This window comes from Methylocaldum szegediense (assembly GCF_949769195.1).
In the GTDB taxonomy this organism is placed as follows: domain Bacteria; phylum Pseudomonadota; class Gammaproteobacteria; order Methylococcales; family Methylococcaceae; genus Methylocaldum; species Methylocaldum szegediense.
Genome location: NZ_OX458333.1, coordinates 1440891 through 1556233 on the forward strand (window position 1 = coordinate 1440891; position 115343 = coordinate 1556233).

Sequence of the window (115343 nt, forward strand, 5' to 3'; positions counted from 1 at the left end):
GTCGGCCTTGCAAATCAGACGTCAGAATGGGCGGCACGTCCAAACCATTAAATTTGTATCTCCGCTCGGTGGAACTGCCCACGTCCATTCCGATGTAAGAACCGGACAGCAAGGTACTCAATCCGGAAATATTGCCGGCGACGACACGCGGGCGCACAATCCAAAAACGGGTATCGTCCACCAGCCAATCGTCCGTTCCGTCCCTCATCTGCACAGTGACAATTACGCTGGCGCGGTCCTCGCTGAGCGCAACATCCACCACCGAGCCGACTTCCACGTCGCGGTATTTGACGGGGGTTTTGCCGGGTTCCAGCCCTTCCGCGCTCTTGAATACCAACGTGATCACCGGGCCCCTTTCCGATATCGCTTTCCAGGCCAACCAGATGCCGATCAACGCTGCAACTAGCGGTATGACCCAAACGATGGAAAAAGCAAAACGGCTTGGCGGCGTCACGTTCGCCGTGGGCAATGAGTCGCCGTTTTCAGTGTCCGAAGCGGGTTTTGAACCGTTATCTTGTATGTACATTATCTTGTAAGGAATCCCAGATCAGTCGTGGGTCGAAGCTCATGGCAGCGACCATGGTGAGCACCACCACGGCACCGAACGCGATGGCGCCCGGCCCAGCCTGGACCGCCGCGAGTGGGCGCACATCCACCAGAGCCACCAGCATAGTAACGACGAAAATATCCACCATCGACCAACGCCCCACCATTTCCGTCAGGCGATACAACCGAGCACGATCCAACGGACGCCAGCGGGATCTCTTCTGGACTGTGACCAGAAGCAAGGTAAGAGCCATCAGCTTCAGCAGCGGCACCATGACGCTGGCGAAGAAAACCAGGAGTGCCAAAGGCCACGAGCCGGAAACCCACAGATAAACAACGCCGCTCATGATGGTATCGACTTGGGCCCCGACGATCGACGAAGTGGACATGACGGGTAGAACATTGGCCGGGATATACAGGATGAACGCGGCAATCAAGAGGGACCAGCAGCGCCCGATACTATTCGGTTTGCGGATGTGCAGGTGGCTTCCGCATCGGGGGCAGTGCTGCACGGCCTTGTTGGTCAGCTCATAGGACAGCAGACCACAGACATGGCACGTCAAATACCGGGCCGCCGAATTCGGCTGTAGGGCGGATGGATAGTGTCGTCCGAGCCTCGTCCAAATTTCTTCGCTATCGAGCGAGGCTGCGGTCGCTGCCATGACGAAAATAAAAGCGCCGAAGAGCCACAGCGACCAGCCCGGATGAACATTGGCCATATGCGCAAGCTTGACCAGGGAAACGAGAATCCCCAGCATCAGGACTTCGATCATGCCCCAAGGGCGCAGACTGTGAATCAACCTGAAAACCGCGGTCTGTCCGGGCAGGAGTTTGCCCAACCTCAGCGGTAGCAACACGTACAGCAAGCCCGAAAGCTCCATCGCCGGTACGACGATGGTGGTGAATAGAACCAGACCGGCCATCATGCCCATACCTTGCTTTTGCAGTTCGAGTACGGCACCTAAAAGCGTCGCCTCCGCGTGCTTACCCTGGAGGCTAAGCGTCAGGATGGGAAACAGATTGGCAACCGCAAACAGAATGGACGCAGCCAGTGCAAGAGCCAAGGTCCTATCCAGCGTATCCCGCGGTGCACGATACAGTCGAGCACCGCAACGTCTGCAGCGGGCGGACTGTCCCGGTTCAAGCGGGACTTTTCGTTGCAGAAGATCACACTCGAGGCAAGCGCAGAGATGTTCTAAACCGCCTGAGGCAGGCATACCCCGGGTGGCGGGGCCGAGAGACGAACACACGGGAGGATGGTCGCGGAATGCGTGGCTTGTTCAAAATCAGGATTAACGCTCTTACCTCCTCAAGACTTTCTCACGCTCGGAGGAATATCGCAATGCCTTGGGTATCCCAGGCACAGATGAATTTTACACGTTTGCCACTGCCGGTTGTGGCGGCCGACCCTATCAGCCACCGATGAGAACAGTGGGGCAACCGACAACGATGACGCCACCATGGGCCGTCATGTCGCCCATCCGCGCCGCGGGCTGACCACCAATCAGCACCGTGACTGAACCTTGAGCAATGGTATCGGGAGGCCCCACACAGGTTACCATATCGCCGACCCTCGCGGCAGGCAATGAACCTATCAGGACGGTTGGTGCCCCGGGAGCGGTGATTGGCCCGCCTACATGGGGTTTCGGGCCGTCTGACATAGGACAGGTGTGCATATCGGTGAGGCGGGCTGCGGGCTTGCTCATGTCGGTGTCATTGTATCAATCATTTGGTTGTCCTACGGCCGGTTTGTTGCGTCCGGTTTGGATACCAAGCGACCGTTGCCGCCGCAGGCGATGTCGATGCCCTGAGCTAAGAAACGCCGATATTTTTCGGGCGCTTTCTCCGGTTCACGGTGTACCGCCGCCAACATGACCGCTCCGGCAACGGCTTTCCCGGTGAGATTGTCGGCCGGAGGAATTGGCGGTGCATCCGGCGGAGCCATGCTGCCACCGCTCCAAAAAGCCGCCATCGCGGCCCAGCTCCAAGGCCCCTGGAACTGATGCGCTTCTGCCGCGGCAAAAGCCGCCCGCCGGTGCTCCTCCGTGGGCTTGTAAACCCAACGCTCAGCCTGTTCGAGCGGCTTGAGCGCCTCTGGTCCCAGATCGTCCGACAAAGCGCTGCGCGCGCACAGACAGGCCCACCAGGTCGATTCGCGTTTAGGGAGTGCGCGTGCTAGAAACTTGACGGCATCGGGGTACAAAGCATTTTCCATCAGGATACGCAGAAAATCGGCCGGACTCGTTTCAGGGCCGAGCAGCCGGCGTGCCGTCTCCTCCAGATCGATATCCTTGCAGACGGTTGCCGCATGGACGGCGGCGATCTTCGTGAAAACAGGTTGAGTCATTGTAAGGTTAGGTCCTGCGCGGGAACAATTAATTAATCATGACGATACCGCCCTTGGCGGTCAGCATTCCATCACCCTTGATGGTAGTCATGGGCGATTTGACTTCTGCCATAGCCGTTCCCTCTATCTTAATCATCATGCCTTTGATCGTAATGCCGCTTTGGTCGATCTTAATACTGTTCTGGCCGACCTTGAGTTCGATCGACTGCATGGCTTCCAGCGTACTCTTGCCCAGATCGACCTTGGTCTCTTGATTCCCCTGTTTGATGGACAGGGTATGGTTACCCATATCCAGCACCACTTCCCGATTGCCCTGCTTGAGCTGCAGCTTATCGTTGCCCTGCTCTAGTGTTGTGGTCCGATCATTGTAGATATCGATCGTCTGATTTCCTTTATCCTTTTTGTCGAAGCCGATCTTAAGGGTGGCGTTGTTCTCGACAACCACGTTCATATCCTTCTCGGCGTGAATATAGATCTCCTCCTGACCTTTTTTGTCTTCCATGCGGATTTCATTGAAGTTGTCCTGCCCGCCCGCCTTGGTGCTACGCGATTTGATGCCGGTCTGCGTCGCGTTATCCGGCAAAGCATACGGAACGGTCTGGTCCGCGTTGTAAACGCGACCGGTGATGATGGGCTGGTCGGGATTGCCTTCGAGAAAATCCACGATCACTTCTTGGCCGATACGGGGTATCGTAATCGCTCCCCATCCCTTACCGGCCCAGGGCTGAGACACCCGAATCCAACATGAACTGGTCTCGTCCTTGTTTTCGGCTCGATCCCAGTGAAATTTGACCTTCACCCGCCCGTATTGGTCGGTATAAATCTCCTCACCCGCCGGGCCGACGACGATGGCTGTCTGTGGCCCTCGAACAACAGGCTTAGGCGTACGATGGGCCGCGCGGAATTGCTGGGTCTTGGCAATGGCGGAAATGGCGACGCTTTCGGTGAAATCCCCGGCCGAGTCGCTCACCGAGGTATACTGGTCAGATTGCAGCCGGTATTCCATTCCGGTGACCACGTATTCGACGTTTTGGTCCTGACGAGGATGGTCGACCAGCTTGAACAGAGCCCCGACCTCCAACCCGACAACATTGCCTTCACCGCTGAAACGCTCGTAATCTGACTGAAGCGCCTCTAAGCGCACTTTCGAGTAATGCAAGCCGTCGGCATTTTCAACGTATCCGCCTGGATAATCGTAGTGCTCATAGGTGCTGTAATCGTCACCCGTCGGCCGGCTGGTCTTTTCAAGTAAGACAGCTTTCGGTTTTTCGAAATCGAAATCGTTGACCGTGTACGTTCCCGGCTGAATCACTCGGTTGAAGGACCAGGAATAGATATGATCCCGCTTGCGCCTTTCCGGATTTCCCAGCGGAAAGAACGGAATTTCGGCGTAGTTCGGCACGGCTGAATGGGCATTGGAGGAATCCACGAGATAAAGCGTGTGTTTGTCGTTCTCGTGCTTGAAAAAATAATAGATGCCCTCCTCTTCCATGAGCCGATTAACGAAATCGAAGTCGCTTTCCCGATACTGCACACAATACACTCGCTGCCGATAGGTCCCACTGAGCGATTCCTTTATGTCGCCGCTGAAGCCATGCTCTTTAAAGATCGCTTTAACGATTTCCGGCGCGGTCTTATCTTGAAAAATGCGGCAGTTCGTGGTGCGCGTCAGAAACCATAACCAAGGCCGTAAAACCACCCGGTAATGCGCGAACTCGCCGATATCGGGTTCCTGGCTGAATTGAACGGCATATCCGTTGAAATAACGCGTGCTGCCTGTGGAAAGTTCGAAAGCGACCGTTAGTTTTTTTCCCAGGATATCCTTAGCGGCGATATTTGGATTCGTGCTGAGCAAGTCCAATTCAAACTCGAACGAGCGGCTGAACTCTTCTCGGCCTTGCATTCGAAGGAACAGCAAAACGTCTTTGCCCAGAGGGCTCGTGACGGATATTGAGCGAAAATCCTGGGTAAACGACATAGAACTCACTCGTTAACTTATGGAACGACTAATTGTGGAACCACAGCGATACAGACTGCACCGTCAGCGGATAAGACGATCCTTTTAAAAGTGACTCAGGCGGTTTCTTAACTCACGGGCGGTTGGCGACCACTAGAAATCCGTCTACCGGCAAACCGGCTTCGTACCGCAACATTTCCCGCTCGATTCGGATTGGAACGAGCCCTACTGCTTCGAGTCCGCGCCTTAGATAATCTTCCGTGTGGCTGTAGCGCCCGTGGTAATTGATCTTGTAGCCGGCGGAGAGCTGCTCTTCGGTGCGCTCGACGGTAAAAACGAAATGTCCCCCACGGCGCAGCGCGCGTATCACGCTGTCGAATACCTGACTTAAATCACCGAAATAAACCAAGGTATCGGCAGAGACGATCAGGTCGAATTGCTCCACATGGCGACCGATGAACTCGGTCAACTCGGCCTCGAACAGCTCGTCGTAATGTCCTCTGGCTCGGGCCTTTTCCAGCATCTTAGCGGACAAATCCACGCCGCTCAGCCGCTGCGCGTATGGGCGCAAGAACTCTCCGCACAGCCCCGTTCCGCACCCGGCATCGAGCACGTCGAGCTCGGCGCAAGCTGAATCATACAAAGCGCTCAGCGATTGCTCGACCAGCCCCGGTGCCCGATACTCCAAGCCCTTCAAGACAATATCGAAACTGTCGGCGAAGTCGTCGAAGGTCATGCGTATGTAATCGTTCGAAGCGCGCGCTGGGATGTCGGTCCCGGTGTAGGAATGCAACCGGTGCAGTGCCAGAGGGTTGGTCGGATCGTGTTCGAGCCATTGGCGGATGGTCGGCAATGCTTCCTCGACCAACCCTTGCATGTAGAGCACGTGGCAGAGGCTTTCGTAATCTTCCGAACGGTACGGCCTGAGACTGATCGCATTGCGGTACGCTCGGGCCGCTTCCGCGAACTTGCCCTGCTTTCGGAACACGTTTCCGAAATTGCGATAGAGCTCGGCATTGCCCGGCATCAATTCGATTGCCTTGGAGAAGGCTTCCACTGCTTCCTCGAAACGCTCCAAATCCTTGAGTACCGTTCCGAGATTGTTGTACGCCGCGACATTCGCGGGATTCAGCTCGATGGCTCGGCGATAGGCCTCTACTGCCTTTTCGGGTTTGCCCGCTTTGTTATAGATGTTGCCGAGGTTGTTGTACGCATCGGCATAATCGGGTGCGATCGCGATGGCCTTTTCGATCGACTCAATGGCTAGCTCGTCATTGCCTTGTTGATGTGCCAGGATACCGTAGAAATGGAGGACTTCCGGCACGTCGGGATAATTTTCCAGCAAGACTCGAAGAATCCGCTCGGCATCGTCGAGGCGATTTGCTTGCAGCAAGCGAATCGCCCCGCTCAAAGCCAAATCGGGGCTCACTTCCTCGATACGGAAATCCGGCTGTTCGTCGTTCGACATGATCATGTACTAATTAAGGTTGGGAAGATCGGGAGCCGCTTAGCCCCGCTCATCTCAAGCCGGCAAACCACATTCAGGGTGCCGGCGTCGAGGTACGTTTTTGGAGGTCGACTAAATAGCGCCCTCCCACCTCGTTTTCGATCAGCAGTTCGTCCCGCTCTGGAATCAGAGTCATGCTCTTGAAGTAAATCCACTGTGCATCCGGCTCCAGACCCGGCACGGTCTCGACTTCGTAAACCTTGACGGCCCAGAGTTGCGCGTTCGTCTTTGCGTCATAAGCCACCAAGTAGCCCGTGGCTTGGTCGAAGCCGTGATCGAGCCCTTGCATTTCCTGGGCGTATCGAATGCCTTTGTGCTCCACCGGGGGTACCTCCGGCGGGGGTACGCGGCTGGCGTCCGGAAGTCCGTTCATAGGTGATTCCTCCGTCGAAAAAGATTGGGAAAGCAGTTTTGCGGAAAGTCGCGATGACGATTCGATGCGCTGAGATACATCTGCCTTTGCTCCTTCCGCGACCAGAAGAATTAAGCCGATAACGACGAAACCGCGTTTGTTCATTTAACTGTCAAGGCTCTGTTGCGTTCGCTATCGGACAGCGCGCCTGCGCAGTCCGCAGCAAAGAAGGCCCAATTCTCCGCATTCGTGATGGCTTTGGCACCCGGGAAATTAGCGGCATTGGGTGCGATCCCGTACCAAGCATAGCGCGGCCCCGGCTTTACATCAGTGGTGCCGCAAACGAGATGTGACAATTCGTGGATCAGTATGCGTGTCCAGTTCGTCAAACCGGTCAGGACGTTCTTGGAACCGAAGAATTCTTCTTCGATATAAACGACGTCGAGAGGTTCGCGGTTTGCAAGAGCCCAAACGAATGCCTCCGACATCTTCAGACCGACTTCCGACGGGTTCGAGGCGTTACGAAGCGTGGGAAAATCGGTCAGGATAATCTGGCCCCGGTTGAGAGTGCCCAGAATAGATTTGAATCCCCTGGATAGCTCTGAGATGTAATTGTTTAACTCCTCGTCGGTTGTATTTTCATCCGCAAACCACCGCTTCACGAGTTCGAGAGCCTTGGTCTTGGTTCTTCCGTTCGATTTGGCGGCGGCGTTGGCTATGACGATCAAGGTCTTCTGACACCATTTGATAGCTTCTTGCGTACTATGGGAAAGGTTTTTTTTCTGCTCTTCAGAAAATTTTTCCGAATTGGAACGCAGCAGTGTCTTAACGTTGACATCGGTTCCGCTGTCGAACGCCCAGTGCGGCCAATCGGAAAAATCCGTGGGCAAGGAATGAATCCAGACCTTATGGCTACCCCACTTTTTCAATAGATAAACATGCCGGAGAAATTTCAGGGCGGCCGCTTTTTTGCGCGTCTTGCCATTGATCGCGGTCTTGGTCGGATCGCCTGTTGCCGCCAATAATCCTTCGTCCTCTCCGATCTTTTCATACCCTTTGAACCAGCCTTTATCCGCTCCACGCGAGGACTTCTTACGCAACTCGTCGAGATTCCCAGCGTCGCCGGCATTGAAACCGGTATCTCCCATGAGCTTTACGAGAGATTGCACCAGTTTTTTCCAGCTATCGGCGAACGTCTCGTTTTTTAGGACTTTCTTGGCTTCTTCGTATTGGTTCGAAAATTTGTGGTCATACCAGGCCATCGGCCGATCTCTCCCCCCAATGAGTGAATAAATAACGGTCCGCATCGGAACGCACTGACTCCTTGCGAACCCGTTCTAATCATTAAGAAAGCTCTGATTAAGTCTCGAGTGGCAAAAGCGACCTTTGCTGTTTGACCTAAAGGCCCTCACCCCGCCCAATCACCCCACACTTTCCCTGTACGGAGCCGCAAGCGGCGCTTACATGTGCAAATCGGCCTTGCCACTCGACGCCGTCCCGCCTTCGCTCGCGAGTCCGACGCAGCCCGTCCCTGGCCTGCCCGTTCGTCGCGTTGCGCTTCGACCTGCCGATTTGTCCCAGTGGGAGAGGACTTATTCAAAGCTTCGTTAACTGAAACTGCCGAACGGCACGGTACTTCATGAGTATCGCATCGTTCCGGTTATCTGGAGCGCTCCGCTCCCGGTCAGCGGCTTTCGGTGACCGTACGATCCTTGAGATCGACGACGAAAGTTCGGCCGCCCTCATCACGCGCGACCAAGGTATCGGACTTCACATCGATGCTCATTTCTTCGATGTAGACCTCCTGTACGTCCGTCTCTTCATGAGGCGGATACCGCGTTGTATACAGCTGTAAGGTCCAGAGTTCCCGCCCGTTCGCGACATCGATCGCCGCGATAACGCCGCCACTCTGTCCGAACCCTCGTGATCTCGGGCCACGCAGCTGTTCGTAACGTATGCCTTTGTGAGTGACCAGCTTCGCCGCCGGGGCACGTCTCTTGGACGATCCATACCTGAGTCCTTAACTCGGAGCGGGCTGTAACAACTTTTGCGCAGTCCGGATTCGATATCGTTTCAGTGATCTAACACACACGATACTTTTTCCGTAAACCTCGGCGAACACCTCCCCCTTTATCTCGGTTGAATGACTCATTTAGCGACGTCCTGAAGGCGAACGGGCATCGGCTTTTTGAGCTTCATTCAAATTGATACGCGAATTCGCCATCCTGCACCGATACATGCACCCTTTCGATGGGTTTGCCTTCCATCATCCGAGTCAAAAATTCCTGACTAATCCTCGGCAGGACTGTATTGGTCAGAATTGCGTCGATCATGCGCCCGCCGCTCTCGAGTTCGGTGCAACGGCTGGTGATGAGTTTGATCACATCGTCGTCGTAGTTGAACGGCACTTTGTGGTTTTCGCGAATGCGTTTTTCGATGCGGCCGAGTTGCAAGCGCGCAATGGCGCCGATCATTTCGTCGCTCAAGGGGTAGTAGGGGATGACGACCAGACGGCCCAACAAGGCAGGCGGGAAAACCTTGAGCAAAGGCTCGCGCAGCGCTTTCGCTATCGCTTCGGGTTCGGGCATGAGCTCCGGATCTTTGCACAAGTTCATGATCAGATCCGTTCCCACATTGGTGGTCAGCAGAATGAGGGTGTTCTTGAAGTCGATCACCCTGCCCTCGCCGTCCTCCATCCAGCCTTTATCGAAGACTTGGAAGAAAATCTCGTGAACGTCCGGGTGGGCTTTCTCGACTTCGTCCAGCAATACGACGCTGTAAGGGCGGCGCCGTACCGCTTCGGTCAGCACGCCACCTTCTCCATAGCCGACGTAACCAGGCGGCGCTCCCTTCAGGGTCGATACCGTATGCGCCTCCTGATATTCGCTCATGTTGATGGTGATGACGTTTTGCTCGCCGCCGTAGAGTGCTTCGGCCAAAGCCAGGGCGGTTTCGGTTTTACCGACGCCCGAGGTACCGGCCAGCATGAAAACGCCGATCGGCTTGTTGGGATTGTCGAGGCCGGCACGGGAGGTCTGAATCCGTTTGGCGATCATTTCCAGCGCGTGGCGCTGGCCGATGATGCGTTGCTCAAGTATGTCCGCCAGTTTGAGTACGGTTTCGATTTCGTTCTTGACCATGCGCCCGACGGGAATACCGGTCCAATCCTGCACCACGGACGCCACGGCCTGTCCATCAACGGTGGGTAGGATCAACGGATGCTCTCCTTGCAACTCGCGCAGCCGATCTTGCAGGTTTCTTAACTCGGACAGCAGAGCATCTCGATCAACTGTCTCTCCTGTGGGCGCTGGCTCCGTCTGTTCCACCGCCTGCTCCAGCGCGCTGCCAGTGCCTTCGACTTTTCCCGTCTGTTCCCGGAGCTGCTGACGCAAGGCGAGAATCTTTTCCACAATTTCCCTTTCCGAACTCCAGCGGCTTTCCAAAGTCGCCAAGCGCTCCCGCTCGGTTTGCAGTTCCGCCTTCGCACGTTCTTCGCGGGCTGAAGTGTTAATCCCGACCGAACGCTCCCGACCGATGATCTCGAGCTCGGTCTCAAGCGCTTGTATGCGCTTTCGGCAATCGTCCACTTCCGGCGGTACGGCATGTTGGCTAATAGCAACACGGGCACAGGCGGTGTCGAGCAAGCTCACGGCTTTGTCCGGAAGCTGACGCGCAGGAATGTAGCGGTGGGAGAGCTTGACGGCTGCTTCCAGCGCCTCGTCCAAGATCTGTACCCGATGATGTTTTTCCATCACGGAAACCACGCCGCGCATCATGCGAATCGCCTTGTCTTCGGTCGGCTCGTGGACCTGAACGACCTGAAAACGCCGCGTCAGCGCTGGATCTTTCTCGATGTATTTTTTGTACTCTGCCCAGGTCGTTGCCGCTACCGTCCGCAGGGTGCCGCGCGCGAGAGCAGGCTTTAAGAGGTTCGCAGCATCGCCGGTGCCGGCAGCTCCCCCCGCTCCGACCAGGGTATGAGCTTCATCGATGAACAGGATGATCGGTTTGGGCGAAGACTGAACTTCCTCGATGACTTGCCGCAGCCGGTTCTCGAACTCGCCTTTCATGCTTGCGCCGGCCTGTAGGAGTCCGACGTCAAGGGTAAGCAGTCTCACATCCCGCAAAGGCGGCGGCACATCGCCGGCGACAATTTTTTGCGCGAATCCTTCAACGACCGCGGTCTTGCCGACACCGGCCTCGCCGGTCAGGATGGGATTGTTTTGCCGCCGGCGCATCAAGATGTCGATGACCTGACGGATTTCCTCGTCGCGTCCGACGATCGGGTCCATCTTTCCCTGCCTCGCCAGTTCGGTCAGGTCGATCGTGAATTGCTTGAGCGCTTCCTGTTTGCCCATGGCAGCCGGCGCCAAAGCACCACTTGCTTCACCAGGCGCCGGGCCGCCCGCGTTGAAGCCATCCGTCGCGGTAAGACCGTCCTCCGGCGAACCGGAGACGAACTCGGAGAAGCGGTCGGTCAATGTTTCGAGACCGATTTTTTCGAATTCTTTGGAAATGCCGATCAGCTCTCCACGCAACCCTCTCGTTTTCAGAATGCCGACAATCAGGTGGCCCGAGCGAACCTGGTTTTCGCCGAACATCAGAGTACCGTAGACCCAGCCGCGCTCGACCGCTTCCTCAACATGGGATGACAGGTCGGATATGGAGGTAGCCCCTCTTGGCAAACGGTCGAGCGCTTCGGTGAAGTCTTTCGCAAGGCGCGCGGGATCAATGCCGAACTGTTTGATAAGACGATGAAGATCCGAATCCTGTAGCTGAAGCAGCTGATGCAGCCAGTGCACCAATTCAACGTAAGGATTGCCGCGTAATTTGCAGAATACGGTCGCGCTTTCGATAGCCTTGTAGCAAATCTGGTTGAGCTTGCCGAAAAGCTTGACCCGGCTGATTTCTCCCATGATTGATTCCCCCGATCAGATGTCTTTTTATTTCTGAGAAAAACTCGACAATACTCCGGCTTACCGATCAGAGCCGAGCGCTCTGGAAATACGGGTTCAGCCTCAGATCGTCGGCGTCCTTTTCGCCTTGCCTTGTCCCCAGCCAACTGGTCCAGCCTAGCTGCGCACTGCCGTCCAGTTGCAGAGACGGAACCTCCTGATTGCGAAGCACCAGGTTCAAATCCCAGACCAGTTCGTCACCGACGTAATTGCGCACGATGGCGATCAGCTCGACCAGACTCTTTCCGCCCGGCAGCATCGCCCGATACTGCTCAAGTCCCATCGGCCCGAGAACGATTCGAAACTTGTGCTGGCAACCCCATACGCGGGCACCGACGACCACGGACATTCCTAAAGACGCGCTATGCGGTGAGATACCCAAGCGGGACTGTTCGTGCAAAGCGACCTCCATCCATTCGCCTACGAACTCCCTAATCGTTACCGGAATGCGGAAAAAATCTCCGATGAGCGCCTGCAGCCCTTCCGGGTGCTTGGTTTGCACCGACAAGTGGCCGGTAAAGTAGAGCTTGGCCGAGTCCGGCATGGCATCGCGATTTCGAACAGACGGTACGCCGATGCCGAACAAGGAGCCTAAATAGGCCGCAAAACGATCCGATTCCGGCCGGTCGTGGCAAACCGTGGGCTGAGCGTCGGCCCAAGCCCGGTAAAACAGGCATAGCATCCGATGATGAAAGACATCGGCAAAACGAGAAAACGTGCGATCGCCATGGTGTCGAACACGCTCGCGTGCGTATTCGGTCAAGTGCAGCGGCAAAGGCCCATTCGGTCCGAACAGTCCGAGAAACCTGACCGACAGGCGCGGCGGCAGTCCGTCCGCGCCGTACTCGAACCCGGCCACGGTGGACGGGGCAAAGTCCAGTCCCGGCTGCTGAGCCAAGCGGACGGGATCGTCCGAAGCTTTGACCGATTTGCCTAGTCTCGGTTTGTCGCGGTGATGACATTCGATTACCCGCAGTGCTTCGAAAAAATCGAAGCGATACGGCTCCCGCGTGAGGTGTTCGATCAGATCGTGTGTCGCTGTCCGATCCGTATCGGCCATCTCATAATCTCCCCTCGGGTTACGGTCCTGATGGACGTTTCAGTGAACGAATTCAGAGACACGTAACGGGTAAAAAACTGTTCGAGCACGGCTCCTAACAGAAAGCAGCCGGAACCCTCGAAGGCGGATTCATCCATCTCGACCGTAATCTCCAGCCCACGGCCGAACACGATCGGGCCGGCCGTGTCGACCCGCCGGACCACGTTCTTCGAAGCGACCGACAGAACGCCTTCGATTTGCTTCCGCACTGTGGCGTCGTTGGGATCGGCATAAAGGGTGAGCAATTCGCGCAGCGCCGCGGCACCCTCGGTCTGGTTGCTGTCCATCAGCGTCAGATAGTTAAGCGACAGGTGATTGATCAGGCGCCACGCCATTTCGCCGTCGGCGGGCGAAGGCTTCGGCTTGGTTGGCCCCGCTAAGCACCGAATCGCCTGGACCGGAGCACCGATCTGCAAGGTAAAGTCAGTAGCCCCCACGCCAACTGGCATGAGCAGGGGAAGATCGCGATTGGTGCAGAGCGTTTCCATGCCCAACTGTTTGAGATCGCCTCGATAAGGGGCTTCCGACGCATCGACCAGCGAGATAAAAACTTCGCTGCCGACATAACTCGAGCGCATCCCCAACCTACGCTGTTTCGGCGATAACACGCGCTTCTCGCGGTGCAGCGTGTAATAGGCGTTCTCCTCGTGGCGTCGGTATCCACTCCTTGATCCGTAGAACGGCAAGAATTCGCGTTCGTCGGACGGCGTCGCACCGTAGCCGATCACTTCACTAACGCCATAGACTTCGTAATCCATGGGCCGTGTTCGATCCGGCACGACGTGATAATAGGGGACGAAGTGGCTTAGAGGGATGCGGTCGGTGCGCTTCGGAAACAAATTGACCGCTGGCGTGCAGAACAGCGAAAAGTTGCTGGCATCGGCGGCATTGATAAGATGCGGCTCGCTACGCTTGAACAGGACGATCACTTCCAGTTCGGTTCCGCTGCAACGTCTCACCGCGTTCTGCAGACCGTTTAATTCGACAAACAGAAATCGTTCGGGAAATGCAAAATACTCCTGAAGCAATCGGTAGCCCTGAAACGAGCGCGGTCCGAACGGCAATAAAGCCTCGTCGTCTCGAAACCCCAGCCGCGATACCGGTGCCTTGTCGACGACCTCGGTCCATGCGGCCGGGCGGGTTGCAGGTTGCACCGCCAGCGCCAGTGTGTCGGCCAGGAACTGCTCGTACAGACGGTAGGGAAGTTCGCCTGTGCCGCGGAGAAATAGAGGAAGCTTCGCGAGCTTGAGCTGCTCGAAACGTAGTCCTGCTGTAGTTCGAAAAACGAAACGGAGTCCCGCCCTCATGCCCGGTATGCTCGGCACGCCGAGATTCGCGACCGCGCTGGGGGTTGCGAGGTATTGAGCTTCCACGAGTTGCAGCGGCCACAGCGTAACGTTGTGCGCGGTTCGGTATTCGCAGGCGGTTTGTTCGCCTTTAGCAATCTGGCTTCTCAGCGCGGTAGCGCGAGGCACCGAGAATCCTTCCGCCAGTGAGCCTTCGGACAAATCCGGCTGCAGCTGCACTACGGCCATGGACGGCAGCGGCGAAAGATAATGGGGGTAAACGACCTCTAGCAGGTGCTCGGTAAAGCGCGGAAACTCGGCATCGATCTTGAGCTGCACCCGAGCTGCAAGAAATGCGAACCCTTCGAGCAGGCGTTCGACATAAGGATCAGAACATTCGAACTCGTCCAGGCCGAGACGTCCGGCAATCTTCGGAAATTCTTTCGCGAACTCGGCACCCATTTCTCGAATGTGCTGTAATTCGCGGTTGTAATACTGGAGGAAGCGAGGATCCATGCGCTACCCATTCAAATCGACAACCTGCGCGTAGCCGGTATCGAGGTCGATTTCGGTGCGAATGTAAAGATGCAGGGGCAACGGCTGTGCCCACAACTCTCCTTCGATTGTGAAGGTCATTGCTTTGAGATTCATGTTGTCCGATGCAGCGACTCGGACCTTCACCGTATCCGGCAGGATACGTGGTTCGAAATCGAGAATAGCTTGTTTAACCTTGCGCTCGATCACGGGCAGGTCCGCGCCCGAGAGCGATGTCCCGGCCAGAGCGGGAATACCGAAATTCAGTACCGAGCGCTCGACGAAGGGATACCTTTCAAGCTTCGCTAGCGAGGTCATGGCAGTAGTATTCAGCAACCACGCCAGGTCACGCAGAACGCTCTGCCGTAAATTCCTGATATTCATCACCCGTTGCTCACGGGATTCTTGTTGTTTTTCCGGCTCGTCGTCGGTAAGACGGTCCAGCAGGGAAGGCTGTAGGCGCTCCTTGGGCGTAAGATCAGCCATCGTTTTCGGTTGCGTCAGCGTTCAAAGCGATTTCTCGAATATCGAAGAGCGAGAAATCACCCTCGTTGGTAACCAGCACCCGTTGCCCAGAACCTAAGGCATAGCCTTCGACCGGCTCCTCCCATTCGGTTCTTCTCGCCATGCAAATGGCTGCCCCGGCTGCACTCTCCGATCCTGGATAGCGGGAAGGAATCAGACCTACGGTTGAACCACCGTTGCTCCAGGTGAAATGAGCGGGAAGCCAAACCAAATCGCGAAGATCGCTGGGCGGTTCGAGCTCGATGCGGGCGATTCGGCAAAACGGTATCCAGTAATAACGCCCGTTCACGATGGCTTCCAAAACCGGTCCCAAACGGCTGTCGCTGTCGGCGAGCCAATCAAACGCTTTGCCGTCGATGGTACCGGAAGTCGTAGGGGCCGCTTCGAAAGCCTGATCCCGAAGCCGAACGGCGCTCGAGTAATCGTTTTGCGCCGCAAGCTTGGATGCCTCTATCAGAAGCGCGATCCATTGTTCTGGCTGACCGAAAACCAGCGGTGAAATCTCCCCGCGGAACACTTTTTCCCGGAGCAGTTCGCATCGAATAGCCTCGCGATAGGTCTGCACCATCGCGAGATTGGCCGCATCCAGATCGCCACACACATTCAGTTGCGTGAGAGCCCGTTCCCAGCGCCCCATGAGCGCCAATAACTGAAATAGAAATATGCGGTATTTGACCTCGGCAGGACTGCGGCGCACCTGGTCTTGAAGCTGAGCTAACGCATCGTCCAGGCGACCTTCTTTAAGACTTTCTTCGGCAGCGATGATGGACATGGGCGGAAGGAAAAATAAGGAGAATGAATGGTGCCCGCTCGAAAGCGGGCACCGCCGAAAAATATCGGATGAAACTTATTGTTTTACGTTCCCCGCGATATCCCAGCCGGCCTCCGGTTTCGCGCCTGCTGCTCCTTTTTCGGTTTGTTCTATGTATTTCACCTTGAACTTAGCGAAATTGAGCGTGACGTTCTCGGTCAGGCGATCTTCGCCACCGGAACCGCCGGTGGAAATCGAGCTGATCAGGACTTGCTCCATGGTAATGGTCAGGTATTCCAAGGGGGTTTCGCCCGCTTTACGGACCACTAGAACGGCTTGGTCGAAGTGCTTGCCGTTGCAGCAGCTCTGAATCAGATCCGGGGTGGATTTATCGACGTACTTGGTAAAGCTCAAATCCTGCACGGCGACCTTACCCGATCCGCCACCACCTCCCATGTGAGTGGTGCCGCTATTGGCCATACCCCAGCTCCAAGCTAGGACATCGATCTCTTCCTTATGTGTGGCGTCTTTCGATTCGCCTTTAATCGGACCGATTTTGATGAACATATCAACAGCCATGATGCTCTCCTTTTTGAGTTGTTGTGTGAGTAAGCTTGGAAAATTCGATAGATGTGCACGCCTAGTTCAAGCGCCGCGATGTGGCGTCACTTCATAACTAAACCTCCACCCGCTTTGTTGGTTGATATTCCGGCCCCTAGCCTCCTTTGACTGAGGGTAGCTTGGATACCAGCCGTAACGACACCGTAAGCCCTTCGAGCTGGTAATGTGGTCTAAGAAAGAACTTCGCGGAGTAATAGCCTGGATTGCCCTCGACCTCATCCACAACAACCTCGGCCGCCGCCAGGGGCTTTCGAGCCTTGTCGATCTCGTCGGACATCGCCGGATTCGGATCGACATAGTTGTAAATCCAGCTTTGCAGCCATCTCTGCATGTCCTCCCGTTCCTTGAACGAACCGATCTTGTCCCTCACGATGCACTTCAGGTAATGGGCGAACCGGCAGGTGGCGAACAAGTAAGGAAGCCGCGCCGCCAGATTGGCGTTGGCCGTCGCGTCGGGATCATCGTATTCGGCCGGCTTTTGCAAAGACTGCGCTCCGATGAACGCCGCGAAATCAGAATTCTTCTTGTGGATCAGTGGCATAAAGCCGTTCTTGGCCAGTTCCGCTTCACGCCGGTCGCTGATTGCGATTTCTGTGGGACATTTCATGTCCACGCCACCGTCGTCGGTTGGGAAGGTATGCACCGGCAGCCCCTCCACGGCCCCGCCCGATTCCACGCCGCGAATTCTGGAGCACCAGCCGTAGAGCTTGAATGATCGATTAATGTTGACAGCCATGGCATACGCCGAATTGGCCCAAACATATTTCCGACTGTCGGCTCCTTCCGTATCTTCCTCGAAGTCGAACTCCTCGACCGGAGAGGTTTTCGCTCCGTAGGGCAAACGAGCCAGGAATCTCGGCATGGTGAGTCCGATATAACGCGAATCCTCCGATTCCCGCAGCGAACGCCATGCCGCATATTCGGGCGTTTGGAAAATCTTTGTGAGGTCTCGAGGGTTGGCCAGTTCGGCCCACGAGTCCATTTGCATTACAGTCGGTGCCGCCGCCGCGATGAACGGCGCGTGCGCCGCAGCGCAAATCTTCGCCATTTCACCCAGGAGTTCGACATCCGGCGGAGAGTGGTCGAAATAATAGTCGCCTACGATGCAGCCGATCGGCTTGCCGCCGAACTGCCCGTATTCTTCCTCGTAGAACTTCTTGAAAATCGGGCTTTGATCCCAAGATGTGCCTTTGAATTTTTTCAGGGTCTTTCCGAGCTCTTTTTTCGAGATGTTCAGGACACGAATCTTGAGCATCTCATCGGTCTCGGTATTGTTGACCAGGTAATGCAATCCTCGCCACGCGCTCTCCAACTGCTGGAAGTCCTCGTGATGAATGATGGCATTCACCTGCTCCGTGAGCTTGCGGTCTATTTCCGCGATGATGGACTGAATCGTTTTGATCGCATCGTCGGAAACCTTAGAAACATCCTTGAGCACGAACTCTGCCAAGGTGCTCACGGCTGACTCGACCGCCTCTCGAGCACGGTCGGTTTTCGGCTTGAATTCTTTGTTCAGGAGGCTCTTGAAGTCCGCAAACTCGCCGACTTGTTCAGCAACCTCAGTTGCGGCTTGGGTCTCTAATTCGGCCATGGCTTACTCCTCACTGCTCGAAGCATTTGCACCCGCTTCGTCCGCCGGCTTCGGAGCCGAAGCCAGTGCCTGCAGTAACGCGGGATCGTTGATAACTTTGGCGATCAATTCTTCGGCGCCGGTTTTCCCATCCATGTAGGTAATCAAATTGGCCAATTGGTTGCGCGCTTCGAGCAGCTTGTTGAGTCCTTCCACCTTCTTCGCAACCGCAGCGGGCGAGAAATCGTCCATGCTCTCAAACGTGATGTCGACGCTGAGATTACCTTCGCCGGTCAAGGTATTGGGCACTTGAAACGCCACACGGGGCTTCATGGCCTTGAGCCGCTCGTTGAAATTGTCGACGTCAATTTCCAGCAGTTTCCTATCCGCCACCGGCGGCAGTGGATCCGTGGGTTTCCCCGATAAATCTGCCATGACGGCCATAACGAACGGGAGCTGGACCTTTTTCTCGGCACCATAAACTTCCACGTCATACTCGATTTGAACGCGCGGAGCGCGGTTTCGAGCGATAAATTTCTGGCTACTTTCTGCCACGACACATCTCCTCTTGAGCTATAGAAATTAGTACGAGCTGTCTTCGGACGAAGACTCTTGCCCTCTGATCAACTCCACCTGGGAAAGTCCGTCCGGAGCCAGATCCTTGATGATTTCGATGAAGTCCATGAATACGAGCCGCTTCGCGCGCTTCAGTAACAAAGGAACCGGACTGGAAGGCTCGCATCGAGCGTAGTAATCGCAAATCAGGTCCAGCATCTTGGCCACGTCCTGCCGGCTCGCGATTTCCCCCGGCCGACCGGCACTAGGTTTCGCGACCGTGGCGCTGGTGGACTCCGATTCGTTTTCTACCTCGGGTTGGGCGGCATCGTCCCCACTAACTCCGGCGTATTCCGTTAGCGCCTGTTGCACTTCCTTGAGCAAAGTCCTCAACGGAGCGAAGTTCGGCGCCGCTCCAACGCCGACCTGATCCGTGACGAACGTCTCGATTGCGCTGAGGCTACCCAGACTCGAAGCGATCGCTTGACGGGTGGATTCCAGGGTGTCGGGATCGGCATCCATGAACGCCGCCTTGATCGTAGCTAAGTCGGGTGCGGTGCTCTCGTCGCTGCTGGGCGGAGGCAGCTTTCCACTTGCGATTTGCACATCGCGCAGACTAAAACGTCCGAGCGCGCGCGATTCGACCAAAGGCACCAGAGCGACGGGGCGCAGAATCGTCTCGAAATCACACAACCCCATGAGAATGTTGACGCGCTGGGTGGGGTCATTGTCGTCGTCCGGATCGAGCAAGGGGTAAACGTGGGGCCAGAACTTGGTGACTACGCCTTCCAAAAGCGCCAGACCGTCACGCAATCCATTCGGTCCGTCGGTATGGATCAAAGCCTGGATGAGATAGAGGATGACCTGGAGGTCGCGGGTACGCTCAAGCAGCTCCAACGCGTCTTGACGAACTTCCTTCCAGTTGGGCGGCTGCGCGGGCTCGATTCGGTCTCCGATCTGTTGTTCCGGAGTACCTTTGGCCTTATTTTCTAGCGCAATAAACGCATTATCGTATTGAAGATCTTCCCCGCACGGCGCGTCCGGAGATATTTCCGTCAGAAAAGCTTCTATGTCTAGCTCGCCCATAATCCCCCAGTCGTTGCAACCACTATCCGAGCCGTCTTGACTAACCGGTTTTTTTACGCCGGGGTCAAGCGTTCTTGATTTGTTATGTTTTTGTTTTTTTAACGTCAGAACTCGATGCGAGTACCCACCCTGAATTTAATGGCTTTCGATATCGCGATCGCCGCGCAACAAAGCATAGGCTAAAAACGCGAAAATGGCGTGAAAAAATCCCCCCGAAATATTGGCATCCACTACATCATGATCGTGCCCGATTCCAAGTCACCGCGGCACACCGCTGAGCGCCCGGATCGGCGAAGTATTCGCCCACGCTTGTCCTCCGATCATCCCTGAGATGGTGCTATTCGCCGCGCAGCTAAGTGATGAGCAAGCCCCGGGTAAGCCTAAGGTGTACGAAATCCAGCTCCTCACCATGGAAAGTAGGCGGTGGTAGGTGTTCTTCGTCGAATCTTATCGCCCAAATGCTGCCTAGACATTCGCGATCGGCGCGCCATAAAACGCCGGAGAGAAATCGGAACGGCCCACCCGCTTATTCCTTATAATTTAATTCTTAACTTTCTTGCCTTTTAGTTCGCGCAATCCCCACTTGTCAAGATGACTGCACGACGATGACGGTCACATTGTCTCGCGCGCCACGTTCCATGGCCAGCTCGATCAAGGATTCCGCTCGTTCCCTGCAATCGCCAGCTCGTAGAATTTCTTCGATTTCGGCGGGGCGGGCTTCCTTGTCCAAGCCGTCGCTGCACAGCAAGAAAACATCCCCTTCCATGATGTCGAACCTGAGGATGTCAACCACCAGTACCGGGTCTGCCCCGACGGCACGGGTAATGATATTGCAGTGTTCCTGTGGCCCAGGTTGCTCGTCCCCCAGGATGTCTAAGAACGACAGCTCGCCCGCAAGAGAATGATCCCGCGTCAGTTGTTCCAAATGTCCCAAGCGATAGCGATAAAGCCGGCTGTCCCCCGCCCACACACAGGCACCCTGATGACCTGCCACCAACAACACGACGACAGTACTGCCGATGATCTGACCACTTGGACTCTGCGCGGCCAAGTGCACTAGCTCCGCGTTCACGCGTTGAAGGGCCGACTCCACATCGGTCACGGCCTCTTCGAGGTCCATGTTAGCGGGCAAAGCTGCCAAGGCGTCGACGATGGCTCGGCTGGCGACGTCGCCAGCCTGGTGCCCGCCCATCCCGTCGGCTACTGCCCACAGGCCGATGTCCGGACGCTCGATAAACGCGTCTTCGTTGATTTTTCTCCGCTTGCCGACCACGCTGATGCCGTGCGAACGCCAGTGCCTAGGTCTCGCCTGAGACTCACCCGTTTCCGTCGGCGAGGCGAAAACCTGCGAGGAAGTATCGGGCGAGCGACGGGTGGTAACGGTCCAGCCACGCCGTTCCCAATTTCCGGTCATTAGAGCGGTGAAAGCGTCGATAGGCGGCAGATTTTCGCAGACCAGAAGTGAGGCTTCGATGTGCTCAGAGCCGGACGTACTCCAAAGGCTATAGGCTGGGAGAAATTGGCGGAGCAAACACGCGCTGAGCTCTGCGAAAGCGTCATCTACCTGATCCGGATTTTCCACTTTTAAATAAAGTGCGAACCGGCCGGCGCCTGAATTTCGAGCGGGTACCACGCCCGAAGGGTCATCCATGAAAGCTGGCAAGCTCAGCCGCTCAAGCTCGCCATCGAATTCGTCCAAATCAAAATCGTCTTCCAGCCCTGACAAAGCCAATGTTTCAAGTGTTTCGAACCAGGCACCCCCCTGGCGAAATAGGAACGGCAAACTCTGCGCTTCGGGCACAGGTACCGCTAGTGTCAGTGGATAATAACGTCCGACCTTGTCCACGCTTGGCATCAACACGCCCGCCCAAGCTCCTGTGCCGCAGACGCCAGCCCCCAGCCCGAAACGCCATATCGGACTGGTCAGATAGACGTCCAGCCAATCGCTTCCCAATTGCTCCCGACTTGCGGCAATGGCACTTTGCAGCCACTGGTCCCAGGGTTCGATGAATTGTCTAGGTAGACGCCGGGAGACGAAATCTCCGAGGGCCGGCAATTTTCCGTAGAAACCGGGGCGAGCAGATCGTTTCGTCATAGCGCTTCCGGACAGCTGAAGGTCTTCAACGCGGTGAGGCCGAACGGGTTGGTCACGCTGCCGGCGCGGAGTTCGTAGCGAGCACTGTATCCCTCTACGCGAAACGTGACCAGGAAGCGTTCGGGGAGATCGGTTTTTTCCAGAACGGCCTCATCCAACAGGCGAAAAAAAGCCCAACTGCCTTCCTTAGAGCGGCTGACCTGCCTTCCATCCACGGCCTCGAACACCACTCGAACGCCGGCTCCGCTGGAAGGTCCCGGCCATTGCAGCCGTGTGACCTGTTCCGGTCCGTGCCTATAGACAACTTCCTGCCCTTCCAGATTGAAGCGAAAGGTTGCCACGTTTTCGTCCAAAGCGATCGGCTTGAGCTCAAACGAAACAGAGGGCAGTTGACCTCCCGCCGAAAAAAAAGCGGAGCGGATCGCGGAAGCGTTCTGAAATTGCCGGATCGTCGCAGGCGAAAGTCCCAAGGATTGTTTATCCATAGCGACCTCCGTCCAGACTGGACGATTGACGTCGACGAAGGTTTTCAGATTGGTCTGAAAAAACTGGTCCAGGACACCGTTAGGAGCGAAGAACTTGGCAAAGTCCATCAATGTCGCATCCTTGGAACTGCCGGCCAGAAACGGGTAACGGCCGCTGAATGCAGCCTTACATGGGGTGGCCACCGCCGTTTTCAGCATGTCGTTCAATTCCTTCTTGGCGCCGGCCAGAGTTTGACCCCAGCCTACGGTCAGGAACGAAAGAAACCAGCCCTTCAAAGGCTCAGGCAGACGCCCGAACTCGGTCTTGGCTTGCAGCAGCACATCCCCGCCGCCGCCTCCAATCCGACCCGAGGCGCTCTTTAGCGCTTGTTCCCCGCTGAGGGCGGCGCTGCCGATTTGCAGCATGTAATCGCGCAAGGAAGCAAGGGTTGCCAAAGTCGAGTTCAGGGGCGCGGGTGTCTCTCCGCTGCTCCGCACCAGATAACTGAGTTCTTCGAACGCCGCCTCGACGCTTTGAACCGGATCCGCTTGCGAGCTGCTGCCGGCTTCCGCTTGGCGGGCAGCGTCCAGCAGCTTCTGGGTACGATCGTCGATCTTCGCCTCGGCAACCGCCGGAACCTTGTTCAAGAGCTGAGCGGTCAGCGAGGCGATCTTGGTCAGCGAGGTATTTTTTTCCACGGCTTCCAACAACCGCCGTACCGGCGTGGTGGGGCGGGAAAGGATGTCCAGCCATTCGATGGTCTGGTTGATGTCCTTGGGTCGCCTGAGCTTGATGTTGCTCAATAGATCGCTCCACGTCTTTTGGTATTCGCTTAGATAAAGCGTCCGAAAATCGCCGTGCAGGCGTTGAATTTCCGCCAAATCGACGTTTGCTTGCTTGCCCAGCACCCAGTTTTCGGTCACCGCATCCTTGATGTAATCCAAACTTTGCTTGAGAAATAGCTCGGAATAACCGTAGGCGGTGAACAAACCCGGCACCATCAGGGTCCCGATGTCCCGTCCGTCCGCCGCTACGAAAACCCGCCCGGCGTCGGGACCGAGCGCGGGTCCGAGCTTGAAGTCGTGGGACCGGTCGAGCAACGCTTCGTTCTTGAAACGGCTGTAGAGCTGAATCGTTTGCGGCACCTGGGACAGCTTCGCCCGGACCGAGGCGATCAATGCCTCGTCCATCGGCTGAGGATCGAGCCGCAACTTGAGAAGATTGTCGAGGTGAAGATTGAGTCGGGCGAGCAGGTCCGGCTCGGTGTTGAACCGACTCTCCCAGTCGCTTCGAATCCACGGGCCTGCGATCTTGGCGTCCATGCGATCCGGCTGCCCCAGCATTAGGTAGACCCGGAGAAGCTCATAGAGAACGTCCGGATTGGACGCTTCCGGGCCGCTCATGCGCTGGGCCAGGCGTTGAAGATTCACCGGGAGGAAGTACTCCCTGAGCCAGTGCTCGTAGGCATGGTTCGCAGCGAGTTGAATTTTTTCACCCTGGTAAAGACCGAAATGGGACAGCGCGCCCGAATTCTCGTAGATATCGTTGATCGCAAGCAGCGGATCGACCTTGGGAACGAAAGTCCGGAGACTTGACGGCCAATCGTTGACATTGATCTTGGCGGCCCGGTAACGTTCGATTTCTTGCTCGACCCGCTCGATCGCAGAGGTATTTCGCTGATAGCTCACCAGCCAGGCGATGATGCATCCCAGCGCCAGGATCAGAACAGATCCGTAAGCTGCCGCCTGTACCAGGCGCCGGCGCCGCTCGATCTTTGGATCCAGCCCTGCGAGTTCTGCTTCCTGGAAGATGACGTCTTTAAGTAGCCGGGTGAGAAAAAAGCTTTTTCCCCGACCGCTGAAAATCGGCACAGCCTGCCGGTTGAGCCGGAAGGTCGCGGCGAGTATGCCCATCACTCGGTCGATCGGGGTTCCTTCCTGGGTACCGCAGGTCAAATAGATGCCGCGCAGCAGTGGCCGTTCTTCGTAGCGGTTGGCGCCGAAGGCATCCTCGAGAAATCGTTCCATCAATGGCTTCAAAAGCGCCATCTGCTGCGGATAATCGAGAATCAGACTGCGCCGCTGTATGTCACGTTCCTCCTGGATGCGGCGCTGCATACGCCGGTTCAGGCGTTGAAGCAGTTCGTCATAGCCGGACGAGAATAGACTCAAAACGTCCAGTGGTTGCTTCGGGTTCTCCGCCGGAAACGTTTCTCCCCAAACCTGGGCGCGTTCTTCTTGTGTGAGGTCCGCAAAGAAATCGTTGAATCCGGCCACCAGATCGCATTTCGTGAACAGCATGTAGATGGGGAATCGAATCCCCAGTGTCGAATAGAGCTCCTGCACGCGCCGGCGGATGGCCTTGGCGTGCAAAGTCCGCTCTTCCTCCGTCTGCTGGAGCAAATCCGACAAACTCATCGTCACCAGGACGCCGTTGATGGGCCGGCGCGGACGGTGCTGCTTCAGTAGCTTAAGGAAACCGGCCCACTCCGCCGCGTCCACCGCCTGATAGCTCTCCTGGGTGGTGTAGCGGCCGGCGGTATCGATCAGCACCGCATCGTTGGTGAACAGCCACTCGCAATTCCGTGTACCGCTCACGCCGCGTATCGGCTGAGAGCCGAGGCGGTCAGCCAGGGGGAACTTGAGTCCGGAGTTTAATAAGGCTGTGGTCTTGCCCGAGCCCGGCGGGCCGATAATGATGTACCAGGGCAGTTCGTACAGGTGCTGTTTGCCGCCGCGAGTTTCCTGCAGCAGTTTCAATGCCTTCGTGAAATTCTCCGTCAGAATCTCGATATTTTCGTCGACCGCCGCGGCCTCGGCAGACTTAGTCTCGCCGCCCTCGCCCGGCGCGGCGAGGTCCTGCGCCAGTTGCCGATCCTTGCGTCCCGCGCGAATTTCCGCCACCAGGCGCCAAATGATCCAGAACACAACTACCACGGCCATCGTCAAGCCCCGTGCCCATTCGGAGGCCAAAGGCTCGGAACCGGCAATCCCAATCAAGGGACCTATAAACCAAATCAAGGCACACAGGGCGATTATTCCGACCGCCTGAACAACCCATTTATTTTTCAAGAAATTGATGACACCTTTCACGAGTTGCCTCACTGGATCAGGATGTCCACGCGCCGATTAACCGCCCGGTTCTCGGCAGAGTTGTTCGGGACCAGCGGTTCGTAGTCGGCCCGACCTTCGAAGCGAATCTTGCCCTTCAAGGCGGCGGAAGCCTCCAGGAGTTCCGCGACGTGTTTGGCGCGGGAGGTCGACAATTCGAAGTTGGACGGAAACCGGGCGGAAAAGATGGGCTTGTCGTCCGTATGGCCGGTAACCAGAGCACTGTCGCCGCTGACCTCCAACTCTTTGGCGATCTTGGCCAGCATCGGAACGAATTCCGGCTTGACCTTGTCACTCCCCGAGGCGAAGGAATTTCGAATCCGCAAAATGCGATCGTCCACCACTTCCACCATGTTTCGGGATATCTCGGCAGCCAGGATGGGTTTGAATCGCTCGGTCTTCGACATCGGCTTCGGCGGCGGCACGGGTGTTGGTGTCGGCACCGCTGCGGTTTGAACGGGAAGGTTTACCTCGTCTTTCGCGAGCGCGAACAAATCGCGGGCAACCGGATCCGATGCGGAATTGATCGCAAAAACGAACCCCAGATAGACGAGGACGAGCAAAGCCGCAGCGCCGACTGCAATCACCCAAATGGGCACGTAGCGCACGATCGGATTACGCACGTCCTTAAGTCCCTGCCAGCGAATCGACAGATCCCGCTCGAAATCTCCCTTGAGGCGCTGAATCAGCTGATAAACCTCGTTGCGCACGCGTTCCAATTGGTTGGCGCCGTTCTGCATGATGCGATACTTGCCTTCGAGGCCGAGGTTCAGGCATAGCCAGAACAGTTCGATCAGGTACAGGTTCTGCGCCGGCTGGCGTAGCAGATGCTCCAGAATCTGAAAGAACTTTTCGCCGCCCCAGGCTTCCTTGTGGAAAATCACCAGAAGGCTTTGATGCCCCCAATGGCTTTGTGCACCCCACGGCGTGTTCAGAACGGTCTCGTCCAGCAAGGTGCAGAGCGCGTAACTGGCAATGCGGGTATGTTCCTGGGAGACGCCTTGCTGCAGGACCCGGTTTTCGAACTGGCGCAACTCGTTGACCAATTGCTGCTGAAGCTCGGTCACTGCCTGATGGACTGCTGTGTTGCGCAGACGAGAAACGAGGGAGAGCAACGAGAGTGCCGCCATCACCAGCGGATTCTCACCATATGCGGCTTGCCTCCGCGCATCGAGTTGCAACTCGGGTATCCGTATTGGAGGCGGCTCGGGCGGCGGTGCCGGAGGCTGCATGGAACGGCGCTTTCCGCCGGGAGTCGGTCGCAATACGGTTTTGTCTTCGTCGTCGAAGGGGGCGAAAGGATCGTCTGAGTTCACGTTGACTTTTCCTAGGCGGCTAGACAAGTCGGGTTAAGGAATGCACGTAGCGTGACGGAGAACGCGGAGATCAGGTCTTTCTGATTGCCCACAATTCCAGTTCGAGTCCCGGAAAATTGCCGCCGATATGAATCGCGAATCCGCCGGAAGTCGCCATTTTTTTCCACAGCTCGCTTTGCTTGTCGAGTTCGAAATATGAGAAACCGGCATGATAGGGAATCTGGCGAGGAGCTACCGGCAAAGGGTGCACGGCAATTCCGGGCAGCACCGAACGCACCAGTTGCTGGATTTCCTCCACCGGACCGATCTTGACCTGGGGCGGAAAATGGATGCGCAGAAACTCCGGCGGCACCTGCGCGTTGGCAGCGAGAACGAAAACGGCACTTTCCAGAAGTTTGAGATCCGGCCTTTTGGCGCCATACACGCCGAACTTCGGCTTGCTGAGCGGAATCTGGATAGCGTTTTGTTCCAACACCATGCTGAGGAGCTGCCGCAGTTCCTCCATCACCGGCGTGAAGCATTTCTGCAGATCGTCGTGCTGGTAAACCGGAAAACTAATCGGCCGTTTGGACGGGCGGTAGAAGGTCGCCAGCTCACCAGCCATCTGCACGGCCAGGCGGTAGAAATCCTCCGGGTGAAGCGCCGAGGTGTTGGCCAGATGTTCCAGCAGCGGCTCGTAACGGTTGATGAGTTGAAGCAGCATGAAATCGGCGATTTCCGCCACCCCACCTCTTCCGGCCTCGGCCACCCGGCCGGCGAGCGCTTCCCCACGGGTATGCAGCAAGCCCTGGAGTTCCCGTAGGAATCCTCCGAGCAGCCCGGTGCCGAAGCAGTTGAGTCCAGGCGCAATGTACTTTTCGTCCAGGACGACTGTTTTGTCGGCTCGCACTTCGATGATGCGGGCAACGCCCAGGCAAACGTAGCCGGACCGCTCCTGGCGCTCGAGCATCAGACGGGTGCGCAGTTTGCCGATCTGCACCGGATACCGGCCGTCAGCACCGCTATTATGGTCCCGCACTTCCCGCTCGCCGAGACGATACCGGGCCAGGCTGTCCTCGAAAGCTTCGCTGTCGATTTCGGCGGAGTCCTGACGCCGGACGGGAAGCGACAGGAATACGACACTGTCTTTCACGTCCTCGGGTACGTCCAAAGGCAGAGGAAGCTCATCGTTCTCGGGTAGGTTGAAGGGCGTGCCGTCCGGAAATATGCCGCGCGCCTCGACCAGCGCTAACTTGCCTACGGCCAACTGGCGTTGATCGAGCTTCAGCGTGCCGAACCCCCAATCAAACGGCCGCAAACCGCTGCACCGACCGTCTATTAGCGCCTCCAGATAGCGGTCGTGCTGCTGAAAATGCTGCGGCCGGAGAAACATTCCCTCCGACCACACCACTCTGCTGTATTCGGACATATCGGTTCCTGTTGTTATTTCTTTTTTTGTTATCGGGTTTGAGCCGATTGCAGTATTCGCATCTGGCGCTCGTAGACTTCCCCGAATTCCTCCCCGAAGAAGTTCTCCAAAATATCGTTGACCGACTCAGGATACGCCTTGCTGTAGGCCTCCCAGCATTTCGCCTTCCTTTGAAAGACGATGCCCTCCTCATACAGCTTCTCGAACCGTTGAGGATCGAACCGCTTCAGAGCCGCCGCCAGCGCCGCCTGTATGCCCGCCGTCATCGCCATCTGATGATTCATGAGGTCGGCAAACCCTCCCCGCACGGCTTCCACGGGATCCATGAATCCCGGATGGTTTTGCGCCAGCATGATCTTGAGCGCGTCATCCACGTTCGGGGTAAATTTTAGCGGGTTATTCTCAACCGGCCGCATAGTGGTCACCGAGACACGGAACTGGCTTTTCAACTCGGCTCGTGCCCGCATGACGGTCATCATGCCTTCAACAAAGGAGCGGAGCAGGACCCCGACGGTTTTCATAACTGCCGGCATGTCCTCATCTTTGATCCATCCGGTATTGGAGGCAATTCCGGCCCCTTCCAGGAAAGCAGCAAACAGACCCCGGTCAGCCGTGTGCGTTGCTGCTGGGCCGGAAGGAACGGAAGGAACGGGCGGACTGGCGGAAACCGATTCCGCAGCGGCGAGCGATGAACCGCCGACAGGCGAATCTACCCAGGCATCGATCGCCGGAACGGTCGCGCGAGATGGAGCTGGCTCCTCGGACGGCACTACAGCCGCTTGCTCGTGGGAAACGAGGTTCTCGGCACTCGGCGGATGTGCGGCTTCCACGGATTCGGCTGCCGGTCCGAAATCCGGCGCTGGTTCCGTCATGGCTTGCGGCTCGACGGTTGCGTCCGGTTCCGGGCCAAGACCGCTCAAATCGATCCCTTTGAAGAAATCGTCCTCTGGCTCCCAGCTTTCGGCGACGGGCGCAGGCATTTCCGGCCCCTGTCCGCCCGAATCCAGATCGCGCAGGAGGTCTTCGAAATTAAAATCGAGCTCCGGCGATTCCTGCGGCTTTTCGACATCGGGCGGAATGAAACTTTCGTGGAACGGCGATACATCCGGCTGGCCGATGAAACTCGGCCCCGACGACTGCGGTTTATCGGTTTCCGCTGGTGGAAGGTCGAACGGGGAAGACCACGCCGGCGTTTCAGCCCATGCCTCAGGTTCCGGCACGGGGGCTGCGGGCGGCACCGGCGGCTCTCCGAACGGGTCGAAATCGAACGAAGGCTCCTCCGGAGGTGCCGGCGGCTTTCCGAACGGACCGAAACTGAACAGTGGTTCATTCGGCGATTCCGGTGGCTCCCCAAACGGGTCAAAACCGAACGACGGCTCGTCCTGCGGTCCCGGCGGCATAGGGACTTCGACAACGGCGATTTCATATTCGCCGATCCTCAGCACATCGCCATTCGACAGTGGCGCAGTGTCATGCTGAAGGAGCATATCCTTATTGACGAAATAGGTCCCGGCGGTACTCGAGTCGGTGAACGAGTAGACACCGTTCCGAAATTCGATCGAACCGTGTTTGCGGGAAATGAACTTGTCTGGATCGGGCAAGACGAAGCGGTTGTCCGGCGAGCGTCCTATGGAGCCGCCTTCCTGGTCGAAGGTACAGGACGTCGCCTCCGCGACGGGTGAGCCCTTATAACTGAGAACTTTGAGGATCAGTGCCATGATGCGTGCTTCGGTCGAGCCCCTGATTGCCAAGCAATAAGCATAGACAATCGTAATCACGGAAAACCGAGGTCCTGGAAACAACCGGCAACATAATGAGGCGATTCAGGATCTCAGTCCCTTCTGCCTTCCCTGATCCATTTTTTCCATCGAACCGGCAATAGCTTACACGCGAACGTCGGATAGACAAAACGCGCATAGGCCGCAAAATCGGCCACTTGCCGCCGCGGAGTTCGGCAGCTAAGCTCAAAGTCGTTGTATCACTTCAGAATCAGAGTCTTCGTCATGCGCGTAGCCATACTTTTCCTCGGCTTTTTGACTTTCCTAGTTCTCGCGGGCTGTGCGTCGGACGAACCGAAACCGACGCCGCTACCGCCGACCATTGTACAGTTGCGAATTGAGGCATCGCCCGGCATCAACCTCGACGGGGAAGGCCGTCCCTCGCCCTTGTTGCTTCGCGTCTATCAACTGCGGCAGACAGCCGCCTTCAACGGTGCCGATTTTTTCGCGCTTTATCAGAACGAACAGAGCGTTCTCGGCGGTGATGTCGCAGGCAAAGAGGAATTCATCCTGCGTCCCGGCGAAAAACGCGAGCTTTCGTTCGAAGCGAAACCCGAGGTAGCGGCGATCGGAGTATTTGGCGCTTACCGCAATCTCGATTCGGCTCAATGGCGGGCCTCGACTGCAATTCCCCCGAACACGACCAGCATAGTCAAACTCCGCGTCAGCGGCGACCGGCTCGATTTGCGACCTCCCGAAGCGACCGATGAGGCGCCTGTCGAATAGTTCCGGCGCCACGCTTCCCGTGCGTCAGGTCATTATTACGGCGGTTTTCTCGTTCGCGGTACTGCTGGCGGGCGGCTGTGCTTCACCCACGCAGCGCATCGCCGAAGCGGCGGCGGGTTTCGGCTATCAGCCGCTCGAACTGGAGGGAAAGGGCTTCAAGCTCACGGCTTTCTTCAAACCCGGCGCGGAAAAGACCGGCAAGCCCTTACACCTTTATTTGGAGGGCGACGGCACGCCTTGGCTGTCGCGCCTTAAGATTTCGGACGATCCTACTCCCCGCGATCCCGTCATGCTGAGATTAATGGCTTTGGATGAAGGTCCTGCCCTTTATCTAGGCCGTCCTTGTTATTACGGCCATGCCACTGACCCGGGTTGTTCACCAGCCCTGTGGACGAACAGACGTTATGGCCCCGAAGTTGTCGATAGCCTGGCACACGCCTTGCGGGTATTCCTCTCCGGAAACGGCGCCCGACGGCTCGTTTTTTTTGGCCACAGCGGCGGCGGCGCGCTGGCTGTTTTGCTGGCATCCCGCTTCCCGGAAACCGACGCGGTTGTGACCTTGGCCGGGAATCTCGATATCGACGCCTGGACCGGATATCACGGCTACAGCCCGCTTGCGGGCTCGCTCAACCCGGCCGAGGCCAAGACCGACGGCGTGCTCGAATATCATTTTCTAGGCGAGGGCGACCGCATCATACCACCTTCCGTCTTCGAACCCATCGCGAAACGACGGCCCCACGCACGGGTTTTCGTGCTTCCGGATTTCGACCACCGATGCTGCTGGCAAGAGGTGTGGAAAGAGATTCTGCAACGGACCGCCGACATCGATTCGAACGCCACAAGAGCCTCGAAGTAATCAATCCTACAGTTTTAAGCCATTCGACCAAATCCGTTTTCTAGAGAAGCCACCGACATGAAGCCGCTGCGAAAGAAATGCCTCGCCCTTGCCGTATCCACCACCCTGCTGATCGGCTGCGCCTCGCAGCCTGGGGACCGGGAGGAAATGGCCCGCGCCGTCGAGGGCTATATTGAGGATGTGGACAAATTATTCGTCGTCGACTGCCTGCTTCCTGGCCAGGTCCGAAAACTCGGATCGCAGATGACGTATCTCAGCGCCCGCCGACCGATTAGGACTACGGCCGCCGATTGCGAAGTCCGCGGCGGCGAATACGTTGCCTACGATCGCGCGAACTATTCCACGGCCCTGAATGTCTGGCTGCCCAAGGCCCAGGAAGGCGATGCCACGGCCCAACTCTACGTCGGACAAATTTACGAGAAAGGACTGGGGCAGGCTCCCGACTACCGCAAGGCGGCCGAGTGGTATCGAAAAGCGGCTGAACAAGGCAACGCACAGGCCCAAATCAATCTTGGACACCTTTACGAAAAAGGCGCGGGCGTCCCCAAGGACAGCGTCACCGCGGCCCGCTGGTATCAAAAGGCGGCGGGACTCGAGGGTAGCGAATTGAGCTTCGTTCCCGCGATCGCGGCCTCTGAAGCGCAACGCCTGGAATTGGAAACGCTGCGCCAGGCTGCCGAACGCAGCCGTCTCGAAGTGGAGGAACTCCGCAGCGAACTGAACGCTACACGGCGACAATTGCAGGCACAGCAGGATGCGCTACGTAAATCACAGGAGGAAATCGACACCCTTCGGGAAAGGTTGGCTCGGCAAAAGGCGGTCTCGACGACCGGCGACGATCCGAAGGTTCGAGAGCTCGAGGAAGAGCTGAGACAGAAGACCGCACTCCTTAAGGCACAGCAGGCCAAGGTTAGCCAAATGACGGCCGCGTTCGGCCGTGAGCGCCAGAAACTTAAGCAGGAATTAGCCGCCGCCCAGGCACAGGCAGCTTCCGTAAAGGCTACTTCGGAGACCGGGCCGGCAACGAACGGCAAAGCATCGAATACCACGCGCAAACGCCTCGACGAAGCTGAAAACGCGCTCCAGGCGAAAATGGAGGAGTATCAAAGGAAATCGGCTGAACTGACCGCATGGCTGACACAGGTGGACAAACCCAACGGGGGCGTCTCGCGCGCGCAGATCGATCGGCGAAAGTCCGAGCTCCAAAACCAAGCCAGAGAGATCGCCGCGCTCAAGGAAACGGTGGAACAGCTAGCCGCAAAAGTTCAGGAGCAGCCGTCGCCCGAAATGCTCGCTCAGGCGGGTCCCCTGGTGGAAATTATCGACCCACCGGTCACCATGACCCGCGGTGCCCGGATGATTCAGATCGGACCCGAGGCTAAAGAAATCGTTGGAAAAGTCGAATCGTCGACCGAGCTTTTGTCGCTGATCGTCAACGACAAGCCTTTGGTGCCAGATGCTTCCGGCATTTTCCGATATCCGTTGAACCTCGGAGACCCGTCGGGTTCGGTCAAGATTACCGCCACCGACAAGAAGAACAAGGTCACGAGCCTGGATTTCACCCTCGTCGGGCCCTCCGCGAAGTCAGTCGAAACGACGGCAACGGCGCCGGTCGAAACCAAACGCACGGGACGACCGACTGACATCGATTTCGGCAAGTTTTACGCACTCATCATCGGCAACAACAGCTATGTCGCCTACCCTGGACTGCAAACGCCGATCAACGACGCGAAGAGCCTGGATGTCATCCTGCGGGAGCGCTACGGGTTCCATACCAAGCTCCTTCTCAACGCCAACCGCCATCAAATCATGACGGCGCTGAACGAAATCCACAAAAAGTTGACGGCGAACGACAATCTATTGATCTACTATGCAGGACACGGCGAAATCGATCCCGCCACGAATCTCGCCTACTGGCTGCCCACCGACGCCGAAGTCGGCAATCCGGCCAACTGGATCTCCAGCCAGAGTATCACCGAACTCCTGAGCATCATGCCGGCGCGCCACGTTCTGGTCGTGGCTGATTCCTGCTACTCCGGCGCCATGACCGGATCGGCCGTGGCCAAGCTGCCGGATACGATGGACGAAAGCAAGCGCACAAAATGGTTAAAGATTATGGCCACGCGCAAAGCGCGAATGGTTCTCACCTCTGGCGGTGTAAAACCGGTGCTCGACCAGGGCGGCGGCGGCCATTCCGTATTCGCCAACGCTTTCCTCGGCGTATTGCGCGCCAACAAGGGCATTCTGGAAGACTACGACGTGTTCCGCGCAGTAGCTGGCCAAGTCAAGGCATCGGCCGCGAAAGCCGGTTTCGAACAAGTGCCTCAATATGCGCCACTCCAACACGCCGGCCACGAAGGTAGCCCGTTCTTTTTCGTGCCGAGCGCCTGAGGAGGAAATACATTTAGGAACCCCTGAACAAGCGGATTCCGTTCCTGGTTCGACAATCTCACCTTAAATGGAATCAATAGGTTACCGTGCGTCCTGAGCCCTTGGACTCGGCTCAGGACAGGGCTGTCGGAGGGCTTGATCAGAGCTTCCTTGACCGAACGGCGCCGAGGCTGCTGTTCCTGGACGAGATCGGCTGTTTGCCGCACGCACACAACAACGCGAATCTCTTTTTTCAACGTCATCGCCAAGCGCCACGAGCGAACGCCGACCGTCGAACGACACCGGCGTTGGTAAAAGGGCATTGAAAACCGGCTCACTCGGCGTACATTGTGCAGATCGACTATGTCGATCTGGAACAATCCGGAGCCTACGTGTTAGGGCCCTGGAACACCACGCTTAGTCTCTCGCACGAATATTTCCAGGCGGCTTTCAGCAATACCTCCGAAGGAACGTGGAGGGTTCCGCTCGATCTGATATGATGAAGCCATCGTTGACATGGATAGTCCGCTTATGTTCGTTACTTTGGTCAAATCTGCGATCAGGCGCGTTCTGCTCCTGGTCGTGTGCTGGTGGGCCTTGACCGAGGGGGATTCTTCGGCTTGGGCTTTCGGCATCCCCGTTATCCTCATCGCGCTCGCGTCATCCATCCTCATCAACCCGTCCACGCGCGGGCGCATTCACAGCCTGCCCGGTTTTGCCGGTTTTTTCCTATGGCATTCGCTGCTCGGCGGCATCGATGTTGCCCGCCGCGCCTTGCATCCGAAAATGCCGTTGGCGCCCGCTTTGATCGACTTTCCGTTACGTCTCGACGATCAAGCAGCCATTACCCTCTTAATTTACACGATCAACTTGTTGCCCGGGACGATCGTTGTGGAATTCGAGGAGCGGCGGCTTGGGATCCATGTTCTCGACCGCAGGCTCCCGGTTTTCGAATCCCTGCGGACGGTGGAGACGCGCGTGGCGGTTCTGTTCGGTTTCCAGTTGACTGACATGGAGGATTTGTCAAATGCCTGATCTGGACCTGGAGCTCGCCTTCTTTTTGCTCCTCAATATTGCTGCCGGACTGCTGCGCATTGTGCGCGGTCCCACCCGGGTCGACCGTATGCTGGCGTCGCAATTGTTCGGCACTACGGGCGTGGCCGTCTTGCTGCTGTTGGCTGAAGCGCAGGGCATGCCGGCGCTGCGGGATGTCGCCCTGAGCTTTGTCCTGCTCGCAGTGCTGGCGACGGTAGCGTTCGTAGAGCGGTTCCCAAGCCATGCTGGCCGGAGTGACGGGCCATGAGTGATATCGCGCTTCAATGGCTTTCCGCCTTCTCGCTTATTTTCGGCATTTTCTTCTTTTTTGCCGGAACCGTAGGTCTTTTGCGCTTTCCGGACACCTACACCCGAATCCATGCGTTGACTAAGGCCGATAACTTAGGTCTGGGCCTGACCATCTTTGGTCTCATGCTGCAGACCGAATCCTGGGTGGTGGTGTTGAAACTTCTGCTGATCTGGCTGCTCGCGCTGCCGGCTAGTGCTACGGTTAGTCATCTGCTTGCCCGCCACGTCCGTCGTTCTCAACCCAGAACCGACGGCGTAGTAAACCGGACCCTGCGGTGATGGTCGGCACATCGCTGGATCTCGCATTGGCGGCGGTCCTGATTTGGATCGCCTGGCGCGCCGGAGCAACCGCCGAGCTGTTCAATGCCGTGATTCTGTTCATCGTTTTTGGCCTCCTGATGACCCTGGCCTGGGTAAGGCTGAACGCACCCGACATCGCCCTCGCGGAAATCGCGATTGGAACTGGCCTCACCGGGGCCTTGATGTTGGACGCCGTGGCGCACATCGGCGGCAAACGTCGACGACGGCGTGTACGTAGGAACTCGTCATGAACGGCGTATCAAGTCCGGCCCGGTGGATCGCGGGCGCCCTCGCTTGGGTCCTAGGTCTCGGTCTTGCCGGCACGATGACCGCCCTGCCCCTCCCTGGCGAAGGATTGGCCCCGCTCGTCCAAGCGTATCTCGCAGAAAGCGGCGTCAAGCATCCGGTAACCGCTGTGCTGTTGAATTATCGCGGTTATGACACTCTGCTGGAAATCGCGGTATTGCAGGCGGCCGTTCTGGGCGTTCTGGCGTTTCGGCCAACTCGGCCGGTTTCCCTGCGCAGAACCCGGCCTGATCCGAGCCCGGTGCTGCGGACACTGACTCATTGGATAGCTCCGCTCATCGCTCTGACGGGAGGATACCTCCTGTGGGCGGGGGCATATCGCCCGGGTGGGGCGTTTCAGGCCGGAGCGGTGCTTGCGGGCGGCGGGGTCCTACTCCGGCTGGTCGGCGCGATTCCGGGCTTCCGTTGGCCGAGCGCTAGATTGCGTATTGGCCTCGTGCTGGGTTTCACTGTATTCCTTGCGGCTGCCGCCGTGCCGCTGTCGGAGGGATCCAGCTTAATGACATACCGCGAAGCACGGGCAGCCGTATCGATCCTGCTGATCGAATCGGCTTTGACCTTATCCATCGCGGTAGTCCTGGTAACGCTGTTCATCGGCGCGGCACCTCCCCGGATCGGATGTTCACCACGGCTTCATGCGGCACGCCGATGGCGGATACAAGAGCAGGACGCTCATCATGGGTAACGGACTAATTTATGCCTTGACCGGTGCTGTGTTATTCGCGCTCGGCCTTTACGGACTCATCGTCCATACGCATCTGGTACGCAAGCTGATCGCCTTTAACATCATGGGCAGCGGGGTATTTCTGGTTCTCGTAGGACTGCCACAGCGCGTCGCCGGCACACCTCCCGACCGGGTATCCGAGGCCCTGGTGCTCACCGGGATCGTCGTCGCAGTGAGCGCCACGGCCTTCGGGCTGGCGCTGGTGCGACGCCTTTATGACCTGACCGGTGAAACCCGATTACCGAACGATCTCCGGCCCAAGCCATGACCGGTCTCTCATCCGCCGTACCCTGGATGCCGCTACTGATTCTCATACCCTTGTTCGCCGGCACCCTGTCTTTTTTATTCGGCGAACGCTTCCGGCGCACTGTGCTCGCGGCCGCGATCGGCGGAACCTGGTTTTCTCTGATACGGCTCACGATCGACTTCGAGGATGCGGGCCGGTGGCATTATCCGGTCGGCGGCTGGGGAGCACTGCTCGGCATCGAGCTTCGCATCGACGGGTTCAGTCTCGTGATGCTGGGAACGACCGCTACGGTGGGGAGTTTCATCAGCCTCTACGCGCTCGGCTTTTTTGCCGACGACAGACACCGCGGACTCCGATTCTGGCCGCTCTGGTGGTTCTTGTGGGGGGCCCACAACGCCGTCTTTCTCTCGGCCGATCTTTTCAATCTCTACGTGAGCCTCGAGCTCTTGAGCCTCTGTGCGGTCGGTCTCGTCGTGCTCACGGTCGATCCGGGCTCGCTGGCGGCGGGGCTGCGCTATCTTCTCGCCGCACTGACGGGCTCGTTGACCTATCTCATGGGCGTAGCGCTGCTGTACGGCGCCTATGGCACTTTGTCTTTGGAGCAACTCGCGGGCTTGTTCCACCCGGAACCCGCGAACGCCTTGGCGGCGAGTCTCGTTACCGTAGGATTGATACTCAAGACTGCCCTCTTTCCGCTCCATTTCTGGTTGCCGCCAGCACACGGAGGAGCTCTGGCTCCGGTCAGTGCGCTCTTGTCGGGACTGGTGATCAAGGCATCCTTTTACGTATTGCTGCGCCTTTGGTTCGAGGTCTTTCCGTCCGCGCTGAACGAGTCCTTCACACAAGGCATCGGCGCTCTTGGTGCGATTGCCATCTTTACCGGCGCTTGGCTCGCATTCCATCAGGAAAAGCTGAAAATGCTCATCGCCTGGTCGACCGTGACTCAGGTCGGCTATTTGTTTCTGACCTTTCCGTTGGCCGCTGCGTCGCCTTCGAGTACTCTGGCTGCGTTCAGCGGCGGTGTCTTCCTAGCCGTCTCCCATGCTGTGGCCAAGGCTGCAGTATTCTTGGCGGCCGGCGCCATGCTGAAGGTGACGGACGAGGACGGCGTCGACCGAATGGCGGGCGTCGGCCGGCATTTGCCCATCAGCCTGTTCGCCTTCGCCATAGCGGGTGTCAGTCTGATGGGTTTGCCTCCGAGCGGGGGGTTCATCGGCAAATGGCTGCTGCTCACGGCCGCCTTGTCCTCCGGTCAATGGTGGTGGGCCGCCGTTCTGGTGTTAGGCGGGTTCACATCCGCCGCTTATATCTTTCGAGTGCTGCGGCGCTGTTTTCTGCCGCCCAAGGCCCATGCGGTGTTCCATCCGATACCCTTGATCATGCCTCTGGCCGCGCTGTCTTTGGCCAGCATCGCCTTGGCCCTAGGATTGGGGGCGGTTTATCCGCTTCATCTCTTGCAGACAGGCATGCCGCTCTTGCTTGGAGCCTCCGCACCGTCAACGGTGATCCCATGACCTTCGATGATTGGTTGCCCCTCCTGGTCGTGTTGAGTTCGCTCATAACCGGCCTGATCATTTTTTTTGTAGGTGAGGAACAGCATCGCACCCGCTCCTGGCTCAATCTGATTGGTGCCGTGGGGAAGCTCGCTCTAGTGGGCATCATGGTAGGGGGCGTGTTCCACAGGCGTCGTTACGAGACCCGGTTGCCGTTGCTGCCCGATCAGGATTTCGTATTGCGCGCTGACGCGATGGGCATGCTGTTCGTGGGGCTTTCTTCGGTGCTGTGGCTGTTGACGACAGTCTATGCCATCGGCTATCTCGAAGGATCGCCTCATCGCAGCCGCTTTTTCGGCTTTTTCAGCCTATGCGTGACCGCCACGATGGGCATCGCGCTGGCCGGCGATCTCGTAACCTTCGTCATCTTCTACGAGCTCCTGACGCTGTCCACCTATCCCTTGATTGTGCATCGCGGCACGCCGGAAGCTCTACGCGCGGGAAAAGTCTATCTGCAATACACGATATCGGGTGGCGCCTTGCTCCTGGTGGGCGTCGTCTGGTTGCACGCATTGACCGGGTCCGTTGAATTCACCGAGCGCGGCGTTCTTGCCGGGGTGACTGAACGAGATCATCCTGCCTTGCTCGCCATCTTCGCGATCCTGGTTGCCGGGCTCGGCGTCAAGGCCGCACTGGTGCCGTTACATGGATGGCTGCCCATCGCCATGGTGGCACCGGCACCGGTAAGCGCTTTGTTGCATGCCGTGGCGGTAGTAAAAGCCGGAGCCTTCGGTATCGTTCGAGTCACCTATGACGTCTACGGGGTGGAGTTCGCCGCCCAGTTGGGCGTGCTGAACCCCCTGGCCTGGGTGGCAGGCCTTACCATCGTCTACGGTTCCCTGCGAGCGCTGGCTCAGGACGACCTAAAGCGGCGGCTCGCCTATTCGACGGTCAGCCAGGTGTCGTACATCGTGCTCGGGATCAGCATTCTCGGCCCGCTCGCGACCATAGGCGGGGTCGTACATCTCGTACACCAGGGTCTGATGAAAATCACCTTGTTCTTCTGTGCCGGCGATCTGGCGGAGACCCTAGGCATCCATAAGATCAGCGAAATGAACGGCGTCGGCCGGCGCATGCCCTGGTCTATGGCCGCATTTACCGTGGCGGCGCTAGGCATGATAGGCATGCCACCCGTCGCCGGCTTCATCAGCAAGTGGTATCTGGGATTGGGGGCGATCGCCGCGAAAGACTACTGGGCGCTCCTCGTGCTTGCCGCCAGCACCATACTCAATGCCGCCTATTTCCTGCCGATTCTTCGGCGTATCTGGTTTCTGCCTGCAAGCGGCGCATGGCCGAAACCAGAGAAAGATCAGCTTGAAACCCGGCCTACATTGCTGGTGCCTACATTGACCACTGCCCTTCTCTCGCTGGCCGCCGGGCTGTTCGCGGGCTCGTGGATCAGCCCTTTAGGCTGGGCCAAGTTGATCGCCGCCAGGGAGTATGCCTCATGAGTCCGGGGTGGCTGGCCGCCAGCGCCCTGCTAACGCCCCTGGTTCTGGCGACCGCGCTGTTCGTAGCTCCGAGGCGCTTCCGGTTGTGGGCGGCGACGCCCTGGGCCGCGTTGCCCGGGGTGGGACTGGCCTTTGCACCGGAATTCAAGGTTGAGTTGCCTTCGTTATTGCTTGGCATGAGTCTCGGGCTGGACGCCACGGGCCGAGTCTTTCTGATTTTCACCGCTCTGCTGTGGCTGATTTCCGGGCTTTACGCCGGCATTTATCTGGCCGCGGATTCGAAACGCAGCCGCTTCGCTGGTTTTTTTCTTGGCGCCATGGCAGGCAATCTGGGTGTGTTGCTGGCGCAGGATGTCACAAGCTTTTACTTGTTCTTCGCGCTGATGACGCTATCTGTTTACGGCCTGGTCGTGCACGAGGGCGGTAAAGCGCCGGACCGAGCGGGGCGAATCTACCTGATTCTGGCGGTCCTCGGGGAGGCCATACTGCTCATCGCTTTTCTGCTGAGCGCGAGTGCGGCGGAAAGCCTGTCTCTTGACCGGATTCCGCAAGCAGTTGCCGCGTCGCCTTTACGAAACCTCATTCTGACATTATTCCTTGGTGGTTTCGGGGTCAAGGTCGGCCTCCTCGGACTCCATGTCTGGCTGCCTCTAGCTCACCCGGTCGCTCCGACTCCCGCCAGCGCGGTGTTGAGCGGCGTCATCATCAAGGCCGGACTAATGGGGTGGCTCCGTTTTTTGCCGCTCGGGCAGGAGGCGATTCCGGGATGGGGCTACGGTGTCATGGCCGGCGGACTTGCCGCTGCGTTCTACGGTGCAGCCGTGGGCCTGGTGCAAAAGGATTCGAAGACCGTGCTGGCCTACTCGAGCATCAGCCAGATGGGGATCATTACTGTGCCGATAGGAATCGCACTGGCGGTGCCGACAGACTGGCCTGCCGCTTTGACGGCGGTTTCCGTATACGCGGTCCACCACGCATTCGCCAAAGGGGCTTTGTTTCTCGGGGCGGGCGTTGCACGTACGGTCGCCAGGGATAAAAAGCGCCTCGCCTGGATCATGGCTGGGCTGCTCATACCGGCGTTGAGTCTGGCGGGAGCGCCGTTTACCACCGGGGCGCTGGCCAAGGATGCTCTCAAGAGAGCTATGAAGGCGGTGCCGGAACCGTGGCAGGATATGCTGGCTTGGATGTTGTCCCTGGCGGCCATAGGTACCACAGTGTTGTTGATGCGCTTTCTATACCTCGTCCGAAACGAGGCGCTGGCAGGACGCCCTGGCGGCAGTGAATTCCGTAGCTTGGGCTACACCTGGGGGCTGGCCGTGCTCGGCGTTCTGACATTGAGCTGGATCATGTTCACCGACCCGGCGCGTGCTTTTCTCGAACATGCGCTGGAGCCCGCGGTGCTTTGGAGCGAATCGTGGCCGGTAGGCAGCGGCATCCTGCTGGCTTGGCTATTCGGGCTAACGTTCATTGGTATCGCTCCTCGCATCCCAGCAGGAGATCTTCTGGTGCCGATTGAACGGCTGGTGCTCGCTGTGTGGAAATCCATAACCCTTCTCTGGAGCAAGGCACGTCAACGACGACCAGCCCACGTGCCTTGGAAACGCCTAAGCGTATGGCTTGGCCAAAGCTTAACTGAAGGCCAGGCCTGGTTGGAAAGCACGGCCGTTTCCGGAACTCTGCTAATCTTGCTAGTTCTGTTTTTTGCCCTGGCACTGCTCTCTACGCACTGAGGTATCGATAACCTGTGAGTCATTTCACTTAGCGTGATGAGTTATTTGCCTCACTTTTGAGATATAAGCGGCCGGTAATTTGGCCTGAAGCGCAGCGATTCAAAGGTTTGGTGAGTGTGGCACCAATTCTGCTTGAATTTGGCATTGTCTGGATGCTTTTAAGGGAAATCACCACAATGACATCGCTCGACAGTACCGATCTATCCCATCTGGTCGATTATGGCGTGATCGGCTTATTGCTGTTGGCCAGCGTCTGGGCGGTCGCCATCGCTTTCGAACGTTGGCTTTATTACCGCCGCGTCGACATCGGCCAGTTTCCCACTAGCCAAGCGCTCGAGACCGATCTAACCCGCCGTCTTACGGTGATTGGCACGGTCGCGGCCAATGCCCCTTATATCGGGCTCCTGGGTACGGTCATGGGGATCATGCTCACGTTCCACAAAATGGGAACGGACAAGAGTATGGACGTACACACGATCATGATCGGCCTCAGCATGGCTTTGAAGGCAACCGCGATGGGACTTGTGGTGGCGATCCCCTGCGTTGTGCTGAACAACGTGCTCAGGCGGCGCATCAAGGAATTGGTTACGGCTTATGAGGTGCGCCTTGGATCGTGACATCGACCAAATCAACGTGATTCCGCTGGTCGATGTGATGCTGGTGTTGCTGGTGATCATTCTGACCACGGCAACCTTCATCGTCACCGGCCAGGTGCCGGTGGATCTAGCGGAAGCCAAGGCGGCGAACGAGCCCTCGCATGAAGATCCGATTCTCATGACACTGACCGGAGATGGTCGACTATACCTAGGCGAGACGCCGATCGCGCTGGAGAGTCTGGGCGAGACGTTGAGCTCCTATCCGAAGGAACGCCTGATCGTGCTGCGCGCCGATCGAGCTTTGGTTCTGGAGACCTTCGTCAAAGTGGTGGACGAGCTCAAGAGTCAGGGCTTTCCCCATGTCAGCCTAGAAGTCGAACGGGCAGAGTCCGCGTCATGACACCCCGCCAGCGGCATCTCAGTGGCCTTGGGTTGTCCTTGCTGGCACACGGATCGCTGGCAGGCACGGCATGGTGGATGTGGCAGCAGGAGCCTGCGAAGCCGGCGCCCGAACCCATTCGCTGGGAAATCAGCCTTTACACCCCGGCCCCGCCCGCTCCGACCGAGGCAGCGGTCGCCCCGACGCCCGAAACACCACCGCCGCCGAAACCCAAAGTTGAGCCGAAGCCGAAACCGAAGCCAAAACCCAAGTTGAAGCCGGTGAAACGACCCACACCCAAGCCGGTCACCCGCTATTTGGCCCAGGAGACCCCGCCGGACGCAACCCCGGATCCGCCTACCCAGGCGCCGACCACCGTCGCCACCACCGGTCCCTTGACGGGGATCGCGAATCCGGCCCCGGCGGTAAAACCCGACCCCAAGCCAGATTTCGACTGGCTGCGCCGCTACCTGATCGAGCAGATTCGGCGCCACAAACAGTACCCCGGCGATGCGCGGCGCAGGGGCTGGGAAGGGCAAGTCCTGGTTCGGGCGGTAATAGGTGGCAATGGTCAACTGGTCGAAGCCGAGATCGTCAAGAGTTCCGGTCATGCGGTGCTCGATGACGAGGCGCTTGCCACCTTGCGCAGGGCGATGCCGGTACCGGTATCAAAGGCTCACGGCTGGAGTCAGGTGGCGGTAACCATTCCCTTCGATTACCGGCTGAAACGGTGACTCAGGTGAAATGTCGGACTGCACTCAGCCGTTTCCCGCACCGTGCGGCCGGCGGGCGCGACGAGCGCGCATGGATGCCGGGTTAAGGGCTGGCACCCTCCTTGCAATAACGGGTATAGCGCCGGGTGGGCTCCGTGGCGCGGAGCCCCCCTCTTCCTCCTCGCTCGCTGTCCGCCCGCGCTTACATTCGCCTCACTGGGTTGCTGGCGCCGCCCACGAGCGGCGCTTTTTTTCAGGATGGAACACGCATGATGGATGCTGCACCGCTGCCCGAGGCCACCGGCCAGTCGTTCGAGGAAACCGATTGGACGCCTCCGATCATCTGGGTCCGATCAATTCAACGTGCCCAGCATCGTGTTCCCTGCTACCGTAGCGACGAGCGCTTCCGGTGTACTGTGCAGGATTGCGAATGGCGCAACTCCTGCCTCAAGCTCGTCGCTGCCTGGCGTAGGTGAACGACGCAGAGCGATTTCAGCGCAACCCATCGAGGTGCCCATTGAGTCGCATCGAACGGACAGGCGGGCAGTCCGAACACACGCCGATCCGCAGCACGCGGAATTCGTGTCGGACAAAGGTTCGCGTTTCGGTCTTCGTTCGCGAGCAAGCGCTACACAAGGCTGTCGGCTTTCGCTGGGGCAAATTTCGCAGCGCCTGTGTGAGCTGCCACAGCAGGCACCGATAGAAGCGACCCATTATCAGCCGAGCTTAAGTCTCGTCGAAGGCTTTGGAGGGAGGTGCGGACGTTGCTTTCATGGACAGAAGCAGCTGCGCTGGTCAGCCGCCGTAACGGACGCGTGTCACACCCGAGTGATCTCACTGTATGCCGGAATTCCCTTCGTAGTGAGCGTTCTTCCGGATCGGGACATCTCTCCATCGGCCATTTGCGACGTCTTCTGTTTCTTAGCGGGAAGGAGTTATAACGCGAAGGATGCGGTCTTGTAGGTTTGTTCCGTCCAAACGCCTTGCGGCAAAAACGTAGGCACCGGCCGCTGCCAACGGCGCCGCCCAGGCGGTTTTTTACCGATGCTAGTTGATACCCGATACGAGAGGAGGAAAAGATGACGCCGAAAGTCAGGCACCGGGAACGTGATCCTGCCGCACCGCCGGAGACGGAGGTAGCGCCGACATTTCCATCAGCGCGCTATTTTCAGATCCATTTCGAACACCTTTATCGCTTGATTGATGAGCTCAGTGAAAAGCTTGATGCCGCAATCCGGGATTTGGCTTCGCTAAGGGCACGACCGGAGCCCGACGTCGTGCGAGACCCGCCTCCGTCCACGAGCGTCCGGCTACCTACCCTAAGCGATGCCTCGCCGAGACGGCGGTCGCGGATAGAGACGAAAACAGAAACCGATAATCGCCAATCGAAGCGGCATCTCGCAAACCGGGCAAATCGGTGATTCGATAAGTCGGCCCATATCCTCGATCCGCCTCTCGGTGCAAGGCCCAGGCGGCGCTCTGAATGGAGCGGACGGTGCCCATGCTCAGCAGTGTGAACACTCGCCGACAAGCTCCACGGAATACCTGCCCGACGTGTAGGACCAATCGAGATTGCCGCGCATCCACGAACACAGAACGGAAACAAAACGCTGAACGTCGGCATCGATTTCGGCGCCGAATGTGGGCAGTCGCTCTTTTAATGCTATGAAATCGCGGACTTCTTTGTTCGTCAAATCCGCAGCCTCCCGGATGGCTTCCTGAAGAGACAAATGATAGTGGTGTTGAAACGTCACGACGAGGTTATGAACGTCGTTGTGCCGGACTTCCTTGGCGAACGAGATGACATCGTTGGACCAACACACCACATTGTTCGCCATCCGTATCAATCCCTGTAGCGTTTCGTGTTTCCGGACGTGCAGCGGCAAGCTGATGTTCTCGACGACATCGATAAGCTCGATATCGGTATAAAGCCCTCCTGTGTAGGGGCGCATGGTCACGTAGGTTAACGGGTCCGGCGTGATGGCTGCTGCACGATTCTGAGCCTCCCACACGGAGGACTCAAAATACTCGACCACGCTCATAATGAACCGGCACATCCAGTCGTTGCTCGCCGCTCGGCGCAGCCTGACACAAAGGTCATGCAGTGCGTAGGCGAGAGGGCGGTCGGACTCATCGGGTTCTCGGCCGTTGAGAATTTCAGTCAGCCGCTCATGAAAGTGCGTGAGTTGGTCCGGATTACGTCCGAAACCGGACTCGTCGCATTGATCGTCCCGAATAAACAGCCAGGTATTCCAATCCGACACGATCTTAAGGCCTTCGGACGGCGCATCGGGATACGCGCGGGCCGCGAGCCAGCTGAACTTAGAAGCCTGGAGGCGCCGCCACTCGCGGTCGTTGGAGACTAAGTTAAAGCGCTTCACCCACGCCAAGGTGTGACGGTTGGCCGCCTCGGCATTTGGATTGAGGCGGGAGGGAAACGGACAATAAAATTTGGGGGACGTACTTGTTTTCATAACCTGTTTAAAAGTAGTAAGCAGATGACCCTTACGATCCGATCAAGGGTAGAGTGGCCAACGACACTTTCGCCGGCTTAAAGTGCCGATCAGGACGCCCAATATAAAAGCCCTGCACCAGATCGACTTCCAGTTCCTGAAGTTGAATTAGTGTCTGTGCATTTTCAACTCCTTCCGCGACAATTTTTTGTCGGTAGCCATGTGCGAGTGTCGTCAAAGCGCTGACGAACACCTTGTCATCCTCGTCGCTCGCCAGGCGGCTGATAAACGAACGGTCAATTTTCACGTGCTTTATCGGCAAGTGTTTAAGGTAGTGGAACGACGCGAACCCCGCTCCGAAATCGTCCATAGCAAACCCGAAGCCTATGTCGGTCAATTCGTTCATGGTCCGTTGCGCTGCTTCCAAGTCGGCGATCGCGGCCGTCTCGGTAATTTCCAGCAATAAACGTTCCGGAGACAAGCGGCCGTCGTTGACCGCTTGCTTGAGCGGTTCCGCCCAAGTCGGGTCGGTCAGCGCAGCGGCAGATAGATTGATCGAAAGCCGTGCCGCTCGGTCCTTGCTCAAAATATTGATCGCCTCTCGGGTGACGTAAGAATCGATAGCACTCATCAAATCCGAACGTAGAATGACGTCCATATATTCACCCGGAAGCACGATACGCCCATCTTCTAACGTTAACCTAAGCAGTGCCTCGTAATAGGCGATCCGCCCCGTTGCCAAGTCGACTACCGGCTGATAATGAAAAAATAGACTCTTTTGATCTAAAGATTGGGCGATGACGCTACGCCAATATGCCTGATGACTGATCCGAGCCCGCTCTTCTCCAGAATGCGAGAACAAGTGCCAGCGTCCGCGCCCAGCCTTTTTCGCCTGGTACATGGCCGCGTCGGCGTTGGCCAGAAGCTCTTCTACATCCTTGCCGTGCTCCGGAATCAAAGCGATGCCGATGCTTGCGGAAATGCGATAGCTCCGATTGCCGAAGCGAAAAGGCTTTTCCATCAAGCGTTGATTGAGATCCTGAGCAAAATGCTCTGCTCCGGATCGGTCGGTACCTGTCATCAAGACGGCGAACTCGTCCCCTCCCAAGCGCGCCAGTACATCCGACTTGCGCGCTCGTGCCCGCAATTCATTGGCCAAAAGGCAAAGCAGCGCGTCTCCGGCGGCATGACCGCTGCTGTCATTGATGTCTTTGAAGTGATCCAGGTCGAATAAGAGCAAGGCGGCCGGCACGCCGTTTCGCTCTGCTTCGGCAAAGCTCCGCTCCAACTCGTCCTTGAACCAGAGCCGATTGTGGAGACCGGTCAGCGAATCATGATTAGCCAGCCAGCGTATGCGCGATTCGGCTTCGATTCTTTCGGTCGCGTCCAAGCCGATGGAAAGCACGGCAATGCCGTTTTCGTGCTCCAATCGCAAGCGTGTATGCACCCAAACAATGTGCCGCTTGCTGCCGTCGCCGCAAGTCAGAACCGACTCGTGTTCCAGTCGTTGCATGAGATTCGAGAAGAGCTTTTCAAGGTTGCGAGCGACCTCGCTGGTCTCGCTATCAATTTCGATCAGCTCGATAAAACGAGAGTTTCTGAGCGTCTCGCTCGGACGGCCCAAGATTTGGGTGGTCAGTTCGTTGACTGTTCGAATTCGGCCATCGCGCGATTGAGTCAGGATCAATACCTGCGCGTTGTCCAGCAAACCTTGAATGAAATCTCGTTCGGCGGCGAGCGTGTTCTGATGTTCTTCGATCTGATGCGCCAGCCGGATGGACGTGGCGTAGAGAATGTCGATTTCGTCTTTCCATTCAACCAGGCGGGAGAGCGTTTTCAGACGCTCGTTGACCCTGTCATAGTTGCCGTGAGCTAGTAACGGCAATGTCGCCGCAAGATGCTGAATGCGCCGGAGCGGTGCATGCAGCAACACCAGCAAAAGTACTTCTGCGATGCAGAGAGATATTGCAACAATGAGCAAGGCGTCGCGATTCGCCTGGTCCAGAGCTGCCGCAGAAGCGCTTGCGTCGACGATAAACAGAAGATGACCGGTTTCTCCGCTTTCCAGAATATCGTCCAGCGGCGAGCTGTAAACTGTGAATCGTTTTTCCTTCCATTCCAGCCAGCTATCGGCCGGAAGCGCTTCCGGGCCAGGATAGCGCTTCGAGAGATGGCGCAAGAAAGGCTCCAGCTCTTGCTGATTGGATAGCGCCGCAATGCGTAACCCCCAGTCTTCCAAGACCTTTTCACCGTTTTCCTGAGAGGTCACGAGGATCGCGACCGCGGTCCCGGCGCCGGCCGAGAAATCGAGCACCAGATCGGTAATCATCTGGCTCAGGGATAGGACGCCAACATTCCGTCCCTTGGAAAGCAACGGAACGAACGCGTGAAGGCTACACCCCGGCTGACAAGTCAGGATCGTCAACGGCTGCTCCGTCTCGATAACCTGATTCAAGACCTTGTGCAGACGCTCTTGCGGGACTGGAGTCGCCATTGACGAGGACCACGTCAAGACCGAATTGCTTCCGGCGTCGAGCAGCTCGATCCGCTCGACGTCCAGTTCGTACCTTACCGTGGAAAAAAATCCGTGCAAACGAGCAGCGCTTTGATTCTCGCGCGGTGCGGTAATAAACAGGTCCAATTTACCGAGGGACGCGAGCACGACACCTAGGCGTTGCAAGCGGTCGGCGGAGCGTTTTATAAGGTCTCTGAATTCAACCCGAAGCGCAGCGTTCCGAACGGCTTGTTGGTCCTTGAACTGCGTTCGCAGATTCCAGTGATTCAGCGCCCCGAAAGTGACACCGAGTGTCAGTAAGAGCAGGCTTAAGAATACAAACCCTTTTCGGCGCAGTGTCCAAAAACGGCTTGCGTCATTCCTCATTGACCATAAATCCAAAAATGGCTTTAGAAACGGAACGAGACCATCACTGAAAAAAGATCCCAGTGCGGATCGCCGCCGCCTGTCAGCAATTCGGAATTGTCGTGCGGAGAAAGCCAGGCCGTGCCGTCGACGTTGTGATATTCCGCTGCAATCAGCCAGTTCGGCAGGAACTCCCAGCGGAGTCCCACGGCAAGATCGCGCGCGTAAAAGCGGTGACGTGCCTGACCGGTCTGCCTGGCCAAGGAACGTCCGCTACGGTCGTCGCGATCGGCATGAAAAACGTCGTAACGAAGCACGGCCGACCAATCCTCGCTCAATCTGTACTCTCCTTGGACATAAAACCCCTCCGAAGTGCCTTCCATAGGCACGGGTAGGAAACCGCTACGCCGTTGGTGCACCCAGCCGTATTCAGCAGTCAGCGACCAGTCTTCTGCATTATATTGTAGAGAAAACAATGGATATAAAGCCTGGATTTTGCCAGACGGAACCGCACTCGACCTTGACCTGAAATCCCGGTCCAAGTCAACCACACTGAACATGGCACGCGCTCGGCCGCCCATCCATTCGTAAACCGCCCGTCCGAGAAACAACGGGCGCCCTGTCATTCTACCCGGCGCGTCCAGCATGCCCGTCAGGAAATCCGCGGCATCGCCGGTATCGTCCTGTGGTTCCGCCACTAGGAACTCCAGATTGAATCGGTGTTTACCCCAATTATAGCGGCTGTACAAAAGCCCTCCGTCGGCCGCGATCATTGCCTGTCGCAGCCCAAGTGTATCGAAATAAATCGACTGGGGAAGAATTACCGAAGGCCGGGTCCAGACCACGTCCCGCGTGTCGTTGTAAAGTCCGAAAGGTATCTTGACTCGCCCGGCCCGCACACCCACTGTCAAGGCTGACTCGAGAAACGTGCCATTGTAGTCCACTTGGGCAAAATCAAGTCGAAGGTCTTCGCGGTCTGACCCCCCAGTATTTCGATAAAGCCCCTGTGCGGAGAGCAATAGATTTGGTAGCGGCCGCACCGAGCCGTTGATTCCCACCTCAGTAAAATCCAGACTGCCGCCGCGGCTCGCGCCGAATACCTGATTGCTGGTCGTGTAGGTAAACCCTTGGCTGGCGAAACCGTGCAACTGCCAATCGACGCCCCCGAGGTCCAGTGCCTTTGCTTCGAAAGATACAACCAAGCACGCGGCGACTGCCGCCCAATGCGGGATCGTTCGGCGGCCCATATTCCCCTTGGCCGGCATCATCCTCAGACTCAGAAACCCCCTATTTATCAACATATCCAATACCTCCAGGCGTCGCCCGAACCCGCTCGCGCATTTCTCCGACAGTCTCGACCACATGAGGGACTAAACCGGTTCCCGAGAAAATCAACCGGTCCCAGGCGGCGCGGAGTTGAAAGGGGTAAACCCCCAAAACCTCTTTTGCAAAACGAACGTGCAACGGATGTTTATCCGGAAGCACGAAAACACGAATTGGCGTGCCATCGGGCCAGCTTGTCAGCCGCATGAAGAAAATTTCGCGTAAAGTGTCAGCGGAGAGTGAATCGGCTCGCCCATCCCCTGCGTAGGTATAAACTCTAGGAACGGGTTCGTCCGCCATGACCGATTTGGTGGGACACGCGACGGTAAGCGCAAGGAATACTAGAAAGCCGGCCCACCAGCACCAGGCTAATCTGTGCGAACCATTGGTGGATTCCGACGTCATCCTCGAGCAAGCCCCTATTGTTTTTTAGTTCTATTTCTGAAAAAAACCCGGAGATGTTCCGGGCTGTTTAAATTTAGCAGAGCGCTGCCGTTCTGTTTTGTATCAGGCGGGCCTGAACAACCGGCGCACGGCATACCGCGCGTCCAAATCCGGACATGAAGAACCCTTAACGGCGGGTCAAACGACCAAAAGAGCATTTATGCGCCGAACAACACACCCGCCGCCCAAAAAACCGATAATCCGTGGAACGACGGATTATCGGTTTGATCATCCATGGCTTTTGTCAGAATACGTCGAGACCAGAAAAGATCGAGCCATGGCCGGCCGTTTGAAGAACCGGGGTTTCAGGGTGCTTCTTGGTACATACCTGCTCGTTTCGATTTGGCTCCATACACTACTCGATGTGATCCCCCGATCAACTTGCGAACTGTCCGTGAAGCATCACCTCTTCACCCGCGCGCAAGCGCTCGAATGTGGCCTTTTTTATCGGGATCGATGTGCAGTGTCAAACATGTGGTTCGTTTTTCACGGATAACCGTACCGAAATATCATGTCAAGAATTTTAGGAAGTTCTGATTAAGTTCTTCGCTATTCAGGACCAATGGTAAAACATTGATTCCATTTGTAGTGATCCTTTCAACTCAGCTCAGGGCGGGCCCGTCGACGGGCTCACGCCGGGCTTGTCGAATGCTGAACGGAACCCATTTGCTCATCGCTTCATTAATTAATTAACGTTCAACCAAATAAATACCCGGGTGCCGCACATACCATGGACGCAAACAGGACCACTCGATTCCGCGCTTGCAGATCACTCGAGGAGGATCTGAAGGGTAAAAGGACCGAGCTCGCGCCATCTGGAAAGTGGCTTTGAAGCAAGCGTATTAGGCGCGGTCGATCTCGAGTGGGTGATTGTCGTCGGTTGCGCGGTTTGCGGCAGCAAAGTGACTGTGTCTTGCGTCTGTCGCGCCCCGTTCTCGAACGTGATTCCGATGGGCCTCTCCATTACTCGATGTCCATTGGCTTCCCTAGATTTGCTCTGCGGCTTGCTATCCTAAGTTTCCGGAACCGAAATCGAACCAGCTCTACGTCTGGTCGCTCGAACAGTTAAGCAAATCCACGCGACGGTAATCATGAGCTTACTCGGTAATATCCTTTGGCTGATCTTCGGTGGCCTGGTCACCGGTCTGGGCTATATTGTGGGCGGCATCGGCCTGTGCCTTACCGTGATCGGGATACCCTTCGGCCTACAATCTATCAAACTCGGGCTTGCCATTTTTACTCCGTTCGGAAAAGAGGTGGTGGAACTCGGCGAAGCGAACAGCCCTTTGCGAATCATCTTCAACGTGATTTGGCTGCTGCTTTTCGGCTGGGAGATCGCTCTGGCTCATCTGACCAGTGCGGCTCTGTTGGCAATCACGATCATCGGCATTCCCTTCGCCTTGCAGCATATCAAGCTCATTCCCTTGTCGCTGTTCCCGTTCGGCCGTGCGTTTCGGCCGATTCGATCCTAAGCCGCGTGACAACCCCCGAATCTAAGAGGGCTTTCCGAAGCGTGGGTTCGTCGAAAGCAGCGCCGGGGGATATCGGGTTGGTGGCGGCGATTATCGGCAAGGGTGGATTTATCCTCTTGATTTCCGCCTTGCCGACGGCACGCGCTGTGGACCTTCGTATAAAAAGCACCGTATCTCGATAAGACGACGCCGTCGAAGCGAACGACCGCTTTAGGTTGGAAAGGCTAATTCGGTATTTACATGTACGCAGCGAGCCTCCGGATCACGCGGCATTGACGGCGGGCATCGTCGGACGAGTTGCCCTAGGAACGCAATCCGAGCGTGAGTGACGATTCGATAAGACTCGGCCGAACGATGCTGCCGCCCCAACTGGCTATCGATTACCGAGGTGGCAGATATGGCCAATAGGGCTGATGGTAATAGGGGTAACCGTAGCCGTACCCTCGCCACCCGCGAAGATTCGGACTATAAGGTGGGACGTAGACGTCGGGGGTCTTCCAGCGCATCGGCCAGACGTGGATTTGGGCACAGTCGACCACCGGGTAGCGGACCGCAGGATAGACGTAGTGGAAGCGACCCAGAGGCCGGAGTTCCGCTTCACGGACAACCTCCCCCTGAATCTCTCCGGCAACGGTGATCGGACGGCCACGGAAATAATCCGCGGGATCGAGTACGCTCGTGCACCGGACCAGAAAACGGCTTTGCGACCGTTCGAAACTCGCCTCGGGACGGTCGTCGGAATCCAACGGTTTTTGCCAAATTTCGATTTCCGCGACCTCCGGCTGAAACGTGGCGCGAGCCACCTCCCCTCCTAAAATGACCTTCTGCCCTGTGAATGCCCCGGGGTCGGCAGCGATCTCCGCAAAGGACGGCTGGTCAGCAGCGCCCTGGCGCCAGGATTCGCCGACGGGACTGTGAGCACAACTGGCCAACACGAGAAGCATTCCAAGCCATCCGCAATACTCCACGTAGCGACACCACGACGTCCAAGAGTTCAACATCCCTCGCCCCGTCGGAAAAATCGAACGAATACTCATGGCAGTGCCTCGCAGTCCGCGTCCCTTATCGGCTTAGATGTGCGGACCGAACTTGTGGTTCGCGCCGGTTGCCGAAATGGACTTTCTGCCGCCGGAAAGGGGCGATGGGTGGCAATGTACCGAAATCCAAGGGGTGGAGATTTACCGGGACTTCGATCCATGCTCGAATGAGAGTGGCCGAAGGCGATCCTAAGAACGGGACTGCCTACCACACTAAATGTTTCGTTGAGAATGAACGAGTCATGCGATACGCGGCGCTAGCCACGCCAGTCAGCGCTGTAAATGAGGGCGTTTTGGAAAGTCACCGCCTTATCTCCGTCGATCTGGTTCGGGGTTGGGTTATGATCCTCATGGCCCTGGACCACGTGCGCTGGTTCTTCAGCGACGCGACTTTTAGCCCGACTGACCTGGAGCACACCAGCGCCGCCCTGTTTTTTACGCGTTGGGTGACCCATTTTTGTGCCCCGGCTTTTATTTTCCTGGCCGGCGCGAGCGCCTTCCTTTCCACCGCACGCGGCACGAGCCGCCCGGTACTGGCGCGGTATTTGCTCACGCGCGGTTTGTGGCTGGTTCTGCTCGAGATAACCGCGGTGCACCTGGCCTGGTCATTCAGTTTCGACATCAAAGAAATCTATCTGGGCGTGCTCTGGGCTATCGGCTGGTCCATGGTCGCTTTATCCGGGCTGATCTACCTGCCTCGCCCTGTCCTCGCGGCACTGGGCCTTGCGATGATCGCGACACACAATCTTGCCGACGGCATCGGCCTGGATCGCTTCACCAACGGTGACGGCTCCTTGAGCACAATCGGCTGGCTGGTGAGCGTTTTGCACATCCCCCACCGGCCGATCTCCTATCCTCTAATTCCCTGGGTAGGGGTGATGATGGTGGGCTACGCGTTCGGACCGATCTTGCAGATGCAGAGAAAATCGGCATTTCGGGTAATGACGGCCACGGGCTTCGCCTTGCTCGGTGCTTTCCTCGTCTTGCGAGCGAGCAATGTCTACGGTGATCCAGTGCCCTGGTCGGCGCAGCCGAGCCCCCTGTTCTCGGTGCTATCTTTTCTCAATACCCGGAAATACCCGCCCTCGCTGCTCTATCTGCTGATGACCCTTGGACCCACCCTGCTCCTCCTGGCCTGGTGCCCTCGAAACCCCGGCCCGATCTCCCGATGTCTAGTGACGTTCGGGCGGGTTCCACTGTTCTTCTATCTTGTCCACCTCTATCTCATCCACGGACTGGTTCTCGCCGTGGCCTATGTGCAAGGCCAAGACGTCACTGCCTACCTAACTTCATTCAGCGACTTTCCAGAGGGCTGGGGTTTCAGTCTTCCCGTCGTCTACGGCTGTTGGTTAGGGGTCGTGCTGTTGCTGTATCCGCTATGCCGTGCCTTTGCCCGATTCAAGGCCCGGCATCATGGCCGCTGGTGGACGGGATATATCTGAGCTCCGTGGAGCGCCCGCCCCACGGATCGCGCTCACCACGGCCTACGCAAGTCATTTGCCCGAGAGGAGTAAATCACGGTCGATTCGGGATATCTCTCTAGAGAACTCCTCCGGTTGCTTGCGTCGAGTGGAGCGGCCTATCTGATTCCAAGGCGCTTCGCGAGACGGTACAGATTGCTGCGGTCAAGCCCGAGGCGTCGCGCGGCTTCCGACCAGTTATGAGAGGAGCGATCCAAAGCGGCACGTATCTCCTGCCGCTGAAGATCCGCCACGGCTTCCGCCAGCGTTCGCGGCTTGCTGTCGTTCGGTTCGTCCTCGAACGCCCGCTTCGACGCCGAAACGCCCCCGATCGCTAAGTCTTCAACCTGGAGCATCACCGAACTCCCCCGGCTCGAGGCGCGCAATGCCGCCCGGAGGATCACATGCTCGAGCTCGCGTACGTTTCCAGGCCAGCTATAGCGTTTCAGTGCCTCGACAGCCGAAGACGCCAACTGCGCTCGAACGAGGCCTAGGCGCACCCGCGCCTGATCCAGAAAATGACCGGCCAACAGCGGAATATCCTCGATCCGTTCCCGCAGCGGCGGTATATGCAAGGGATAGATACTCAGCCTATGGTAAAGATCGGCTCGGAATCGGCCGGCTTTCACTTCTTCGGCGAGCTGACGATTGGTCGCCGCAATGACGCGGACATCGGCCCGATGATTCTTGTCCGATCCCAGGCGCTGGATCTCCCCGAACTGTAACGCCCGCAGCAATTTCGCCTGTACCGAGAGGGGCAGTTCGCCGATTTCATCCAAGAACAAAGTACCGCCGTCCGCAAGTTCGAATTTGCCGGACCGATCGGTGTTCGCGCCGCTGAAAGCGCCGCGCACATGTCCGAACAGCTCGCTTTCGGCCAGCGTCTCCGGAAGAGCGGCGCAATTGACGTGGACCAACGGCTGATCGGCACGCCGGGAGCGCGCGTGGATCGTGCGGGCGACCACCTCTTTGCCGACGCCGGTTTCACCGGTCACAAGAACGGTCAAGTCGGACGGTGCGACGATATCGATCTCTCGACACAGGTTCTGCATGGCGGGGCTTTCGCCCAACATGCTACCGCCGCGCAGCAGGGCTTCCCGCACGAGTTCCCGGGCCACCAGCCCGCGATGATTCGCTAGGGCTTCCAGAGCGTCGATGAAAGTTTCGTAGCGCATCGCCACTGCGGCGATAGAAGCGAAGATTGCGAAGACCCGGTCTTCGATCCCGTCGAAGGCACCGGGTGCCAGGGAGTCGACGGTCAGGACACCGAATAAATCGTCTTCCGAATAAAGGGTGCAGCCAATGCAGGAGTGGACCCGTAAACGGCCTCTGGAATCATTGAGCAGCAGGCCGTCAAAAGGGTCCGGTCTGGGATCGTCGGCCGAAAAGCGGACCGGCTTCCGGGAGGCCAGCGCCGCAGCCAGGCGCGGATGTTCGTCCGGTCTAAACTGCTGGCCCATGACTTCGGCTTTGAGGCCTTGCGATGCGATCGGCACCAGAACATCTCCTCGACAGCGCAACAAGGCACAGGCATCGTTTCCGACCACCCGGCTAAGCGAGGCGAGCAACCGCGTGTACCTTTCTCGTGACGGTAGGCACGCCGTCAAATCCAGGACAGTATCCAGCAGAACGTTTTGTGAATCGGCAAACGTATCGTTCAACATGATGCTGTTGTCAATTGCATCACCCTCTGTAGCGAGCTGACAACACTAGGTCAGTGAGCACAGTGTGTCAATTAGGCTTTCTATTTTCCGATCTTAGCTCACGTATACCGAAACAATGTTGTCAAAATGCCTCACCTCGGTATTCGACGCTCATCATGCACCCAAAAATTTCCCACCGATTTTCAATAGTTTATGAATCGGCATCGATCCTGCGATAGGAAGTCTGACAGGACCGGCCGAAATGACGCCTAAGGATTTGCGCCCGTTGTCGAAAGCCGGCGTTCCTGAGAGCCCCCATCATCTGGAACGCCTCGCCATCGGCAGTGACCGGTGTGAATCTGTTAGACGCTCACGGCCGGTCTCGTCCAAACGGTCATTGCCGACTTTTTCCGAGCGTGTGTAAAACTGCCCGACGCAGAAGCCGGCGTCAGGTGACCGACAAACAGGCCCCCATGCCGCGAGCCATAGCCGCAAACTGGGGCGCCGATAAATGTTCACCGCGAGGTCAACGGATGCAAGTGGTTTCCCCAAGGCGCCGACGTGCACGGCGCTTCATGCTGTTCTGTCTCGCTTTTGTAAGCGGTCGAAGCCTTCGGGCCGGGTTCACCGTTGGATGCGTCATTCTCGCTGCGGGTTGTGCCTGGATTCCGCCTGGTGGGAAACGGGCCGAGTTCATCTCCGCCCCGGATATGACACATGGGCTCTCCGAAGCCCGTGAGAAGGAACCATTGACACCAAGGAGAGCATGGCCTGAAGAACAGTGGTGGCGGCAGTTCGGCAGCTCCGAACTGAATCGTTTGATGGCGGTGGCTCTCAAGGACAATCCCGGCCTCAAGGCGGCCGCGGCGAGGCTGCGCCAGGCGCAAGCCCTGGCCCGGGTGGAAGGCGCGAGGCTGCTGCCGTTCCTGGACGCAGACATAGAGTTCGCCAACGAAAGAATTTCGGAGCACGGTGTATACGCCGCGCTCAATCGCGAGGAGGCGGCAGGCGCACATATCGTCTTCGCCAGCATCAACCCCGTCAGTCTCCGATACGAATTTGATTTCTGGGGCAAGAATCGGGCGGCACTGGAAGCGGCGCTGGGCGAGGCGGAAGCGAGCGCTGCCGAGCAAGCGGAAGTCCGTCTGCAGTTGACCACTGCTATCGCCCGAGCCTACTTCCGCGGCGTGGCGCTTAGGCAGCAGCTCGATCTGGCGCGGGAAATGGTGGAACTAAGCCATGAGCTGTTCGAGCTCGCCGATTCTCGCTTCGAGAACGGAATTACCTCTGCCCACTCCGTGAAACAGGCAATCATTGCCCTAGAATCCGACGAAAAACGCGAAGCCGCTACCGAGGACCTGCTGGACGTGCAGCGGAATCTACTGGCCCGGTTGATGGGCACCAGCCCCGACCAGACCCGTTATCTATTCGCCAATCCGGTGACCATCCCGGAAAGAATTCCGCTGCCCTCCCAGCTTCCCATAGGTCTGCTCGCGCATCGGCCTGACCTCGCGGCCGCACTGCACCGGGCCGAAGCCGCCGCGTACCGGATCAAAGAAGCCAAGGCGCGCTTTCTGCCCACGATCGATCTCACCGCTTTCGCCGGCGTGAACGCCCTGAGGCTCACCAAAGGAGCGAGCTCTCTGGCCAACGTTCTTTTCTCCGGGTCTAGTTTCGCTTACGGGGTCGCCCCGGGGCTCAGATTACCCTGGTTCGAGGGCGGACGGCTGCGCGGAGAACTGTCTGCGCAGCGGGCAGAGTACGACGCTGCGGTCGAGCTTTACAACGACACCTTGGTACAGGCCATACAAGAGGTCGCGGACAGCCTGAGCAGCTGGCGCGAGACTCGCAAAATATTGGAGGCTCACCGACGTCTCCTGGCTTCGCAGCAAGAAGATCTCGATCTTGCGTTGACGCGCTTGGAGGCCGGACTGGATGACCGTCGCATGGTTGTCCGGAGCCGGCACGCGGTTCTGGCCCAGGAGTATATGCTGAAAAACCTGGAGACCAACCAGCTCATAGCGATGACTGATCTGATCGAAGCCTTGGGTGGCGGCTATACGAATGACGCCGACATTACGCGGTCCCAATCGATCGCAGATTGAGCATGAGCCGGTCGAGATAAGATAACTGAAGAACCCACGGCGGTCTGTCGAGCGATGGAACGGCCTTGCCGACGGAATTCGAACAAGCACGTATGAAGATTCATCCCAAGGCGATTCGCGCCCGCCGTAATCGTCGTTTGTTGCTGGTGGCTCTAGCCGTGGTCGCGAGTGCGCTGAGCTATGCCGTGTATTGGTGGATTCACGGCCGGTTCTGGGTCGTAACCGACAATGCCTTCGTCGCCGGCAATCTGATCCCGGTCGAAGCGGATACCACCGGCATCGTCACCCAGGTCCTGGTCGAAGAAACCCAATTCGTGAACAAGGGCGACCTCCTGGTTCAGCTCGACGAACACCGCGCTTACGCCGCCCTGGGACAAAGCGAAGGCGACTTGGGGCGGACCGTGCGCAGCATCGGCGCCCTGTTTGCGACACGCCAGCAACTCTGCCGGAAACGGGATGCACGCTCGGCCCTGCTCGCCCGAGTACGCCATGACGTGATTCGCTTCCGCCAGGCGTATCCGAGCGGTTCAGTTTCGGAGCAAGTCTTGCAAAACGCCGAGGATCAGATGACCGCGCTCGGGGCGGAACTACGTGAGGTCGGGGCGGAACTCCAGGCCATTGAGGCACGCGTGGGGGGCACCAGCCGCACGGAACACCCCGAGATCGAAGCCGCCAAACACCGGTTTATCGAGGCTTATCTGGATTTCGTGAGGCAGCGTATTCGGGCGCCTGTGTCGGGTTATGTGGCGAAGCGCAAGGTCCAGGTGGGCGACCGGGTCCACCCCGGAGACCTGTTGCTCATGGTAGTGCCCCTGGATCATTTGTGGGTGGAGGCGAACCTGCGCGAGACTGAGTTGCGTAAGGTTCGGCCGGGCCAGTCGGCCGAAGTGATCGTCGATCTCTACGGTCGGCGTCGGCTTTATCACGGCACGGTCGAAGGGCTGGTGCCCGGCACTGGCAGTGTGTTCGCCCTGCTGCCGCCGGACAATGCCACTGGCAATTTCATTCATATCGTCCAGCGGGTGCCGGTGCGCATTGCTTTGCGGAAAGACGAGATTCTGAAGCGACCGATCCGTCCGGGTCTATCCACGGTGACCTCCATCCATATCGGCGAGCCCGGCCGGCCGGTGAATACCTCTCTGGTGGAGGCCGTCACCCAGGAATATGCGACCGATATCTTTGCCGAAGAGTTAACCGAAGCGGAATCCAGAGCGCAGTCCATCATTGCAGACAATCAGATTCCAAGCCACGATTCATTAGACGAGACCTGCACCGTTCCGGCACCCCTGGCCACCGAGCGGCTCGATCCTAAGCGGCTTGGGAGAACCACGCCGAACGGTGACGGCAAGCTGCAGACCAGCGCCCCGGAAGGACAGCGTATACCGCCGATGCCGTCTCCTGAAAAAACCGTCGATCGTTTAGGCATCTCGACGCGCCACCATCGCTCGAAAATGGGCGGCGGAAATTTCGAAGGAAGCTTTATTCAACCAGGCTGAGGCGAGCATGAGACACGAAATTCGGATCAGAAGCCTGATCACGCTGGTTCTGTTGGTCCTCGCGTTCCAGGGCAACGCTGTTTTTTCGTTCCTGGTGGAAGGGCTTCAGATTTTCGTCGAAGTCGTGGAGCGTGTGTCCGGGCACCTGTTGGAAACACGCTTCGGGCTTTCCACTCGTGCCGCTCGCGCGGTCATCGCAGGGTTTGGCTTGACGGTGTGCCTAGCCTTGACGCCGTTCATTGTCAGAAAAATACGGGCTGTTCTAGGTGGAAACATCACGCTTGCCATGCAGCGGCGGCGGGAGAGACGGGTGCTGCCTCTAGATGGGCACAAAAGGTCGGCCCGAGACATTGGGTAAGTGCCGGCGTTGTTCTACTAGCGACCTATTCATTGCACTTCTGACCCCGGCTAACCGTTCATCGGCAAGACTGTCGGTAACCGCGTTGCCGCAGGATGGGCTCCGATTTCAATGAAGAGGCGGCGTCCCATCTTTTCTTCGGCCCAGTCGATCACACCTCAGGGATGTTTGTCGTATTTAGTATCAGCGATGGGATTTAGGAGGATTCATGCGTGAGATAAAAACACGCTGTAGCGAAAAGAAGCCATGCCATGAAATGAAATTTTCCGACCGGCCGAGCGCGGTCAACCTCCCATGTGTTCGCTGCGGTTTAGACCACGGACTATTCATTGAAGCGGGGTCGACATGGATGCCCTGATTCTCGCGCGGATACAGTTCGCATTCACGGTGAGTTTTCACATCCTTTTTCCGGCGTTCACGATTGGACTCGCAAGCTATCTCGCCGTGCTCGAGGGCCTTTGGCTCGCGACCAAACGTGAAGTCTTCCTGCAGCTCTACAAATACTGGTTGATCGTCTTCGCCGTCGCCTTCGCCATGGGGGTCGTCTCCGGCATCGTGATGAGCTATCAGTTCGGCACTAACTGGGGGCCGTTTTCGGAAAAGACCGGCCCTATCCTGGGGCCCTTGCTCGCCTACGAGGTGTTGACGGCATTCTTCCTGGAGGCCGGCTTTCTCGGCGTGATGCTGTTCGGCCTCGAGCGCGTCGGCCCTAAGCTCCATTTCGCGGCGACGCTCCTAGTCGCCTTCGGCACTCTCCTCTCGGCGTTCTGGATCTTGTCCGCGAACAGCTGGATGCACACGCCGGCAGCGTTTCACTTCGAAGCAGGCCGCTATGTGCCCGACAGTTGGATCGGCGTGATTTTCAATCCGTCCTTTCCTTATCGCTTCACACACATGGTGCTGGCAGCCTATCTCGCGACTGCGTTCGTGGTCGGCGCGACCGGAGCCTGGCATCTTCTGAAGGACAAGACGAGCGCGCCGGCCCGCGTTATGTTCGTCATGGCGGTCGGAATGGCGGCGGTGGTCGCGCCGACGCAGCTGATTGTGGGCGATCTCCATGGCCTCAACACCAAGGAACACCAACCTGCCAAGGTTGCGGCGATGGAGGGACACTTCGAAAGCCGAGTCGGCGCGCCGCTAATTCTATTCGGCATCCCGGATGTCGACGAAGCTCAGACGAAATACGCCCTCGAAATCCCCAAGCTCGGCAGCCTAATCCTCGAACACGACCTCGATGCCAAAGTGACCGGCTTGGATGCTTTTCCACGAGACCGCTGGCCCCCCGTGCCGATCATCTTTTGGGCATTCCGGGTCATGGTCGGGATCGGGATGCTGATGATTCTGTTCGGACTGGTCGGTGCCGTGCAATTCTTCCGAAAGCGTTTGTTCGATGACACCTGGTTCCAGCGCTGGGGGGTCGCCATGGGGCCGCTGGGGTTCGTGGCGATCCTGGCCGGCTGGTTCGTGACTGAGGTGGGCCGCCAACCTTTTGCGGTGTACGGGCTCCTCGGAACGCAGGATGCGGTCTCGCCCATCGGTACGCCAGGCGTCGCCGGGTCGCTGCTGGGGTTCATCGTGGTCTACACGATCATTTTCGGGGCCGGCTTTTTTTATCTGATCCGGCTCCTGAGACGCTCGCCGGCGACCGGGCTCGAGAAACCGACGGAAAAAGGCCCTCTCAGGACGACCGGCGTCCTGCCGGGGCCGGCACTCGAGAAAGGCCCGCATTAGGAGGCACCGATCATGTTCGATTTAGCGACAATTTGGTTCGGACTGATCGGCGTGGCCCTGCTCGCCTACGCCATGCTGGACGGCTTCGATCTCGGAATCGGCATCCTGTTCCTCTTGGGCCGCGACGAAGAGGAGCGCGACCGCATGATGAACAGCGTGGCGCCGGTCTGGGATGGCAACGAGACCTGGCTTGTCCTGGGCGGCGGCGGTCTGTTCGCCGCCTTTCCTCTCGCCTATTCGCTGGTGCTGACGGCGTTGTACGCGCCGGTGATCGGGATGCTTCTCGCCCTGATCCTGAGGGGCGTCGCCTTCGAATTCCGGTTCCGGACAGTGCGCGCCAAGACCTATTGGGACTGGGCGTTCATCGGCGGTTCCACGGCTGCAGCCTTCTTCCAGGGCGTAATGGTCGGCGCCTTGGTTCAGGGCATCCGGATCGAGGACCGCGTCTACGCCGGCGGCTGGTTCGACTGGCTCAGCCCGTTTAGCGTCCTCTGCGGCGTAGCGCTGGTCACGGGCTATGCCTTGCTCGGCGCTTCCTGGCTGGTCATCAAGCTAGATGGTGAGCTCCAGGCGCGGATGCGGCAGCTTCAGGAGCCGCTTGGCCTCGCGACCATTCTCGCCATCGCGTTCGTCAGTTTCGGGACCATGGTCGTCAACGACACTATCCGGGATCGCTGGTTCGGACCCGAAGCGATTCAACCTTTGTGGCTCATCCCGCTCGCTACCGCCGGGCTCGCGCTCGCGTTCTACCGTGCGGTACGCGCCCAGCGCACCGTCGCCCCTTTCCTGCTAGCGCTAGGCTTGTTCGCCATGGCTTTCCTGGGGCTCGCCGGCAGCCTTTTCCCTTATCTGGTGCCGCCGAGCATCACTTACCGCGACGCCGTAAACCCCGATACCAGCCTAGCGTTCCTGCTGGTCGGCGCTGTCATCCTCCTGCCGCTCATTCTCGGCTATACGGCTTACGCCTATTGGATTTTTCGCGGCAAGGTGCATGCCAGCGAGGGCTATCACTGATGAAACCAGTAGGCGGAAAGCCGCTCCGCAAGAAACTCGCCTGGTTCGTTCTACTGTGGGCCGTGGCCGGGCATGGCGTCAAGAGCCCTATGGTGATGCGGTTCTGACCGGGATAGCCGGAAGTACCCTCTTAACCGATATCCGCCAACCGCAGAACGAACTTCGAAGATGCCGCTGAACTAAAAGAGGAGAAAAAATATGTCCGTCCCAAAAGCTAAACAAACACGGGAGAGACTGATAAGGCTTTTTACGCCATATATCTTGGTTCTTGCGTTATACGGTCTACGCCTATTGGATCTATGGCGCCAAGGTGCGCGCCGGCGTAGGTTATCATTGACGGAACCGGCTGACGAACAACCGCTCCGGAAGAAACTCGCTTGGTTCGTTCTGCTCTGGGCCGGCGGAATCGTCGCGGCTGTCGCGGTCGGATATGGCGTAAAGAGGGCCATGGTTACGGCAATGACGAAGCAATTTTGAAGGCAGTGACGGAAAATACGCTACCCGTGTTATGCCGACACAGATTGAACGTCCAGAATCTGCCAAATTCGAGAGGGTAAAAAAGTATGTCCGTTCCGAAACCCAAGCAGACGCGGAACGTACTGAAACGGCATTTCATGCCATATGTCTTGCTTATGGCGCTATGCGGCACTTCCGTGTCTGCCGAAGAAACCCGGATCATGCTACGGGTGAAGGGTGTCGATTCCAAGTTCATCGGCAGCGGCGTCGGTGGAATACGGACCGTTGTCGAGGACGCCGAGACTGGGGAAATCCTGGATCAGGGCTGGATCACCGGCGGCACCGGCGACACCAAACGCCTCATGGAAACCCCTCTTCAACGCGGTCAGCAACTCGCTGACGACAACACGGCGGGTTATTTGGCCCGGCTCGAACTCGCCGAACCACGACTTTTGCGCTTCAAGATATTCGGTCCGTACGGACAGCGCCAATCCCTGCAGGAAGCGAGCGTGACCAGTTGGATTGTCCCGGGCAAGCATATCACCGGCGACGGCATCATCATCCATTTACCCGGTTTCATCGTACGCGGGGGCATCTCTGGGCCAGAAAAAGGCAAGGCCAGACTGGAGGCGGAGGTGACAATGATGTGCGGCTGCCCCATCAGCAAAGGCGGCTTATGGGACGCCGACAAATACGAAGTCAGGGCCTTGCTGAAACGGGACGGCAAGGCGGCAGGCGAATATCCTTTGGCGTTCACCGGCAAGGTCAATCATTTCGCAGTTCAGGTACCGGCGGCGGACAACGGCGACTATGAAGCGGTGATTTACGCGTACGATCCGCGTACCGGCAATACTGGGGTCGACCGGGTGGTTTTCACGGTTAGATGACTTTTTTTGGGCTTCGCCGTCGCCAAGGCCACGCGGCTCTACGCCGACATCGATACCGTCGCCGATCTGGTGGACCGTGCGGTGACAGGCTTATAGCAATAGCAAGGACAGACGAGCCGATTCTTGACGCAAGGAAGCTAGGAGGCATTCTTTAGGCGAGTACCAATCCCCGCCCATCCTTGTCCCGCTGCCGAAAAGCCGGCGTAGAGCCGTCTTAATTAGCGGGGGCTCTGAAACCACTCCGGTCCTTCGGGCGAGCGTATGACGGGATTCACCGGAATCACGGTTTGGACACCTTCCGCCAACCGGCAGCAAAGTCTTTACCTCTATTGCACTTCTGCACGTCCGTTTAGGTCTAATGCATCATCTTTGCTATCGCGCAAGCATGGGAGGAGCGGCAGTGTTTATGTTTGCCACAAAAGTCGACCCGCATGCCTGCTCCACTCATGGCCACTCGTCCGACTCCTTCAGTCTGACCCCAGCATGAGACAGGGAGCACACTGGTATACCTTCGTGGCGGTTTTGCAGTCCTGGACCTTGTATCAGCCACGGCGCCGCAAGCGGCAACTGATACTCATCCTCGGCTTCTGCTGCGGATTATCGGCATGCGCCTATCGTCCGATGCCAGAGATATTAGCTCATCGACAGAGCGACTGGGGTTGGTTACCGCCTCCGATCGAAGAACCGTTAGTAGAACCCGAAAAAGAATCAGCGCCTGTTGCGAGCCCGCCGATCGCGTCTCTGGAGACGCACCGATTCCGGATCGCCAAAGACGAAGGGGTACTCGGATCACTCGGGGTGATCGAACTTCAACGGGGCGACGTGCTCCCCGATATCGCACGGCACTTCGGATTAGGCTACGACGAGATTGCCGCGGCAAACCCCGAACTCGATCCATGGCTCCCGGACTCAAACAGCAGGGCGTTAATCCCGGCACAGTTCGTACTACCGCGGGCTCCGCGGCGGGGACTGGTCATCAATCTTGCTGCCATGCGGCTGTTTTACTTTCCGGCCAAAGGAAACGGCACCGAGGTTGTCACCTACCCCATAGGCATCGGGCGGGAAGGACGAGCGACTCCCACCGGGGCGATGCGGATCGTGCGAAAGGCCAGGAACCCGACTTGGTATCCGACGAAAAATATCCGAAACGAGCACCTCCGGCGGGGGGATCCCCTGCCTGCCGCAGTACCGCCGGGACCCGACAATCCTTTGGGCAAGTATGCTTTGTACCTGAGCCGGCAGATGTATCTCGTTCACGGCACGAACAAGCCCTACAGCGTCGGCCTTCGAGCCAGCAATGGCTGTATCCGCCTATATCCTGAGGACGTCAGTAAACTGTACCCGCAGATTCCGTTGAACGAGCCGGTCTATATCGTCAATCAGCCTTATCTGATTGGCCAACGAGGCGGAGTCGTCTACCTGCAGGCCTACCGTGTCCCCGAGGAATTAAACGAAAAATCGCTCACGAAAACCCTTCGTGCCGACCTGAAAAAGTGGGAACAGGATCAGAGTCAGCCGTTGGATTGGGATAAGATCGAACGCATTCTCAAAGAAAGCCGGGGCATTCCACTGCCGATTAGTGCTGGAACATCTCCTGTCGATGTTGTGATTGCGACAGCGCAGCCTATCGTGCGCCCCGCAAAGTGGTTCGGACAACCCGAACCGGCACCGAAAGGGGCCGGCAGCTGGTACGTGTTCGCCACTGAGACGGCCAGCGAAACGACCGCCTTGCGCCTCGCCGCCATGCTTAATCATCAGGGACCTCCAATACCGGCACGAACCGTGCAGAAGGGCGAACGCTATCAAGTGATCGCGGGACCTTTCGCCGACGCCAAGGCTGCCAAAGCCGCCGTAAGGCGTCTCAAGGCCGATCTCGAACTAGAGGGTCGCATTTTGCCGCCCGAAGCAATCAGGCAGCAAAGTCATCCGCCAAAATCCGCCGCAAACCCTTAGGAATTTCCTCAAAAAATAAACCTAAATCCGGCAGTCGATTACAACCAAGAAGTGCCAGACCCTCAGCCCCAGCCCTTCACCCAGAGGAAGGAAGGAGTCTAGCCCCTCCCCTCGCCCTCTGTCAGAGAGATTGGGCGAGGGAATGGGGCGGCAGCTGGGGAATTGCCGTCATTCGCTGCGAGACATGGAGCGAGTGAGCGAGCGAGTCGAGTAGCCCCCGGAAGCCCGAGCGCCGGGTGTGAGACCGAAGGTCGACGCGATAGCGGCGGTCGTAGGTCTTACACAAGGCATCGCGACCGGGCGTCGAGTCATCTGCGAGCGGTGTCCGGACCCCTCGTTGGGTCCGGACCAGACGAGCGGGGACGGCCGGGGCGCCGAAGGCAATCACTCGTCGCCAATTTTTTGCTCCTTTTGGTGACTCGGAAGTCCCAAAAGGTTTTGCAAAAAATGGCGACGCAATCGAATCAGAAATTCAACTGCGGTTCTTAGGATAAACAGTCCCGGAGTAGTTCCAGGATCGATCAAGCCGAAGTAGCCTTACTGCAGCGCAGTGGAAATCCGGGACGGCGGCGATTCCGGTCTCACTCGATGCCGTGATGGCGTGGCCTTGCAAACAACTCGTCCAGCACATCGTCCGCGAACACATGGAAGAGGGCCGAAACGCCGACGTTTCGCCCGCTACGGTCGTTGATCGGAATCCGCGCCTCGATTCCGAGCTGAATATATCGACCGAACCATACTAAGCCGGGATTGACGGTGCCGGTAGTTCGTCCTTGGCAACCGGCGTCGAGGCAGGTTTCCATCGCCAGCTCAACCAAAGGTGTCATCGGATCGAATGGCGCTTCGAACCCGATATCCCGTACGAAAGACTATAAATACGGGAGGCTGTACTGAAGCGCAATGCCCCAGTGCAACATCGTCGGATTGCGCACGGATTCCCTCTCGATCACACCGGTTTTCCGTGGACGTAGAACAGAGGTCCGGGCATCGATTGGAAAGGCCGCGCCAAAAACGCCTGTCATGGCCAGCGGACGGAGATATTTGGCCGATTCCGGCAGGTCACCCATGCCCTTACCGAAAAACAGCATGGGGGTGAGCGTCGAGAAGGTCGTCGCTCCGACGTGCCGGTCACCCGTTCCGCCCACGTCGGCCGAAAGACCGACCGATGCGATTGCTTCGTGCTTTGTACTGGTAAAGAACTGGTATTTCGCACCCACCTCCAGATTACCGAAGCCGTCTAAGGTATCCTTTCCATTGCGCTCTAAATGCCGCCATTCTCCCCCAAGGAGAATGCCCAGCCGCGGGGCGATGCGCGCCGTATATTCCGCAGATATGGCCGTCGCCAGGGTTGCCGGAAGTTCTTCACTCGCGGACTCCTTAGATATAGCTCGTCAGCACCGAGAACTCGTCCATGACGAAGGGATCTTCGATCGCGAGGGTGGTCGGGAAAATGCGCTTACCGGCATATCCACGGGGCCACGCGCCCGGCGATATGACGAATAATAAGGCTGCCGCTATTCCCACCAGCAAATAGCTCTTACTCCGATTGAGAATCATGGAGGCCTCAATTCCGTTCAGCCTAACGCCACGTCCAGAATCATCATGACGATGAAGCCCAGGATGGCACCCAGCGTAGCGAGGTCGGTGTTGCCGCGTTCCCTCGACTCCGGGATGATCGCTTCGATCACCACGTAGATCATGGCACCGGCGGCGAAGGCAAGCGCATACGGCATGAGAGGCAGCCATTGGGTCACGGCTGCGGCACCGGTCACAGCCGCGATCGGTTCGACCACGGCCGAAAGTTGCCCGTACCAGAAACTGCGCAGCCGTGACCACCCTACCCGGCGCAACGGCATGGCCACGGCGACGCCTTCCGGAAAATTCTGAAGACCGATGCCGATCGCCAAGGCGACCGCTCCACCGAGGCTGCCGCTCTCCAAACCGGCCGCCAAGGCACCGAACGCGACTCCGATCGCCAATCCCTCGGGAATGTTATGTAAGGTGATGGCCAGCACGAGCAGCAGCGTTCGGCGCCAGGTTGTAACTACGCCTTGCTCCGCCCGCACCTCCGCGCCGAGTTGAAAATGGGGCAGAATCTTGTCGGACAGCGTCAGCGTGAAAGCACCAAGTCCAAAGCCGGCCGCAGCAGGGAACCAGGCAAAGCGGCCATAGCCATCCGACAATTCGACGGCCGGCGCGAGCAGGGACCAGTAACTGGCAGCCAGCATCACGCCCGCCGCGAATCCCAGCATGGCATCGAGCAGTTTTTGATTCATCCGCTTCACGAAAAACACCAGCGAGGCGCCCAGTGCGGTTACTCCCCAGGTGAACAGCGAGGCGAGGAGGGCTTGAAGGATATACGTCCGCTCAGCAAACCAGCGAGCGCCGGACGAAATGCCGGCGTCGAGATAGCCGGTGAGGGGGGATAAATCCGCACCGACGACCGAAAACCCCGGATAGGCCGTCAGCTCAGTCATCGCCGAACAATTTCTCGAGCGCTTCCTGATACTCGTCGCGCGCTTTCCGCCAGGCAGCGTACTTTTCGAGTTCCGCCTTCACGAGCTTCAGGACCACAGCCATGACTGCAATGTCGTCCAGGTAGCCGATCATAGGGATCACGTCCGGAATCAACTCGACCGGGTTGACCAAGTACAACAGGCCGAAGGCCACGGCCGCGAGCGCCCAGGGCGCAATGTCGCGGTACGTTCCCGATGTCGCGTCTCGTGTGATTATTTACCGAGAAGGAGTTATGCTCTGTTCGAAGCCCGGAGCCTTCTCCAGGAGATATTCGGTTCGTCCAAGTGAGGTTTCTCTCCGTGCAGATTCGTCTTCATAAGAACGCCCGTACCACCCCGGCCGTTCGGCAGGCCATTCAAGCGTCCACGTTGAGCGAGCGCGCCTTGGCCCAAAAGCATGGCATTAGCCGAACGACCGTCCGCAAGTGGAAACACCGCTCCTCGGTCGAAGATGCCTCACACCGGCCCCACACCCTCAGAACCACGCTCACGCCCGCCCAGGAAGCCATCGTGGTCTACCTCCGCCAAGCTCTGCTCCTCCCCTTGGATGATCTCCTGGCCGTGACCCGGGAATTTCTCAATCCCGCCGTGTCCCGTTCCGGGCTAGACCGCTGCCTGCGCCGCCACGGGGTGGCGTCCCTCAAGACCCTGCTTCCGCCTACAGAGAAGGCGAAGGTCAAACCCTTCAAGGCCTATGAGCCCGGCTTCCTTCACCTGGATGTTAAGTACTTGCCCGCCATCGACGGCGAACCCCGCCGATACCTGTTCGTCGCCATCGACCGCGCCACCCGCTGGGTCTATGTCGCCCTCAAGCCCAACCGCTCCGCCTTAAGCGCAAAGGACTTCCTCAAAGCGGTGATTCAGGCCGCGCCTTTCCGCATCCAGAAATGCCTGACCGACAACGGCTCGGAGTTTACCGACCGTTTCCTGACCCGAACTCGGCAGCCCTCGGGGACGCATGAGTTTGACCGCCTCTGTACTGAACAAGGCATCGAACATCGCCTGATTCCGCCGGGCCGGCCCCAAACGAATGGCCTGGTGGAACGCTTCAATGGCCGCATCGAGGAGGTGTTGCAAACCCATCACTTCGATTCAACCGCCGATCTGGACACCACCCTGCACCGCTATGTCGAGCTGTACAATCATCACATTCCCCAAAAGGCCTTACGCCATCTCACCCCGATCCAGGCTCTCAAAAACTGGCAACTGTCCCATCCTCATCTTTTTCGAAAGAAGGTTTACGATCTTGCGGGACTTGACACTTAACGCCCATTTTTCCGAGTTCCGCTTGAATAGCACCTTTTCTCAGACGCCGGTAATCCTCCGTTCTGTCCAACGGCCTATACCGAGAAAACGAGCCATTCGGGCTTGAACAGCAACAGCAACCCGATGACGATCAGCACAAGGCCACCGATCGCATGAGCGTGCCGAACGTATTTCCCGGTCAGTCCGGTCACCCGCAAGGTCTGCATGGCGACAAAAAACACAAAGAGGTCGTCCAGCATAAATACCAGGATGTATAGGCCGAGATAAGCATGGTATTGCCATGTCGGCAGGCTGCTCAGCGTAAGCACCTGAGTGTAGACGGCCGGTATTCCCGCGGAACAGATCAGTTCCACCAGGTTCACCGCAACGGCCAGCAGGATAATGCCCGCCAGCGCGAGCAAAAAGCGCCGCTCGCTGGCGAGGAGCCGTAGCCGGTCGAACACCCGCTTCCGGGATTCCGGCGCGGTCACCTTGCAGATCGCCTCGGGATTCACGAAATATTCGCGAAGATAATAGGTACCGCCCCCCACGGCCAGCATCCCGACCAGGATGCGAATCCAGAGCAGCATGCCGAAAAACAGCAGCAGATTCAGCCAGGCCGCCATGAACAGGTAGTAAACGGCCGCCGAAGCGACGATGAACGCGCTGCCGAGCACCCACATCCGAAACCGATTACGCAATCCTACCAACAGACCGATCAGAAACAGCAAAGTCCACATCGCGCACGGATTGAAGCCATCCACCGCCGCGAGCATGATGGTCAGCAACGGCAGAGACACCTTCGCTATGCTCACTTCGCCGAATATCGGCAGTTCCAGGATGTCCGGCAAATTTGCGACCGGCTTGGCCGAGTCCTCGGCCGGGGGGCTCGCCTGCCCCGTCAACAAAGGCCACACGAGATCCCTGCAAAAAACCTCCAAGCAGGCCGTTGCGGCGGATTTGATCACCGCTCCGGTTGTAGAGTCATCGTTGTAGCCGTCGAAGAAGGTCTCGCCCACCACAGTCAAAGGTACACCCGGTCGCTCGATGCCAAACTGCCTGACCAATGCGGCAAAGACCTCGTAATTGTCGATCTCGCGGCTGATTTCGAGATAGCGGACGCGCACTCTCGTTTCCTCCCTTTGCCATCGCGTGAGGAAGTCCTTCTCGCGCTCGCAGTGTGGACAGCCGTCCTTCCAAAAGAAATAGACGTGCGCCACCCGCTCGTCCGAGCCCGCGGCATTGGCAAACGAAACGACGCTGACCAGCCATGAAAGGATAAGAAAAAACGGATACATTGGTTTTTTGCAGCATCGCATCGCTGAATCCATCTCCTGTAACGGGTCCCCAACGAACAGGTATTTCAGTGAACTGTTCCCAACGAACGAGTCATTCGGTGAACTATTATTGAATCCGCTGGCGGCGGCAAACGACTCGGACCTTCGAAGGCAGCAGATGACCCGAGGGATAATGAAAACGCCGGGCGCCGGCCAACCCTGAGGCTGAAGAATTCAAATCTAGGGGTCCACGCGCTTTGGGCCCGGCAGCGTTTCGCTTGAAATCTTGCGTGCCGAGACCGATCCAGGCATGATTCTGATCCGGCTGCCGGGACTCTGGTTTAAGAATAAGAAGAACGGAGGGGAATGTGAGTTCGCAAAATCCATTACTTGAAGCAGTCGTCATCGGCAGCGGCTTCGGCGGTGCCATCGCTTGCTGTCGACTCGCACAAAAGTGGAAAGACCGAGTGCTGCTCCTTGAACGCGGCAAGCGCTATCCAATGGGATCGTTTCCCCGCTCGCCCCATCAAATGGCGGCCAATTTCTGGAACCTGCCGGACGAAAAGGCTAATCGCCCAAAGCACATCCGCAAACGCACTCTGCGCGGTATGTTTGATGTCCGCAACTACACCCGCATGGACGCCGTGGTCTGTGCCGGGCTGGGCGGAGGCTCCCTGATCTACGCCAACGTTTTCCTGGAGCCGCCCGAGCAGGTTTTCGAGCGCGGCTGGCCCAAAGGTCTCAATAAAACCGTTCTCCAACCTTATTATCAGGTTGCCAGATCCGTGCTCGGCGCGCGCCCTATTCCGGCCTGGAACGATGATCCCCGCCGCCGCATTATCAGAACCGAGCTGTTCCGGGATTTCGCCGAGAGTCAGCAGCGGGAATCCAAGCTGGCGGATATCTGCGTGTTTTTCGGCAACGACTTCGCCAAGCCAACCCCAATCGGCATCCAAGAAAGGAATCGTTACGGCGCCGTCCAAACCTCCTGCGTCTATTGCGGGGAGTGTGATGTAGGCTGCAACACACACTCAAAGAACACGCTCGACCTCAATTATCTCTATGTCGCCGAGCACGTACACAATGCCCAGATTCAAACCGATTGCCTGGCGGAGAAAATCGTTCCCTTGAACGAACATGGCGAGGAAGACACTAGCGCCGATGGGATCCACGGCTATCGCGTGTACTACCGCCATCTCGACAACGGACCCGCCCATGTCGACACCCGCCGCGTGGTGGTGTCCGCCGGCACCCTGGGCACGAACGAGCTGCTGCTGCGCTGCCGCGACGTCTACGGCACCTTGCCGCGTCTCAGCCAGCGTCTCGGACATCGGTTTTCCGGCAACGGCGACTTCCTGTCCTTCGTAGTGGAAGGAAAAAAACCCGCCGACCCCAATTACGGGCCGGTGATTACCCAGTACACCGACTTCAATCTGTTCCAGCAGCACGATCCGGACCGCGCGTTCATCCTGGAAGACGCCAGCTATCCGGCCTTCGTCGCCTGGTTTGTGGAAGGCTTGCAGCCGAGCTTGAATCCGCTCGGGATGCTGAAAAAGGCTTGGCGGGTTCTCAAAACCGTGTGGAATTACCTTTTGCGAAATCTGTTCAGCGGCAAATGGAGCGGGTCCGTGGGCGAAGTGTTCTATCAACTGCTCAGGGGCGACGTGTCGAATCGCAGCAGCGTGCTGCTCTGCATGGGACTGGACAAAGGCGACGGCGTACTGACCCTCAAGGACGGAAGCCTGGATCTCGATTGGCCGCAGGAAACCAGCATGCCTCTCTATCACGCCATCCTGAACTGCGGGGAAAAATTCAAGAACTTTGTCCGCTCCTGGCTGTTCATCCCGCTACCAACCTGGAATTGGCCGCTACGCAACAATATCACCGTTCATCCCTTGGGCGGCTGTATCCTCGCGGACAGTCCCGAAGAGGGCGTCGTCAGCGCGGACGAACGGACCCGTGGCCAAGTGTTCGGCTATCAGGGCCTGTATATCGCGGACGGCTCGGTCTTACCGAGTGCCGTCGGCGCCAATCCGGTCGCAACCATCTCCGCCGTCTCGGAGTGGATAGCCCAGGGGATTACCGACAACCCCGAGCTTCCTACCGACGATCTCAGCCAGACCATACCCTAAACCAGCGAGGAGTCCGCTATGAGTACCAATCCCCAAAATGCGATCGGTTTTCAATTCACCGAAGAAATGAAGGGCTATCTCGCCGCTGGCGAGACCTCGTTCGAAGACGGCTATCAAAGAGGCGAATCGGACGGCAGCCGATTCATGTTCCACCTGACCATCAAAACCGAGGACCTGGATAATTTTCTCACCTCGCCGGAACATCGGGCCCAGGCCATTGGTTACGTCCAGAGCACTCTGGTCGGAGGAAGGCGCCCGGTCCTGAAGGGGACTTTCAATCTTTTCGTCCAGACTGGCGACCTGAATCGGAAGGAGATGCGCTACCGCCTGTTTTTCGAAGACGCGGAGGGCCAGCCACTCACCCTGAGCGGATTCAAGAGTATCCAGGACAATACCGGCCCGGATGTCTGGAAGGACACCACGACTTTATTCACCAACCTCTATCGAGGTCATATCGAGGCGGACCAGGAAGCCAACGCCGACTTATACGCGACCGGCATCCTGCGTATCGAGCTTCCGGATTTCATGCACCAGTTAACCACCCTGCGTGCCGACGCGCCAAGCTTCGCACAGCGAATGGGCGCCATGGAACGCTTCGGCAAATTCTTTTTCGGCGCGCTGTGGGAAACCTATGCGCCGTCGCTGATGCCGAAAATTGGTGAGTTCGAGCGTGAAATCCCACTTTATACCACAGAAGGCGTACACGACGCCGAAATCACCACCCATCCCTTTACCACCGGTGACCGCCTAGGATTGAGCCTGCTGCGGTTCCTGCGCGCACCCTGCGATGACGTGGTCGTCATCATTCATGGTCTGACCACGTCCAGCGACATGTTCATCATGCCGGAACACTACAACCTGGTGCAGTACCTCCTGGACCACGGTTTCACGGACGTCTGGACCTTGGACTTCCGCATGAGCAACCGCTATTCCTACAACCTGCACCGGAACCGCTACAACATGGACGATATTGCCCTTTTCGATCATCCCGCCGCCATTGCGACGGTGCGCCGCGCGGTCGGCGAGGGCAAGCGCATCCATGTGATCTGCCATTGCCTAGGCTCGGTGTCGTTCATGATGAGCCTTTTCGGCAAAGCCGTGTCAGGCATACGCAGCGTCATCGCCAACAGCGTTTCCCTGACCCCCAGAGTACCGAATTGGTCGAAAGTCAAGCTGGCTATCGGCCCCTTCCTTTGCGACTACGTACTCAGCGTCGAATACATCAATCCTTACTGGCGGCGCGAGCCGGGTTGGTCACTGGGAAAACTTCTCGGCTGGCTAATTTCGTCCTTCCACCGCGAGTGCGATTCACCGGAATGCCATATGCTGAGCTTCATGTGGGGTACGGGCTTCCCGGCGTTATACAGCCACGACAACCTGCTCGATGTCACCCATAAGCGCGGCGGAGATCTGTATGGCGGTGTCAGCGTGCATTACTACAGACACGTGCGCAAGATGGTTCGGGCCAACAATACGGCGGTGAAATTCGAACCCGAAAATCCCAAGTACAAGTCTCTGCCGAACGACTATTTCCAGTATGCGGCCGAGATCGAAACACCGGTATTGTTCATCACCGGGCAACAAAATCGCGTGTTCACCGACTCTAACATCGTCTGCCATCAAAGGCTGGAAAAAATCGTGCCGGGGCGGCACCAGCTGCACGTGTTTCCCGGATACGGCCATCAGGACGTGTTCATGGGGAAAAACGTCCACGTCGATATCTTCCCGCGGCTCCTGCAATTCCTCGAAAGCCAGAGGAATTAATTCGGCAAACTCGGCAAGGGATTGCCCCGACCAGCGGCCTAACCCTACTCGCCGCTAAAAGGCCAGAGCAGGCTATGAACTTTTTTCCGGAAGGGTTAGGCGGCTATCACGGTGATAAGCGCAAGAAAACAAGAAAAAAGTAGCAAGGTCCATAGGACCGTCCATTAGTATTGTTGGGCCATCTATCGGGCAAAGCACCCTTCTGTCCCCAACTCCCGGGTAGTACACCGCGACGCATTGGATGGCGTTCATCGGCATCTCAGGGAAAACGGCTTCTTGTGGGTCCTGGACTATCGCTATTCCGCCGGCCTGCTTGATGGATTTTAGTCCGAAACGGCGGTCCCGAGCACGCCTGATAAATTAAGGCGCCGAGCGGAAAAGCGGATCGATCGCAGGACGAAAGCGGTTCTCCTTGGGTCCGCTCGAAAGATGAGTTTTCCCGTCTCTGAGCATCAAATGCCGGTTAGGCGGGCGATGTAGGTGTATCCCCTCGGAATCTTCTTGCCGTCATCCGGGTGGGTGGCCGGCAGTGGTTCGTTTCAACGGAGAATTTGTGGCAAAAAGTTCGTGTTATGACTTGGGACATGAAGGACCACGAGGAACGTTGCCTCGAGTTCGGCATGCCAATCGCCGACCAGCCTTTTCAACGCTTCCACGCATCCCGCCGAGGCGCCGATAACGATCATATCGCGGGTAGGCATCGTTCGGGTTTTCGTTCCAAATAATTATTTGGACCCGAAAGACGCCGAATGGTTAAAAGGGGGAAATTAAAACCACGCTCGGATGGCCGATACAAATGCCTCACATTGCCCTTCCAATGTGAGGGCGGGAGAAAAGCCTTATTCCGGATCGCTTTTAATCAGGCATTCATTTTCTCGAGTAAGTGTCGCGTCTCGTGTGATTATTTACCGAGAAGGAGTTATGCTCTGTTCGAAGCCCGGAGCCTTCTCCAGGAGATATTCGGTTCGTCCAAGTGAGGTTCCTCTCCATGCAGATTCGTCTTCATAAGAACGCCCGTACCACCCCGGCCGTTCGGCAGGCCATTCAAGCGTCCACGTTGAGCGAGCGCGCCTTGGCCCAAAAGCATGGCATTAGCCGAACGACCGTCCGCAAGTGGAAACACCGCTCCTCGGTCGAAGATGCCTCACACCGGCCCCACACCCTCAGAACCACGCTCACGCCCGCCCAGGAAGCCATCGTGGTCTACCTCCGCCAAGCTCTGCTCCTCCCCTTGGATGATCTCCTGGCCGTGACCCGGGAATTTCTCAATCCCGCCGTGTCCCGTTCCGGGCTAGACCGCTGCCTGCGCCGCCACGGGGTGGCGTCCCTCAAGACCCTGCTTCCGCCTACAGAGAAGGCGAAGGTCAAACCCTTCAAGGCCTATGAGCCCGGCTTCCTTCACCTGGATGTTAAGTACTTGCCCGCCATCGACGGCGAACCCCGCCGATACCTGTTCGTCGCCATCGACCGCGCCACCCGCTGGGTCTATGTCGCCCTCAAGCCCAACCGCACCGCCTTAAGCGCAAAGGACTTCCTCAAAGCGGTGATTCAGGCCGCGCCTTTCCGCATCCAGAAATGCCTGACCGACAACGGCTCGGAGTTTACCGACCGTTTCCTGACCCGAACTCGGCAGTCCTCGGGGACGCATGAGTTTGACCGCCTCTGTACTGAACAAGGCATCGAACATCGCCTGATTCCGCCGGGCCGGCCCCAAACGAATGGCCTGGTGGAACGCTTCAATGGCCGCATCGAGGAGGTGTTGCAAACCCATCACTTCGATTCAACCGCCGATCTGGACACCACCCTGCACCGCTATGTCGAGCTGTACAATCATCACATTCCCCAAAAGGCCTTAGGCCATCTCACCCCGATCCAGGCTCTCAAAAACTGGCAACTGTCCCATCCTCATCTTTTTCGAAAGAAGGTTTACGATCTTGCGGGACTTGACAAGTAAGCTCTAGGCGGAATCCGTTCATGCGCTTCGACGGCTCTGGAGAGCGCTCGATAAGCCTGTCCTGAGCATCGTCGAAGGGCTAACCCGTCCTACCGAACGTCCGGTCGAATGCCGAATGGAATTAAAGCGTAGCGTATTCTTCCCGCGAATAGCGAGCGGTTCCAAATCGATAGTCGTTTTGCAGGCAGTGGTCCAGCCAGCGCGTAAGGAAATAATTGAGCGACCATTTGTAATCCAGCACGCTTTTGGCACTGTACCGGTCTCTGACGGCATCCAGAACGTACGGTCGCCAATGGTCACTGAGCGCTTCGGCGGTCTTCGCGTCTAGGCAGACGCGGATTTTCACGGCTGGTTCGCCCCCCCGAACGAAATCGTGAGTAAGCTCCAACACCAGGGTATAAGGCGACCTTTCGAGCAATCTCAGGTGCAAGGACGGCTTGCCGTTTACTTGGGCGACAGCGGTCTCGTCAACGCCGGCCAAATCGGGAATCAGGCTCGCCAGTTTCTCGTAGTTCCACTCACAGACTTTTTGTAGCCAGAAAGATTTTTCTGCAGGTTGAAAAATACGCATTTCCGGTAAAAACAATCTCTCAAAATTCACTGTAAGTCGCACAGGCGTTGGAAGTCTCCCATAAAGTCACGCTTTTGACCTTGTAGCCCCGGCCCGCAATATGTCCGAATATCAGCTTGGCCAGATATTCGGCCGTCGGATGTTCATCGAGGGCCAGGAACCGCTCTCCGGCTGACGCGAGTGCCGGCAAAAGCGGGTCGTCTTTGTGTAGAAGCAGGTTGTGATCGAGCTGCTCGTCGATGTATTCGGACGCGGCAGCTTCGATTTCCGCGAAATCGCAGACCATACCCTGCTCGTTTAAAGTCTCGGCCATAACGGTAATCGCTGCTTTGACACTATGTCCATGAAGATGGCGGCACTTGCCCTGATGTTTCATTAGACGGTGTCCGTAGCAAAAATACACTTCTTTGGTAATCGTAAACATGGAAAGCAACGAGGATGAGGAGGAAATCGAGGAATGCGTTCACTCGCTCTTAATGCCTTTGATGGCACCGGCGATACGGTAGCGGTTTGTTTCGTCCGTCGTGCACCGCAGCGTTTCGATATAAGCGGTCAACGGCGGTGTGATCTTGTTCCGCGGACTGATGTGGACCTCTACAGCCTTGCCGACCTCTAGCGGGACATCGGCTTCGAACAAAATGCCCGAACCGCTGATATTCACGCAGGTTCCCTCATATACAATATCAGTGTCGGCGAGCCGGAAAGTCATTTTGCAATCTGCTCGCATGCGGATGAAATCCCGTTTTTCGTCATACTTCAGCATTGCTGTCCGCCTCCTCGTCGCTCGTTACATATCCAGGTATTCTAACCGATAGATCGTCATCGCAATCGTTCGCACAGTTTTCCGGTTTGGCAACCACGCACATTTATGCCATAGTGCCGCGCCTGAATTGACACAACTCGAATGCTAGACAATTGGAACGCAGCCATCTGACGCCTGAACTATGAGTAAGAAATCGATCGTCCTGACCGGGATCACTACGACTGGCACCCCCCATCTCGGAAATTACGTCGGTGCTATACGCCCTGCCATTGCAGCCAGCCGCGATCATAACGTTCTGCCGTTCTATTTTCTCGCGGACTACCATGCCCTGATCAAATGCCAGGAGCCGGAACGCGTTCGCCAGTCGACGCTAGAAATCGCCGCCACCTGGTTGGCTCTGGGATTGGATACGGAAAACGCCGTGTTCTACCGCCAGTCGGACGTACCGGAAATCACGGAACTCGCCTGGATACTGAGTTGCGTCACGGCAAAGGGATTGATGAATCGCGCCCATGCCTACAAGGCTGCCGTTCAAGCCAACGAAGAGAGCGGCGAAACCGACCCCGACAAGGGCGTTACGATGGGGCTGTTCAATTATCCGATCCTGATGGCGGCGGATATCCTGGCCTTCAATGCCAATAAAGTTCCGGTGGGCAAGGATCAGATTCAGCACATCGAGATGGCGCGAGACATCGCCGGACGGTTCAACCACATTTACGGCGAGCATTTCGTGCTCCCGGAGGCGGTGGTCAGCGAGGAAACGGCTGTGCTGTGCGGGCTGGACGGGCGAAAGATGAGCAAGAGCTACGACAATACGATCCCGCTGTTCGCCCCGGAAAATCAGCTCCGCAAGCTCATCATGAAGATTAAGACCAACTCGCTGCTGCCGGGTGAGCCTAAGGATCCCGACACCTGCACGCTATTCGGCATTTACAGAGCTTTCGCGACAAAAGAGGAGACAGCAGCGATACGCCGCCGTTACGCAGAAGGCATCGCCTGGGGTGAAATGAAAAACATCCTGTTCGAATATCTGAATGATCACCTGAAGGCTGCAAGGGAACGCTATGAAGCATTGCTACAGGCACCCGACAAAATCGAAGAAACCTTGCAGGAAGGTGCTCGCAAGGCCAGGAGCTATAGTGCGCCGATGATACGGAAAGTGCGCCACAGCGTCGGCATTCGGAGCCTCAGTCTTTGATTTCCGCGCGCGGTTCGACTGCGAGCACAGCAATCCCGAGCCGCGCCGCAGATAGCGGCATGTTGGACAATTCCGGGCAAAGCCGGAAAAAGCATCGCAAAACGGCCACTCCGCCAGCGACACTGTGGTGGCTGTTGGCAGCGCTGATACTGTTCGCCGGTTGTGCGACAAATCAGGTACATCAGGCGCTGCCTTTCACCTATCCCGACCGCACGATTTATTTGGTCGATCTGGGTTGGCACACCGGGCTGGCCGTCAAGCGGGCCGATATCCCGCCAGGACTATGGCCGGAGGCCCAGGATTTTCCGAAGGCGGAATATCTCGAAGTTGGCTGGGGGGACCATGATTTCTACCAATCCGCCGGATTTAATCTCTGGTATGGGATCAAGGCCCTCCTGGTCCCGACCCGCAGCGTTTTGCACGTGGTGGGCGTGCCCGTCCATCCGACCGCTTATTTTTCCGCCGCGGACATCGTTGAAATCCAATTGTCTGAGCGCCAACTCAGGCAAGTCATCGTATCGATTCACAATACCTACAGCCGCACGAATACCGACAGAGTTCAAGCGATCGCGCCGGGGTTGTATCCGGACAGCCGCTTTTACCCGGCCGAGGGCAAGTTCCACATGTTCAATACCTGCAATGTCTGGGTGGCGCGCATTCTGCGCGATGCAGGGTTGCCTGTTGTGCCGTTTTTCGCGGTTTCATCGAGGGGCCTCTTGTCCCAGGCGCTAGAGTTCGGCAAGATCGTCCGGCCGGAGGCGGAAGATCATTGAACGCCGGCAAAGAATCGCTTAATTCCATTCGGCATTCGAGTGAATATTAGCCGTCCGGTGGATTAGCCTCGCAGCCTAACCGGCCCTACAAAGTACTGCCTCATAGAAAGCGATTTGACTAAGACCCACTTCGCCATTTCAGCCATGTCCGATCAATCACGAGGAGATCCCATGCACGTCGTCGTTATCGGTTCAGGCGTCGCCGGCATCACTTTTGCCGAGGAATTCCGCAAACTGGCGCCGGAAGCCCGTATATCAGTTGTAACTCAGGAGGGCCACGGCTATTATTCGCGGCCGATGCTGTCCCATGGTTTTTCGCGGGACGACATCGAGACCAAGATCATTCTGAAGCCCTTCGATGCTCTTCAGGATGCCGGCATTGCGGTCTATCGTGAAACCAGCGTATTGACACTCAAACGCGACGACAAAACCGTTGTCTGCCGGAACAGTTCGGGCGAATTCACCCTGAATTACGACAAGCTTGTGCTCGCGCCCGGCTCTGACGCGCTGATTCCGCCCCCGTTTCAGGCGAGCCGCGATTTGTTCTTCGTTGTCAACAGCTTCGATGACCTGCTCCAACTCCGGCGCCACCGCAAGAAAATCATCGAGACTTCGGCGACGCCGGTATGGGCCGTAGTCGGCGGTGGGTTGATCGGTTGCGAGGTCGCCTCCGATTTAGCCAAGGTCGGCGATCGCGTCGTGTTGTTTCATGCCTTGCCGAGGCTCATGGAGCGCCAACTGGTCGAGGAGGATTCGGCCACGCTGCTGACAGTGTTGCAAAATCATGGCATAGAGGTTCGCTTGAATGCCGTTGTCCAAGGCTTCGAAAAGATCGACGATCTTTACGCGGTGAAATTGCAGGACGAGGTCGTGCCTGGTTTCCATGGCCTCATCGTCGCCTGCGGCTTCAAGCCTAGAACCGAGCTGGCGCGAAGCATGGGACTCGCTGTCAACCGAGGTATAAAGGTCGACGAGTTCCTGCGTACCGACGATCCTGACATCCATGCCATCGGTGACGCCGCCGAATGCGCGGATGGACGGCTGTATGCCTATATCATGCCGATCAGGCACCAGGCCTTATGGCTCGCCCGCTTTCTCGCTGGGCAAACCACGGAGCCTTGGCAGCCACCCGACTTCAAGCCGCGCGCCAAGGTACACGGCTTCAACGCGGCACACCCTTACATTTTTTGACGTGACGGGGTTTTGGGGAAGAGTTCGTTACCTCCCCCAAACCGGCGGGGTCGTGGCGTGACTGTTCGGCAAGATTAAGGTGCTATCGTGTTCGGCGCCCGACCCTTCTACCGTCTTGCTGATGAAGAGCGAGCCCGGTTTTATTTCTGCCCGAGCCTTACGCCACAAACGAGGTATGGGTCCCGCTGAATGCAACACCGCTCTCGCGAAGCCGAAGAATGACCAAAGCGACGGCGCTTTGGCTCGCCACGGCTCTGATCCAAACTAGCAAGCGTTCGATCACGCGCGTCGTGGCTAATCTCCGGATCAACGGTTTTTCGTTTGTGCTGCCGAGGTCGTGCCCATAATCGATTCTCTTTGCAGCGGGTGTTGCGCCGATACTTCGATTCCGGAACCGCCGGTAGCGATCTCGTCGGCGGTGTGCTTGTTCATCACGATGATGGAAATACGCCGGTTCATGGCGGCGAAAGGATCGTCCTTCACGAGAGGCACGCTCGACGAAAGCCCCACGACCCGCATCACCTTTTCTTCCTTCAGTCCACCCTTGACCAGTTCCTTGCGAGCCGAATTAGCTCGATCCGCAGACAACTCCCAGTTCGTATAACCCTGCCCGCGGCCAGGAAACGGTTTGGCATCGGTGTGACCTGCGATGCTGATCTTGTTCGGCAACTCGTTGATGACCGGCGCGATCTGATGGAGTATTTCCGATGCGTAGCTCTCCATTTTCGCGCTAGCCAGATTAAACATCGGGCGGCCTTCCGAATCAATGATCTGAATGCGCAGCCCTTCGTGAGTGATATCGATCCTAAGCTGATTCTTGAACTGTTGCAGCAATGGATGGGTCTCGATCATCCCTTCGATCCTTTCCTTCAATGCCTCCAGTTGAGCGATCTCTTTTTCCGACTCGGATGAATCTCCGACGATCTCTTCCAACCCCGCGTTGGTCAGCTTGACTTGTCCTTCGGACTGAGTGATGTCCTCCCCACCTCCTTGGATCACGCTTGTCGCATCTCCCGTATTCGGGCCTCCTTGGATGGATGGTTTCCAAGGATCTTTGAAGTAGTCGGCGATGCCCTGTCGAATCGCTGGCTCCGTCGTGCCTATCAGCCACATCAACAGAAAAAACGCCATCATCGCGGTGACGAAATCGGCATAAGCGAGCTTCCAAGCGCCGCCGTGACTGCCGTGGCCGCTCTTCTTAATCTTCTTGATGACGATTTGAGTCGAATTATCGGCCATACGCGGGTTCCGCTGCCCTCATCAACGGTTTTCTTTGAGATGTTTCTCTAACTCTGAGAATTCCGGGCGGTCCGAGGAAAACATCGCCTTGCGGGCGAACTCCACCGCTGTCGAGGGAGCATAGCCGTTCATTGAAGCGATGAGCCCGGCCTTAATGCTCTGGAGATACTTGGTCGATTCGGCCAGACGCTGTTCCAAAAGGCCAACCAAGGGATTAACGAACCCATAAGCCACCAAGATACCCAGGAACGTGCCTACCAGCGCAGCGGCGATAAGCTTACCGAGCTCCGCTGGCGGGAGACCGAGCCCATGGTATGCACCACCCCCATAACGGCAGCGACAATGCCGAACGCCGGCATTCCGTCCGCGAGGCGTTGCAACGCCTGTATGGGCAGATGTCCCTCTTCATGATGGGCTTCGATGTCGATGTCCATCAGATTGTCGATTTGATGGACGTCTAGACTTCCGCTCGTCATCAGGCGCAAATAATCGGTAATAAACTCCACCGCTTGACGATCGCCCAGTACCTTCGGGGCGGACTTGAACAACTCGCTCTGATCCGGCGCATCGATATCTCCTTCAATGGACAACAGTCCGTTCTGACGGATTTTGTTGAAGATTCGATACATGAGCGTCAGCGTCTCAAGATACAGCGCCTGGTTGTACCTGGACCCTTTCAAAGCTCCGAGCAACGCGCTCGCCACCGCTTTCAAGACCTTGGGGTTGTTCGAAACGACAAACGCGCCCAAGGCGCCGCCGAAAATGATGACCGCTTCATTCGGTTGAATTAATACGCCGATATGGCCTCCGGCCATCAAGAAACCGCCCAAGATGGCGCTTACGACGATGATGTAACCGATAATGACGAACATGTAGCGACTCGATCGGGGATACTTGGCTGAAGAACGGCACAAAGGCGGTTGAAGTGTTCGGTTGTCCGAACCGAAGCAGGCACCAAGAAAGTCTAGACGAAAAAATGTGGTCCTCGTCTCAAACCTGGAAACAGACTTGAAAACGGTAACAACCGTCCCAAATTGTCATTCCCATCACAAAAACTTCACTTAACCTCCGGAGGACAAACACCGTCATGACCGTAGCAGAGAGTAAGGCAACTTTTGGGTTCGAAGCGGAAGTGAAACAGCTTCTGCATCTGATGATTCACTCGCTGTACAGCAATAAGGAGATTTTTTTGCGCGAGCTTATCTCCAACGCTTCCGACGCGGCGGACAAGCTCCGTTTCCTGGCGCTTGGTAACGATGCCTTGTACGAGGGCGACAGCGAGTTGAAGATTCGGGTCGAATTCGACAAGACCAAGCGCACCCTGAGCGTTATCGACAACGGTATCGGTATGACGCGCGACGAGGTGCGCGAAAACATCGGGACCATTGCCCGCTCAGGCACGCGCCAGTTCTTCGAGTCCTTGACCGGAGACGAAGCGAAGGACAGTCAGCTCATCGGTCAATTCGGCGTCGGGTTTTATTCCGCATTTATCGTAGCCGACAAAGTCACCCTGGAAACCCGTAAGGCGGGCGTGGATGCGGCTCAGGGCGTACGCTGGGAGTCCACCGGAGAAGGCGATTACACGCTGGAAACCATCGAGAAACCCACGCACGGAACGACGGTTACCCTGCATCTCCGCGAAAGCGAGGACGAGTTTCTGGACGGCTGGAGGCTTCGGGCGATCATCCGCAAGTTCTCCGATCATATTTCGATTCCGATCCAGATGAAGAAGGAAGCGTCCGGAGACGAAAAGCCGGCCGAGGAATGGGAAACCGTCAATAGCGCATCCGCCTTGTGGGCTAAAAACCGGGACGAGATTTCCGACGAACAATACAACGAGTTCTACAAGCACGTTTCTCACGACTTCCAAGATCCCTTGGCACGCCTCCACAGCCGGGTCGAGGGCACCAATGAATACACCCTCCTTCTTTATATTCCGTCCCATGCACCGTTCGATTTGTGGGACCGCGAAGCGAAGCACGGCGTCAAGCTTTATGTCCGAAAAGTTTTCATCATGGAAGGATCGGACAAACTCATGCCGCGCTATCTGCGCTTCGTTCGCGGCGTGATCGATTCCGACTCACTGCCTTTGAATGTGTCTCGAGAAATCCTTCAGGAAAACGCACTGCTCGACAAAATCCGTTCCGGCGCTGTCAAGAAAGTACTCGGCTTATTGGAGGACATGGCCAAGAACGAGCCCGAAAAATACAAGACGTTCTGGAAGGAGTTCGGCCAAGTCCTCAAGGAAGGTCCGATCGAGGACTTCAAGAATCGAGACCGCATCGCGAAACTGTTGCGGTTCTCCTCTACTCATAGCGATTCCGAGGTTCAGGATGTATCTCTCGAGGATTATGTCAGCCGCATGAAGGAAGGGCAGGACAAGATTTATTACATCACTGCCGAAAGCTTCGCCGCGGCCAAGAACAGCCCGCATCTCGAAGTGTTCCGCCGCAAAGGACTGGAAGTACTGCTTCTGCATGATCGGATCGACGACTGGCTGGTCAGCTATCTGACTGAGTTCGAGGGTAAACATCTGCAATCGGTCGCCAAGGGCGATCTTGACCTCGGCTCGCTCACTGACGAAGCAGATAAAAAGCACGCCGAGGAGGCCAGCAAGGCGTTCCAGCCCGTTATCGACAAGATCAAACAGACGCTGGGCGACAAAGTGAGCGATGTGAAGATCAGCTCCCGCCTGACCGATTCGCCGGCCTGCCTGGTCAGCGAGGCCTATGGCATCAGCCGGACGATGGAGCGCATCATGAAATCAGTCGGCCAGAACATACCGGCTAGCAAACCGATTTTTGAGATCAATCCTGATCACCCGCTTGTCGTAAGACTCAAAGATGAAACGGACGAGTCGCGCTTCACTGATGTGGTTCACATCCTTTACGATCAAGCGGTGCTGAGCGAAGGCGGCCAGTTGGACGATGCTGCCGCGTTTGTTCGCCGCCTGAACGGCTTACTGCAGAACGTCCTGCATTAAACCTTAGGGTCTTGTTTAGCCAGATCCGCCGGGAAGCGGTTGTAAGTCGACGTTTCTTTGCCGATGAAAATTCTCTCGAAACCCGTATCGGAGTGAATGTGCACAGAACCTTCCTGCTTCTCGGCGCCACTGCCGGCTTCCTAGGCGTCGCCATGGGCGCATTCGGCGCGCATGGTCTGCGCGCGACTTTGGACGACTATCACCTCGCGATTTTTCGCACTGGCGTGGACTATCAAATGTGGCACGCGTTGGCGCTTACCTTGGTCGGGATGATGGTCAAGCAGTTCCCCGGCACGCGACTCCTTGTAGCGGCCGGATGGCTCCTATTTGCCGGCATCGTGCTTTTTTCCGGAAGCCTTTATATCTTGAGCATCGGCGGAATTCGCTGGCTGGGCTGGATCACGCCCTTTGGAGGTATGGCATTCCTAGTGGGCTGGCTCCTGCTAGGTCTGTCTGCCTGGCGGCTTGAAAACTGATCACCGCCTCAGATCTCCTCCTCGGCGCTAACGGCCGACTTGGTTCCCTCATCGTACAAGCGATTGGTGACCTCGAGAAACCACCGAGGACGCTTGATGATGACGTAAAGTCCGATCAGCCCGACAATCGGTATCGGCAAGATATCCAAGATCATCAACCCGATCAGCACAATCAGGCATTTCGCTCTCGTACTCATAAGATCAATTCCGGACGCTTGCGATAGGGCGGCCGCCTGGATCGATACCTTATTAATTAGATTTGCTGATAACCAAAATGAAAAGTGAAAACGCGAGGCATGGATGGTGTCAATACCCCGAACATTATCGGCAGCCCCCGCATACGCGGTTTCGCGATTAGTGGATTTTCGGCGGTTCGCTTTCTTGAACCAATACCCACGGGGCAACGACCACGGCCCACAAGCGAGACCGCGAATGCACCCAGCGCCTGGCATGCTCATCGGTAGCCCGCACGACTTGCCCTCTTTGGATCCAACCCTGCACGGAGACCGCATCGTCCTCGGCAATTCTCGCGGCGGTTTCGACCAGGTTCAGCTCCGGTCCGATCACGATCAAGGCACCTCGTGCGAAATGGCGCTCAAGTTCCTGCCACGTGATTTGTCCCGTTTCCTCTGCAAGTTTTCGACGAAGTTCAGTGCCGTGCATTCTGGCCGTATCGACAAAATTGAATCGAGTAGTTACAAGATCAGACAAACGCTAGGTATCGGAGATCATTCGTCAAATAGACGAAAACCGATTATGACCGTGGGAACCTGAAGATGAAAGACGGCGACACGTCGAACGCATCAAGCGCGGTTAAAAAAAGGAAGGCAGAAACAGAAGAGGTGAGGGTGGGGGGAGTGAAGTTTCTGCCTTCTGGGGAAATCGAATCTAGCGCATTCTCGTATCGCTTGTAGGGGCGAACTCAAATCAAAAATGCGCGATATATCAAAAAACCCGGTTAATCGAGGGCGGCAGATCTGATTTCCTTCTCGGCCTCCAGCCAATCTTCTACTTCATAACCCGGAACGAAACCTCGCTTTTCGGCACGATAATAAGCCGCCTCGGCGATTCTTTGGTTGATCGTGTCTTCGGAGGGAGGAGTGGTGCCTCCCGAGAAATCCTGCGTCGACTCTCCCACGATATCGTCCACGGCTTTCGGCGCTTTCCTAGCCATATGTCAGGAACCTCCTGGCTCAATTTTCTGTTTGTCTTTTCTTCCCTTAAGGGAGCTCTGAACAAGTGAATTCCGCTCATGCCTTTTCCAAAAGGCTCATGGGAGAATTCGACACTCTCTCCATGAACGGAATCGATACATTACCGTTTGTCCTAAGCCTATCCTGAGTCAAACCGAGGTACTCAGGGCGAGCGGTAACGCATCGCTGCATTGCATCCTTTCGTGGGTAGATTGTTGCGCCCCGATTGGAAGCAACTCGGTCAAAACCTCCTCAATAAACCACCACAAAGAGAGAACTTCCTTGTTCCACATTGGCATCCCAGCCGAACTTGCACAAACCCGGTCTCCTGTCGAGCAATCCGGATTCATAACGACCATGCCGGTTGAATCAAGAAAGTCCTAATCCCGCGGGACATCCAGGGTCCGTCAAGCACATCCGGTCCTTCGGCATTTCCGTATGGTTCTTTACCGCATGCCGACCCGTTTGGAACGTTTCAGTTCCGAACTGGATATCGTTCTTCGGAAGTTTTGTCAGCCCTTACGGCTGTCGAGCGAGTGGTTTTATTTAAACTCCCTACTTTCTACAGGGAGAATACGTAAGAGTTCGTATCGCGCCGAACGAATTTCCATGGTCGCGTAGTTCTCGACCTTCCCGACAACAAGGCAAGGCACATAGCCCGGGGAGCGGGCCGATATTGTTACTGTTCGCTTGAAGCGCGCAGCGTTTCAAGATCCCAGATCTTGGCTGCATCCCAACTGGTGGTAACCACCTTGCCCTGTTTGGAACATGCGATATGTTCGATCGGTCCATCATGCGCTAGCACGCTTCCCAATCGCTTCGCCTCCGCCAGATCCCACAGGTACAGTGTGCCACCTTTCGTACCCGCGGCGATCCAGCCCTTGCGACTCTCCCGGCAGAAGGCGGTAATCTCGCTCTCGTGATTTCCCAAGCTGGCGATGAGCGTGCCCAATCGCGTATCCCACAGTTCGAGAACAGACCCTTGGCGAAAAGCCACCAGGAGGCCGTCCTGGCTCAATCCCAAGAGCGATCGTTCGGTGTCGAGCTCCGACCGCTTGAGGACTTCCATGGATGCGACATCCCAAAACCAAACGTTCCGCCCTGAAGCGGTTACCAAGAGTGCTTTGCCGTCGTCTCTGCGGACGAATGCCAAGGCGCTCGCCCCTTCATGCGTGGCCCGTAGGAATTTTCCGCTGCTTGGTTCCCAAATTCCGATCGGCCCATGGGTGCTCCAGCCGATGGAATTCCCGTCCGGAGAGAATGCAACGGTCTTGACGTCATACCAGTCCACGGCGTGGTCGGCTAGAAGCTCCCCCGTTTTTTGGTCCCATAAAATGAGATATCCCGCCTCTTTTCCTGACATGCCGGCTGCAATGCGGCTCCCGTCCGGAGAATAGGCCAAGCTTTCCAGATAGCGCCCGCCCCTGGTCTGAAAGCCGTCCCTGCTGCGGATCAAACGCCTTCCCGTGAAAGCATCCCAGAAATACAGATTCCGTCCGCCTACCGCCAGAATCTCTTTTCCATCGGGAGAAAACACTGGGAGGGTAATTCCCACGCGGGGCGGTAAATGCCCTTGTTCTAGCCGAGCGACCAATCCGCGTCGGCTTTGAAGTCGGTCCAGCGCATCTAGGGCATCCCGTTCATGTGGGCAGGATTGGCAATTCCGCAAATACTTCAAGTATCCTTCGATGGTGTCTTCGGCCACGGTTTGCTTCCAGGTATCCCCCTCTGCGCCCCGCTCGCTGCGGTAGCGAAAAAGACCGACCGTGATCAGCACGGAGAGACCGAGGATGAACAAGACGATGAGCGTTTTTCGGATGAGGGACAGAAGCATTTTCATGATTAGGAGCGGAATTTATCCGTGTTTCAATGCAATAGAAACACAAGCTTATTTCTTCTAGGATCTTTTATCGCTACCGGACTACCGGCGTTCGCGGAAGGAATGCTAGCCAACGGATTACGTCCCTCGCAAGCTGATTTGTTCGGGCACCGCCTTCGGCAAGACGGCGAACCAGAGGCTCGATCGCCCCCTTTCACTATTTTTCCCATTCGAAAAGAATATCCGCGCCGCTCTGGTCATCACCGGTTTCCGACTGAAGCCGCCAATGTTCGTTGAGTTTGTAGCGCAGCCTAAAGACATTGCTCGACTGGAACAAGCCTAAACCGTATTGCAAATAAAGCCGCGGCGTCAGATATTTCCCCAGGAAGAGCGAAGTGGTGTCAGTTCCGTTCGGTGCGTCGATGCCGATTTCGTCCAACAGCCCACCCAGCCCGAAACGGCTGCTGATTTCTTTGGCGAGCATGCCTCCGGCCGCTCCGCCCAGGGAAATAGCTGCGCTTCTCAGCCTATCGCCTTCCTCGCGCGGAGCAAAATCCAGCGGCTTTCCGGCGACCAGGTAGGCGAGAATATCCGCTTCGGGCAACGGCGGGACGGAATACAAGGAGATGTTGGGCTTTTTGAGAGTTCCTAGTACCCGTACACCGGCCACCACCTGATTCAGCTTCCGCGTAACGGTAACGTCCAGTCCGGGATTGTCCACTGGCGTGTCCGTAAAGATCAGACGCCCGTCGTCTATGCTCAGGTCCACACCGTAGAAGGAATAAATGCCTTCCTTGATCGCGATTTCCCCGATTCCGTGAGCATCCTCGCCCGGCTCTTGCACGATCCTCACGCTGCCGTCGACCTTGCCTTTAAAGCCGGCCGCTTTTACTTGTATCTTGTTACCCAGGACGACCTGTACGTTGCCGTGAAGCTGAAATCCGGTTTCCGCCTCGGGCGAATCGCCGTTGACCACCACGACATCATCGGAAGGGGTCACGGCTTGTTCCTTATCGGGTATAGCGATGGATGCTTCCGGCACATCCACCCTACCCTGCACATCGATACGCTGTCCTTTGCTCCTGATCTCGATACTCGGCGACAGATAAATCTTGGCCTCGGGCGTATCGACGCCGAGGAACCGGGTTCCGTCAAAACTCAGGCTTAGCGGCCAGCCCGCGGCCGCCTCGAGCCGCCAGAGGCCACTCATCCGTAAGCGTCCTCCGCCCGAGATTGCGCTTCCTTCGAGCCGGAGTTGCCGTTGCTCCACAGAATTCGCCCGCAGTGTCAAATGTTCGACATCGATACCCAACTCGGGCACGCGAAAACCGGCATCCGGGATGTCGGCCACGAGACCCACGATAGGCGCACGCGCCGTACCGGCGATCTCCAGATCTCCCCTGAACGATCCACTCAGTCCTTCGACACGCTCCAGCCAAGGCTCGAACACCGCCAGGCTTTCCAAATTCGCCGTCAGGCGTCCCTCTATCGGAAGGTCTTGAAGCTCGGATAGTCGGAAAGCTCCCCGACTTTCCAGCGAACCCCGAATATCTGCGAGCCCGGCCTGACTGATTGTGAGTTGCATCGTCAACCTACGGCCGACGAGATCGGCGTGTACCGATGCCGTTTCCGGCTTTATGCGAACCTTTTTCGATTCGCTGACGGCGAGGTCCAGCGCGATGCCCTCCGGCTGGATATCGAGAACGCCCCGGTCCAACAGGTCGTCTTTTCCACGGAACACAGCATTCCCGTTTAGGACGCCGGTCATCGCAACTGACTGCGGCAATTCTTTTTGCAATATATTTAACGGAAGCCCGGACACACGGGTCGTGCCCCACCACGCGCCCGCCTCGTCGATCCCTCCTCCGACACACCAGAATGCGTCGTGGTTGGTCAGACAGATTTCCTCGATCCTGCTTTCCGCTTTCGCGAGTTTCAGGCCGGCTGGCCGGCGCAGGGTCCAGGAACCCGCCCGAGGCTCCGCTATATCGAACCGACTCAGCACACCGCTCCACGCATCGTCTTTCAGTCCGCCTTCCGCTTCGAAAGCGAACGTATAGGGTGGGCCGTCTATCCGACCGGTCAAGCGGTGCCGCTCCCGGCTGCCCCGGCCGGAAAGCGATACCGTCATGATGTAGTCCTTGAAACGAACCCCATTCCCGCGCAGATCGAAAACCACCGGCGCATTAGGCTCGACGCCTGCGTCAAGGGTCAGTCTCAAGTCCCGCGCGCCGTAATCCGGGAATCGCAAACCGGCGACATGAAGCTCCGCTTTGACGGCGGGCGCCGACCGCGGCCCTTCAAGTTTTCCGCTGCTCGTCATCCGACTGCCGGCCCCCGGCAGCCAGAGCCCCAGATCGTCGCACCTCAGCGTCCAACGGAGATCTGTTTGCGGCCCCCAGGTACCATCCACCCTCAAAGCTGTGGACGCGCTGTCCACTCGCAAATCTCGGAAAACGACTGCGTCTGCCGGAAAACCCAGGCTTCCTTTCGCTCGCACCCGCTGTTCACGGATACGACCGTCGAGCTCGACCCGAAGGTCTGAACGGGTTCCTGTTACGCTCAAACGTCCTTCCGGACTACGCCACTCGCTATCCGCTCGTAGCGGCCAGTACAGATTCTTCCAGCGGGCTTCCAAGCCGATTTCAGGGGTATCTTGAAGATTCCGGACCCGCCCTGCAACAATGAACTCCGTCCCGGTCTCCGGGAGACGCAGGACCAACGTTTCCAGACCTAGTTCGCCAGGTCCGCGGTAGCGCAGGTCCAGGCGTCCTTGAGCTTGGCCCACGTCGGGTACGACCAAGGTGAAATCTCCGAAAACCGCGGCCTCGCTGCCGGTGCCCTCGCCCTTGAGATGCGCGAAAAAAGGCCAAGCCTTCCAGTCCGGATCGATCCGATCCAGTGGAGATTCGGGAAGATCGATCTCTGCGCTCCAGGTAACCGCGTCCTCTCGGATCGAGACGTTCGCCGTCACGCTCATCGCCGTCGGGGCCGTAATCTGCTGAACCGTCGAAATCCGATCCAGGTTTCCTGTTATCTTTCCGCTTCCGGCGATTCTCGGCCTCTCTGACAAGGTTACGTTCCACGCCGTATCAAGGTCGATAGGTTGCGTTTCGCCGGGAGCAATGCTCCCATTGAGCGATACATCGCCTTCAGGCGCTGTCACCACTAGCCGAACCACTGTCATCCGACCTTCCCGGATGTTCAGGCCGGCATCGATCCGATCCAGCCGGATCGGTTCCTCCGCTTCCGAGGACCGCCAACTCGCATGGCGAATTTCGAAATCGTCGATCGCCACATCCAGCGGCAAACGTAAATCGGGCAATCTTGGAGTACTTGGCTCCGGCGCCGTATCGGCAGTCTGTACAACACGGACGTCATCCACGTGAACGGCGTTAAGCTGTAAGGTTCTTCGCAGCAGGGATCCAGGCCGCCACTCGACGGCAAAATCCCCAACCTCTACGCTCCATCGCTCATCTCGGTAACGTACATCCCGTAGCGAAAATCCGCCCAGTACCGAACCCACCGTTCGCCCGACGCTCAACTGATCGAAGCCGAGTTCCATTCCGCGAACCAACCAATTCAAGCCGGTTTCCGTCATTAGCAACACATGGCCCAAGACAATGAGGACCAGAAAGCCGACAAGTGCGGCCACCAAAACACGCCTCATAGATCGGGCCCAAGAATCAGATGGACCTGAAACGAGTCTTCCGCTTTGGACAGCGGCACGGCGAAATCGAGCCGAACCGGCCCTACGGGCGAGCGCCAGCGCGCGCCGAGGCCGACGCCGTGACTGAACGGCTCGTCTAAACGGTTGGCGGCCCGTCCCACATCGTAGAACACAGCCACCCCCCAAGGGCCGAACAGCGTTCGCTCGTATTCGAGGCTGCCGATGGTCAGATAGCGCCCGCCGATACGGTCCCCATCCGCGTTCCTAGCGCTGATCTCGTTCAGTCGGTAACCGCGCACCGATTTGTCTCCGCCGGCGTAAAAGCGTTGGGTCAGCGGCAGTTCGCGGAATCGGTCTGTGCCGATGTAGCCGAGTTGGGTGCGCGCGATCACCCGGTTGCGCTCCCCAAGGCTATAGATGCCCTTGGCATTGAGCCGCAGACTGAAGAACGAAACATCCGACAGCAGGTCTTTCCAGGCTCCGGTCCCGATCAGATCCACACGCGCCCCGCGTTCCGGATTCATCACGTTTTCCGTGCTCAACCAGGTGTACGTGACGCTTGGAAGCAGCAAAACCGAGGTCTGAGGCCCCTCCCCCACATTGAAGCGCTCGCGCTGTAAATCCAGCGACAATATTTCCCGCAACCACCAGCGTCCGGTAGAATGCCTGACGCCGATTCGAGAGATTTCGGCCGTTCCGGCCAAGGTATCCTGGGTGCCGATTTGCGCAGCGAAGCCCAGCTCGTCTTTATCCGGCCGCCTCAAGGGAATGGCGTATAGCGCGTCCAGTCTGGTCTGGATCAGCGATAACCGCAGATCGACGTAGACACTGTGGCCATGGCGGTTCAAGTACCGATTGCGATAGCCCAAGGTTGCACGCGGCCCGGTGTCGGTGCCGTATCCCACACCTGCCTGATACCGGTTTTTCGGTTGCATCGCCAACTTCACTGAAATCGGAACTTCTCTTGCTTTGGCTTGTTCGGGATGAGGAACGACATCGGCCTTGGAGAAATAACTGCTGTCGAGCAGGCTTTTCTGAAACCTCACCAGGGTTGCGGCACGAAATGGCTCGCCCGGCCGGAAATTTACGAATCGTTCGAGTAGAGACGGCTCGAGCGGCGTTTCTGAGAACGATACTTCGCCGAAGCGGTAGCGCGGACCGGTATCGAAATGCAGATGGATCTCGGCTCGATAATCCCGGAGATACACCTCAATCTCGGCACGGGTAAACCGGGCGTCAAAAAACCCGAACTCGTCGGCCGTTTCCGAGAATGCATCCTTTCCCCTTTCATAACGGGTCTGATCGAGCACATCGCCCGCTTTGAGCGGAAAACGCGTGATCAAGGTCTTGAACTCGGGCAGTTCGAGACCTTCACCGGTCAAACGCACATCCACTGCGCTCAGCTTGATCGGATCGCCAGGGTCGATTCGATAGACAGCAAGCCAGCCCGATCCTTCGCGTTTCAGCGCCGCATCGATTTTCGGGCGGTAGTAGCCGAACGGCTCCAAGGCTTTTCGAATTTCGTCCGGCGCGCGCTCGTGAGCAATGTGAACCCTGTGAGCGTCGCTCATGTTCTCCGCTTGGGCAATGGTCAACAGTGCGCGGATATTCCTTTCTAATTTCTCGTCTGGCCCCTCGATTCTGACCGTAACCTGCTCGGCACTCCACGCAGTCATCAGCCAAATCGAACAGCCCAACAAAAACATCCACCGCACTCGCGCTCCCCCTACCCCTGCGACGAATTACATGCAATGCAAATTGTCCAATAATCGCAAAGGCTATTGATAAGGAAAAGGAAAGGAGAAGCAAACATGGGACTTTTCGATTTTGCTAGGGACATTGGACATCGGCTTTTCACCGAAGAAGGCCACGCCGCTCGAAAAATAGAAGAGCACATCAACCAAAACAATCCCGGTATCAAGAACCTAAAAGTGGATTTCCGGGATTCCGTCGCCTATCTCTCAGGCGAGGCCGAATCAGCGGAGGCCGTGCAGAAAGCAGCCCTAATGGCCGGCAACATCAAAGGCGTTGAAGCTGTGAAAGTCGAAGGTGTCAAGCTGCCGGCCGGAGTATCGAGTCCCGAGACTGTGGAGACATTCGGCGAGACGCAGTATTACGTCATTCAGCCCGGTGATACGCTGTCGAAAATCGCACAGCGGTTCTACAAGGATGCCAATAAATACTCAAAGATCTTCGAAGCAAACCGGGAGGTCATCAAGGATCCCGACTTGATATTTCCGGGGCAGAAGATACGGATTCCAATCGAGCACTGAACTGACAAAGTCTCTACTCCCGACCTATTTGGCGAGCCTTGAACAAAGGGGCTCGTCTTCGGCTCTGGTGGCGTCGTCGGGGAAACGGCTGCGTCAAGGCAAGGTCACTGGGCTGCCGCTTATCGCCAATCTGGCATTTGCGATACTGCTAACGCAAAAACGATGACTTGCACCGTTCTGTCTGAAACTTGGGAGGCATCGGCGAAGCGCCGTCGCTGGTAAGTGGACTGTTGGCATCGAAGGCATATATTGGTCGGATTGCCGATCCGGGTGCCGACGACCGCCTGGGGATCGTGGTTAGCCGGTAGCCCAGAAAATGTGCAATATAGAAATGCGAGGTACCACCCTTCCGCACCTGACCACGCCAGCTTCCCTTTCATTCCGTCCGGGATCCGCTCACTTCCATGACGGTATCGACGGCGCGGCCGATTGAACGTAGCGTAGCCCGCTCTTTGAGATTCACCGGCAACTGCCGGCTCAATTGGCGTGGCCGATTCCAATTCAAAGAGCCATTCATCAAAGCGGGACCCTTCGCGATTGGCTCCGGTAGATGAACAGTTTATAGAACCGGCTCGCCCGTGGGTGGCATCGGAAACGAATTCCACTAGGACGTACGTGCTCCCGTGCAGAACTCCACCGATGCGCTACCTTCGGCATCGCAACCTACGCGGACCCCAGGCAAAGCGCATTAATCGCTAATCTCTTCGTTGATAGGACGATACCGCTTTTTTTCATAAGTACCGATGGTAATGGCCGATATCGGCCGAGAGGCAGACAACGGAGTCGAAACCGGTGACCATTCAGTGACCACATTTCGGGCATTTAAATCCTAATAAAAGCTGTAGGGGTAGATTTAGCACAGAGGCGAGATGAAGTACTTCATCAACGACCCAGGAATCAAGATGAGCCAAATCACCGCTCTCGATATGTCACCGCCGATGTAAAAATGACCCCTGACACCGAAGTAAATTTGACCCCTTGGGGGAAAATGGCGGCTTTTTTGAGCCGCGGAAATGTTGACTCAGGAGCAGTCAGTGGAGATCAAAGTATTGGCCCGACAGGGCCATGGCATCAAAGCCATCGCGCGGGAGCTGGGCGTCTCGCGCAACACGGTACGCAAGTACCTGCGCAGCGAAAGCGCGTTGCCCCGGTACCGGCTGCGGGCGCCCCGCCCCTGCAAGTTGGATCCCTTCAAAGCCTATCTGCAGCAACGCATCGAGGCGGCACGTCCGCATTGGATTCCGGCCACGGTGCTGCTGCGAGAGCTTCGTGAACGGGGCTATGCAGGCGGCATCAGCCAGCTCAAGGCGTATCTCGCCCCCTTCAAACGGCGACCGGAAGAACCGGTGGTCCGCTTTGAAACCCCACCGGGCCGCCAGATGCAGGCCGATTTCACGACGATCCGGCGGGGGCGCGATCCGCTCAAAGCCTTCGTGGCCACGCTGGGGTTCAGTCGCGCCACGTTCGTGCGCTTTTCCGACCGCGAGGACAGCGCGGCCTGGTTGACGGGGCTGCGCGAGGCCCTCCACTACTTCGGCGGGGTGCCCGAAGAGGTGCTGTTCGACAATGCCGGCGCCATCATCACCGAACGGGACGCCTACGGTGAAGGCCGGCACCGCTGGCACCCGGCCCTGTACGCGCTGGCCGGGGCGTATGGCTTCCGGCCCAAGGTCTGCCGGCCGTACCGGGCCCAAACCAAGGGCAAGGTGGAGCGCTTCAACGGATACCTGAAAGCCAGCTTCATCACGCCACTGGCGGCCACGCTCAAGAGCGCCGGCTTGACACTCGATGTCGAGACCGCCAATGCCCAGATCGGCCCCTGGCTCGATCAGGTGGCGCATCAACGGGTGCACGGCACCACCGGCGTACAGCCCGCGGTGCGATTGGCCGAAGAGCGCCTCGCCCTGCGGCCGTTGCCGGTTCAGGCACCCCAAGGCTTGCCGGCACCCCAGCGGCACGTTGGCCGCGTCTTGCCCCATGACAGCCTGCAACATCCCCTGTCGGTGTACGACCAGTTGCTGGAGGTGACGGCATGAATCTGCAGCACGCCCGGATTACCGAACTCAGCCAAAGCCTGAAGCTCGAGCGGATCGGGTCGGACTGGCCCCACCTGGCCCAGCAGGCCGCCGATCGCGAGGAGAGCTTTGCCGACTTCCTCGAGAAACTGCTCATCGCCGAGGCCAAGGCCCGCGCCGAACGCACCCGGCAGACCTTGCTCAAGATGGCCACCTTGCCGGTCGTGAAGACTTTGGAGCAGTACGACTTTGCTTTCTCCTTGGGAGCGCCCCGGGCCCAGCTCCAGGAACTGGCGGGTTTGAGCTTTATCGAGCGCACCGAGAACATCGTCCTGCTCGGCCCCAGCGGGGTTGGTAAAACCCATCTGGCGATCGCCTTGGCCTACCGCGCGGTGATGGCCGGCCTCAAGACACGCTTCGTCACCGCCGCCGATCTGATGTTGCAACTCACCGCCGCACACCGCCAGGAGCGTCTCAAGGAGTACTTCAACCGGGTCGTGATGGCGCCCAGGCTGTTGGTCATCGATGAGATCGGCTATCTGCCGCTCGGACGTGACGAAGCGAATCTCTTCTTCAACGTCGTCGCCAAGCGCTACGAGCGCGGCAGCCTGATTCTCACCAGCAACCTGCCGTTCACCCAGTGGGCGGGCACCTTTGCCGATGATCAGACCCTGACGGCCGCGATGCTGGATCGGCTCCTGCATCACGCCCACATCGTGCAAATCACCGGCGACAGTTACCGATTGAAGGACAAGCGCAAGGCAGGAACAACCCCGCCGCAGACAGCGGCCGTCGAATAACTTTTGGGCCTCAAGGGGTCAATTTTACTTCGGCGATAAACCCTCAAAAGGGGTCACTTTTCAGTCGGCGTTGACACTTCCGAGCCGCAACCGGATATTTCGATCGTAAAGGCGCAAAAGGATCGGTATGCCTCCGCCCATCCTGGTCCCGAGGACATCCTACTCCTGATCGAAGTCGCCGATGCATCTCTCGAATACGACCGCCCGGTCAAAATTCCTCTGTACGGCCGCCACGGTATTCCGGAAGTCTGGCTGGTTGATCTCGAAAGCCGAACAGTTGAGGTGTTTCGTGAACCGTCAGCGGAGGGCTATCGCTCACTGCAACGGCACGGCGCAGGCGAACACCTGAAACCTCTGGCGCTTCCAGAAATCGATGTGGATCTTACGGAGGTGTTGGGTTGACCGCCGCCGTCCAACTCTAGAATTGAGTTATCCGGTAGTTGCCAGTGATGTCGCTCGGGAAACTCTCCGCAAGGCGATGAGCATCCGTCTGCGCCCTTGTCAAAACTTAACCGGCGGCGGCGATGTCAAGATCGATGGCAGACCGGTAGCTATGCCTCTGGCGTCATGACAACGCAGTTCCCGCCTCAGCGATTACAGCATGCGAGCCATCACCAGGGCGTCTTCCCTTCCGTTTCGAGCGGGATAATAGCCTTTTCGGGTACCGATCTCGTTGAATCCCAGCCGATGATAAAGCTTGATGGCCGCCGTGTTGGACGGACGCACTTCTAGGAAGATCGTTTCGGCTTTGTGCTCCTTGGCGACCGCCATGAGTTTTTCCAGCATGAGTCTCCCGTAACCCCGCCCCTGATTCTCTGGCGACACGCAGAGATTGAGCACGTGCGATTCGCCCGCCCCAACCGACGCGATGCCGTAGCTCACGACCTGCCCGGCCTTTTCGCCGACCCAGCAGCAATACCCTACCGAGTAACAGTCGCGAAAGGTGCTGGGCTCCCAGGGAAATTCATAAGCGCTTTGCTCGATGGCGGCCACCACTTTGAGGTCGGACCGCCGCATTGGGCGGATGATCAACTCGGCATTTTTCACGAGACTGGGAAAGTGTCGGTAATAAAACTCGGTTTCGGCATCATAACCGATGAATTTCCTGATGCGCTCGAACAAGTCGAACAAATCGAACATGGCGGACGTCTTTATCTATTTTGTTGTCGAAAAGCCCGCATGGCTAGTTTGAGATCTTCCCACGCCCGGCGCTTTTCCGTTTGCGAACGCAGCAGATAAGCGGGGTGGTAAGTCACAACCAGCGGAATCTGGTCATAGTAATGCACTCGACCGCGCAGTTTACCGATAGGCGTCCCAGTTTTTAATAGATTCTGAGCGGCGATACGACCTACGGCCAGAATGATCTTGGGTTTTATCAACGCGACCTGTTGTTTCAAAAAATGTTCGCAGGCCGCCGTTTCCTCGGGGGCCGGATCGCGGTTCCCGGGAGGGCGACACTTGATCACGTTGGCGATATAAACCGCCTCCCGCTGAAGACCGATGGCCCAAATCATTTCGTTGAGCAGTTGGCCCGCTCGACCCACGAACGGCTCGCCCTGCAGATCTTCCTGCTCTCCCGGCGCCTCCCCGATGACCATCCAATCGGCTGCGCGATTTCCGACGCCGAAAACGGTTTGGGTACGGCCCTGATGCAAAGGGCAGGCGGTACATCCTGCCACACGAGCTTCCAATTCTTCCCAGTCTAGGGAGGGACACGAAACACCCGTGTCGGCCGTAGCCGTGTCCGCTTCGCTGAGTTCTGGGCCTGGATCATCCACCACTACCGCGTCCGAGTGGTCTGTCGCTTCAACTTGATCGAACGCAGTCTGCCGCCTCGGAACCCAAACCCGGATGCCCATTGCGTCGAGATAACTCAGCCGTCGTTTGTCGCAAGGCATAGTGATCTCGGTTCGGATCTTTTAAGGACGCTTTGAACACGCCCCATCCCTTTGGGAGAGGAAACAATAAGGGGCCGCTAGATCAGTCAGTGACACAGCTTGATCCTCCGCCGGAGACCAAACCGGAGCTTCACTTATCGACGCTTCCCGGAGTGCCCTGCACAATCACACATCTCCCGCTACCTGCGGGTGCATGCGTTGCTGTGGCGCCAGCAGCTTATTGACGGCATTAACGTACGCCTTGGCCGAAGCGATCACGATATCGGTATCCGCTCCCTGTCCATTGACAATGCGCCCGCCTTTTTCCAGGCGAACCGTCACCTCGCCCTGTGCATCGGTGCCGGTCGTGATGTTGTTGACCGAATACAACAGCAAGGTGGAACCGGTATGGACCAAAGACTCGATGGCCTTGAAGCTCGCGTCGACGGCGCCGCTGCCCTGAGCCGTACCGCTCACCTCCTGATTTTCGAGCTTGAGCGTCACGCGCGCGCAGGGTACTTCGCCGGTTTCCGAACACACTTTCAACGCGACCAGCTTAACCCGCTCGTCCTCCGCCTCGACACCTGCTTCTGTAATCAAGGCCTGTAGGTCTTCATCGAAAATGTCGTGTTTCTTATCGGCCAGCTCCTTGAATCGCTGGAACGCCTCGTTCAATTCCTCCTCGGACCCGAATTCGATCCCCAGCTCCTGCATGCGCGTGCGGAACGCGTTGCGTCCGGAATGTTTGCCGAGCACCATTCGGTTGGCGGTCCAGCCGACATCTTCCGCCCTCATGATTTCGTAGGTCTCGCGGCTTTTCAGGACGCCGTCTTGATGAATGCCGGACTCGTGCGCGAACGCATTGGCGCCGACGATGGCCTTATTGGGCTGCACCGGAAAACCGGTGATATTCGAGACCAGTTTGGAGCACGCCACGATCTCGCGGGTGTCGATGTCGACCCGGCAGGGGAACACATCCCTACGGGTCTTGACCGCCATCACGATCTCTTCCAGCGCCGCATTGCCGGCCCGCTCGCCCAGGCCGTTGATGGTGCATTCGACCTGGCGGGCGCCGTTCAACACGGCGGACAAGGAATTGGCGACCGCCAACCCCAAATCGTTGTGACAATGTACGGAAAATATCGCCTTGTCGGAATTGGGAATACGCTCTCTCAGGCGGCGGATCGTGGCGCCGAATTGCTCCGGCACGCTGTATCCGACCGTATCCGGGATGTTCACGGTCGTCGCGCCCGCCTCGATCACGGCTTCGAGTATCCGGCACAGAAAATCTTCTTCCGAGCGGCCCGCGTCTTCCGGCGAAAATTCGACGTCATCCGTGTACTGTCTCGCCCGCTTCACGGCCCTTACCGCGTACTCGATCACCTGGTCCGGCTCCATGCGCAGCTTTCTTTGCATATGAATCGGCGAGGTGGCGATAAAGGTATGGATACGTGCCCGATTGGCCTCTCCGAGCGCCTCTCCCGCACTGTCGATGTCTTTGTCCAGAGCCCTGGCCAAACCACATACGATGCTTTCCTTGATCGCCCGAGCCACAGCTCGCACCGATTCGAAATCTCCCGGACTCGCCGCGGGAAAACCAGCCTCGATGACATCTACCCGCAAACGTTCAAGAGCCTTGGCAATCCGCACTTTCTCGTCCCGCGTCATGGACGCGCCGGGACTTTGCTCGCCGTCCCGCAAGGTCGTGTCGAAAATGATAAGTTTGTCGCTCATGATAAATTCCCGTTGATCTCTCGTGGCCTCTCCGCGAGAGGGTCCGCGTGATATTCGTGCTTAGGATTTCGAAATGGCTCTGATCTCCTGCCCTGCCCCTCAGGGCAGCAGGAGAAGGCGCAGAAGGCGAAGGAGTTCGGAGCGGCAAACAATGCCGGCGCAGCCGAGACTTCGGCTGGATTTAAAACATTGCGGAGAAGCGCTTCGGTACATGGAGTTCGGAACTACCTTTTAGGCAACTATATTACTCACGCGGACATCGTACAAGCGCCATGAACGACAAACCTTTCCTCCGTCTAACATGGGCCGGGACACCAGTGGAGTCCCCTTTTTCAGGTTCGGCGCTCGCTCCGCATTTTCCGCAGCCAGAGCAAAGTCAGCACCGGCCCCGAAATCGCGTAAGTCGTAAAGATGACGAACAGCATCAAGGGCGGATTGGTGAAGATGAAGGCGAAGACCAGCATCACCAGAATGGCCCACACGAACGGCACCCGTCCACGAAGATCCACGTCTTTGAAGCTGTAGTAACGGAAGTTGCTGACCATCAGGAGCCCAGTCATTAAGGCCAATCCGAGCGAAACATAGCGCATGGATTCGCCGCTCAGGCCGTAGGTTTCGCTGAACCAGATAAATCCGGCCAGGATAGCGGCGGCGGACGGACTGGGTAGACCCTGAAAATAACGCTTGTCCGCAGTCGAGATCTGGGTATTGAAACGGGCGAGACGAAGCGCCGCGCCGGCGGCGTGAACGAACGCGGCGACCCATCCGATCTTGCCTAGCAGCGTCAGCGACCAGATGTAGGCGACCAAGGCAGGCGCGGCGCCGAACGAAATCATGTCTGCCATGCTGTCGTATTCAGCCCCAAAGGCGCTCTGCGTGTTGGTCAAGCGCGCCACCCGTCCATCAAGTCCATCCAGGATCATGGCGACGAAGATAGCCACGGCAGCTACTTCGAAGTGGCCGTTGAACGCGGCCGTAATGGCGTAGAAACCCGCGAAAAGTGCCGCCGTCGTGAACAGGTTGGGTAAGAGATAAATGCCGCGCCGCCGCCTTGCTGGAGGGATTTGTTCTTCCATAGCCCCGCTTGGAGTTGAATCAACCGAATAATTCCGGCTAGCTTAACACAAGCCCCGTTCGGAGGGCCGCGCGCGAACCGCGCGGCTTGCTCCCGGCCGAAAGCAAGATTTAGTTCTTGCTCTTGTCGACGATTTTGTTGGCTTTGATCCAGGGCATCATGTCGCGCAGCTTGGCGCCAACCTGTTCGATCAGGTGTTCGCGCCCGAGGCGCCGCTTGGCCTTCAACGTCGGGCAGCCGGCCTGATTCTCGAGTATGAACTCGCGGGCAAACTCGCCGCGCTGAATCTCGCCAAGGATCTTCTTCATTTCCTTCTTCGTTTCCTCGGTGATGATGCGTGGACCGCGGGTGAGATCGCCGTATTCGGCGGTATTGGAAATCGAATAGCGCATATTGGCGATGCCGCCTTCATACATGAGATCGACGATCAGCTTAAGCTCGTGCAAGCACTCGAAATAGGCCATTTCCGGCGCGTAGCCCGCTTCCACCAGAGTTTCGAACCCTGCCTGCACGAGCGCGGTTGCGCCACCGCAAAGCACGGCCTGCTCACCGAACAGGTCGGTCTCGGTTTCTTCGCGGAAGGTGGTCTCGATGATGCCGGCACGTCCGCCGCCGTTGGCCGCAGCATAGGATAGGGCGATTTCCTTAGCGAGTCCCGAAGCGTTCTGATAAACCGCGATCAGCGTTGGTACGCCGGCGCCCTGGGTGTAGGTCGAGCGCACCAAATGGCCGGGGCCTTTAGGCGCGATCATGATTACGTCCAAGTCGGCGCGCGGTTGGATCTGCTCGAAGTGGATGTTGAACCCATGGGCGAATGCCAATGCCGCGCCTTGCTTGATATTCGGCTCGATCTGCTCGGAATACAGCTTAGCCTGATGTTCGTCCGGAGCCAGCACCATGACGACGTCCGCTTGTTTCGTCGCGTCTTCCACCGACATGACGGTCAATCCGGCGTTCTCGGCCTTCACGGCCGACGCCGAACCGGGACGCAAAGCAACGATGACCGAAACACCCGAATCTTTCAGATTGTTGGCATGAGCGTGGCCCTGCGAGCCGTAGCCGATAATGGCGACCTTCTTGCTCCTGATAATCGAAAGGTCGGCATCTTTATCGTAATAAACCTGCATGGATAGTCCTCGTGATTTATCGTTTTAGCGGATTACTAACAGTCAATAAGCAAAGCCGCAGACGTCCCTCTCCCCTTTGGGACAGACCGGCAGGGCGAGGCGCAACGCGACGAGCGGGCTGGCCAGGGATGGGCTGCCCACGACTCGCGAGCGAAGCCGGACCGCGTAGCGTGGCGAGGCCACTACTCGCCTCATCCCTGAGGCTCGCCCTTTGGGCCGTGCTTCGCACGTTCCCGTTCGCTCCCGGCGACCGGGTGAACACGTGAGCGCCGCTCGCGGATTGTGCGGCGTAATTGGGATGCGGTGAGAACGATTCGAATCGACTTCTTCACACACCGAGAAATTCATCCATCGATTGCAGCTAGACATGAAGCCCGCGGTCGCCACGCAGAATGCCCGTGGTGCCGGAGCGAACGACCTCAATGATGGACTCCCGATCTAGCGTCTGCAGAAACGCGTCCAGCTTGGACTTTTCGCCGGTGACCTCGATGACATAGCTTACAGGCGTGACATCGATGATTTTTCCGCGAAAGATATCGGTCAGGCGTATGATTTCTTCCCGCGCCCGATCGACGGCGCGCACTTTGACCATCATCAATTCACGCTCGATGTGGGAGGATTCGGAAATATCGATGACCTTGACCACGTCGATCAGCTTGTTGAGCTGCTTGGTGATCTGCTCGATGATTTCATCGCTGCCCGACGTAACCAGCGTCATCCGCGACAAGGTGGGATCCTCCGTGGGCGCGACGGTCAACGACTCGATGTTGTATCCGCGCGCGGAGAAAAGCCCCGCCACTCGCGACAAGGCCCCGGATTCGTTCTCCATCAGGATCGAAATGATATGACGCATCAGGCGAGCTCCCTTTCCACGGTCATACCGGGAGCGAGGCGCATTTCATGGTGGGCCTTGCCGGCCTCGATCATGGGATAGACGTTCTCGGTAGGATCGGTCATGAAATTCAAGAATACCGTGCGGTCTTTCAGCTTAAAGGCTTCTTCCAGCGCCGGACGCACATCCGCCGGGTTCTCGATTCTCATGCCGACATGGCCGTACGCCTCGGCCAGCTTGACGAAGTCAGGGATGGTTTCCAGGTAGGAATGGGAATACCGGCTTTCGTAGCTGAATTCCTGCCACTGGCGAACCATGCCCATGTAACCGTTGTTGAGATTGACGATCTTGATGGGCGTCCGATATTGCAGAGCCGTCGCCAGTTCCTGAATGCACATCTGAATGCTCGCTTCCCCGGTCACGCACACCACATCCGCATCGGGGTGAGCCAGCTTCACGCCGATGGCCGCCGGCAAACCGAATCCCATGGTGCCGAGACCACCCGAGTTGATCCAGCGGCGCGGCTTGTCAAACTTGTAGAACTGCGCCGTCCACATCTGATGCTGTCCGACGTCAGACGTCACGAAGGCGTCACCCTTGGTGACTTCGTACAACTGCTCGATGACGTACTGCGGCTTGATCACCGAGCTGTTCCGGTCGTAGCGCAAGCAATCCAACGATTGCCAGCGCGCGATCTGTTCCCACCAGGCACGGAGGGCAGCCTCGTCGGGCCGTTTATCGGTGTTCCGTAGCATCTCGATCATGTCGTCGAGCACATGGGCGACTTCACCGACGATGGGGATATCGACGCGCACCGTCTTGGAGATGGACGCCGGATCGATGTCGATGTGAACGATTTTCGCGTGTGGGCAAAATTGAGCGAGCTTGCCGGTCACCCGGTCGTCGAAGCGAGCGCCGACGGCGAACAGCACATCACATTCATGCATCGCCATGTTCGCCTCGTACGTTCCGTGCATGCCCAGCATACCCAGAAACTGCCTATCGGTGCCTGGATAGGCGCCGAGGCCCATCAAGGTATTCGTGATAGGAAAACCGAGCATGCGGGTGATTTCCGTCAGCTGCTTTGAGGCATTGCCCAAAATAACGCCGCCCCCTGAGTAAATCATCGGCCGCTTCGCCGAAAGCAAAAGATCGACCGCCTTCTTAATCTGCCAGCGGTGTCCCTTAACATTCGGGTTATAGGAGCGGATCGAAACCGAGCTCGGGTACTCGTAAGGAATCTTGATATTCGGGTCGGTCACATCCTTCGGAACGTCGATCACGACAGGACCGGGCCGGCCGGTGGTGGCGATGTAGAACGCTTTCTTGATCGTTTCAGCCAGCTTGTGTACGTCCTTTACCAGGAAGTTGTGCTTCACGCAGGGCCGAGTGATGCCTATGGTATCGCACTCCTGGAAAGCGTCGCTGCCGATAACCGGCAAGGGCACTTGGCCGGTGATGACGACCAGCGGGATCGAATCCATATAGGCCGTCGCGATCCCAGTGACCGCATTGGTGGCACCTGGGCCGGAGGTCACCAGCACCACGCCCGGCTTGCCGGTCGAGCGAGCGTACCCGTCCGCGGCATGGGTCGCGCCTTGTTCGTGGCGTACTAGAATGTGCTTGACGTCTTCCTGTTTGAACAGGGCATCGTAAATATGCAATACGGCCCCGCCGGGGTAACCGAAAATATATTCAACCCCTTCGTCCTTAAGACTTTGGACTAGGATTTCCGCGCCGCTGAGCTCCACGGTTTCAACACCCCTAAAAAAGAATCAGGCGTTTCGAAAACGCCCGTTCCGATCGAGACTTAAAAAATCGATAAATAGCTAATAACGGTACTCGGATTCATACATCCCGTCAAGCCGCGGCGGACGGGACACCGTTGATCGCGGTATAAAACCCCTAACGTTCTCTGAGGCTTTCATTTTCATACTGCAACAACGGGCTGAGGAAATACTCGATCAAGCGCCGCTTACCCGTCTTGATCTCTACGGTGACCGCCATGCCCGGGGTCAGGTTCACCGTCTTTTCCTCCACCACCATCGTGGCCCGAGACAAAGCCACCCGAGCCGCGTAGACCAAGCCTCGTTTCTCATCCTGAATGGCATCGTTCGACACCTGGATGATCGTTGCGGGGATTGTACCGTACTTAGTGAACGGAAAGGTCTCTATTTTGACTTCGGCTTCTTGCCCGGCGTTGACGAAGCCGATGTCCTTGTTTTGGATGAACGCTTCCACTACCAGTGGATTGTCGCGGGGTACGATAACGAGAAGCGGCTGGGCCGGCGTGACGACACCCCCTACCGTGTGCACCGACAGCTGCTGCACCACACCATCGACGGGCGCCGTAAGAGTCATGAAGCGCCCGCGGGTTTCGGCCTTGATGAGTTCCTGTATCAGATCGGTCACTCGCTGCTCCGCCTCGTGGAGCCGATCCAGAGCCACACGGCGCGTTTCGGCGATGAGCGCATCCCGCTGCTGTCGACTTTCCGCTAGAGCGGCCTGAATTTCCGCCAGTTTGGCTTGTTGCGCGGCCAAGTCCCGCTCTTGCTCGATACGGGCTTGTTCCAGTTCGAGATAGGCATGCTTGGAGACGAAATTCCGCTCCCGTAGTCCCCGGTAATCTTCCGCCCGCTCCCGCGTGATCGGCAGGATTTGTTCCAACTTCCGCACCAGTTCCCGGGTAGCACGTTCCTCCGCCGTACGTCGGACAATCTCGGCATCCAATTGTTTGAGCTTCGCACGGTATTCAAGGTACTGCCCTTCCAGAAGACGCCGCTCGGCCGCCAGCCGGGTCTCGTCGAGACCTTCGATCTCGATCGGTGCCAGCCGTTCGCTTTCGATGGCCTCCAGCAGGGCCTTGGCGCGAGCAGCGTCCAGCCGCGCCGTCAACAGGTCGTTGGCGATGCGGTCGGCGTCTGCTTGCGCCATGGTGGGATCCAGTTCGATCAACACTTCGCCGGCCTTAACGCTCTGCCCGTCCCGGACATGAATGGCCGTCACCTTCGCCGTCTCCATCGGTTGAACGACCTTAGTTCGGTCATTCGGGATGATCTTGCCCTGCGCGCTCGCCACGACATCGACCTGTCCGACGATGGACCACGACAGCGCAATCGCCGCAAAGGCCATGATCAGCCACATGAAAACACGAGGCGCCGGAGACACGGGCGTTTCTTGCAAGGCGAGGGCTGCAGGCAAGAATTCCGCCTCATGGGGGAGCCGCGATGGCGGATCGAGCTTTTTGCGCTCCGCCCAGACCTGGCTGAACACCTGTCCGTAGCGCCGGATCAGATCCGCCATGCCGCGTAGCCACATTGCCGGTCACGCCTGTTGCAGACGATACAACCGGGCGTAGTGCCCCGCTTGGCGGGCCAGGAGCTCGTCATGCGTGCCCTCTTCCACGAGCTGACCGCGGTCGAGCACCAGAATCCGGTGGGCTTGGCGCACGGCGGACAACCGATGAGCGATGATGATGACGGTCCGTCCCTGGCATATCGCCTTCATGTTGTTCTGAATGACCCGCTCCGATTCGTAATCCAGCGCACTGGTCGCCTCGTCGAAAATGAGGATACGGGGATTCGCGATCAGGGCGCGGGCGATGGCGATCCGCTGACGCTGGCCGCCCGACAGTGTCGCCCCGTGCTCGCCCACGACCGTGTCATAGCCTTCGGGTAATTCCAGGATGAAGTCATGAGCGCCGGCCAGTTTCGCCGCTCCGATCACCGCCTCAACGGGCAGGCCCGGATCGGCCAGGGCGATATTCTCCCGAATCGTGGCGTTGAAGAGGACGTTCTCCTGTAACACCACGCCGATCTGACGGCGCAAGGATGACGGATCGGCGAGCGCCAAGTCCATGCCGTCGACAAGGATACGACCGCGTTCGGGTACGTAAAGGCGCTGAATGAGTTTGGTCAAGGTGCTCTTGCCGGATCCGGAGCGGCCGACGATGCCGATCACTTGTCCCGGCGCAATCGAGAGACTCACTTCCCGCAGCACTTCCGGACCGTCGGGCCGATAGCGGAAGCTCACCCGATCGAATTCGATCCGACCCTGCAACGGTGGCAAGGTCGAGCGGTTGGCGGAGGACAATTCGCTACGGCTATTGAGAATATCGCCCAGTCGTTGGACCGAAATGCCGGTTTGTTGGAAGTCCGTCCACAATTGAGCCAGCCGCATGATGGGCTGCGACACCCGCCCGGCCAGCATGTTGAACGCGACGAGTTGGCCGACGGTCAACTCGCCTTCGATGACCAGCCGGGCGCCCAGCCACAGGGTAGCGGCCGTCACCAGCTTGCCGATCAGCGCAACCCCCTCGTGGGCAATCGTGGCTAAGGTCGCGGTCCTGAAACTGGCGGAGACGTACGCCGCGAGTTGGCGGTCCCAGCGGCGGATCATCTGCGGTTCCACCGCCATAGCCTTCACCGTGTCGATCCCGGCGATCGCTTCCACCAGCAGCGCCTGATTTTCCGCACCGCGATTGAACTTCTCGTGAAGCCGCGCTCGAAGCAGCGGCGTGACCGACAGTGAAAGAAGGCCATAGAGCGGCAAGGAAGCCACCACGACCAGGGTCAGCCAGCCGCTGTAGTACAGCATGACCGCGATGAACACCACCGCGAAAAATAGGTCCAGTACGAGGGTCACGGCGTTGCCGGTCAGGAAGGAGCGGATATGTTCGAGCTCCCGTACCCTCGCGACCGAATCCCCGACCCGCCGGGCCTGAAAATAACTAAGCGGCAGGCTCAAAAGGTGCCGGAAAAGCCGAGCTCCGAGTTCCACGTCGATGCGGCTCGTGGTGTGTGCGAACACATAGCTGCGCAGCCCGCTTAGGACCACCTCGAAGATCGAGACGATCAGAAGACCAACAACGATTACGTCTAGGGTCGTCAGACCCCGGTGTACCAGCACCTTGTCCATGACAACCTGAAAAAAAAGCGGCGTCACCAAGGCGAACAGTTGCAGGACGAACGACGCCAGTAAAACTTCACCGAGCAGCTTCCGGTATTTGACGATCGCTGGAATGAACCAGGTGAAGTCGAATTTGGCGAATTCGCCGGCCAGGAAAGCTCTTGAGGCAAATAGGATCAAATCTCCCGTCCAGCGCGATTCCAGGTCGTCTCGGGCAACGACCTCCGGCCGTTCCCGCGAGGGATCGTGGATCAGGACTTTCTCGTTGTCGCTCCTTGCGAGAATGAAGAAGTCGTCCCCCCGCCCGATCGCAAGCGCTGGCAGCGGCGTATTGGCGAGGCGCGAAAAGTCGGTCTTGACGGTCTTGGCTTTGAGCCCCAATTGTTTGGCGGCGAGCAGGATCTCGGTGACGCCAAATGGTCGGCTTCCCTCCCCGAACCTATGCCGCAATTGCCCCGGATCAGCCGCGACGCCGTGAAAACGGGCCAGCATCACGAGACAAGCGAGCCCCGTGTCCGGCGCCTGTCGCGTGGATTTGTCTTCCATTTTTGCATGTTTGGGTTCAAACAGAACCATACGACTTGCTTGTTGCCTTGGCAGAAATCACCAAAGTTCAGAAACGACGGATGACCCCTTTGTGTTTGTCGAAGCTGGGAAAACGCTGGCATGAACTTCATCCCTTGCTCACCCAACCACTCGAGCCCTTGGCCTTCATTAACGTACGGCGAAGGCCAAGGACTCCTTTTCACTATTGCCAGTTGGCAGCAATCACTGCGTTGAGGGCGTCTTGGTAGCTTGGCGGCAGCGTGGTTTGTCCCGCTGGCGGCGGGGCAAAGGCCGCCATCGCTGTGACGAGGTTCTCCACCTGGCTGTCCAGCAGCGTCCGGCCATCCCAGGTGACGAATTGCTCGACCCGGCACGCATCGCTCACATACCAGTCCTTGACGATCAAGGTGTCGTTCGTGCCGAGAATAGAGATTTCAAGGTCGTTGCTCGCGCCCGGGCGCGAGAACCAGAGCTGATCGGCCGATACCTCCGGCAGAAACCGGACGGTATCCGTGCCGCCGGCTGTGGTGTCGTGTTCGACCACCGTATCGGTGCCGTAACCGCGACCGAAACGGTAGGTGTCGCTGCCGACGCCCCCGATCAGCGTGTCCGCGCCACCCAAACCGTCCAGCGTGTCGTTACCGGCGCCACCTTGCAGGCGGTTGTCACTGTCGTTGCCCGTCAAGACGTTGTCGAGCCGATTGCCGGTACCATCGATGGACGCGGTACCGATAAGCGTGAGATTTTCGAGATTGGCCCCCAAGGTGTAGTCGATCGAGGTCTCGATGGTGTCGATACCGTCATGGCCGCCTTCCAATACGGTATCAAGCCGATGATCGACCACGTAGACATCGTTCCCGCTGCCGCCCAGCATGAGGTCTGCCCCGCTCCCGCCGTCGAGGAGGTCGTCGCCTGCATCACCGAACAAACTGTCGATGCCTTCACCGCCGAACAGCCGATCAGCCCCCTGCCCGCCATCCAGTCTATCGGAGCCGGCACCCCCCAGCAGGGTGTCGTTACCGCCGTTGCCGAGCAGCCAATCCAAGCCGCCGAGACCGTCGATCACGTCATCGAATGCGCCGCCTCGCAGACAATCCGCCCCGGCAGTGCCAGTCAGGCTGAGGCCCGGCTCACTACCGGCCTCTATGGTCAAGGCGAACAGGCCGGAGGCCGATGCTCCGCTCGCATCGGTCGCCGTCACCTGAATCGCGTAGCGCCCTGTCGTTCCCAGGGTCGGACTGCCTTCGAAGACGCCGGTCTCCGGGTCGAACGTCAACCAGTCGGGCAGCGCGTTGCCGTTCTCCAGCGCCGCCGAAAGGGTGAGTGCGTCGCCCTGATCGATGTCGACGAACGTGGATACCGGCAGTTCAAACATGAAGCGCTGACCTTCGACACCGCTCCGATCGGGGATCGGTTGCGCCAGAATGGGCGCATCGTTAGCGCCGTGGATGGTCACCTCCAGCTCAGCGGAGGCGGCAAGCGGGTCCGCGGCATCATCGACCACGGTGTAGACAAACCGATCAGTGACCGTCTGGCCGGCGGCGAGCCCTTGCACCGCCTGGGCGTCATTGTCGAGCAGGTAGCGATACGCGCCGTCCTCGCTCAGACTCAAGGTGCCGTAGGCTCCCGCGAGACTACCAGTAGTGACAACCCTCAGCACGGTGTTCGAGTCCGGATCGCGATCGTTGGCCAACACGTTACCAGTCGCCTCGCTTATGCCGTCCTCGACAACCTCGGCGCGGTCGTCGAGCGCGCCGGGCGCATCGTTAGCGCCTTCGATACTGACGGTGAGGGTAGCTCCGCCCTGACGCGGATTCAGCGGGTCGTTGTCCGTGACCGTATAGCCGAATGTGTCGATCACCGTTTGCCCCTGGGCCAGGGCCTGTACCGGGTCGGCCTCCAGGTCCAGCTCGTAAGCGTAAGAGCCGTCCGCTGCCAAGCTCAGCCGGCCGTAGCGGCCCTGGTGGACACCGGGGTTCGCTACCGCCAGAACCGCACCGTCGTCCTCTCCGTCATTGCTTAGGACGTTGCCGACAACGGCAAGCTCGTCATCCTCGCCGATCCGCGCGTTATCGTCGCGGGCCGTTAGGGATGCCCGGTTGACGGCCCGATCGATCGCGGTCGCATCCAGCGTGCTCCCGTCGGCGAATTCGATAGTTTCCACCCGGTTATCGTCCACATACCAGTTCTTCAGCGTCAGCCGGTCGGTGCTTCCTTTCAATTCAAGGATGACGTCGTCACCGTCCCGAGCGAGGGTGATATCCGCCGGGGTCAGAGCACCGTTCATCACGACGGCGTCGGCGGCGCCGCCTTCGTCGAAGATTACATCCCAGCCGGAACCCCGACCAAAGGCATAGCGGTCGTCGTCCAGACCGCCTGCGAGCCAATCGTCGCCCTCGCCGCCGTCGAGAAAGTCACTGCCGGCTCCACCCTCCAGGCGGTCCGCCCCAGCGCCAGCAAAAACCGTATCGTCCCCTTCCAGGGCGAGTAGGCGGTCCACCGTCGCTGTGCCCTGCAACCGGTCGTCCTCGGAGGTGCCAACGATATCGAAACCGCGTTCGATGAGTTGGTGGTAAGAAAGGGTTGTGCCGTCGGCGAACTCGAACGTGTCGATTACCGGATTCGCCCCTGGGTCGTTGGCATTGAAGCCCTCGATATGGATCGCGCCGCCGTCCGGCAAATGGATCGCCAACGAGCCCAAACCCAGACGGAGGTCGGATGGCCCGATCCCGGCGCCAAAGCTCAGAATGTTGCCGATCGGCCCGCCGGCAGCCCCCGGCTCGGCGAAGTCGTCGATTCGGTCGATGCCGTCGCCTAGGTTGTAGACATAGGTATCGCGCCCAGCCCCGCCAGCCAAGGTATCGTTGCCAGACCCACCGAACAATAAGTCGTTCCCCTCACCACCATCGAGATAGTCGCTGCCGTCTCCTCCTTGAAGTTCGTCATTTCCCGTACCTCCAACCAGCACATCGTTGCCGCTTTGACCGAAGATCAGATCATCGCCGGCATCGCCATAGAGAGCATCATTCCCGTGGATGGATACGTCGACATCGGTGTTATCACCATATAAGGTGTCGTTTCCATCGCCTCCATGGATCACGTCGCTGCCGCCGTCGCCGGCGATTTGATCGTCACCTCTACCGCCTTCGATACTGTCATCACCCTGATAGGCCGCGCCAATCTGGGCACTGCTTGAATCGCCGCGGATAGTGTCGTCGCCATCGCCGCCGTAGATCACATCGGCGTTTCCTTCCCCAAAAATCGTATCGTTACCGCCTTTGCCGTCGATATAGTCGGCACCGTGGTAATCGGCGTTATACCCCTGGCGAATTTCATCGCCTTCTATCAGGTCGTCGCCCTCGCTGCCGATTAACATATCGTTGCCGCCATTGCCCATCAGGAAACTGGGGCCGGTCCCACCGCCGGCATCGATATAGTCATCGCCGTGGTCGGCAGGATTGGCGTTGATATCACCGGTAATCGAATCGTCATCGTCGCCGCCGTAAAGGATGTCGTTTCCTGCGCCTCCGTCGATGGAATCCATTCCGCTTTCGCCGAAGACGATGTCGTCACCCCGGCCAGCTAGAATCCAGTCGCCGCCGGTGCCGCCGTAAATCCGGTCATTCCCGCCGCCGGGATCGAACAGACCGATAACCGGGGCAAGCCCCACGCTGCTGCCCCAGAAAGGGGCATCTGGGTCCGCTGCCGGATAGGCTTGCGGCAAGCCGTGCAAGGTCCAGTCGAAGCTCTGTGCCTGATAGGTGGCGTCGCCGAACAGAACGTCATGCCCTGCACCGCCGATGAGAAGATCGTCGCCTTCGCCGCCCATGAGAGCGTCCGCTTGTTCGCTACCCACTAGCGAGTCGTTGCCCGCACCCGCTGACAGAAAGTCGCCGTAAACACCGTCAGCGGTTTCGCCGCCGAAATCGCGAAAATCGGTCCACCCGCTCAAATCCACCGCGTCGGCGGCATATAAGACGTCGTTGCCTGAACCGCCGATAAGGAGGTCGCGGTCACCGCCGCCTTCGAGAACATCATCGCCCGCCTTGCCGTCCAATCGGTCCTGACCCAGCAATCCCGATAGCCGGTCACGACCAGCGCTCCCGTACAACGTATCCGCTCGCCCCGGTTCAGCGTTGCCGGAATCGGTAACGACGTTGCCCAAATCGTCGTACTGGATCTGTATTCCGTCCGCGTCTGGGTCGAAATCTACCGGAGCCCGATCACCGATAATTTCCAATAAGGGCGTAGGATTGGACGGAGTCGAACTGTTCTGAGGCAAATCAAAGCCCAGATCGCCGTCGTGGAAATCCTTTACAATCAGGTTCACGGAAACACCGGTATCGGCGGCATTGCGGATATACAGGTTGCGCTTGCCGTCGGGATCCGGCACGTCAAGGATAAATTGGTATTGTTTATCCGCGGAAAGCCAGGTATCCGGGCCGGTCTTTTCGCCGCCGGCCAGGGTCAGTGTTACACCGCCGACGGTGATGCGGCCGAGACCGTCGGCATCGTCGATGATGTCCAGACCGTCACCGCTGTTATAAACATAGGTGTCATTACCCCTCCCGCCGACCAGCGTATCGTTACCGCCATGCCCATTTAAGATATCGTTATCGTCACCGCCATAGAGTTTGTCGTTTTTATCTCCGCCATTGAGATCATCGTTGCCTGAGCCGCCAACTAAAACAACACCATTTGAAACATAATCATGAACCGGAGAGAGTACATTCACAGAGGCGGTAAGCTCATCATCCCCTAACGTTCCGTAAACAATGGGCTTGCCGCCATCTAGAAATCGTGTGACGCCCTCATTCCATAATTGCTCCCATACCGCTTGAACCGCGCTATACACTTGGTCAAAAATCAGTGGAAGTGGACCTTTATACCAAGCGGATTCTTTGGCCAAATCAGCTTGGTAATCGGACCAGTAATAGGAGGTTCTGGGAATCTTGTCTGAGTTGATAAAGTCAAATATAACTTTGCGCCCAATTCCAAAAGTGTCAATTTTTTCCTCGAGATACAGATTAGCTATAGCTGTTGCACCATCTCCTGTTTCAAAATCGAAATTTTCCTTTCTACTTTCATCTTTCTCGCTAATATCATACCTTGGCACCACAGCAAAATTTTCAATATGGCGTGTACCATCGGCATCGACGATGAAAGCTGCGTCACCGCTTATTTTGAAAGCAGTTGAATTCCAGATATAGATACGCTCTCCGTAGTCATCTTGTTCATCATCATAACTATATTGCTGAACATAAATACCATAGTCGGTCCCCGTCAAACCGAGGAAGTTTGCCATCTCCTCTTTCGTATAGGATTGGCCCGCCACTACCCCAGGTATATCACCGACGTGAGAAAAAAATTTCTTGACTAAATCCGACATCGATCCTAATGCAAATCGTCCAGGACCTGCCATGTACTCCACTGCATCAACTTTCTCATGTACCAGATCGTCATCAGGAATTTGATCGGAATCAGGACGAATCAGTGCGTCATCCACTAAGTTATGTGGCGTTAATTTCACGCCGTAGAGGTA

97 protein-coding genes and 1 pseudogene (1 of these 98 only partly in view) are annotated in these 115343 nt (G+C 57.7%); 39 read left to right on the top strand and 59 right to left on the bottom strand.

Features of this window, described 5'->3' with window-relative positions; translation table 11 throughout:
* The 22 genes from QEN43_RS06085 to tagH form a co-directional block, all read right to left on the bottom strand.
* Positions 1-526: the 5' end (the start) of a PqiB family protein gene (locus QEN43_RS06085; RefSeq protein WP_317963833.1), read on the bottom strand. 1127 nt of this gene lie to the left of the window's left edge; 526 of the gene's 1653 nt are visible here — the first part of the coding sequence; the start codon lies at positions 524-526; its stop codon lies beyond the left edge, outside the window.
* Positions 510-1763, bottom strand: coding sequence for a paraquat-inducible protein A (locus QEN43_RS06090; RefSeq protein ID WP_026610851.1), 1254 nt, complete (start codon positions 1761-1763; stop codon positions 510-512). The genes QEN43_RS06085 and QEN43_RS06090 overlap by 17 nt, the downstream gene beginning before the upstream one ends.
* A 195-nt stretch (positions 1764-1958) precedes the next feature.
* Positions 1959-2252: a PAAR domain-containing protein gene (locus QEN43_RS06095; RefSeq protein ID WP_026610850.1), complete on the bottom strand. Its 294-nt coding sequence runs from the start codon at positions 2250-2252 to the stop codon at positions 1959-1961.
* A gap of 32 nt (positions 2253-2284) precedes the next feature.
* Positions 2285-2893 carry a DUF6931 family protein gene (locus tag QEN43_RS06100; protein WP_026610849.1) on the bottom strand — a complete coding sequence of 203 codons (609 nt, stop codon included), beginning with the start codon at positions 2891-2893 and terminating at the stop codon, positions 2285-2287.
* Positions 2894-2921: 28 nt separating this feature from the next.
* Complete coding sequence (locus QEN43_RS06105; protein ID WP_026610848.1) at positions 2922-4871, bottom strand: type VI secretion system Vgr family protein; 1950 nt, start codon at positions 4869-4871, stop codon at positions 2922-2924.
* Positions 4872-4983: 112 nt separating this feature from the next.
* The gene (locus QEN43_RS06110) at positions 4984-6324 is read right to left on the bottom strand and encodes a tetratricopeptide repeat protein (RefSeq protein WP_317963834.1); all 1341 of its coding nucleotides are present in this window, start codon (positions 6322-6324) and stop codon (positions 4984-4986) included.
* A 67-nt stretch (positions 6325-6391) separates the two neighbouring features.
* Positions 6392-6730 carry a hypothetical protein gene (locus QEN43_RS06115; protein WP_156912818.1) on the bottom strand — a complete coding sequence of 113 codons (339 nt, stop codon included), beginning with the start codon at positions 6728-6730 and terminating at the stop codon, positions 6392-6394.
* Positions 6731-6870: 140 nt separating this feature from the next.
* Entirely contained in the window at positions 6871-7971 is a 1101-nt protein-coding gene (locus QEN43_RS06120) for a M35 family metallo-endopeptidase (protein WP_026610846.1), read from the bottom strand.
* Positions 7972-8904: 933 nt separating this feature from the next.
* Entirely contained in the window at positions 8905-11625 is a 2721-nt protein-coding gene (gene tssH / locus QEN43_RS06125; RefSeq protein WP_026610845.1) for a type VI secretion system ATPase TssH, read from the bottom strand.
* 67 nt (positions 11626-11692) lie between these two features.
* On the bottom strand, positions 11693-12724 hold the full coding sequence (tssG, locus tag QEN43_RS06130; protein WP_026610844.1) for a type VI secretion system baseplate subunit TssG: 1032 nt from the start codon (positions 12722-12724) through the stop codon (positions 11693-11695).
* Entirely contained in the window at positions 12688-14565 is a 1878-nt protein-coding gene (tssF, locus tag QEN43_RS06135; RefSeq protein ID WP_317963835.1) for a type VI secretion system baseplate subunit TssF, read from the bottom strand. Before tssF ends, tssG begins: the two co-directional genes overlap by 37 nt.
* Before the next feature lie 3 nt (positions 14566-14568).
* On the bottom strand, positions 14569-15069 hold the full coding sequence (gene tssE, locus QEN43_RS06140) for a type VI secretion system baseplate subunit TssE (protein WP_026610842.1): 501 nt from the start codon (positions 15067-15069) through the stop codon (positions 14569-14571).
* On the bottom strand, positions 15062-15880 hold the full coding sequence (locus QEN43_RS06145; protein WP_036269024.1) for a type VI secretion system accessory protein TagJ: 819 nt from the start codon (positions 15878-15880) through the stop codon (positions 15062-15064). The genes tssE and QEN43_RS06145 overlap by 8 nt, the downstream gene beginning before the upstream one ends.
* 75 nt (positions 15881-15955) lie before the next feature.
* On the bottom strand, positions 15956-16438 hold the full coding sequence (locus tag QEN43_RS06150; RefSeq protein WP_026610840.1) for an Hcp family type VI secretion system effector: 483 nt from the start codon (positions 16436-16438) through the stop codon (positions 15956-15958).
* A gap of 136 nt (positions 16439-16574) precedes the next feature.
* Entirely contained in the window at positions 16575-18071 is a 1497-nt protein-coding gene (gene tssC / locus QEN43_RS06155) for a type VI secretion system contractile sheath large subunit (protein ID WP_317963836.1), read from the bottom strand.
* 3 nt (positions 18072-18074) lie between these two features.
* Entirely contained in the window at positions 18075-18605 is a 531-nt protein-coding gene (gene tssB / locus QEN43_RS06160; RefSeq protein WP_026610838.1) for a type VI secretion system contractile sheath small subunit, read from the bottom strand.
* Between the two features lie 27 nt (positions 18606-18632).
* Positions 18633-19691: a type VI secretion system protein TssA gene (gene tssA, locus QEN43_RS06165; protein ID WP_036269021.1), complete on the bottom strand. Its 1059-nt coding sequence runs from the start codon at positions 19689-19691 to the stop codon at positions 18633-18635.
* 586 nt (positions 19692-20277) lie between these two features.
* Positions 20278-21786, bottom strand: coding sequence for a type VI secretion system-associated protein TagF (gene tagF, locus QEN43_RS06170; RefSeq protein WP_026610836.1), 1509 nt, complete (start codon positions 21784-21786; stop codon positions 20278-20280).
* On the bottom strand, positions 21783-25343 hold the full coding sequence (gene tssM, locus QEN43_RS06175) for a type VI secretion system membrane subunit TssM (protein WP_317963837.1): 3561 nt from the start codon (positions 25341-25343) through the stop codon (positions 21783-21785). Before tssM ends, tagF begins: the two co-directional genes overlap by 4 nt.
* Before the next feature lie 8 nt (positions 25344-25351).
* A complete protein-coding gene (gene icmH / locus QEN43_RS06180) occupies positions 25352-26677 on the bottom strand; it encodes a type IVB secretion system protein IcmH/DotU (protein WP_317963838.1) in 1326 nt (441 codons plus the stop codon).
* A 70-nt stretch (positions 26678-26747) separates the two neighbouring features.
* Positions 26748-28085: a type VI secretion system baseplate subunit TssK gene (tssK, locus tag QEN43_RS06185; protein WP_026610833.1), complete on the bottom strand. Its 1338-nt coding sequence runs from the start codon at positions 28083-28085 to the stop codon at positions 26748-26750.
* Between the two features lie 29 nt (positions 28086-28114).
* Positions 28115-29863, bottom strand: a complete 1749-nt coding sequence (tagH, locus tag QEN43_RS06190; protein WP_051331805.1) for a type VI secretion system-associated FHA domain protein TagH — start codon at positions 29861-29863, stop codon at positions 28115-28117.
* A 225-nt stretch (positions 29864-30088) separates the two neighbouring features.
* Between tagH and tssJ the strand changes: the two genes are divergently transcribed.
* From tssJ to QEN43_RS06275, 17 genes are all read left to right on the top strand, one after another.
* The gene (gene tssJ, locus QEN43_RS06195) at positions 30089-30589 is read left to right on the top strand and encodes a type VI secretion system lipoprotein TssJ (RefSeq protein ID WP_051331804.1); all 501 of its coding nucleotides are present in this window, start codon (positions 30089-30091) and stop codon (positions 30587-30589) included.
* Positions 30570-31445, top strand: coding sequence for an alpha/beta fold hydrolase (locus tag QEN43_RS06200; protein WP_051331803.1), 876 nt, complete (start codon positions 30570-30572; stop codon positions 31443-31445). The genes tssJ and QEN43_RS06200 overlap by 20 nt, the downstream gene beginning before the upstream one ends.
* A gap of 57 nt (positions 31446-31502) precedes the next feature.
* Positions 31503-33836 carry a caspase family protein gene (locus QEN43_RS06205; protein ID WP_026610831.1) on the top strand — a complete coding sequence of 778 codons (2334 nt, stop codon included), beginning with the start codon at positions 31503-31505 and terminating at the stop codon, positions 33834-33836.
* 329 nt (positions 33837-34165) lie between these two features.
* The gene (locus tag QEN43_RS06210; protein ID WP_156912817.1) at positions 34166-34315 is read left to right on the top strand and encodes a hypothetical protein; all 150 of its coding nucleotides are present in this window, start codon (positions 34166-34168) and stop codon (positions 34313-34315) included.
* A 16-nt stretch (positions 34316-34331) separates the two neighbouring features.
* Complete coding sequence (locus QEN43_RS06215; RefSeq protein ID WP_051331802.1) at positions 34332-34850, top strand: Na+/H+ antiporter subunit E; 519 nt, start codon at positions 34332-34334, stop codon at positions 34848-34850.
* On the top strand, positions 34843-35118 hold the full coding sequence (locus tag QEN43_RS06220) for a monovalent cation/H+ antiporter complex subunit F (protein ID WP_026610830.1): 276 nt from the start codon (positions 34843-34845) through the stop codon (positions 35116-35118). Before QEN43_RS06215 ends, QEN43_RS06220 begins: the two co-directional genes overlap by 8 nt.
* Positions 35115-35438, top strand: coding sequence for a monovalent cation/H(+) antiporter subunit G (gene mnhG, locus QEN43_RS06225; protein WP_026610829.1), 324 nt, complete (start codon positions 35115-35117; stop codon positions 35436-35438). The genes QEN43_RS06220 and mnhG overlap by 4 nt, the downstream gene beginning before the upstream one ends.
* The gene (locus QEN43_RS06230) at positions 35438-35710 is read left to right on the top strand and encodes a Na(+)/H(+) antiporter subunit B (RefSeq protein ID WP_036269019.1); all 273 of its coding nucleotides are present in this window, start codon (positions 35438-35440) and stop codon (positions 35708-35710) included. Before mnhG ends, QEN43_RS06230 begins: the two co-directional genes overlap by 1 nt.
* Complete coding sequence (locus QEN43_RS06235; protein WP_051331801.1) at positions 35707-36450, top strand: MnhB domain-containing protein; 744 nt, start codon at positions 35707-35709, stop codon at positions 36448-36450. Before QEN43_RS06230 ends, QEN43_RS06235 begins: the two co-directional genes overlap by 4 nt.
* Complete coding sequence (locus QEN43_RS06240) at positions 36443-36757, top strand: sodium:proton antiporter (RefSeq protein WP_036269016.1); 315 nt, start codon at positions 36443-36445, stop codon at positions 36755-36757. The genes QEN43_RS06235 and QEN43_RS06240 overlap by 8 nt, the downstream gene beginning before the upstream one ends.
* Positions 36754-38250, top strand: coding sequence for a complex I subunit 5 family protein (locus QEN43_RS06245; RefSeq protein WP_317963839.1), 1497 nt, complete (start codon positions 36754-36756; stop codon positions 38248-38250). The genes QEN43_RS06240 and QEN43_RS06245 overlap by 4 nt, the downstream gene beginning before the upstream one ends.
* A complete protein-coding gene (locus tag QEN43_RS06250) occupies positions 38247-39740 on the top strand; it encodes a complex I subunit 5 family protein (RefSeq protein ID WP_026610827.1) in 1494 nt (497 codons plus the stop codon). The genes QEN43_RS06245 and QEN43_RS06250 overlap by 4 nt, the downstream gene beginning before the upstream one ends.
* A complete protein-coding gene (locus QEN43_RS06255) occupies positions 39737-41470 on the top strand; it encodes a complex I subunit 5 family protein (protein WP_317963840.1) in 1734 nt (577 codons plus the stop codon). Before QEN43_RS06250 ends, QEN43_RS06255 begins: the two co-directional genes overlap by 4 nt.
* Before the next feature lie 176 nt (positions 41471-41646).
* Positions 41647-42087, top strand: a complete 441-nt coding sequence (exbB, locus tag QEN43_RS06260) for a TonB-system energizer ExbB (RefSeq protein WP_036269579.1) — start codon at positions 41647-41649, stop codon at positions 42085-42087.
* Positions 42077-42466, top strand: coding sequence for an ExbD/TolR family protein (locus QEN43_RS06265; RefSeq protein ID WP_051331800.1), 390 nt, complete (start codon positions 42077-42079; stop codon positions 42464-42466). The genes exbB and QEN43_RS06265 overlap by 11 nt, the downstream gene beginning before the upstream one ends.
* Positions 42463-43179: an energy transducer TonB gene (locus tag QEN43_RS06270; RefSeq protein WP_317963841.1), complete on the top strand. Its 717-nt coding sequence runs from the start codon at positions 42463-42465 to the stop codon at positions 43177-43179. Before QEN43_RS06265 ends, QEN43_RS06270 begins: the two co-directional genes overlap by 4 nt.
* A 248-nt stretch (positions 43180-43427) precedes the next feature.
* Positions 43428-43634 carry a hypothetical protein gene (locus tag QEN43_RS06275; protein ID WP_317963842.1) on the top strand — a complete coding sequence of 69 codons (207 nt, stop codon included), beginning with the start codon at positions 43428-43430 and terminating at the stop codon, positions 43632-43634.
* Between the two features lie 1029 nt (positions 43635-44663).
* Here QEN43_RS06275 and QEN43_RS06280 read toward each other — a convergent pair.
* The 4 genes from QEN43_RS06280 to QEN43_RS06295 are packed head-to-tail and all read right to left on the bottom strand — an operon-like array spanning position 44664 to position 50094.
* Positions 44664-45632: a terpene synthase family protein gene (locus QEN43_RS06280; RefSeq protein WP_317963843.1), complete on the bottom strand. Its 969-nt coding sequence runs from the start codon at positions 45630-45632 to the stop codon at positions 44664-44666.
* Between the two features lie 31 nt (positions 45633-45663).
* Complete coding sequence (locus QEN43_RS06285) at positions 45664-48492, bottom strand: bifunctional diguanylate cyclase/phosphodiesterase (protein WP_317963844.1); 2829 nt, start codon at positions 48490-48492, stop codon at positions 45664-45666.
* Positions 48493-48515: 23 nt separating this feature from the next.
* A complete protein-coding gene (locus QEN43_RS06290) occupies positions 48516-49772 on the bottom strand; it encodes a hypothetical protein (protein WP_317963845.1) in 1257 nt (418 codons plus the stop codon).
* On the bottom strand, positions 49759-50094 hold the full coding sequence (locus QEN43_RS06295; protein ID WP_235726630.1) for a type 2 periplasmic-binding domain-containing protein: 336 nt from the start codon (positions 50092-50094) through the stop codon (positions 49759-49761). Before QEN43_RS06295 ends, QEN43_RS06290 begins: the two co-directional genes overlap by 14 nt.
* 1235 nt (positions 50095-51329) lie before the next feature.
* Here QEN43_RS06295 and QEN43_RS06300 point away from each other — a divergent pair.
* Positions 51330-51710, top strand: coding sequence for a YccF domain-containing protein (locus QEN43_RS06300; protein ID WP_026610820.1), 381 nt, complete (start codon positions 51330-51332; stop codon positions 51708-51710).
* 380 nt (positions 51711-52090) lie between these two features.
* Here the strand turns inward: QEN43_RS06300 and QEN43_RS06305 are convergent, their stop codons facing one another.
* On the bottom strand, positions 52091-52654 hold the full coding sequence (locus tag QEN43_RS06305) for a Slp family lipoprotein (RefSeq protein WP_051331798.1): 564 nt from the start codon (positions 52652-52654) through the stop codon (positions 52091-52093).
* A 386-nt stretch (positions 52655-53040) separates the two neighbouring features.
* Between QEN43_RS06305 and QEN43_RS06310 the strand changes: the two genes are divergently transcribed.
* Positions 53041-54189 carry a DUF1624 domain-containing protein gene (locus QEN43_RS06310; RefSeq protein ID WP_036269573.1) on the top strand — a complete coding sequence of 383 codons (1149 nt, stop codon included), beginning with the start codon at positions 53041-53043 and terminating at the stop codon, positions 54187-54189.
* A gap of 137 nt (positions 54190-54326) precedes the next feature.
* Here the strand turns inward: QEN43_RS06310 and norR are convergent, their stop codons facing one another.
* Positions 54327-55871: a nitric oxide reductase transcriptional regulator NorR gene (gene norR / locus QEN43_RS06315; RefSeq protein WP_317963846.1), complete on the bottom strand. Its 1545-nt coding sequence runs from the start codon at positions 55869-55871 to the stop codon at positions 54327-54329.
* 512 nt (positions 55872-56383) lie between these two features.
* Between norR and QEN43_RS06320 the strand changes: the two genes are divergently transcribed.
* The 7 genes from QEN43_RS06320 (at position 56384) to QEN43_RS06350 (ending at position 65850) form a co-directional block, all read left to right on the top strand.
* Positions 56384-57955 (top strand): efflux transporter outer membrane subunit, encoded by a 1572-nt coding sequence (locus QEN43_RS06320; RefSeq protein ID WP_235726628.1) that lies wholly within the window; start codon positions 56384-56386, stop codon positions 57953-57955.
* 92 nt (positions 57956-58047) lie between these two features.
* The gene (locus QEN43_RS06325; protein ID WP_084162142.1) at positions 58048-59451 is read left to right on the top strand and encodes an HlyD family efflux transporter periplasmic adaptor subunit; all 1404 of its coding nucleotides are present in this window, start codon (positions 58048-58050) and stop codon (positions 59449-59451) included.
* Between the two features lie 7 nt (positions 59452-59458).
* Positions 59459-59809, top strand: coding sequence for a hypothetical protein (locus tag QEN43_RS06330; protein WP_026610816.1), 351 nt, complete (start codon positions 59459-59461; stop codon positions 59807-59809).
* A gap of 345 nt (positions 59810-60154) precedes the next feature.
* Complete coding sequence (locus QEN43_RS06335; protein ID WP_026610815.1) at positions 60155-61540, top strand: cytochrome ubiquinol oxidase subunit I; 1386 nt, start codon at positions 60155-60157, stop codon at positions 61538-61540.
* Between the two features lie 12 nt (positions 61541-61552).
* The gene (cydB, locus tag QEN43_RS06340) at positions 61553-62554 is read left to right on the top strand and encodes a cytochrome d ubiquinol oxidase subunit II (RefSeq protein ID WP_036269000.1); all 1002 of its coding nucleotides are present in this window, start codon (positions 61553-61555) and stop codon (positions 62552-62554) included.
* Between the two features lie 563 nt (positions 62555-63117).
* Positions 63118-63897 carry a hypothetical protein gene (locus tag QEN43_RS06345; RefSeq protein ID WP_202901150.1) on the top strand — a complete coding sequence of 260 codons (780 nt, stop codon included), beginning with the start codon at positions 63118-63120 and terminating at the stop codon, positions 63895-63897.
* A gap of 483 nt (positions 63898-64380) precedes the next feature.
* Positions 64381-65850 (top strand): L,D-transpeptidase family protein, encoded by a 1470-nt coding sequence (locus QEN43_RS06350; protein WP_317963847.1) that lies wholly within the window; start codon positions 64381-64383, stop codon positions 65848-65850.
* A 581-nt stretch (positions 65851-66431) separates the two neighbouring features.
* Here the strand turns inward: QEN43_RS06350 and QEN43_RS06355 are convergent.
* The 5 genes from QEN43_RS06355 to QEN43_RS06375 form a co-directional block, all read right to left on the bottom strand.
* A complete protein-coding gene (locus QEN43_RS06355) occupies positions 66432-66677 on the bottom strand; it encodes a hypothetical protein (protein WP_026610811.1) in 246 nt (81 codons plus the stop codon).
* Positions 66678-66719: 42 nt separating this feature from the next.
* The gene (locus tag QEN43_RS06360) at positions 66720-67067 is read right to left on the bottom strand and encodes a hypothetical protein (RefSeq protein WP_026610810.1); all 348 of its coding nucleotides are present in this window, start codon (positions 67065-67067) and stop codon (positions 66720-66722) included.
* A gap of 160 nt (positions 67068-67227) precedes the next feature.
* Entirely contained in the window at positions 67228-67407 is a 180-nt protein-coding gene (locus tag QEN43_RS06365; protein WP_026610809.1) for a hypothetical protein, read from the bottom strand.
* A gap of 17 nt (positions 67408-67424) precedes the next feature.
* Positions 67425-68327 (bottom strand): ZIP family metal transporter, encoded by a 903-nt coding sequence (locus tag QEN43_RS06370; RefSeq protein WP_317963848.1) that lies wholly within the window; start codon positions 68325-68327, stop codon positions 67425-67427.
* Positions 68320-68520: a YkvA family protein gene (locus QEN43_RS06375; RefSeq protein ID WP_317963849.1), complete on the bottom strand. Its 201-nt coding sequence runs from the start codon at positions 68518-68520 to the stop codon at positions 68320-68322. Before QEN43_RS06375 ends, QEN43_RS06370 begins: the two co-directional genes overlap by 8 nt.
* Before the next feature lie 146 nt (positions 68521-68666).
* Between QEN43_RS06375 and QEN43_RS06380 the strand changes: the two genes are divergently transcribed.
* A complete protein-coding gene (locus QEN43_RS06380) occupies positions 68667-69632 on the top strand; it encodes an IS481 family transposase (protein WP_026610027.1) in 966 nt (321 codons plus the stop codon).
* Between the two features lie 74 nt (positions 69633-69706).
* Here QEN43_RS06380 and QEN43_RS06385 read toward each other — a convergent pair whose 3' ends face one another.
* Complete coding sequence (locus QEN43_RS06385) at positions 69707-70909, bottom strand: thioredoxin domain-containing protein (RefSeq protein ID WP_051331794.1); 1203 nt, start codon at positions 70907-70909, stop codon at positions 69707-69709.
* A 347-nt stretch (positions 70910-71256) separates the two neighbouring features.
* Between QEN43_RS06385 and QEN43_RS06390 the strand changes: the two genes are divergently transcribed.
* Both QEN43_RS06390 and QEN43_RS06395 read left to right on the top strand, forming a co-directional pair.
* On the top strand, positions 71257-73020 hold the full coding sequence (locus tag QEN43_RS06390; RefSeq protein WP_026610805.1) for a GMC oxidoreductase: 1764 nt from the start codon (positions 71257-71259) through the stop codon (positions 73018-73020).
* Between the two features lie 18 nt (positions 73021-73038).
* Positions 73039-74784 (top strand): alpha/beta fold hydrolase, encoded by a 1746-nt coding sequence (locus QEN43_RS06395; RefSeq protein ID WP_026610804.1) that lies wholly within the window; start codon positions 73039-73041, stop codon positions 74782-74784.
* 72 nt (positions 74785-74856) lie between these two features.
* Here QEN43_RS06395 and QEN43_RS21705 read toward each other — a convergent pair whose 3' ends face one another.
* Complete coding sequence (locus QEN43_RS21705) at positions 74857-75141, bottom strand: chemotaxis protein CheB (RefSeq protein ID WP_084162136.1); 285 nt, start codon at positions 75139-75141, stop codon at positions 74857-74859.
* 182 nt (positions 75142-75323) lie between these two features.
* Positions 75324-75485 carry a chemotaxis protein CheB gene (locus QEN43_RS21710; protein WP_084162134.1) on the bottom strand — a complete coding sequence of 54 codons (162 nt, stop codon included), beginning with the start codon at positions 75483-75485 and terminating at the stop codon, positions 75324-75326.
* Positions 75486-75772: 287 nt separating this feature from the next.
* On the opposite strand from QEN43_RS21710, the gene QEN43_RS06400 reads away from it, so the two are divergent.
* Positions 75773-76738 carry an IS481 family transposase gene (locus QEN43_RS06400; protein WP_317963850.1) on the top strand — a complete coding sequence of 322 codons (966 nt, stop codon included), beginning with the start codon at positions 75773-75775 and terminating at the stop codon, positions 76736-76738.
* A 121-nt stretch (positions 76739-76859) separates the two neighbouring features.
* On the opposite strand, the gene QEN43_RS06405 is transcribed toward QEN43_RS06400, so the two are convergent.
* From QEN43_RS06405 to QEN43_RS06415, 3 genes are read right to left on the bottom strand one after another with little or no spacing between them, the layout of a single operon-like run.
* The gene (locus tag QEN43_RS06405) at positions 76860-77309 is read right to left on the bottom strand and encodes a DUF1249 domain-containing protein (protein ID WP_317963851.1); all 450 of its coding nucleotides are present in this window, start codon (positions 77307-77309) and stop codon (positions 76860-76862) included.
* Positions 77310-77328: 19 nt separating this feature from the next.
* Positions 77329-77733 (bottom strand): 6-carboxytetrahydropterin synthase, encoded by a 405-nt coding sequence (locus QEN43_RS06410; RefSeq protein WP_026610802.1) that lies wholly within the window; start codon positions 77731-77733, stop codon positions 77329-77331.
* A 39-nt stretch (positions 77734-77772) separates the two neighbouring features.
* Entirely contained in the window at positions 77773-78072 is a 300-nt protein-coding gene (locus QEN43_RS06415; RefSeq protein ID WP_026610801.1) for a PilZ domain-containing protein, read from the bottom strand.
* Positions 78073-78253: 181 nt separating this feature from the next.
* On the opposite strand from QEN43_RS06415, the gene QEN43_RS06420 reads away from it, so the two are divergent.
* The 3 genes from QEN43_RS06420 (at position 78254) to QEN43_RS06430 (ending at position 81234) form a co-directional block, all read left to right on the top strand.
* Positions 78254-79270: a tryptophan--tRNA ligase gene (locus QEN43_RS06420; protein ID WP_026610800.1), complete on the top strand. Its 1017-nt coding sequence runs from the start codon at positions 78254-78256 to the stop codon at positions 79268-79270.
* Positions 79271-79329: 59 nt separating this feature from the next.
* Positions 79330-80043, top strand: coding sequence for a DUF2459 domain-containing protein (locus tag QEN43_RS06425; RefSeq protein ID WP_026610799.1), 714 nt, complete (start codon positions 79330-79332; stop codon positions 80041-80043).
* 171 nt (positions 80044-80214) lie between these two features.
* A complete protein-coding gene (locus QEN43_RS06430; RefSeq protein ID WP_026610798.1) occupies positions 80215-81234 on the top strand; it encodes an NAD(P)/FAD-dependent oxidoreductase in 1020 nt (339 codons plus the stop codon).
* A gap of 306 nt (positions 81235-81540) precedes the next feature.
* On the opposite strand, the gene motB is transcribed toward QEN43_RS06430, so the two are convergent.
* From motB to QEN43_RS06445, 3 genes are read right to left on the bottom strand one after another with little or no spacing between them, the layout of a single operon-like run.
* Positions 81541-82473 (bottom strand): flagellar motor protein MotB, encoded by a 933-nt coding sequence (motB, locus tag QEN43_RS06435; RefSeq protein ID WP_026610797.1) that lies wholly within the window; start codon positions 82471-82473, stop codon positions 81541-81543.
* Between the two features lie 21 nt (positions 82474-82494).
* Positions 82495-82707, bottom strand: coding sequence for a MotA/TolQ/ExbB proton channel family protein (locus tag QEN43_RS06440; RefSeq protein ID WP_317963852.1), 213 nt, complete (start codon positions 82705-82707; stop codon positions 82495-82497).
* A gap of 20 nt (positions 82708-82727) precedes the next feature.
* On the bottom strand, positions 82728-83345 hold the full coding sequence (locus tag QEN43_RS06445; protein ID WP_317963853.1) for a motility-associated protein: 618 nt from the start codon (positions 83343-83345) through the stop codon (positions 82728-82730).
* Positions 83346-83560: 215 nt separating this feature from the next.
* Between QEN43_RS06445 and htpG the strand changes: the two genes are divergently transcribed.
* Positions 83561-85456, top strand: coding sequence for a molecular chaperone HtpG (gene htpG / locus QEN43_RS06450; RefSeq protein ID WP_026610795.1), 1896 nt, complete (start codon positions 83561-83563; stop codon positions 85454-85456).
* 98 nt (positions 85457-85554) lie between these two features.
* Complete coding sequence (locus QEN43_RS06455) at positions 85555-85932, top strand: DUF423 domain-containing protein (RefSeq protein ID WP_026610794.1); 378 nt, start codon at positions 85555-85557, stop codon at positions 85930-85932.
* 8 nt (positions 85933-85940) lie between these two features.
* Here the strand turns inward: QEN43_RS06455 and QEN43_RS06460 are convergent, their stop codons facing one another.
* The 6 genes from QEN43_RS06460 to QEN43_RS06485 form a co-directional block, all read right to left on the bottom strand.
* Positions 85941-86129: a hypothetical protein gene (locus QEN43_RS06460; protein WP_036268999.1), complete on the bottom strand. Its 189-nt coding sequence runs from the start codon at positions 86127-86129 to the stop codon at positions 85941-85943.
* A 157-nt stretch (positions 86130-86286) separates the two neighbouring features.
* Positions 86287-86595, bottom strand: coding sequence for a DUF2288 domain-containing protein (locus QEN43_RS06465; protein WP_026610793.1), 309 nt, complete (start codon positions 86593-86595; stop codon positions 86287-86289).
* Positions 86596-86890: 295 nt separating this feature from the next.
* Positions 86891-87106, bottom strand: a complete 216-nt coding sequence (locus tag QEN43_RS06470; protein ID WP_036268996.1) for a DUF2934 domain-containing protein — start codon at positions 87104-87106, stop codon at positions 86891-86893.
* Positions 87107-87804: 698 nt separating this feature from the next.
* A complete protein-coding gene (locus QEN43_RS06475; RefSeq protein WP_026610792.1) occupies positions 87805-88965 on the bottom strand; it encodes a WD40 repeat domain-containing protein in 1161 nt (386 codons plus the stop codon).
* 196 nt (positions 88966-89161) lie between these two features.
* Positions 89162-92599, bottom strand: a complete 3438-nt coding sequence (locus tag QEN43_RS06480; protein ID WP_317963854.1) for a translocation/assembly module TamB domain-containing protein — start codon at positions 92597-92599, stop codon at positions 89162-89164.
* 11 nt (positions 92600-92610) lie between these two features.
* A complete protein-coding gene (locus QEN43_RS06485) occupies positions 92611-94320 on the bottom strand; it encodes an autotransporter assembly complex protein TamA (protein WP_051331793.1) in 1710 nt (569 codons plus the stop codon).
* A 105-nt stretch (positions 94321-94425) separates the two neighbouring features.
* On the opposite strand from QEN43_RS06485, the gene lysM reads away from it, so the two are divergent.
* The 4 genes and pseudogenes from lysM to QEN43_RS06505 form a co-directional block, all read left to right on the top strand.
* A complete protein-coding gene (lysM, locus tag QEN43_RS06490; RefSeq protein ID WP_026610789.1) occupies positions 94426-94887 on the top strand; it encodes a peptidoglycan-binding protein LysM in 462 nt (153 codons plus the stop codon).
* Positions 94888-95900: 1013 nt separating this feature from the next.
* Complete coding sequence (istA, locus tag QEN43_RS06495; protein ID WP_026609734.1) at positions 95901-96923, top strand: IS21 family transposase; 1023 nt, start codon at positions 95901-95903, stop codon at positions 96921-96923.
* The gene (gene istB / locus QEN43_RS06500) at positions 96920-97702 is read left to right on the top strand and encodes an IS21-like element helper ATPase IstB (protein ID WP_026609733.1); all 783 of its coding nucleotides are present in this window, start codon (positions 96920-96922) and stop codon (positions 97700-97702) included. Before istA ends, istB begins: the two co-directional genes overlap by 4 nt.
* 84 nt (positions 97703-97786) lie before the next feature.
* Positions 97787-98104: pseudogene (locus QEN43_RS06505) on the top strand (Uma2 family endonuclease); the annotation flags it as partial.
* Between the two features lie 192 nt (positions 98105-98296).
* Here the strand turns inward: QEN43_RS06505 and rimI are convergent.
* The 11 genes from rimI to QEN43_RS06560 form a co-directional block, all read right to left on the bottom strand.
* A complete protein-coding gene (gene rimI, locus QEN43_RS06510) occupies positions 98297-98842 on the bottom strand; it encodes a ribosomal protein S18-alanine N-acetyltransferase (RefSeq protein WP_036268247.1) in 546 nt (181 codons plus the stop codon).
* A gap of 11 nt (positions 98843-98853) precedes the next feature.
* Positions 98854-99600 carry a uracil-DNA glycosylase gene (locus QEN43_RS06515; protein ID WP_026610263.1) on the bottom strand — a complete coding sequence of 249 codons (747 nt, stop codon included), beginning with the start codon at positions 99598-99600 and terminating at the stop codon, positions 98854-98856.
* A 165-nt stretch (positions 99601-99765) separates the two neighbouring features.
* Positions 99766-101313, bottom strand: coding sequence for a 2-isopropylmalate synthase (locus tag QEN43_RS06520; protein WP_026610262.1), 1548 nt, complete (start codon positions 101311-101313; stop codon positions 99766-99768).
* A gap of 332 nt (positions 101314-101645) precedes the next feature.
* Positions 101646-102389, bottom strand: a complete 744-nt coding sequence (gene pssA / locus QEN43_RS06525) for a CDP-diacylglycerol--serine O-phosphatidyltransferase (protein WP_026610261.1) — start codon at positions 102387-102389, stop codon at positions 101646-101648.
* A 109-nt stretch (positions 102390-102498) separates the two neighbouring features.
* Complete coding sequence (gene ilvC / locus QEN43_RS06530; protein WP_026610260.1) at positions 102499-103515, bottom strand: ketol-acid reductoisomerase; 1017 nt, start codon at positions 103513-103515, stop codon at positions 102499-102501.
* A 42-nt stretch (positions 103516-103557) separates the two neighbouring features.
* On the bottom strand, positions 103558-103710 hold the full coding sequence (locus QEN43_RS06535) for a hypothetical protein (protein ID WP_156912718.1): 153 nt from the start codon (positions 103708-103710) through the stop codon (positions 103558-103560).
* Positions 103711-103876: 166 nt separating this feature from the next.
* Positions 103877-104368: an acetolactate synthase small subunit gene (gene ilvN / locus QEN43_RS06540; protein ID WP_026610259.1), complete on the bottom strand. Its 492-nt coding sequence runs from the start codon at positions 104366-104368 to the stop codon at positions 103877-103879.
* Positions 104368-106098 (bottom strand): acetolactate synthase 3 large subunit, encoded by a 1731-nt coding sequence (locus QEN43_RS06545; protein ID WP_317963855.1) that lies wholly within the window; start codon positions 106096-106098, stop codon positions 104368-104370. Before QEN43_RS06545 ends, ilvN begins: the two co-directional genes overlap by 1 nt.
* 154 nt (positions 106099-106252) lie before the next feature.
* A complete protein-coding gene (locus tag QEN43_RS06550; RefSeq protein ID WP_156912717.1) occupies positions 106253-107650 on the bottom strand; it encodes an HlyD family type I secretion periplasmic adaptor subunit in 1398 nt (465 codons plus the stop codon).
* Positions 107651-107671: 21 nt separating this feature from the next.
* Positions 107672-109831 (bottom strand): type I secretion system permease/ATPase, encoded by a 2160-nt coding sequence (locus QEN43_RS06555; RefSeq protein WP_317963856.1) that lies wholly within the window; start codon positions 109829-109831, stop codon positions 107672-107674.
* A 172-nt stretch (positions 109832-110003) separates the two neighbouring features.
* A complete protein-coding gene (locus QEN43_RS06560) occupies positions 110004-114536 on the bottom strand; it encodes a VCBS domain-containing protein (protein ID WP_317963857.1) in 4533 nt (1510 codons plus the stop codon).
* Between the last annotated feature and the right edge of the window lie 807 nt (positions 114537-115343).

Bases quoted from the DNA above. Each gene is read 5' to 3' on its own strand.
- exbB (WP_036269579.1), top strand. From the start codon at position 41,647: ATGACATCGCTCGACAGTACCGATCTATCCCATCTGGTCGATTATGGC.
- QEN43_RS06550 (WP_156912717.1), bottom strand. From the start codon at position 107,650: ATGGCGGATCTGATCCGGCGCTACGGACAGGTGTTCAGCCAGGTCTGG.
- istB (WP_026609733.1), top strand. From the start codon at position 96,920: ATGAATCTGCAGCACGCCCGGATTACCGAACTCAGCCAAAGCCTGAAG.
- QEN43_RS06385 (WP_051331794.1), bottom strand. From the start codon at position 70,909: ATGTATCCGTTTTTTCTTATCCTTTCATGGCTGGTCAGCGTCGTTTCG.
- QEN43_RS06475 (WP_026610792.1), bottom strand. From the start codon at position 88,965: ATGAAAATGCTTCTGTCCCTCATCCGAAAAACGCTCATCGTCTTGTTC.
- ilvC (WP_026610260.1), bottom strand. From the start codon at position 103,515: ATGCAGGTTTATTACGATAAAGATGCCGACCTTTCGATTATCAGGAGC.
- mnhG (WP_026610829.1), top strand. From the start codon at position 35,115: ATGAGTGATATCGCGCTTCAATGGCTTTCCGCCTTCTCGCTTATTTTC.
- QEN43_RS06220 (WP_026610830.1), top strand. From the start codon at position 34,843: ATGCCTGATCTGGACCTGGAGCTCGCCTTCTTTTTGCTCCTCAATATT.
- QEN43_RS06095 (WP_026610850.1), bottom strand. From the start codon at position 2,252: ATGAGCAAGCCCGCAGCCCGCCTCACCGATATGCACACCTGTCCTATG.
- QEN43_RS06535 (WP_156912718.1), bottom strand. From the start codon at position 103,710: ATGAGGCGAGTAGTGGCCTCGCCACGCTACGCGGTCCGGCTTCGCTCG.
- QEN43_RS06230 (WP_036269019.1), top strand. From the start codon at position 35,438: ATGGTCGGCACATCGCTGGATCTCGCATTGGCGGCGGTCCTGATTTGG.
- QEN43_RS06290 (WP_317963845.1), bottom strand. From the start codon at position 49,772: ATGTTGATAAATAGGGGGTTTCTGAGTCTGAGGATGATGCCGGCCAAG.
- QEN43_RS06555 (WP_317963856.1), bottom strand. From the start codon at position 109,831: ATGGTTCTGTTTGAACCCAAACATGCAAAAATGGAAGACAAATCCACG.
- QEN43_RS06145 (WP_036269024.1), bottom strand. From the start codon at position 15,880: ATGTCCATCATCGCTGCCGAAGAAAGTCTTAAAGAAGGTCGCCTGGAC.
- norR (WP_317963846.1), bottom strand. From the start codon at position 55,871: ATGTTGAACGATACGTTTGCCGATTCACAAAACGTTCTGCTGGATACT.
- QEN43_RS06405 (WP_317963851.1), bottom strand. From the start codon at position 77,309: ATGCGTATTTTTCAACCTGCAGAAAAATCTTTCTGGCTACAAAAAGTC.
- QEN43_RS21710 (WP_084162134.1), bottom strand. From the start codon at position 75,485: ATGCCTACCCGCGATATGATCGTTATCGGCGCCTCGGCGGGATGCGTG.
- QEN43_RS06395 (WP_026610804.1), top strand. From the start codon at position 73,039: ATGAGTACCAATCCCCAAAATGCGATCGGTTTTCAATTCACCGAAGAA.
- tssJ (WP_051331804.1), top strand. From the start codon at position 30,089: ATGCGCGTAGCCATACTTTTCCTCGGCTTTTTGACTTTCCTAGTTCTC.
- rimI (WP_036268247.1), bottom strand. From the start codon at position 98,842: ATGTTCGATTTGTTCGACTTGTTCGAGCGCATCAGGAAATTCATCGGT.
- QEN43_RS06330 (WP_026610816.1), top strand. From the start codon at position 59,459: ATGAGACACGAAATTCGGATCAGAAGCCTGATCACGCTGGTTCTGTTG.
- QEN43_RS06305 (WP_051331798.1), bottom strand. From the start codon at position 52,654: ATGCTTCTCGTGTTGGCCAGTTGTGCTCACAGTCCCGTCGGCGAATCC.
- QEN43_RS06255 (WP_317963840.1), top strand. From the start codon at position 39,737: ATGAGTCCGGGGTGGCTGGCCGCCAGCGCCCTGCTAACGCCCCTGGTT.
- QEN43_RS06120 (WP_026610846.1), bottom strand. From the start codon at position 7,971: ATGGCCTGGTATGACCACAAATTTTCGAACCAATACGAAGAAGCCAAG.
- QEN43_RS06365 (WP_026610809.1), bottom strand. From the start codon at position 67,407: ATGATTCTCAATCGGAGTAAGAGCTATTTGCTGGTGGGAATAGCGGCA.
- QEN43_RS06355 (WP_026610811.1), bottom strand. From the start codon at position 66,677: ATGACACCTTTGGTTGAGCTGGCGATGGAAACCTGCCTCGACGCCGGT.
- ilvN (WP_026610259.1), bottom strand. From the start codon at position 104,368: ATGCGTCATATCATTTCGATCCTGATGGAGAACGAATCCGGGGCCTTG.
- QEN43_RS06515 (WP_026610263.1), bottom strand. From the start codon at position 99,600: ATGCCTTGCGACAAACGACGGCTGAGTTATCTCGACGCAATGGGCATC.
- QEN43_RS06370 (WP_317963848.1), bottom strand. From the start codon at position 68,327: ATGACTGAGCTGACGGCCTATCCGGGGTTTTCGGTCGTCGGTGCGGAT.
- motB (WP_026610797.1), bottom strand. From the start codon at position 82,473: ATGGCCGATAATTCGACTCAAATCGTCATCAAGAAGATTAAGAAGAGC.
- tssE (WP_026610842.1), bottom strand. From the start codon at position 15,069: ATGGCTGATCTTACGCCCAAGGAGCGCCTACAGCCTTCCCTGCTGGAC.
- QEN43_RS06205 (WP_026610831.1), top strand. From the start codon at position 31,503: ATGAAGCCGCTGCGAAAGAAATGCCTCGCCCTTGCCGTATCCACCACC.
- QEN43_RS06235 (WP_051331801.1), top strand. From the start codon at position 35,707: ATGAACGGCGTATCAAGTCCGGCCCGGTGGATCGCGGGCGCCCTCGCT.
- QEN43_RS06285 (WP_317963844.1), bottom strand. From the start codon at position 48,492: ATGAGGAATGACGCAAGCCGTTTTTGGACACTGCGCCGAAAAGGGTTT.
- tssG (WP_026610844.1), bottom strand. From the start codon at position 12,724: ATGGCCGATACGGATCGGACAGCGACACACGATCTGATCGAACACCTC.
- QEN43_RS06115 (WP_156912818.1), bottom strand. From the start codon at position 6,730: ATGAACGGACTTCCGGACGCCAGCCGCGTACCCCCGCCGGAGGTACCC.
- QEN43_RS06100 (WP_026610849.1), bottom strand. From the start codon at position 2,893: ATGACTCAACCTGTTTTCACGAAGATCGCCGCCGTCCATGCGGCAACC.
- QEN43_RS06520 (WP_026610262.1), bottom strand. From the start codon at position 101,313: ATGAGCGACAAACTTATCATTTTCGACACGACCTTGCGGGACGGCGAG.
- QEN43_RS06295 (WP_235726630.1), bottom strand. From the start codon at position 50,094: ATGGCGGACGAACCCGTTCCTAGAGTTTATACCTACGCAGGGGATGGG.
- QEN43_RS06420 (WP_026610800.1), top strand. From the start codon at position 78,254: ATGAGTAAGAAATCGATCGTCCTGACCGGGATCACTACGACTGGCACC.
- QEN43_RS06485 (WP_051331793.1), bottom strand. From the start codon at position 94,320: ATGTTTTTGTTGGGCTGTTCGATTTGGCTGATGACTGCGTGGAGTGCC.
- QEN43_RS06430 (WP_026610798.1), top strand. From the start codon at position 80,215: ATGCACGTCGTCGTTATCGGTTCAGGCGTCGCCGGCATCACTTTTGCC.
- pssA (WP_026610261.1), bottom strand. From the start codon at position 102,389: ATGGAAGAACAAATCCCTCCAGCAAGGCGGCGGCGCGGCATTTATCTC.
- QEN43_RS06470 (WP_036268996.1), bottom strand. From the start codon at position 87,106: ATGGCTAGGAAAGCGCCGAAAGCCGTGGACGATATCGTGGGAGAGTCG.
- lysM (WP_026610789.1), top strand. From the start codon at position 94,426: ATGGGACTTTTCGATTTTGCTAGGGACATTGGACATCGGCTTTTCACC.
- tagF (WP_026610836.1), bottom strand. From the start codon at position 21,786: ATGACGAAACGATCTGCTCGCCCCGGTTTCTACGGAAAATTGCCGGCC.
- tssK (WP_026610833.1), bottom strand. From the start codon at position 28,085: ATGTCCGAATACAGCAGAGTGGTGTGGTCGGAGGGAATGTTTCTCCGG.
- tssF (WP_317963835.1), bottom strand. From the start codon at position 14,565: ATGGATCCTCGCTTCCTCCAGTATTACAACCGCGAATTACAGCACATT.
- htpG (WP_026610795.1), top strand. From the start codon at position 83,561: ATGACCGTAGCAGAGAGTAAGGCAACTTTTGGGTTCGAAGCGGAAGTG.
- tssA (WP_036269021.1), bottom strand. From the start codon at position 19,691: ATGGGCGAGCTAGACATAGAAGCTTTTCTGACGGAAATATCTCCGGAC.
- QEN43_RS06105 (WP_026610848.1), bottom strand. From the start codon at position 4,871: ATGTCGTTTACCCAGGATTTTCGCTCAATATCCGTCACGAGCCCTCTG.
- QEN43_RS06400 (WP_317963850.1), top strand. From the start codon at position 75,773: ATGCAGATTCGTCTTCATAAGAACGCCCGTACCACCCCGGCCGTTCGG.
- QEN43_RS06415 (WP_026610801.1), bottom strand. From the start codon at position 78,072: ATGCTGAAGTATGACGAAAAACGGGATTTCATCCGCATGCGAGCAGAT.
- istA (WP_026609734.1), top strand. From the start codon at position 95,901: ATGTTGACTCAGGAGCAGTCAGTGGAGATCAAAGTATTGGCCCGACAG.
- QEN43_RS06445 (WP_317963853.1), bottom strand. From the start codon at position 83,345: ATGTTCGTCATTATCGGTTACATCATCGTCGTAAGCGCCATCTTGGGC.
- QEN43_RS06250 (WP_026610827.1), top strand. From the start codon at position 38,247: ATGACCTTCGATGATTGGTTGCCCCTCCTGGTCGTGTTGAGTTCGCTC.
- QEN43_RS06335 (WP_026610815.1), top strand. From the start codon at position 60,155: ATGGATGCCCTGATTCTCGCGCGGATACAGTTCGCATTCACGGTGAGT.
- QEN43_RS06215 (WP_051331802.1), top strand. From the start codon at position 34,332: ATGGATAGTCCGCTTATGTTCGTTACTTTGGTCAAATCTGCGATCAGG.
- QEN43_RS06460 (WP_036268999.1), bottom strand. From the start codon at position 86,129: ATGAGTACGAGAGCGAAATGCCTGATTGTGCTGATCGGGTTGATGATC.
- tssH (WP_026610845.1), bottom strand. From the start codon at position 11,625: ATGGGAGAAATCAGCCGGGTCAAGCTTTTCGGCAAGCTCAACCAGATT.
- cydB (WP_036269000.1), top strand. From the start codon at position 61,553: ATGTTCGATTTAGCGACAATTTGGTTCGGACTGATCGGCGTGGCCCTG.
- tssC (WP_317963836.1), bottom strand. From the start codon at position 18,071: ATGGCCGAATTAGAGACCCAAGCCGCAACTGAGGTTGCTGAACAAGTC.
- QEN43_RS06090 (WP_026610851.1), bottom strand. From the start codon at position 1,763: ATGCCTGCCTCAGGCGGTTTAGAACATCTCTGCGCTTGCCTCGAGTGT.
- QEN43_RS06150 (WP_026610840.1), bottom strand. From the start codon at position 16,438: ATGGCTGTTGATATGTTCATCAAAATCGGTCCGATTAAAGGCGAATCG.
- QEN43_RS06110 (WP_317963834.1), bottom strand. From the start codon at position 6,324: ATGATCATGTCGAACGACGAACAGCCGGATTTCCGTATCGAGGAAGTG.
- QEN43_RS06410 (WP_026610802.1), bottom strand. From the start codon at position 77,733: ATGTTTACGATTACCAAAGAAGTGTATTTTTGCTACGGACACCGTCTA.
- QEN43_RS06325 (WP_084162142.1), top strand. From the start codon at position 58,048: ATGAAGATTCATCCCAAGGCGATTCGCGCCCGCCGTAATCGTCGTTTG.
- QEN43_RS06240 (WP_036269016.1), top strand. From the start codon at position 36,443: ATGGGTAACGGACTAATTTATGCCTTGACCGGTGCTGTGTTATTCGCG.
- QEN43_RS06425 (WP_026610799.1), top strand. From the start codon at position 79,330: ATGTTGGACAATTCCGGGCAAAGCCGGAAAAAGCATCGCAAAACGGCC.
- QEN43_RS06465 (WP_026610793.1), bottom strand. From the start codon at position 86,595: ATGCACGGCACTGAACTTCGTCGAAAACTTGCAGAGGAAACGGGACAA.
- QEN43_RS06300 (WP_026610820.1), top strand. From the start codon at position 51,330: ATGAGCTTACTCGGTAATATCCTTTGGCTGATCTTCGGTGGCCTGGTC.
- QEN43_RS06280 (WP_317963843.1), bottom strand. From the start codon at position 45,632: ATGAAAACAAGTACGTCCCCCAAATTTTATTGTCCGTTTCCCTCCCGC.
- QEN43_RS06345 (WP_202901150.1), top strand. From the start codon at position 63,118: ATGTCCGTTCCGAAACCCAAGCAGACGCGGAACGTACTGAAACGGCAT.
- QEN43_RS06320 (WP_235726628.1), top strand. From the start codon at position 56,384: ATGCAAGTGGTTTCCCCAAGGCGCCGACGTGCACGGCGCTTCATGCTG.
- QEN43_RS06270 (WP_317963841.1), top strand. From the start codon at position 42,463: ATGACACCCCGCCAGCGGCATCTCAGTGGCCTTGGGTTGTCCTTGCTG.
- QEN43_RS06350 (WP_317963847.1), top strand. From the start codon at position 64,381: ATGAGACAGGGAGCACACTGGTATACCTTCGTGGCGGTTTTGCAGTCC.
- QEN43_RS06200 (WP_051331803.1), top strand. From the start codon at position 30,570: ATGAGGCGCCTGTCGAATAGTTCCGGCGCCACGCTTCCCGTGCGTCAG.
- QEN43_RS06275 (WP_317963842.1), top strand. From the start codon at position 43,428: ATGATGGATGCTGCACCGCTGCCCGAGGCCACCGGCCAGTCGTTCGAG.
- QEN43_RS06245 (WP_317963839.1), top strand. From the start codon at position 36,754: ATGACCGGTCTCTCATCCGCCGTACCCTGGATGCCGCTACTGATTCTC.